At 53.8% G+C, this 115,343-nt stretch carries 92 protein-coding genes (1 of these 92 cut by a window edge); 74 read left to right on the top strand and 18 right to left on the bottom strand.

Features of this window, described 5'->3' with window-relative positions:
* Nucleotides 1–145 precede the first annotated feature (145 nt).
* The 10 genes from rpmG (at nt 146) to DL346_RS02175 (ending at nt 14,117) form a co-directional block, all read left to right on the top strand.
* Nucleotides 146–298, top strand: a complete 153-nt coding sequence (rpmG, locus tag DL346_RS02125) for a 50S ribosomal protein L33 (protein ID WP_112880440.1) — start codon at nt 146–148, stop codon at nt 296–298.
* Between the two features lie 1,005 nt (nt 299–1,303).
* A complete protein-coding gene (locus DL346_RS28910; protein ID WP_165822339.1) occupies nt 1,304–2,206 on the top strand; it encodes a hypothetical protein in 903 nt (300 codons plus the stop codon).
* A 238-nt stretch (nt 2,207–2,444) separates the two neighbouring features.
* Nucleotides 2,445–2,774, top strand: coding sequence for a hypothetical protein (locus tag DL346_RS02140; protein WP_112880442.1), 330 nt, complete (start codon nt 2,445–2,447; stop codon nt 2,772–2,774).
* 50 nt (nt 2,775–2,824) lie between these two features.
* Nucleotides 2,825–3,355: an SMI1/KNR4 family protein gene (locus DL346_RS02145; protein WP_165822340.1), complete on the top strand. Its 531-nt coding sequence runs from the start codon at nt 2,825–2,827 to the stop codon at nt 3,353–3,355.
* Nucleotides 3,356–3,413: 58 nt separating this feature from the next.
* Complete coding sequence (locus DL346_RS02150; protein ID WP_112880444.1) at nt 3,414–4,472, top strand: hypothetical protein; 1,059 nt, start codon at nt 3,414–3,416, stop codon at nt 4,470–4,472.
* Between the two features lie 388 nt (nt 4,473–4,860).
* Nucleotides 4,861–8,037, top strand: coding sequence for a response regulator (locus DL346_RS02155; protein ID WP_240633088.1), 3,177 nt, complete (start codon nt 4,861–4,863; stop codon nt 8,035–8,037).
* Nucleotides 8,018–8,707, top strand: coding sequence for a response regulator transcription factor (locus DL346_RS02160; protein ID WP_112880446.1), 690 nt, complete (start codon nt 8,018–8,020; stop codon nt 8,705–8,707). Before DL346_RS02155 ends, DL346_RS02160 begins: the two co-directional genes overlap by 20 nt.
* A 308-nt stretch (nt 8,708–9,015) precedes the next feature.
* Nucleotides 9,016–11,286 (top strand): ABC transporter ATP-binding protein, encoded by a 2,271-nt coding sequence (locus tag DL346_RS02165; RefSeq protein ID WP_240632996.1) that lies wholly within the window; start codon nt 9,016–9,018, stop codon nt 11,284–11,286.
* Nucleotides 11,283–11,840, top strand: a complete 558-nt coding sequence (locus DL346_RS02170) for a DUF1854 domain-containing protein (protein WP_112880447.1) — start codon at nt 11,283–11,285, stop codon at nt 11,838–11,840. Before DL346_RS02165 ends, DL346_RS02170 begins: the two co-directional genes overlap by 4 nt.
* A 36-nt stretch (nt 11,841–11,876) precedes the next feature.
* Nucleotides 11,877–14,117 carry an ABC transporter ATP-binding protein gene (locus DL346_RS02175; RefSeq protein ID WP_112880448.1) on the top strand — a complete coding sequence of 747 codons (2,241 nt, stop codon included), beginning with the start codon at nt 11,877–11,879 and terminating at the stop codon, nt 14,115–14,117.
* An 81-nt stretch (nt 14,118–14,198) separates the two neighbouring features.
* On the opposite strand, the gene DL346_RS02180 is transcribed toward DL346_RS02175, so the two are convergent.
* Nucleotides 14,199–14,810: a hypothetical protein gene (locus DL346_RS02180; RefSeq protein ID WP_112880449.1), complete on the bottom strand. Its 612-nt coding sequence runs from the start codon at nt 14,808–14,810 to the stop codon at nt 14,199–14,201.
* Nucleotides 14,811–14,968: 158 nt separating this feature from the next.
* Here DL346_RS02180 and DL346_RS02185 point away from each other — a divergent pair, with 158 nt between their 5' ends.
* The 6 genes from DL346_RS02185 to DL346_RS29250 all read left to right on the top strand — a co-directional run bounded on the left by DL346_RS02185 (nt 14,969) and on the right by DL346_RS29250 (nt 20,241).
* Nucleotides 14,969–15,535: a hypothetical protein gene (locus DL346_RS02185; protein ID WP_112880450.1), complete on the top strand. Its 567-nt coding sequence runs from the start codon at nt 14,969–14,971 to the stop codon at nt 15,533–15,535.
* Nucleotides 15,536–15,576: 41 nt separating this feature from the next.
* Nucleotides 15,577–15,975 (top strand): acyl-CoA thioesterase, encoded by a 399-nt coding sequence (locus DL346_RS02190; protein ID WP_112881734.1) that lies wholly within the window; start codon nt 15,577–15,579, stop codon nt 15,973–15,975.
* A gap of 118 nt (nt 15,976–16,093) precedes the next feature.
* Nucleotides 16,094–17,476, top strand: a complete 1,383-nt coding sequence (gene fumC, locus DL346_RS02195; protein ID WP_112880451.1) for a class II fumarate hydratase — start codon at nt 16,094–16,096, stop codon at nt 17,474–17,476.
* A 126-nt stretch (nt 17,477–17,602) separates the two neighbouring features.
* Nucleotides 17,603–18,568 carry an aldolase catalytic domain-containing protein gene (locus DL346_RS02200; protein ID WP_112880452.1) on the top strand — a complete coding sequence of 322 codons (966 nt, stop codon included), beginning with the start codon at nt 17,603–17,605 and terminating at the stop codon, nt 18,566–18,568.
* 136 nt (nt 18,569–18,704) lie between these two features.
* Nucleotides 18,705–19,487, top strand: a complete 783-nt coding sequence (locus DL346_RS02205) for a phytanoyl-CoA dioxygenase family protein (RefSeq protein WP_112880453.1) — start codon at nt 18,705–18,707, stop codon at nt 19,485–19,487.
* A 142-nt stretch (nt 19,488–19,629) separates the two neighbouring features.
* Entirely contained in the window at nt 19,630–20,241 is a 612-nt protein-coding gene (locus DL346_RS29250) for a hypothetical protein (protein WP_206098461.1), read from the top strand.
* A gap of 55 nt (nt 20,242–20,296) precedes the next feature.
* On the opposite strand, the gene DL346_RS02215 is transcribed toward DL346_RS29250, so the two are convergent.
* Complete coding sequence (locus DL346_RS02215) at nt 20,297–23,218, bottom strand: MMPL family transporter (protein WP_112880454.1); 2,922 nt, start codon at nt 23,216–23,218, stop codon at nt 20,297–20,299.
* Between the two features lie 267 nt (nt 23,219–23,485).
* On the opposite strand from DL346_RS02215, the gene DL346_RS02220 reads away from it, so the two are divergent.
* Nucleotides 23,486–24,067 carry a TetR/AcrR family transcriptional regulator gene (locus DL346_RS02220; RefSeq protein WP_165822341.1) on the top strand — a complete coding sequence of 194 codons (582 nt, stop codon included), beginning with the start codon at nt 23,486–23,488 and terminating at the stop codon, nt 24,065–24,067.
* Between the two features lie 83 nt (nt 24,068–24,150).
* Here DL346_RS02220 and DL346_RS02225 read toward each other — a convergent pair whose 3' ends face one another.
* A complete protein-coding gene (locus tag DL346_RS02225; protein WP_112880456.1) occupies nt 24,151–24,453 on the bottom strand; it encodes a hypothetical protein in 303 nt (100 codons plus the stop codon).
* A gap of 162 nt (nt 24,454–24,615) precedes the next feature.
* Here DL346_RS02225 and DL346_RS02230 point away from each other — a divergent pair, with 162 nt between their 5' ends.
* The 6 genes from DL346_RS02230 (at nt 24,616) to DL346_RS02255 (ending at nt 31,324) form a co-directional block, all read left to right on the top strand.
* On the top strand, nt 24,616–25,995 hold the full coding sequence (locus tag DL346_RS02230; protein WP_112880457.1) for a VWA domain-containing protein: 1,380 nt from the start codon (nt 24,616–24,618) through the stop codon (nt 25,993–25,995).
* Nucleotides 25,996–26,143: 148 nt separating this feature from the next.
* Nucleotides 26,144–26,863, top strand: a complete 720-nt coding sequence (pxpB, locus tag DL346_RS02235; protein WP_165822342.1) for a 5-oxoprolinase subunit PxpB — start codon at nt 26,144–26,146, stop codon at nt 26,861–26,863.
* A complete protein-coding gene (locus DL346_RS02240; protein WP_112880459.1) occupies nt 26,851–27,882 on the top strand; it encodes a 5-oxoprolinase subunit C family protein in 1,032 nt (343 codons plus the stop codon). Before pxpB ends, DL346_RS02240 begins: the two co-directional genes overlap by 13 nt.
* A 39-nt stretch (nt 27,883–27,921) precedes the next feature.
* The gene (locus tag DL346_RS02245) at nt 27,922–28,716 is read left to right on the top strand and encodes a LamB/YcsF family protein (RefSeq protein ID WP_112881735.1); all 795 of its coding nucleotides are present in this window, start codon (nt 27,922–27,924) and stop codon (nt 28,714–28,716) included.
* A 39-nt stretch (nt 28,717–28,755) separates the two neighbouring features.
* Nucleotides 28,756–30,882, top strand: coding sequence for a putative bifunctional diguanylate cyclase/phosphodiesterase (locus tag DL346_RS02250; RefSeq protein ID WP_112880460.1), 2,127 nt, complete (start codon nt 28,756–28,758; stop codon nt 30,880–30,882).
* A gap of 94 nt (nt 30,883–30,976) precedes the next feature.
* Nucleotides 30,977–31,324 (top strand): gamma-glutamylcyclotransferase family protein, encoded by a 348-nt coding sequence (locus DL346_RS02255; protein WP_240632997.1) that lies wholly within the window; start codon nt 30,977–30,979, stop codon nt 31,322–31,324.
* Nucleotides 31,325–31,332: 8 nt separating this feature from the next.
* On the opposite strand, the gene DL346_RS02260 is transcribed toward DL346_RS02255, so the two are convergent.
* The 4 genes from DL346_RS02260 to DL346_RS02275 form a co-directional block, all read right to left on the bottom strand.
* Nucleotides 31,333–32,067 carry a PH domain-containing protein gene (locus tag DL346_RS02260; RefSeq protein ID WP_112880462.1) on the bottom strand — a complete coding sequence of 245 codons (735 nt, stop codon included), beginning with the start codon at nt 32,065–32,067 and terminating at the stop codon, nt 31,333–31,335.
* Between the two features lie 126 nt (nt 32,068–32,193).
* The gene (locus tag DL346_RS02265; RefSeq protein WP_112880463.1) at nt 32,194–33,066 is read right to left on the bottom strand and encodes an AraC family transcriptional regulator; all 873 of its coding nucleotides are present in this window, start codon (nt 33,064–33,066) and stop codon (nt 32,194–32,196) included.
* Nucleotides 33,067–33,208: 142 nt separating this feature from the next.
* Complete coding sequence (locus DL346_RS02270; protein ID WP_112880464.1) at nt 33,209–34,246, bottom strand: ribonucleotide-diphosphate reductase subunit beta; 1,038 nt, start codon at nt 34,244–34,246, stop codon at nt 33,209–33,211.
* Nucleotides 34,247–34,472: 226 nt separating this feature from the next.
* Entirely contained in the window at nt 34,473–36,698 is a 2,226-nt protein-coding gene (locus tag DL346_RS02275; RefSeq protein ID WP_112880465.1) for a ribonucleoside-diphosphate reductase subunit alpha, read from the bottom strand.
* Nucleotides 36,699–37,213: 515 nt separating this feature from the next.
* On the opposite strand from DL346_RS02275, the gene DL346_RS02280 reads away from it, so the two are divergent.
* From DL346_RS02280 to DL346_RS02315, 8 genes are all read left to right on the top strand, one after another.
* Entirely contained in the window at nt 37,214–38,800 is a 1,587-nt protein-coding gene (locus tag DL346_RS02280; protein ID WP_240633089.1) for a copper resistance CopC/CopD family protein, read from the top strand.
* 38 nt (nt 38,801–38,838) lie between these two features.
* Entirely contained in the window at nt 38,839–39,690 is an 852-nt protein-coding gene (locus DL346_RS02285) for a sensor histidine kinase (RefSeq protein WP_112880466.1), read from the top strand.
* A 1-nt stretch (nt 39,691) separates the two neighbouring features.
* Nucleotides 39,692–40,393: a response regulator gene (locus DL346_RS02290; protein WP_112880467.1), complete on the top strand. Its 702-nt coding sequence runs from the start codon at nt 39,692–39,694 to the stop codon at nt 40,391–40,393.
* A gap of 100 nt (nt 40,394–40,493) precedes the next feature.
* Entirely contained in the window at nt 40,494–41,288 is a 795-nt protein-coding gene (locus DL346_RS02295; RefSeq protein ID WP_240632998.1) for a YcnI family copper-binding membrane protein, read from the top strand.
* Nucleotides 41,289–41,808: 520 nt separating this feature from the next.
* The gene (locus DL346_RS02300; protein ID WP_112880469.1) at nt 41,809–42,444 is read left to right on the top strand and encodes a hypothetical protein; all 636 of its coding nucleotides are present in this window, start codon (nt 41,809–41,811) and stop codon (nt 42,442–42,444) included.
* A gap of 150 nt (nt 42,445–42,594) precedes the next feature.
* Nucleotides 42,595–43,629: a phenylalanine--tRNA ligase subunit alpha gene (pheS, locus tag DL346_RS02305; RefSeq protein ID WP_112880470.1), complete on the top strand. Its 1,035-nt coding sequence runs from the start codon at nt 42,595–42,597 to the stop codon at nt 43,627–43,629.
* A gap of 16 nt (nt 43,630–43,645) precedes the next feature.
* On the top strand, nt 43,646–46,090 hold the full coding sequence (gene pheT / locus DL346_RS02310) for a phenylalanine--tRNA ligase subunit beta (protein ID WP_112880471.1): 2,445 nt from the start codon (nt 43,646–43,648) through the stop codon (nt 46,088–46,090).
* A 199-nt stretch (nt 46,091–46,289) separates the two neighbouring features.
* Nucleotides 46,290–50,777 carry a hypothetical protein gene (locus DL346_RS02315; RefSeq protein WP_112880472.1) on the top strand — a complete coding sequence of 1,496 codons (4,488 nt, stop codon included), beginning with the start codon at nt 46,290–46,292 and terminating at the stop codon, nt 50,775–50,777.
* A 67-nt stretch (nt 50,778–50,844) separates the two neighbouring features.
* On the opposite strand, the gene DL346_RS02320 is transcribed toward DL346_RS02315, so the two are convergent.
* The 3 genes from DL346_RS02320 to DL346_RS02330 form a co-directional block, all read right to left on the bottom strand.
* A complete protein-coding gene (locus DL346_RS02320) occupies nt 50,845–51,531 on the bottom strand; it encodes an SDR family NAD(P)-dependent oxidoreductase (RefSeq protein ID WP_240632999.1) in 687 nt (228 codons plus the stop codon).
* A gap of 230 nt (nt 51,532–51,761) precedes the next feature.
* Nucleotides 51,762–52,148, bottom strand: a complete 387-nt coding sequence (locus DL346_RS02325; RefSeq protein ID WP_112880473.1) for a cupredoxin domain-containing protein — start codon at nt 52,146–52,148, stop codon at nt 51,762–51,764.
* 102 nt (nt 52,149–52,250) lie between these two features.
* On the bottom strand, nt 52,251–52,604 hold the full coding sequence (locus tag DL346_RS02330; RefSeq protein WP_112880474.1) for a phage holin family protein: 354 nt from the start codon (nt 52,602–52,604) through the stop codon (nt 52,251–52,253).
* A 224-nt stretch (nt 52,605–52,828) separates the two neighbouring features.
* Between DL346_RS02330 and DL346_RS02335 the strand changes: the two genes are divergently transcribed.
* The 5 genes from DL346_RS02335 (at nt 52,829) to cysK (ending at nt 58,686) form a co-directional block, all read left to right on the top strand.
* Nucleotides 52,829–55,195, top strand: a complete 2,367-nt coding sequence (locus DL346_RS02335) for an endonuclease MutS2 (protein ID WP_112880475.1) — start codon at nt 52,829–52,831, stop codon at nt 55,193–55,195.
* Nucleotides 55,196–55,212: 17 nt separating this feature from the next.
* Nucleotides 55,213–55,632, top strand: coding sequence for a DUF350 domain-containing protein (locus DL346_RS02340; protein ID WP_112880476.1), 420 nt, complete (start codon nt 55,213–55,215; stop codon nt 55,630–55,632).
* A 140-nt stretch (nt 55,633–55,772) separates the two neighbouring features.
* Nucleotides 55,773–56,306, top strand: a complete 534-nt coding sequence (locus tag DL346_RS02345; RefSeq protein ID WP_112880477.1) for a hypothetical protein — start codon at nt 55,773–55,775, stop codon at nt 56,304–56,306.
* 115 nt (nt 56,307–56,421) lie between these two features.
* Nucleotides 56,422–57,735: an MFS transporter gene (locus DL346_RS02350; RefSeq protein ID WP_240633000.1), complete on the top strand. Its 1,314-nt coding sequence runs from the start codon at nt 56,422–56,424 to the stop codon at nt 57,733–57,735.
* A gap of 33 nt (nt 57,736–57,768) precedes the next feature.
* A complete protein-coding gene (cysK, locus tag DL346_RS02355; protein WP_112880478.1) occupies nt 57,769–58,686 on the top strand; it encodes a cysteine synthase A in 918 nt (305 codons plus the stop codon).
* On the opposite strand, the gene DL346_RS02360 is transcribed toward cysK, so the two are convergent.
* Nucleotides 58,683–59,762, bottom strand: a complete 1,080-nt coding sequence (locus DL346_RS02360; protein WP_112880479.1) for a CotH kinase family protein — start codon at nt 59,760–59,762, stop codon at nt 58,683–58,685. The genes cysK and DL346_RS02360 overlap by 4 nt on opposite strands.
* Nucleotides 59,763–61,015: 1,253 nt before the next feature.
* Between DL346_RS02360 and DL346_RS29255 the strand changes: the two genes are divergently transcribed.
* The 22 genes from DL346_RS29255 (at nt 61,016) to DL346_RS02480 (ending at nt 86,952) form a co-directional block, all read left to right on the top strand.
* Nucleotides 61,016–61,738, top strand: a complete 723-nt coding sequence (locus DL346_RS29255; RefSeq protein WP_206098462.1) for a hypothetical protein — start codon at nt 61,016–61,018, stop codon at nt 61,736–61,738.
* A 640-nt stretch (nt 61,739–62,378) separates the two neighbouring features.
* Complete coding sequence (locus tag DL346_RS02380; RefSeq protein WP_112880480.1) at nt 62,379–63,044, top strand: DUF2642 domain-containing protein; 666 nt, start codon at nt 62,379–62,381, stop codon at nt 63,042–63,044.
* 114 nt (nt 63,045–63,158) lie between these two features.
* On the top strand, nt 63,159–63,383 hold the full coding sequence (locus DL346_RS02385; RefSeq protein WP_206098463.1) for a hypothetical protein: 225 nt from the start codon (nt 63,159–63,161) through the stop codon (nt 63,381–63,383).
* 24 nt (nt 63,384–63,407) lie between these two features.
* Nucleotides 63,408–63,821, top strand: a complete 414-nt coding sequence (locus tag DL346_RS02390; RefSeq protein ID WP_112880481.1) for a spore coat protein — start codon at nt 63,408–63,410, stop codon at nt 63,819–63,821.
* A 198-nt stretch (nt 63,822–64,019) separates the two neighbouring features.
* Nucleotides 64,020–64,511, top strand: coding sequence for an Lrp/AsnC family transcriptional regulator (locus tag DL346_RS02395; RefSeq protein WP_112880482.1), 492 nt, complete (start codon nt 64,020–64,022; stop codon nt 64,509–64,511).
* 13 nt (nt 64,512–64,524) lie between these two features.
* Nucleotides 64,525–65,742, top strand: coding sequence for an aminotransferase class I/II-fold pyridoxal phosphate-dependent enzyme (locus DL346_RS02400; protein WP_112880483.1), 1,218 nt, complete (start codon nt 64,525–64,527; stop codon nt 65,740–65,742).
* Nucleotides 65,743–65,852: 110 nt separating this feature from the next.
* Nucleotides 65,853–66,065 (top strand): aspartyl-phosphate phosphatase Spo0E family protein, encoded by a 213-nt coding sequence (locus DL346_RS02405; RefSeq protein WP_240633001.1) that lies wholly within the window; start codon nt 65,853–65,855, stop codon nt 66,063–66,065.
* A gap of 91 nt (nt 66,066–66,156) precedes the next feature.
* On the top strand, nt 66,157–67,329 hold the full coding sequence (locus DL346_RS02410) for an MFS transporter (protein ID WP_112880485.1): 1,173 nt from the start codon (nt 66,157–66,159) through the stop codon (nt 67,327–67,329).
* Nucleotides 67,330–67,633: 304 nt separating this feature from the next.
* The gene (locus DL346_RS02415) at nt 67,634–68,209 is read left to right on the top strand and encodes a cob(I)yrinic acid a,c-diamide adenosyltransferase (RefSeq protein ID WP_112880486.1); all 576 of its coding nucleotides are present in this window, start codon (nt 67,634–67,636) and stop codon (nt 68,207–68,209) included.
* Nucleotides 68,202–69,167: an RluA family pseudouridine synthase gene (locus DL346_RS02420; protein WP_112880487.1), complete on the top strand. Its 966-nt coding sequence runs from the start codon at nt 68,202–68,204 to the stop codon at nt 69,165–69,167. The genes DL346_RS02415 and DL346_RS02420 overlap by 8 nt, the downstream gene beginning before the upstream one ends.
* A 113-nt stretch (nt 69,168–69,280) precedes the next feature.
* Nucleotides 69,281–69,640 carry an arsenate reductase family protein gene (locus DL346_RS02425; RefSeq protein WP_112880488.1) on the top strand — a complete coding sequence of 120 codons (360 nt, stop codon included), beginning with the start codon at nt 69,281–69,283 and terminating at the stop codon, nt 69,638–69,640.
* Between the two features lie 93 nt (nt 69,641–69,733).
* The gene (locus DL346_RS02430) at nt 69,734–70,933 is read left to right on the top strand and encodes an aminotransferase class I/II-fold pyridoxal phosphate-dependent enzyme (protein ID WP_112881740.1); all 1,200 of its coding nucleotides are present in this window, start codon (nt 69,734–69,736) and stop codon (nt 70,931–70,933) included.
* A gap of 33 nt (nt 70,934–70,966) precedes the next feature.
* Nucleotides 70,967–71,875, top strand: a complete 909-nt coding sequence (locus DL346_RS02435; protein ID WP_112880489.1) for a 5'-3' exonuclease — start codon at nt 70,967–70,969, stop codon at nt 71,873–71,875.
* Between the two features lie 152 nt (nt 71,876–72,027).
* Nucleotides 72,028–74,736, top strand: a complete 2,709-nt coding sequence (locus DL346_RS02440) for a glycoside hydrolase family 2 protein (RefSeq protein ID WP_112880490.1) — start codon at nt 72,028–72,030, stop codon at nt 74,734–74,736.
* Between the two features lie 3 nt (nt 74,737–74,739).
* Nucleotides 74,740–75,822 carry a Gfo/Idh/MocA family protein gene (locus tag DL346_RS02445; RefSeq protein ID WP_112880491.1) on the top strand — a complete coding sequence of 361 codons (1,083 nt, stop codon included), beginning with the start codon at nt 74,740–74,742 and terminating at the stop codon, nt 75,820–75,822.
* 168 nt (nt 75,823–75,990) lie between these two features.
* On the top strand, nt 75,991–77,001 hold the full coding sequence (locus DL346_RS02450; RefSeq protein ID WP_112880492.1) for a LacI family DNA-binding transcriptional regulator: 1,011 nt from the start codon (nt 75,991–75,993) through the stop codon (nt 76,999–77,001).
* Between the two features lie 58 nt (nt 77,002–77,059).
* Entirely contained in the window at nt 77,060–79,051 is a 1,992-nt protein-coding gene (locus DL346_RS02455) for a right-handed parallel beta-helix repeat-containing protein (RefSeq protein ID WP_165822344.1), read from the top strand.
* A gap of 34 nt (nt 79,052–79,085) precedes the next feature.
* A complete protein-coding gene (locus DL346_RS02460) occupies nt 79,086–80,468 on the top strand; it encodes an ABC transporter substrate-binding protein (RefSeq protein ID WP_112880494.1) in 1,383 nt (460 codons plus the stop codon).
* An 84-nt stretch (nt 80,469–80,552) separates the two neighbouring features.
* Entirely contained in the window at nt 80,553–81,512 is a 960-nt protein-coding gene (locus DL346_RS02465) for a carbohydrate ABC transporter permease (protein WP_112880495.1), read from the top strand.
* 21 nt (nt 81,513–81,533) lie between these two features.
* On the top strand, nt 81,534–82,400 hold the full coding sequence (locus DL346_RS02470) for a carbohydrate ABC transporter permease (RefSeq protein ID WP_112880496.1): 867 nt from the start codon (nt 81,534–81,536) through the stop codon (nt 82,398–82,400).
* Nucleotides 82,401–82,467: 67 nt separating this feature from the next.
* Nucleotides 82,468–84,312: a glycoside hydrolase family 127 protein gene (locus DL346_RS02475; protein ID WP_112880497.1), complete on the top strand. Its 1,845-nt coding sequence runs from the start codon at nt 82,468–82,470 to the stop codon at nt 84,310–84,312.
* 162 nt (nt 84,313–84,474) lie between these two features.
* On the top strand, nt 84,475–86,952 hold the full coding sequence (locus DL346_RS02480; RefSeq protein ID WP_112880498.1) for a glycoside hydrolase family 38 N-terminal domain-containing protein: 2,478 nt from the start codon (nt 84,475–84,477) through the stop codon (nt 86,950–86,952).
* A 79-nt stretch (nt 86,953–87,031) separates the two neighbouring features.
* Here the strand turns inward: DL346_RS02480 and DL346_RS02485 are convergent, their stop codons facing one another.
* Both DL346_RS02485 and DL346_RS02490 read right to left on the bottom strand, forming a co-directional pair.
* The gene (locus DL346_RS02485; protein WP_112880499.1) at nt 87,032–87,292 is read right to left on the bottom strand and encodes a hypothetical protein; all 261 of its coding nucleotides are present in this window, start codon (nt 87,290–87,292) and stop codon (nt 87,032–87,034) included.
* Between the two features lie 52 nt (nt 87,293–87,344).
* Nucleotides 87,345–87,641 (bottom strand): DUF3055 domain-containing protein, encoded by a 297-nt coding sequence (locus DL346_RS02490; RefSeq protein ID WP_206098464.1) that lies wholly within the window; start codon nt 87,639–87,641, stop codon nt 87,345–87,347.
* Nucleotides 87,642–87,888: 247 nt separating this feature from the next.
* Here DL346_RS02490 and DL346_RS02495 point away from each other — a divergent pair, with 247 nt between their 5' ends.
* The gene (locus DL346_RS02495) at nt 87,889–88,896 is read left to right on the top strand and encodes an HRDC domain-containing protein (RefSeq protein ID WP_112880500.1); all 1,008 of its coding nucleotides are present in this window, start codon (nt 87,889–87,891) and stop codon (nt 88,894–88,896) included.
* Here DL346_RS02495 and DL346_RS02500 read toward each other — a convergent pair.
* Nucleotides 88,891–89,904: a zinc dependent phospholipase C family protein gene (locus DL346_RS02500; protein ID WP_112880501.1), complete on the bottom strand. Its 1,014-nt coding sequence runs from the start codon at nt 89,902–89,904 to the stop codon at nt 88,891–88,893. The two genes, DL346_RS02495 and DL346_RS02500, sit on opposite strands and share 6 nt — an antisense overlap.
* A 153-nt stretch (nt 89,905–90,057) precedes the next feature.
* Here DL346_RS02500 and DL346_RS02505 point away from each other — a divergent pair, with 153 nt between their 5' ends.
* From DL346_RS02505 to DL346_RS02515, 3 genes are all read left to right on the top strand, one after another.
* A complete protein-coding gene (locus DL346_RS02505; protein ID WP_112880502.1) occupies nt 90,058–90,519 on the top strand; it encodes a chemotaxis protein CheX in 462 nt (153 codons plus the stop codon).
* A 103-nt stretch (nt 90,520–90,622) separates the two neighbouring features.
* Nucleotides 90,623–91,402: an SDR family NAD(P)-dependent oxidoreductase gene (locus DL346_RS02510; protein WP_112880503.1), complete on the top strand. Its 780-nt coding sequence runs from the start codon at nt 90,623–90,625 to the stop codon at nt 91,400–91,402.
* A gap of 23 nt (nt 91,403–91,425) precedes the next feature.
* Nucleotides 91,426–92,961: a DEAD/DEAH box helicase gene (locus DL346_RS02515; RefSeq protein ID WP_240633002.1), complete on the top strand. Its 1,536-nt coding sequence runs from the start codon at nt 91,426–91,428 to the stop codon at nt 92,959–92,961.
* A gap of 59 nt (nt 92,962–93,020) precedes the next feature.
* Here the strand turns inward: DL346_RS02515 and DL346_RS02520 are convergent, their stop codons facing one another.
* Complete coding sequence (locus DL346_RS02520) at nt 93,021–93,857, bottom strand: AraC family transcriptional regulator (RefSeq protein ID WP_112880505.1); 837 nt, start codon at nt 93,855–93,857, stop codon at nt 93,021–93,023.
* Nucleotides 93,858–93,986: 129 nt separating this feature from the next.
* On the opposite strand from DL346_RS02520, the gene DL346_RS02525 reads away from it, so the two are divergent.
* The 6 genes from DL346_RS02525 to glgD all read left to right on the top strand — a co-directional run bounded on the left by DL346_RS02525 (nt 93,987) and on the right by glgD (nt 101,156).
* Entirely contained in the window at nt 93,987–94,826 is an 840-nt protein-coding gene (locus DL346_RS02525; protein ID WP_112880506.1) for a phytanoyl-CoA dioxygenase family protein, read from the top strand.
* A 161-nt stretch (nt 94,827–94,987) separates the two neighbouring features.
* Complete coding sequence (locus tag DL346_RS02530) at nt 94,988–96,160, top strand: S-layer homology domain-containing protein (RefSeq protein WP_112880507.1); 1,173 nt, start codon at nt 94,988–94,990, stop codon at nt 96,158–96,160.
* Between the two features lie 116 nt (nt 96,161–96,276).
* Nucleotides 96,277–97,047: an ABC transporter ATP-binding protein gene (locus DL346_RS02535; RefSeq protein WP_112880508.1), complete on the top strand. Its 771-nt coding sequence runs from the start codon at nt 96,277–96,279 to the stop codon at nt 97,045–97,047.
* Nucleotides 97,031–98,278, top strand: a complete 1,248-nt coding sequence (locus DL346_RS02540; RefSeq protein ID WP_165822345.1) for an ABC transporter permease — start codon at nt 97,031–97,033, stop codon at nt 98,276–98,278. Before DL346_RS02535 ends, DL346_RS02540 begins: the two co-directional genes overlap by 17 nt.
* Nucleotides 98,279–98,934: 656 nt before the next feature.
* A complete protein-coding gene (locus DL346_RS02550) occupies nt 98,935–100,098 on the top strand; it encodes a glucose-1-phosphate adenylyltransferase (RefSeq protein WP_112880511.1) in 1,164 nt (387 codons plus the stop codon).
* Nucleotides 100,074–101,156 carry a glucose-1-phosphate adenylyltransferase subunit GlgD gene (gene glgD / locus DL346_RS02555; protein WP_112880512.1) on the top strand — a complete coding sequence of 361 codons (1,083 nt, stop codon included), beginning with the start codon at nt 100,074–100,076 and terminating at the stop codon, nt 101,154–101,156. Before DL346_RS02550 ends, glgD begins: the two co-directional genes overlap by 25 nt.
* Before the next feature lie 107 nt (nt 101,157–101,263).
* Here the strand turns inward: glgD and DL346_RS02560 are convergent, their stop codons facing one another.
* On the bottom strand, nt 101,264–102,568 hold the full coding sequence (locus DL346_RS02560) for an aminotransferase class I/II-fold pyridoxal phosphate-dependent enzyme (RefSeq protein ID WP_112881742.1): 1,305 nt from the start codon (nt 102,566–102,568) through the stop codon (nt 101,264–101,266).
* A 223-nt stretch (nt 102,569–102,791) separates the two neighbouring features.
* Here DL346_RS02560 and DL346_RS02565 point away from each other — a divergent pair, with 223 nt between their 5' ends.
* The gene (locus DL346_RS02565; RefSeq protein ID WP_112881743.1) at nt 102,792–103,577 is read left to right on the top strand and encodes a helix-turn-helix domain-containing protein; all 786 of its coding nucleotides are present in this window, start codon (nt 102,792–102,794) and stop codon (nt 103,575–103,577) included.
* Nucleotides 103,578–103,610: 33 nt separating this feature from the next.
* On the opposite strand, the gene DL346_RS02570 is transcribed toward DL346_RS02565, so the two are convergent.
* The gene (locus tag DL346_RS02570; protein ID WP_112880513.1) at nt 103,611–104,249 is read right to left on the bottom strand and encodes a pyridoxamine 5'-phosphate oxidase family protein; all 639 of its coding nucleotides are present in this window, start codon (nt 104,247–104,249) and stop codon (nt 103,611–103,613) included.
* A gap of 127 nt (nt 104,250–104,376) precedes the next feature.
* Between DL346_RS02570 and pdxR the strand changes: the two genes are divergently transcribed.
* Nucleotides 104,377–105,870: a MocR-like pyridoxine biosynthesis transcription factor PdxR gene (pdxR, locus tag DL346_RS02575; protein WP_240633003.1), complete on the top strand. Its 1,494-nt coding sequence runs from the start codon at nt 104,377–104,379 to the stop codon at nt 105,868–105,870.
* Between the two features lie 52 nt (nt 105,871–105,922).
* Here the strand turns inward: pdxR and asd are convergent, their stop codons facing one another.
* Nucleotides 105,923–106,711 carry an archaetidylserine decarboxylase gene (asd, locus tag DL346_RS02580; protein WP_112881745.1) on the bottom strand — a complete coding sequence of 263 codons (789 nt, stop codon included), beginning with the start codon at nt 106,709–106,711 and terminating at the stop codon, nt 105,923–105,925.
* A gap of 161 nt (nt 106,712–106,872) precedes the next feature.
* Between asd and DL346_RS02585 the strand changes: the two genes are divergently transcribed.
* The 4 genes from DL346_RS02585 to DL346_RS02600 form a co-directional block, all read left to right on the top strand.
* Nucleotides 106,873–107,172 carry a transposase gene (locus DL346_RS02585; RefSeq protein WP_240633004.1) on the top strand — a complete coding sequence of 100 codons (300 nt, stop codon included), beginning with the start codon at nt 106,873–106,875 and terminating at the stop codon, nt 107,170–107,172.
* Between the two features lie 108 nt (nt 107,173–107,280).
* Entirely contained in the window at nt 107,281–108,441 is a 1,161-nt protein-coding gene (locus tag DL346_RS02590; protein WP_112880514.1) for a glycosyltransferase family 4 protein, read from the top strand.
* A gap of 323 nt (nt 108,442–108,764) precedes the next feature.
* Nucleotides 108,765–109,706: a copper amine oxidase N-terminal domain-containing protein gene (locus tag DL346_RS02595; protein ID WP_165822346.1), complete on the top strand. Its 942-nt coding sequence runs from the start codon at nt 108,765–108,767 to the stop codon at nt 109,704–109,706.
* Nucleotides 109,707–109,715: 9 nt separating this feature from the next.
* A protein-coding gene (locus tag DL346_RS02600; RefSeq protein ID WP_133257472.1) for a glycoside hydrolase family 78 protein crosses the window boundary here: on the top strand, nt 109,716–115,343 show its 5' portion. Its footprint extends 963 nt past the window's final position; only the first 5,628 of its 6,591 coding nucleotides appear in the window; it begins with the start codon at nt 109,716–109,718; its stop codon lies off the right edge, out of view.

The raw sequence follows: 115,343 nt of genomic DNA on the forward strand, positions 1-115,343 counted from the left end.
AACTTCATATAAAATTTAGGTCTGACTATCTTCACATTTCAGTTTGTGATTTACTTACTTGCCGCAAGGCAAATTTTCGTTCATTTGTGATTGTCACCTAGACGCCTTCGTTCATAACATATTGACAAAGGAAGGTGATAAGCACATGCGCGTAACCATTACGTTGGCATGCACGGAATGCGGTGACCGCAACTACATGACGACTAAAAATAAGAAAAACAATCCGGGGCGTCTGGAGCTTCGAAAATATTGTCCGTCCCATAAAAAGGTAACGCTTCACAGAGAGACAAGATCCTGACTAGCACATAAATGCAAGAAGATCCGCGGTTTCCGCGGATCTTTTTACATTTTACATCGTTTGTAGGATCCGCTTTATTTCGGACAAAAGAAACTGCTTTTCGGGTTCCGGCACTCCTTCGACCAATCTAGCCGCCATTACAGGCAGCTTCCACCTAACATGCTTTGCTCACCGTACTTTATAGTTTGTACATATTTTCCAATACTACCACGATTTAACTCTTCCCTCATTAAATTATAACTTGCATGTTCTGATACATAGCGTATCTAAATAAATTACCAGTAGAGCCTGGGAATTTGGTTCCTTCACTTATTCGAGAGTGAGGTGAGTCGAGAACTTTCGCACGTTACGCCTGAGATTTGTCTGAGTGAAGCGTAAACTATTTGAAGGAGAGATTATGTGACTCAATTAAAAGGACTGTGGAAGTATTCAATTACAAAGGTTGTACTAATCGGTATATTAGTAGTGGCTACGTTTGGAGTGACCAACGCCTTTGGAGAAGGTGACGACATCACCTATTATGCTTGCGTAAATAACACTTCCGGCACGATAAAAATGATAGATGAATCAAAGAGTTGCGGAAATAATGAAATTGGAATCGTGTGGAATGAAGTCGGGCCACAAGGGCCGTCTGGCCAGGTAGGCCCGGCTGGTCCAGAGGGTCCAGCAGGTCCGGCTGGCCAGGCGGGTCCAACAGGTCCGCAAGGTGAACCTGGAGCAAGAGGGGATAAAGGCGATCCAGGTGAACCCGGAGCAACAGGACCGCAAGGTCCTTCAGGTCCGGCAGGTTCAGCGGGTCCGCAAGGTCCTTCAGGACCGGCGGGTTCAGTGGGTTCAGAAGGTCCAGCAGGTCCGGCGGGTCCGGCAGGTTCAGAGGGTCCAACAGGTCCAGCAGGTCCAGTGGGACCAGAGGGTCCGGTAGGTCCAGCAGGTCCAGTGGGACCAGAGGGTCCAGCAGGCCCAGAAGGTCCGGCGGGTCCAACAGGACCGGCAGGTTCTGGTGGAGTGGATCCCTACGGTGACGGATTGGGCGGTGTATTGACAGTTCCACAAGGTACAACGTTAGATTTGACTACAACAGCAGGATATAACAGCCTTGGTGCGGGAAAAACATTGCAATTCACATCCATTCATATAGCCGGTATCTTAGCTGTCCCTAGCGGAACAACCCTAAGAGCGACAGGCGATGTGAATATAACCGGTCATATTTCGGTCGCGCCAGCAGCTGAAGATAATGGTAAAGGAGCCATTCATCCGGGTGTTTCCCTTGCGCCACCCTCTGTTTACGGAGGAATCGGTTTGGGAGTTCTTCAAGCCTCGCAATTGACGAATCCTCCAATTGCCGCCGGAGGCGCCGGAGCTGAAGTTTCTTATCGTTTTGGGGGCGAAGGCGGGGGTTCAATCGCGATCTATGCGAAAGGCAATTTCACTATAGCTCAGGGCGCAAGCATCCATGCAAACGGGAATAGCGGCATGAACTCTACTTCAAGCGGCGATACAGGCGGGGCCGGAGGAGGAGGAGGGGGAATTGTTATCGTTGCTGCCAAAGGAACCATGACAATTTCCGGTTCAATCCGCGCGAATGGTGGCAGTGGCTCGCCAGGCATTAATAATGTTGTCGGAGGTTTGGGGTCAGGTGGAGGAGGCGGAGGCGGAGGCGGTATTATTCATCTGATTACCGCAACAACGCCCGCCATCACGGGAAACTTGGAAGTACTAGGAGGAAGTGCTGGTATGTCTATATTTGAAGGCTCATCAACTAATAGCGGCGGCGGCGGCGGCGCTTCCGGCGGTAATGGAGGAGATGGCGGAAGCAGTGTCGGTGCTCAATATCTCAGTTCTCAATCCGGGCGCACTGGTTTGATTCTCCAAACGATCGTTTCCGCGCCGGAGAACTTACTCAAGTGAAAAATTGATTTCCACAATTCACTAACTGGAGACTACAGTTCATTAAACAAGGGAGCAGGTTGCCGCGGCAGCTGCTCCCTTGTTTCTGTTTTGAAAAAAAACACCAGAATTATCCTTAGTATTAGTCGTGGCTTTTTGATAGCATGAATATCAATTCATCATGAATTGCGGTGCATATATGAGATATCTGCAAGCTGTTTTCCTTATCCTACTTTTATTGGGATGTGAAGCTAAACAAATGACAATAGAAGATACAATATATCAATATTACGAAGCTATGCTTCAAGGTCAGATGGAGAAGTCTCAGGAACTTCTTGATTGGGACAATAAAGAAGCTAGCCTTATTGATTATTATGCAAATATAAGGAAATTACATAAGGAATATCATCTAGTCTCACTTGAAGACCTTGAAATCATGACCCTTTTTGAGAAGGATGGAATAGGTAATGCGGATGTGAAAATGACCTATTTGGATAAGAATGGCATAGAAAGAATTGAAATCAACAAAGTTAATTTTCGCGTTGATTCTAAGGATACCTGGAAAATAACATCAATCAAAATAGAATAAATACGATGGTACGGCTGAGTGTGCTTTCGCCTACTAGAGGAGTGTATAGTTTGATAGAAATTCATAACCAAACAAAGACGAGCAAAGAGAGTATTGAAGCATTTCAAAACAAATATAGATTAAAGCTTCCTGCCGATTATTCTATGTTCTTATTGGACACAAACGGCGGCGATCCTGAGCCGAATTTTTTGGAAATGGATAAAAAGAGCGAGCTTGATATGATATTCACTTCCATCGATTCTTTTTTTGGATTCGGATTAGGATATGACGATATGTTCAATCAGTTTGAGATTCATAGAGAAGCATTACCCCATGACTCACTTCCTATTTGTAGAGCAGCAGGTGGCAATTTGATTGTTTTATCGCTTTCTGCTGAGCATTATGGCGAAATATTTTTTTGGGATCACGAAATTGCGCCAGAGGATCGAGCCGAGATAAATGATTTACAGTTCATCGCCGATTCGTTTAGTGAATTTTTGGATCGTATGCAGCCAGATACCGATGAAGCAGATCTTTCTGGTTATGAAATTAAAGAAGTGTGGATCCATCCTGATTTTCATAAGTTGATTAATGGCGATTAGCAACAAATAGAAACGCGCATGCGTCCAAAAGAAAAACGAACATATCGGAGTGAACAGGTTGGGTAAATTTGTGATCATGATCTCCACCATTGTCTGTTTGTTGACGGGATGCTCAGAACATGTAAAGCCTGACGTGAACAACGTGGCAAACAAACCAGCTGTTGATTCGCATGCGGAAGTCGCAGAAGGTGATTTTGTCTATCGCCTCGTGTCCGAAAAATCGGCATACGCCGAAGGCGAGAAAGTGGAAGTCTATGCCGAGCTGGAATACGTCGGAGATCAGCCGGAAATCAAAATCGCCCACGCTGCTTCGCCGTTCTCTTTTCCGATGAAAGAGCAAACAAGAGGCTACGATCTCCTCTATATGATGGATCAGCCTCTTATCGTTTCCGTTTTAAAAAAGGGAGAGCCTCTGAGGGAGCCTTTTAAGGGGGCGGGCGGATACGGATCGCAAGATCCGAAGGATTATGTTGATTTCATGAAAAGCGTGGCGGAGGCAACCCAAAAAGGTACGCTGCCTTGGGGGGATTACCGCGTGTTTGGCTCGGCTGATTTCGAACCGATATCCGGCTCGGAGGAAAATCAAGATAACGATCGCCTTAGCTTAAAAGCGGAGATCGGGTTTATCGTGGAAAAACCTAAACTTATGGACAAGGCCAATCCGATTCTACATGAGGAAACAGTTGGGGAATTAAAGTATGAAATTAGGCTAAGTAAAGATCATTTTGAAATGAATGAAGAAATCGTAGTCGATGCGAAAGTTACAAACCTTGGGAAAGAACCGCTAACTTACGTTGTAGGAAGCTCCAGTTGCCCCACGCACATAAATGTACGCATTATCAATCAAGAATCGAAGAAATACTTAGCTTTTAAACCAGTTGATCAAGCTTGCACGGATGATATTTCCAACTCCCAATTAGAGCCATCGCAAACCATTGCACAAACGTTCAAATTCGTTCCGAAGTTTTATGGGAAATCTGATCTGGAGCCTGCGCTTCCTGGCACATACGATGTGGTCGTCTCGCTGCCACCAGCAGGCATCGAAATTACGGAAGATTATCAATCAAAACCAATAAATGAACGACCGAAGGCGAAAGTGTCGATTATCCTCCACTAACCTATTTGCTAATGACACGCGCTAGCTCACTTAATACTGTATTGTTCCGATTCGTAGGATGGCGGCTCAATTAGTGCTTCGGGTTGTATATTGTATAACGAGAAGGTGCAGGGGTATCCCTGCACCTTCTCTGCATGAAGCCGCATATGTTCGTATGAATTGCCTATATAAGGGCTACAATCGTCCCTTTGGAAATTATTAATAATTGCTTTATTTCTGAAACATAAAGTAAACAAAAAACTTAAAAATTTTGTAATTATTTTCTCTTATACTAAGTCTTAACTATTTCAGAACCAGTAAGAGACGGCTACCTTATTAAAGTGCATCGGATGTGTTTTAGGTGATTTTTCGGGATTTGGTTTTAAACTTTTGTTGGGTTACGATCTTTATGTTTTTTTTCGGTAATTTACTTTTGAACGAGAAATTGAAGAGCACGCGGAGTTATAAATGGAAGGTGGGGCTGTTTCACGGCTTGCTGGGAGTCGTATTAATGTATACCGGGTTTCACTTGAACAACAACTTGATATTCGATCTTAGACCAATCGCGATATTGGTCTCCTCTTTATTCGGAGGGCCATTAGCGGTCATCATTACCTCAATAGTGATCTTATTAAGTCGGATGTTGTTATGGCCTACCGCTCAAGTCATGATACATGTGACAGCCGTTACGGCCATTATAGCAGTAATCAGTATATTAACACGGCGATATATTAATCATTATTGGATACAGTGGACGGTTTCAATTACAGGAACGAATATCATTATAATGATTTACTTTTTTGGATTTAAGCATCTATCTCTAAACTCGATCCTTTTGCCTTATTTTGCGGCATACGAAATATGCGGCATGTATATCGCGGTCAAAATGTACTTTTTCGTAAAGTCTCAGCATTTAAGACAGCAATTTGACGCGCTGCAGCGGGACTTGCTGGAGATCCTTCATTCTCAGGCGGGGTTTACGTTTAAACTAAAAAAAGATAAAGATCAAGCCAAATGCGTGATAGCGGGAGGTAAACTTCTGCAAGACATTGGGATCGCTCCTGAAGAACTCATAGGCAGTACGCTCGAGACCAATGCAGCGCTCCCAAAACGGCTTAGCGGATTTTTGCAGGTAAATCATAGAGAGGCATGGCAAGGTAATCCTGTGTCTTACGAGGCTAATTTCGCCGGTCATACGGTTCTTCTCTCACTGAAGCCGATTTTTAATGGAAGGGAAGTAGACGCTGTCATTGGTTCTGCCATAGACATTACAGAGCGCAAGCAGTCGGAGAAGCAGCTCGCTGAAAGCGAGGAGCTGTATCGCTCCTTGGTTGAAAGTTCACAAGATCTCATCTTTCGTTTTCAAACGGACGGGACCATAACTTCCCTTAATCAAACAGCCCGCGAGGTATTCGATCTAAGGGCTGATTGCATGGTCCGTGTACAATTGCAGGATCTTTTGCCGCCCGGAGACCACGCGCTTGTCTGCAACTATCATTTCTCAAAAGCCGTTCGAGATGGAACGCCCCAACGATTTGATTGCAGCTTTACATTGAATGACCAGCAATACGAGTACGATGTGATGTTCAGTCCGAATTATGTAGATCAAATCTTAGCCGGCATAACGGGAACGATGCATGACATTGCCGATATTAAGAAGAGGAAAGAAGCAGATGAAGCGAACAAGGCAAAGAGTGAGTTTCTAGCTCGGATGAGCCACGAGATTCGCACGCCGATCAGCGGCATAATCGGTCTGTCCGAGCTGTTGCTGCGAACGGAACTATCTCCAATTCAAATGGATTACTTACAAAAAATAATAACTTCATCACGCACCTTGCTTGGGATCATTAACGATGTCTTGGATTTTTCGCAAATAGAGTCCGGAAAAATCGACCTTGAGATGGCTGAGGTTAATATCCACGAAATGATACAGCAGTTATCGGACATGTTAAGTGCGCTTATTGGATATAAGCAGCTTAAATTCATCATCGATACTTCGGCCGATATTCCAGACGCGTTGTTTGCCGATTCCATGCGAATTGAGCAGATATTAATCAACTTGTTCAATAATGCGATCAAATTCACAGACAACGGCTACATTTACGTCAAAGTAGAGCCTGTCCATGTCGATGAAGACTCGATCCATATTGAGTTCTCGGTAGAGGATACGGGAATCGGCATGACGGACGAAGAGATGAGCAAGCTCTTTAAGCCTTTTACCCAATTAGGCTATGCCAGAGACCTTAAATACGGTGGTTCCGGACTTGGTTTATCGATTTGCAAATACTTTGTAGAGTTAATGGGCGGAACGATCAGCGTGCAGAGCGAGGCCGGGAAAGGCAGCAAGTTCTCCTTTGTTTTACCGTTTGAATTCTTTCCAGAAGCGGATCCGAAACGGGAGGACTATACTGATTTTTCGGCAATGAAAGTATTGGTGATAGAAGAAAGCCCGCTCGTTAGAAAAGGATTATGCTCCATGCTGGAGACGCTGAATTTTCAAGTGGAAAGCTGTTCGGACTATAAACAAGTCGAATTATCGACAAAGCAATACGATCTAATTTTGGCTGATTTATGCGCGGAAGAAATGACTGACGTCCAGGATTGGCTGCAATTGAAACTTCAGGCATCCGCACGGAATATGCCGATTGTCGTCATAGGCACGCCGATGATCAGGGACGAAATGATTAGAGTGCTTCCGTCGCATGCGCAGCCTGATGCTTTACTCTTAATGCCGGTCAATCGTGTTGGTTTATATCGAGCGTTAAAGTCACTATTCGGGAATCGTGATCCGGTCGAAGATGTTCCATTCGTAAAAGAAGAAGAAGAGCCTGTTGGGCGGGGGGTTGAAATCCTGCTTGCGGAAGATAATCGGATTAATCAGCTCATTATGACCGAGATGCTGAATATGTACGGTTATTCGGTCACGGTTGCGAATAATGGATTGGAGGTCCTGGAGCACCTCAAACATAACCATTTTGATCTGGTGCTGATGGATATTCATATGCCTGAGATGGATGGTATCGTAACAACGATGAGGCTGCGAGAGAATCCTAGCTTGGCTGGCCTCCCGATCATCACTTTAACGGCAGGAGTAGTGAAGGAAGATCATGAATTATACTACCGGGTCGGGATGACCGATGTCTTAACGAAGCCGGTAGAATTCGATCGTATCGTCGAACTCATTAATCAGTATGTCAAACCTAAGAGGGCCATAGCAGGGATTGATACGGAAGCTATTTTGCGGAGTGTAGACGGGAAAGAACATATTCTGATTCATATTTTGAACATGTTTCAACAGGACTATAGTCATTTCATAGAAGAGCTGCAAGAAACGATGTTTAGGCGTGATTGGCTGCAAGCTCAACAAATGCTTCATATGCTTAAAGGTGCAGCGGGACATTTGTCGGCAACCGGTTTGCTGGAAGCGGCGACTGATCTGGAGAAGGCGCTTAAAGCCGAAGAAGAGTACGATGCTCCTTTTATACGATTGAATAATGAAATACGAACAATCTTGCATTCGCTGAAGCAGCATGAATCTAAGTTTAAGGACAATGGAGCGGATGGTCATGAATGTTTTACTGATTGAAGACGAAACCGTATTGCGGGACATGATTGCCATGTACTTAACGGAAGAAGGGCATTCCGTTCAAAGAGTGATTAGCGGCATGGAGGGAATACAGGCCATTAGGAAGAGCGATCCGGATATCGCGATTATCGATTGTCTATTGCCTGATATCAATGGGATCGAGCTGTGCAAGGAAATTCGCCAATTTTCGTTTCTGCCCATCATAATGATCTCGATGAATACGGACGTATCCAACCGTATAGAAGCGCTGCTAAACGGGGTTAATGACTATTTGTGCAAACCGTTCAGCATGAAAGAATTGTCTGCCAGGATGATCGCGCAGTTGCGGGCGGCACAGGAGGGTGCTTCGCATTACCAAAATCGGCAATCGGAGACTGTCGATGATTTCATCAGCGTCGATCGATATTTTCGCACGATACGAATGAATGGGCATGTTATTGAAACGACGTTTACGGAGTTTGAAATTATGCAATTGTTTAATCGTTATCCCGGCAGAGTGTTCAGCAGAGAGGAGATTATCACGTATTTGCGCGGGAGCCATACGCTTGTGAGCGAGCGTTCGATCGATGTCCATGTGACGAAGCTAAGAAACAAGATTGAGAAGGACCCGAAAAATCCCAAGTTTATTAAGACGGTTTGGGGGATTGGGTACAAATATTCCAATAAGTAAGTTGTAAAAAAATAACAGGGAGCAGACTGTCGCGGCAGCTGCTCCCTGATTCGTTCAAGTACCATGCAGGGTTAAGCACTAACCCCATTGGATAATCTTTACAGTACAAAGGATGTTAATAAGGCTGCCGATCCATCGATCGGCAGCCTTATTGGTTGATGTATGCTTGAAAAGTAAATCGTTGACAAATCTACCGGAAAAACTTACGATGTTTATGCCGTTTTCGCCTCCAGCAATTGTGCAATCGCTTTCATCAATTATTTTCGAAAGAGCTGATCGCTATTCTTACAACAGATTTAAAAGAAGTATTGAAGCAGCACCATGTAGCGGAAGAAGAAATCGTCTACACCATGATTTGCGACCGCACGACGGACGGAAAATTTCTGGATACGTATCTCATCTTGACCGGCAATCGACTCTTCATAGCGACTAGCTTAGATGAGCCTGCTAAAGAAAAAATCTACAAAGGATATGCAGTACCTTCCGCTAAGACAGAAAATGCCCAGCCCAAGCAAAGCCAACCTGCAGGCTGGTCGATCGAGTCGTTCGAGCTCGCACAGATTGAATCTCTGTCCATTGTCAATCTGGTTGCATCCGGCATGGTCGTCATGAGAGCGGCGGAGGAACGCACCGTTGGAGCTTTCACGAATGGCGAGATGGGCAGAGCATCGAGGTTTGCTTCCGCTTTTGAGAAGCTGAAGAAGCAGGAGTCGCTCGAAGAGCTGCATCTTCATGAGGAACACGGACACGCGTCCTGTCCGAAGTGCGGCATGATCTATCCGGAGGAAGGCAGGCAGATTTGCCCGAAATGCATGAAGAAGCATGCCATCTTCGGCAGGCTGCTGTCCTTTGCGGGTCAGTATAAGAAGTCCATGGCCCTTATTATTTTTTTCATGCTGCTCAATTCGGGAACCGGACTTGTCATTCCTTATTTGCAAGGTACCGTGCTTATCGATCAAGGTCTTGGCGGGAACGGAATGTTCGCCCATCAAATCGGCTTGATCATTCTGCTCATTATCGGGTTCAGGACACTGTCCCTCCTGTTCGGCGTGCTATACGGCGTCATCAATGCGAAAATGTCGGCGAATATCGCGTTCGACCTGAAATCGAGCGTATTCTCTGCCATGCAGCGGCTGTCGCTCAGCTTCTTCCAGCGTAAACAAACCGGCCAGCTTATGACCAGAGTGAACAACGACGCGACAGAGCTTCAATATTTCTTTGTTGACGGCATGTCCTTTTTCATTGTCAATGCGATGAATATTATCGGCATTACAACGATTTTGCTGATCCTGGACTGGAAGCTGACGCTGCTCTGTTTCCTTCCGCTGCCGATTGTTGTCATCCTCGTCCGAAAAGCATTTCCGAGACTTTGGCGGCTGTCATGGAGAAGGCATCGGACGATCAGTCGGATGAATGCCATCATTAGCGACACGATACGAGGCACGCGGGTCGTCAAGGCGTTCGGTAAAGAACAAAAGGAAATGGAACGATTTCACACGTCCAACCTGGCCTACTCCCATGCGGATCAGTCGTTTAACAAGTTTGCCGGAACGATGTTTCCGGTGCTGAATGTATTGACGCAAACCGGCGGTATTCTGATCTGGTCGTTCGGCGGCTGGATGGTTATGGGTGGCGATATCTCGTTCGGCAAAGTGCTGACCTTCGTCAGCTATATGCACATGCTTTACGGGCCGATACAATTTATGAACAATATCGTGAGCTGGTGGTCGTACTGTATGTCTGCCGCGCAGCGTATATTTGAGATTCAAGATTCGGTGCCCGATGTGACCGAGAAGGCGAATGCCGTTCACCTGGATCGGATGAATGGCGACATTGAAGTATCGAACATCGTATTCGGGTATGAACCGAATAAAGCTATTTTGAAGCAAGTCTCGATGCGTGCCAAGCCCGGCCAAATGATAGGCGTCGTCGGTCACTCGGGGGCCGGCAAATCAACGCTGGTCAATATCATTTCGCGTTTGTACGATGTTTCCGAGGGCGAGGTTCGCATTGACGGCATCAACATCAAGGATTTGTCTTCAGCGTCCCTGCGCAACAATATTGGCATCGTCTCGCAAGATGTCTATGTGTTCTCCGGAAGTATCGCGGAAAATATCGCCTATGCGAATCCGGATTGCAGTGTCGAAGATATCATTTATGCGGCAAAGATCGCGCATGCGCATGATTTTATCGAGAAACTGCCGGATGGTTACGATACGATCGTCGGCACAGGGGGACACAACCTCTCCGGCGGCGAGAAACAGCGGTTGTCCATTGCGCGTGCAGTACTGCATAATCCGCGCATCCTCATTTTGGATGAGGCGACGGCTTCGCTTGATACCGAAACGGAGCTTCAGATCCAGGCAGCGCTTGATTCGCTTATTAAAGGCAGAACGACGATTGCCATTGCACACCGGCTGTCGACGCTCCGCAACGCGGATTTTCTTATTGTCATGGATAATGGAAAAGTGGTGGAGAGCGGCACGCATGAAGAGCTCATGACCCGCGAAGGTGCATACTACGGTCTCGTGAAGAAGCATGACGAGGCGCTCAAAATGAACGAGGTGATTTCTGCATGACGGCTAGTAAAGCAGCTTCAGATCATGAAACGGATGCGGCGAAGACAACTTCGGATTTGTCGGATGCTGCGAATATCAAGTACTTAACGGTCTCCAATGCAACGTTTAAGAAAACGGAAGGCCAGATGCTTTCAGTCAAAGTCGATGGCGAGGAGCATCCGGCCGTGTATGTGCATTGTTCCTTTCCGCATACGAATAGAAGCATCTACCTGTCGATCCGGACCATCGAGAACAAGGAAATCGGCATGATCCGTTCTCTGGATGAGTTTCCGGCGGAAACCGCGCAGTTTCTGGAGGAGCAGGTGAGTATCCGCTATTTTGCACCTGAGATTACAAGAGTAGTCAGCGTGAAGGAAGAATTCGGCTATGCCTATTGGGAGGCGGAAACGACGGCAGGCTTGTGCCGGTTTACGGTGCGCGGCGGGGGAGGCCATACGAAGCTCGTCACCGCAAACCGATTGCTCATCAACGATGTCGACGGCAACCGATTCGTAATCCCGGACCTCACGAGGTTAACCGATAAAGAGTACCGAATGGTTGAAATGAGCATGTAAGCCATGCAGCGCTTGACAAAGGGGAGAAGGCTTTAAATGAATCTCAATTATGAGCTTGCCGAGCAGGATCTCATAGCTGCAAGGCAAGCGGTCGGGCAGACCATTCGTTATTGTGTGCCTGCCGATTTATCGTTAACTGGACGCAGGATAGCAGGATTTTTGGTCATCGGGGATGAGAAATGGGCTTATATCGAGAACGGTCGCGTGATGGATCAACGGTCTATTGCAGATGGTACCGATTATAAAATCATTCCGCTTATCGGCAATGCGGTGCTTGAAGCCGAAATCGATCATTCCAAACGAATTATCGCTCGTTTAACGATGCAGCATGCAGCCAGGTACGGCTTCATTGCCCAAATTCTGAATGACATTTCGGCAAAGCGGCAGATTCGAATCTATAACAATGAAGAAGAGCCGATTTGCGCCAAATGCGGCGGCACCCTTATTCACGGCACCCGGGTATGTCCGAGATGCATGAATAAAGCCGCAGCGATCAAAAGGCTGTTTGCCGTATCGCGTGGGCATTGGAAGACGCTTGCGCTCGGCCTCACCATATTGTTTGCTTCATCGGGAATTGCGCTGGTCGGTCCATACTTTCAGAAGCTGCTGGTCAACGGCGCCCTTCAGCCGACGGATGGAAGCACGGACAAAGGAATGTTCTTCCTCGGCATAGCAGGCATGCTGGCAGTCCTTGTGTTCGGAGAGCTGCTGGCCATTTCGAAGAGCCGGATTATGGCTGGGGTAAGCTCAGGCATAGCGGCGGATTTGCGTAAAATGGTGTTCGACAAGACGCAGCAGCTGTCGCTCGGATTTCTGACATCGCAGCGAGCCGGCGATATTATGAACCGGGTTACCTCCGATACCGACCGGATTCGGCATCTCATTCAGGAATTGTGCACGACAGCGATCTTTCAGCTCATTATGCTGGTATGCGCCAGTTACCTGCTCTTTCAAGCCGATTGGCGGCTGGCAGTTGTCGTTCTACTTCCCGCGCCTCTTGTCGCCTATCTCCACCGATATATTTGGAAAACGGTGCTGTGGAAACTTTTCCATAAGCAATGGCGGGTGCACGATCGAGCGAATTCATTTCTGCATGATGTGCTGAGCGGCATTCGCGTCGTTAAAGCGTTCGGAAAAGAAGAGCGGGAAATCAAGCGGTTCCGCGACTACAACAGCGAGTTTGCGGCCGCAACGGTAAAAAGCGAGAAGCTGTTCAGCATCCTATCGCCGATTACGAATTACCTCATAGAGATGGGACAATATTTTGTTTTGTTGATCGGATGCAGCCTGATTCTCGATAAACAAATGAACATCGGCGAACTGATTCAATTCAGCTCGTACGCGGCGATGGTTTTCGGTCCGATTGCATGGATGATGTTCCTGCCTAGGTGGGTGGCGAATGCGGCGATTTCGATTGATCGCGTGTTCTCGGTCATCGACGAGCAGCCTGAGGTGATCGATTCGGAGCGCAGCGGAAAGCTCGCTATCCAGGGCCATATTTCGTTTCGCAAAGTCGTCTTTGGCTATAAGACCTACGAGCCTGTATTGAAGGATATTAATGTTGAGGTGAAGCAGGGAGAAATGATCGGGCTTGTCGGTCACTCGGGCTCCGGCAAATCCACGTTAATCAATTTGATCTCCCGTTTCTATGATGTAACCGATGGCGAAATACTCATCGATGGCGTAGATATCCGGACCATACAACAAGCTGAACTCCGATCGCAAATCGGCGTTGTGCTGCAGGAAACGTTCCTGTTCACCGGGACGATCATGGATAATATCCGCTACTCCAAACCGAATGCGACCTACGAGGAGATCATTCAAGCGGCGAGGATCGCGAACGCACATAACTTCATCATTAATTTTCCGGACGGGTACGACACCATGCTCGACGAGAACGGCAATAACCTATCCGGCGGCGAGCGGCAGCGGCTGGCCATTGCGAGGGCTGTCCTCAATAACCCGCGCATTCTAATCCTCGATGAAGCAACCGCTTCTCTCGATATCGAGACGGAAACGGCCATCCAGGAAGCGCTGAAGCGGGTGACCAAGAACCGGACCACCATTGCCATTGCGCACCGGCTGTCCACGCTTCGCCACGCCGACCGCCTTCTCGTGTTGGAGAAGGGGGAAGTAGCTGAGGTTGGTACGCATTCGGAGCTGCTGGAGAAGAAAGGGATTTATTATAATCTCATCAATGCCCAGCGCAATATGACGAAGAAACAGGATCAGAATGATGGTAAAGATCAGCCTGTGTCAGTAGAGATTACGGCTTAGCGCCTGCCGAATCGCGCAAATGAGAAAATCCCGTCCCCTTGGCTGTATGCCGAGCGGGCGGGATTATTTTTTAGCTGCTGCTTATGATTTGTTTTGATGGTCTGCGATGAATGCACCCAATTCGTCACGATTTTGGGCATCTTGCGCCGGTGCGGTTTCAGTCACGCCGAAAAAATCGTCTGACTTGCTTTGATCGTTCTTGTCTGGAAATGCCCAGTAATCTAAGTCGTGCAGGATGCGGTGCATGTATACCAGCGCTTGCGGGTCATGCGTATGATTGGCGATTTTAGCAAGCTCTGCTAAATTGCTCATATCCATTTGCAGCCCTTCGATGCTGCCTAGCGTGGTACCGATTTTTGTGTAGGATGCGCTGTTAAACGCTGGCTCTTTCATTAATGCGGTCCAAGCGGCTGCCTTCGGATTGTCGAAACTTTTAATTTTGCCGTCTAATAGATTAGAATCGAACAGCCAGTGAAACTCTTCGATTTTCCCGACGGCCCGGCCTTCGGCAGCATTCGGTTCATATGTAAACTGCGGCACTTTAATCGGCCTATCGGCAGGTGGCGCGGCCGCTTCTGCCAGCTGTGCGGCTCCCGCTATGAGATGAATTTTATTGAGGCCCCAGGCTGCAGCAGATCCAATAATGACGATGGCGATACCTGCACCTATAAGATTTATTGTGGATGATTTCATATTTTTCCCCCTAAGTCGGTAAGTCACCTCGAGAATATATACACCGATATTTACCTTGTTTAAGCAAGTATTGGAGCAAAATGCGTGAAACTGTGGAAAAATGCAACTTTTTACTGCTTTTTGCAATCTAATAGTTATATAAATGATAGGAGGTTCGCATGTATAACTATTTACTGGCAATACTACTGATCATGCTTTTAGCGGGCTGCAGCGGAGCCAGAGGCGAGGAATTCGAACTATCGGGTAAAATCACTGAAATAGATAAAGCAAATCATTACGTCTATGTCGACAAACAAGGACCGATAAAGGTTAAGGATTACGACGAACTAGAAGTAGGCCAACAAGTAACATTCGTTCTCTACAGCACGGATCCTGATGATGTATGGGATCCTGAGAAGATAAAAGTGAAATCGGTAGAAATGGAGGAACGAGGTTTACAAGGTTCTATTGCTATCGAACATGAAGGTCCGCATACTACAGCGATCTATACGTTTATAAATAGTAGTGATGAGCAAATAACCGTAATTGGAGGAGCACGCTATATTTTAATGAAAGATGATCAAGTAGCGGAAAAAGGCTCGGTTCCGATCAAAGACTATCTCGATTTGCAGCCGGGAGAAGAGTATATAGATAAGAAAACATTTTCGAATTTACAGGCTGGTTCCTACACCGTTCAAGTGGAATGGAATCAGGTTGTGGCAACTTCAGCATTTGAAATCGAATGAAGGTTTCTAGGATGGCATAGATGAAGGGAGCGAGAATGCCGATGATAGCGACGCTGGAACTCATTGTCCGCTCAACGGAAATCGATGTGAACGGACATGTCAATAATGCCAAGTATTTGGAATATCTCGAATGGGGACGGGAAGAGTGGTACGAGCAGGCAGGCCTGCGCTATGACATGCTGCTGGCGATGGGCGTACAAACGGTGACGGTTAACATCAACATCAACTATCGCAAGGAATGCAAGCAAGGCGATAAGCTGACGGTGACGACGACTCCGGAGCGGGCAGGGCGCAGCAGCTATGTGCTGAAGCAGGCAATCGTGAACGATCGCGGCGAGCTCTGCGCGGATGCGCTCGTAACTAGCGTCGCGATGGATTCCAGCACGCGCAAGAGCCGGGAGCTGCCGCCGGAGCTGCGCTGCCAATTCCAGCCGCAATAAGCCGTATTACATCACGGCAAATAGGAAATCATGGGAAAGAGGCGATGCATGCTCGTAGATGCGTCGCCTCTTTCATAGGTTATAAAGCGAGCCACGTAATAAACGAGGAGGAACTAGCATGACAGCATACCGGATCGAGAAGGATTCGATGGGCGAAATCGAGGTTGAATCACACCGGCTTTGGGGCGCGCAGACGCAGCGGAGCCTGCAAAATTTCAAGATCGGCACGGAGAAAATGCCGCGTGAGCTCATCACCGCTTTCGCGTATCTGAAGAAAGCGGCGGCGACGGTAAACGGTAAGCTGGGCAAGCTCGACTCGAAAAAAGCCGAAGCCATTGCAGAGGCAGCGGATGAGATCATAGCCGGCAAGTGGAAGGATGAATTTCCGCTTGCCGTGTGGCAGACAGGCAGCGGCACGCAGTCTAACATGAACGTGAACGAAGTCATTGCCAGGCGCGCGGTTCAACTGCTAGAGGAGAAGGGGCAGCCGGGTTCGGCCGTCCATCCAAACGACGACGTGAATCGCTCGCAAAGCTCCAACGATACCTTCCCGACCGCGATGCATATCGCAGCGCTGATTGCCGTCGAAGACCAGGTGCTGCCGGCCATCGCACAGCTTAAAGCTACCCTGCAGCAGAAGAGCGCCAGCTTTGCGGACGTCATCAAGATCGGGCGCACTCATTTGCAGGATGCCACGCCGCTCACGCTCGGCCAGGAATTTAGCGGCTGGGTACGCATGCTCGAGAAGGGAGAGCGCAATATCGGCGCCAGCCGCGACGAGCTGCGCGAGCTTGCGATCGGCGGTACGGCCGTTGGGACGGGACTCAATGCCCCACCGGGCTTTGGCGAGCAGGTTGCGGACGAGATCAGCCGTCTAACTGGGAAGCGGTTCATGAGCGCGCCGAATAAGTTCCAGGCGCTAACGAGCCATGACGAAATCGTCTTCGTCCATGGCGCCATCAAGGCGCTTGCCGCGGATTTGATGAAGATCGCGAACGATGTCCGCTGGCTTGCGAGCGGTCCCCGCTGCGGTATCGGCGAGATTCGCATTCCAGAGAACGAGCCTGGAAGCTCTATTATGCCGGGTAAAGTGAACCCGACGCAGAGCGAGGCGCTGACGATGGTAGTCTGCCAGGTCATGGGCAACGATGCGGCGATCGGCTTTGCAGCCAGCCAAGGCAACTTCGAGCTGAATGTGTTCAAACCTGTCATTATTCACGGCTTTCTGCAGTCGGTCCGGATTCTCAGCGATGCGATTCGCTCCTTCGACGAGCATTGTGCCGCCGGCATCGAGCCAAACCGCGACGCGATCGCCCGGCATCTGAACGAATCGCTGATGCTGGTGACGGCGCTCAATCCGCATATCGGCTATGAAAATGCGGCGGCTATCGCGAAGGCTGCGCATAAGCAGGGCATTACGCTGCGCGAGGCGGCCATTGCAAGCGGGCTCATTACGGCAGACAAATTTGATCAGGTAGTCAGAGCGGAGGAGATGATTTAACGTTTGCGCCCGACAATCTTTTCGCGCGGTTTAGTGCAAATCCGACAAAAATGGCTTTGCGTTCATAGGCGATATCAAGTATTATGATTAGAAAAGACAAGATCTGGCTAAAGGAGACACAGCGCTATGAATGCTTCGAAACAATGTCATTGCAAAATCGTCGACTGCACGATCCGTGACGGCGGACTCGTCAACAACTGGGATTTCAGCGTTGAGTTCGTTCAGCACCTGTACAACTCGCTGAATGAAGCCGGCGTCGAGTATATGGAAATCGGGTATAAGAACTCGCCGAAGCTGCTCAAGGGCGCTGAGGATGCAGGTCCATGGCGGTTTCTGGACGACGACTTTCTCCGTAAAGTCATCCCGCAGAAGCTGAACACGAAGCTGTCAGCGCTTGTCGATATCGGCCGCGTAGACGAGAACGACATCCTGCCGCGCGAAGAAAGCTTGCTCGATCTGATTCGCGTAGCCTGCTACATCCAGGACGTACCGAAGGCGCTTGAGCTGGTCAATGTCTTCCACTCCCGCGGTTACGAGACAACGCTGAACATTATGGCACTCTCCAATGTCATGGAGAACCAACTGCTTGAAGCGTTTGAGCTGATCGAAGCGAGCGTCGTAGACGTCGTTTACGTCGTAGATTCCTACGGCAGCTTATCGCCGAATGACTTCAACTACCTGGTGAGCAAATTCCAGAAGTATTTGCCTAGCAAGCGCCTCGGCGTGCATACGCACAACAATATGCAGCTGGCTTTTGCCAATACGCTCGTTTCCGTCGAGAAAGGCGTTGAATTCCTGGACGCATCCGTATACGGTATGGGCCGCGCTGCCGGCAACTGCCCGACAGAGCTGCTTGTGGCAAACCTGAAGAACACGAAATACAATGTTCGCCCGGTGCTCGATATGATCGAGAAGTACATGATTCCACTGCGTGAAAAAGAAGAGTGGGGCTATATTATTCCTTATATGATTACCGGTATGCTGGATGAGCACCCTCGCTCCGCGATGGCGCTTCGGAATACGCCTGACAAGGACAAGTCGGTTGATTTCTACGACAAGCTGACGACGCCTGAAGTGCTGCATAGCAAATAAGAAGAAGCTCCTTGACCTTGTGGTTAGGGAGCTTTATTTTATATCCGAAAGATCAGATGATCATATTGTCCAACGGATGGAATTGCGATAAGCTAACTATAGTACCATTGAACCGAATCTTGGAGGGGGAGCGGTAGTGGCGGGTGCGCAGCGGCAAGTCTTTGATATGGCTATACATTTGGATGAGTTTTACCGGAATGGATTTACGGTCATACGGAGCGTACTAGACGAGCAGCGGGTGGATGAGTACCGGGAGGCTTTTGAGCAGGAGTTCCGGACTTCAGAGTTCGATGGCTATGGCATGAATATCCGGACGAAAATGTTCGAGCGGAACAACCTGTTTCTGCAGCTGATCGATCAAGAGGAGACGGTGACTTTTGCCGAAGCGGTGCTAGGCAGGAACTGTCATATGTTTTCCAATAACGGGCTGTACACGACGCCGGGAACCGGCATTGACGGCTGGCATGTTGACGAAGACTTGTTTTTCCCGATTCCCGAAGGCGTAGAACTGGACACTCGCATCCAAATGCCCTGCTTCATGTTTACCGCCATGTACTATTTAACCGACGTTACCGAGGATATGGGGCCGACTCAGCTTGTGCCGGGCAGTCACCGAAGCGGCAGGCATCCGGCGTCGCAAAGGGAAACGCCCAGCTATCAGGGCCGAGGACCTGTTTCGATCATCGCCAAGAAAGGCGACATGCTGCTATTCAACGGTCAAACCTGGCATCGCGGCGCACGGAATGAGAGCGATAAAATCCGGATGGTTCAGCAGGTGACTTACGGTAGGCGTTGGGTATCGCAACGGTTCTATCCTTTCATTAACTATAAGATGCCGCAGCATGTCATCGACGCGGCCAAGGACAACCCGCGCTTGATGCGGCTGCTCGGGTTTCATCCTCGCGGCCCCTACGGATAAGTACTAATATGAGGCCCTACGGAGGAGCTCCGTGCGGCCTTTTTCTCATTGAATTTATGGAGGCGATCATTTACAATAAAGTCCAATTCTCCTTTATTTACAAGGTGATTGCGTTACTAACTGTTGAAGGAGTGGTCGCGGCTTGAAGAATTCACTAGCGCTCATCATCGAACGATTGGAATCGCGTCAGACGATGCAGGCTTTATCGCCGAAACAGGTATGGGATGCAGCGCTCGATCAAGAGATCGCAGCTTTGCCGCTCATATCCGCCGCAACGCCGAAGGCCGCAGTACCGGCGCTGATTGCGCTCAAAGCCGGGCTGCATTTGCTAAATGAAAGCTTGGATGCGTCGCATGCGCAGTCCCAGGAGATCGAGGACGATCCGACGGGTTGCTATTGGCACGGCATCATGCACCGTATGGAAGGCGACTTCTCCAATGCGAACTACTGGTTTAGCATGGCCGGATCGCATCCGGCGATGGAACGCTTGCAGTCTCGGGCAGCGGATTGGCTGCAAAACAGCGTCATTCTGGGCGATTTGCAGGACGGCGAAATACGCGAAGGGCTGCAGCTGATGCGGCGCCAGGCACGTTGGAATGCGCCGGCCTTCACAGGCATGATTGCGCTGCAAGAGAGCGGTACCATCGGTGAAGAAACCCGGGGCGCGGTCGAGTATGTGCAGCATCTCGAGCTCATGGAATTGTTCGCGTATACGCTTCAGGCAGCCAAAAAGGCTGTATCGGACTCGTTATAAACAAAAAAAAGGCTGTATCTCGCTCCAGCCGGAGCGGATACAGCCTTTATTGTTGTTAATCCGCGGCTTGCTCAAGGATACGCGAGCCTTCGCTATCCGAGCCGGAGCCGGTTTGTTCGGCAGCAGCGGCCGGCTTGCCGAACGGCCACCAATTGGCTTCGCCGAAAAGGTTTGCGAGCGCCGGAATGACGAGGCCCATAAAGACCGTTGCGTACAGAATCAACCCGATCACGATGCCTGCTCCGATTTGCAGGAGCGTATTGACGCCCGACAGCATGAGCGCCGCGAATGTGCCGCCCATAATGACCGCAGCGGAGATGATGACGCCGCCGGTCGTGGTCATCGCCTTGGTCATCGCGTACGTTATGCCGCGCGGCCGGTATTCTTCCTTGAATCTGGCCATTAAGAAGATGCTGTAATCGACGCCCAGCGCCACGATAATGAGGAACACGAAGAACGATGCGCTCCACGACAGCCCTTCCTTGCCGAGCAAATCGACGAAAATAAATTCGACGATCCCCATGGTCACTAGGAAGTTAAAGCCGAGCGAAAGCAGCACATAGAGCGGCGCCAGAATGGAGCGCAGCAAAATCATCAGCACGATGAAAATACCGATAAGGACGAATGTGCCGGTCCGCGTAAAGTCGCTTTTCGAGATATCTTTCAGCTCCAAAATTTGCGCGGACGTACCGGATGCGTACACGCGGGCGCCTTCCATCGCGCTGCCTTCAAAGCTGTGCATCAGCGACTCGCGGATTTGATCCACGGTGGTCAGCGCTTCCGGGGAATAAGGGTTAACGGCTAGGACGACGTCCAGCTTGGCGGTTTTCCCGTCCTCGGAAATATAGTAATCAAGCGCTTGTTGAAGCTCAGGGCTGTCAAGCGCCGCTTGAGGGAGGTTCCAGCCCGGAATTTGGCTGGCTCCGATCGCTTGCTGCGCTTCTTTCACGGAGGCAAGCCCCTTCGAAATATCGCCGAGTCCTTTGGCGCCGTCCTTCAAGCCGACGGATAGCTGCTGCATTCCGCCTTCCAGCTTCGCCGTTCCGTCTGCTGCCTGCTTTTGGCCGTCAGCCAGTTGGCCGAGTCCGTCCGCCGCCTTGCCGATTCCCGGGTTCAGCTGCTCGAAGCTTGCCGACAATTGGTTCGCGCCGGAGGACAATTCCATTAATCCGCCCGCAAGTCCTTGCTGTTTGCCGAGCAGCTGCTGCATGGCGGCTTCCTTCGCAAGCTCGGGATATTTTTTCAGCAGCGCCTGCAAATCAACGTCCATGGAGTCGGACACCGCTGCGCTTTCCTTGAGTCCGCCGGCAATGCGGCCGGCGCCTTCGGAAGCTTGCTGCATGCCGCCGTAGATTTGCTTTAGCCCTTGCTGCGCTTCCGATGTTTTGTCGGCCATCGTGCGCAGACCGCCGGTCAGCTTCCGGATGTCGGCCTGACCGCTCGTTATCGAGCTGTCTGCCGATAGCAGTCCGCCGGAGACTTGATCGACGCCATCCTTCATTTGCTGCAGGGCGTCGGAGGTTTGCGTCAACTGGCTGGAAACGGTCAGATCGGCCAGCTGCTCGCCCAGCGGCCGAACGGCGCTGCGCACTTCTTTGACGCCCTCGAGCTTCGCTACGTTCGCGCTCGCGGTTTCAAGCGCGGCTAGCGCGTCCGGGCTGCGCATGGAGTCAGCCGAAGAGATCGCGACCGAGAGCGGGAATACTTCGCCGGCGCCGAAGGAGCGCTCGACCTGGCGGAAGCCTTGAACGGACCCATACTCCGGATTGATTTCGGCCAGATCGTCAAAGGAGCGCTTGCCCTGGTATAACAGCGTAATGGGCGCAAGCAGAAGAACGGCGACGAGCAGAATGGCGACCGGTCTGCGTGCGGCCAGGGACGCCATCGCTCCCCAGAGCTTCGATTCGCCGTGTCCTTGCCCGTCAGCAACCTTGCTCGGCCAGAAGGTCGCTTTGCCGAATACCATGAGCAGTGCCGGCGTTAGCGTAAGTCCGGCGATGAGCGTAACAGCCACGCCGATTGAGACGCCGACGGCCGATTGATAGAGCCCGAATTGCGCGAAGCCGATCAGGAAGAAGGCCACGAAAACGGTGCTCGCGGAGAAGGCGACGGTTTTGCCTACCGTACGCATCGTGCGGACGAGCGCTTCTACCTTGTCGCCGTCGCGGTTCAGCTCCTCGCGGAAGCGCTGGATCAGAAGGATGCAATAGTCGGTTCCGGCACCGAATAAGACTGCAATCAGGAACGATTGCGTAAACGAGGAGACCGGCATGCCGAATTCGGTTGCCGCCGCTACTAGTCCGCGCGTAATGACGAGCGAGATCCCGATGGTGATTAGCGGGATGAGGGGGGCGACGGGTGAACGAAAGACGATAAGCAAAATAACGAGAACGAGAATGACCGTGAGCAGCTCTGTTTTCTTCAGCCCTTCCTCGGAGCTGCTTTGAAAATCTTTGCCGATCGGAGCGCTGCCGGTCAGCTCGACTTTGCTGCCGCTAGGCGCGCCTTTCACTTTGGAGGCGAGCGTATCGACCGCTTCCTGCGTCAGCACATCGTTATCCGCGCGGGCAAAACCGACGATAAGGAGCTCTGTGGTACCGTCCTTGCTGCGGAACTTCTCCGCCAGCTCCGGCGTTTCGTAAGCGGATTGAACGGACTTGAATCCGTCCTTGCCGCTCAGCTTGCCTAGCTCCTCGGCTTTGCCTTTCAGCCAATCGCGGTCCTGCTCCGTCAAGCCGCCCTCGCGCGAGTAGACGAGGATAGCGCTCGACTTGGTCGTCGTCTCCGGATTGATCCGCTCCATCAGCTGCTTGGCGACGACGGAATCGGAGTCGGCGGGAATAAATTTCTGCTCGGTTTCGCGGACGATGGCCGCAAGGTCGGGCAGGGCCAGCATCGAGGCGACGGCGATCGCCAGCCAGCCAATGAGAACAACCCATTTGGCGCGGGCTAAGCCCCGTATGAAGCGTTCGGTCATGTGCGGTTTCCTCCTCAAACTAACGTGATTCTCTATGAATAGTTATAGCGCATGGCCAAACCGCTCGTCAATAATTTTGAACTAACGGTCATAATTATTTCACAGGTGATATTTCCTGATTATATAGCTATCCAAGATGCTTTATTCATGAATGGATGAACATAAATATTTTATAAAGTTGTACCGTCGGTCAAGTAATGTTTACGGATAGTAGGCGCTATGCTACAATTAGGTGTACCAGAACATGACCAAACGGAGGGTATGGCGATGAAGCGCGAGCTCAAGAAAGAACAGACACGCACACGAATCAAAGAAGCCGCGCTCACTTTGTTCGCCGAGCAGGGCTACGACCATACGTCCGTTGAAAGCATAGCCAAACAAGCCGGTGTCGCCAAAGGCACGTTTTTTAACTATTTTTCCTCTAAGGATGAATTGCTCTGCGATTTGCAGGCGATCATTGCCATTAACGAGGTTGCGAAGCTTCGGGATATGCCAGGTCCGCTCGTGCCGCGCTTTCAGCTCTTGATCTTTCAATTGGTGAAGCAATTTGCGCTGAGCAAGCCGCTCTCGCGCGCTTTGTTTCAAGCGATGCTCGGCAGCAACGGGGCACTGGAGGCGCATAACGCCATGCTCGATAACTTGAAGGAAGCGGTTATGCCGCTCGTCACCCAAGCGCAGGAGAACGGAGAGATCCGGAGGGATATGCCGGCTGAAATGGTGGCTCAGCAAGCATTCCAAGCGTACTTCGGCACGCTAATCATTTGGTCGATGGAAGAGAACGATGAGCCCGTCGATAACCGCATGGCGATAACCTTCGAGCTTTTCTTCAAGGGGATAGCGGCGCAGTAAGAGCTGCTTAAACACGAAAAAAAGAGGCTGTCACAGCAAGTAGATTGCTCTACTTCCCGTGACGGCCTCTTTTTGATTCCCGATTAAAATCCGGCCAGCTCGCCGTCTCCGCGGATGTTCGCGGCGTGATGCTGCACGTTCGGGTGAAAATACCCTCTTGCCTTGAACGGTTTGCCGCCGGCGGTGATGCCGGACAACGCGACGCCGATTTCTTCGGAGTCATGGAATCTATGAAGCAGCGATGTTTGCGTCATGCCATCAAGCTCGATATACCACAGCTTATAACCGGTATCGGCAACGACAACCAAATGACCGGACTTATAAATTAATTTCGTCGTAACGTCATTGTAAGTAATGCTCAGCTCCGCTAGCGAGTACGTTTCCAAGGGCGGCAGGTCTCCTTCCATGTGCGCATAAAATATACTTCCCCCGATTGTACTGTCGTGCCGCGGAGATTGCAACAATTGGCTGGCAGCGCTCGTCGAAGGTGTTAAGCCGTGTTTTACATATATTGGCGCGGTTACCAAGACGATCGAGGGGGAATTCGGATGCGACAAAGCCGGGCTAGCCAGAAAAAGAGAGACTTTGCACCGAATAAGCGGAAGGTGAAGGCAGCGCTTCTGCTGTTGGCTGCGGCGGCGATGCTGCTGGCGGGCTGCTCGTCGGCTGACGAACAGAATGATTCGTCCGCCAATACGGCAACGGAGAATAGCGCGCCCGCTGCGGACGGAGACAGCAATAGCGCCGCAAACGACAGCTCGAGCAGTGAATCGAAATCGGATACGACGGATTCAAGCCATTCGGAAGAGCCGGCGCCAGCGCCGGACAAGGACGGGGACATGCCGATTGATGAGGGCGAGCCTGCGCCCGGAAGCCAGTATGACGATTCGGAGCCCGGGCAGCTGACGGCAGGCGAGTGGAACGACTTATTATCCTGGAAAGAATGGGTAAAGCTGCTGAACGGAGGGGAAGGGCAGGATCTGCAGTCGTATTGGTCCATTTTTCCTAAGAACAGGCTGGAGGTCGAAGTAACGGGCGGCGGCAAGCCCGTATCCGATGCGGAGGTCAGCCTTGTCGATGATGACGGGCAAACGGTATGGGAGGCCCGCACGGATATGGATGGGAAGGCGTCTGCCTATGCAGGGCTATTCGATGATGAGCGGCAGGGCGGAGAAAGGTACGGCGTGATCATCCGTTCCGGCGAACAGGAGAAGCGGTATGAGAACGTGCCGATTCCAAGGGGCTCCGCGTTGAAGGTGAACATGGAAGAAGCGGTGAAGCCGACAATCAACGTCGATCTGATGCTCGTGGTGGATACGACAGGGTCGATGGAGGATGAGCTGAATTTCCTGAAGACGGAACTGAAGGATGTCGTCACCCGTGCCTCGCAGGATAACGGCCAGCAGCTGGACATCCGAGTAAGCGCGAATTTCTACCGTGACCGGAGCGACGAGTATTTGGTAAAGGATTATCCGTTCACGAACGATATCGATACGGTCGTGAAGCAGCTTTCCCAGCAAAGCGCTGCAGGCGGGGGAGATTACCCGGAAGCGGTAGACGCGGCGCTGGAGAATGCGATTGACGATCATGAATGGAGCGGCGAAGCGCGCGCCAGACTGCTCTTCCTCGTGCTTGATGCCCCGCCGCACCATGAGAGAAAAGCGATGAAACGGATTCACGAGCTGACGGAGACGGCTGCGGCGGAAGGGATACGGATCATTCCGGTCGCATCAAGCGGCGTCGATGTGCAAACGGAATATTTGATGCGGTTCATGGCAACGGCTACGGGAGGCACTTATTTATTTCTTACCGATCACAGCGGCATCGGAAACGAACACATGGAGCCGGCAGTGGGTGAGTATGAGGTGAAACGTCTCAACGATTTGCTGGTCGAGGTCATTGAGCGGTATACGTCGGAAAATGGGTAGTTTGTCGGAAAATGTTTAGGCGAAGCTATACAAATTGGCTGGACAAAAAGCCCCAAAATAGTACAAACTAGAAGAGATTATAGCTCTAAGGGAGCTTATTCCAATTGATCAATTCGATGTTGAAAATAGGAGAAAAATGGTGAATAGTGTGAGCGAATTGGTGGGGTGGACGTACAGCCTTGCACCGCTCGGAGACCGGGCGCTGGTCGTCACGCTGGAAAGCAAGAGCGAGTCTGGGCTGTGGCAGGTCGCCGCGGCTCTTGCGGAATCGCTGCGGTCGGCGCGCCTGCACTGGATCGCCGACGTCGTTCCGGCGTACGCTTCGGTTACGGTCGTGTACGATATGGCGCGGCTCCCGATACATGAAACGGCCGGCGCCATCCCGTACGAAGCTGCTGCAGCCGAGGTGCACCGCATCCTGAAGCGCTCACGGGAAACGGAAGCGGCGATCCCGCGGGTCGTTGACATTCCGGTTTGCTATGGAGGTCTCTACGGCCCCGACCTGGCGGCATGTGCCGCTAGGGCAGGGATGGAGGAGGCCGCCTTTGCCGAGCGGCATGCTTCAGCCATATACCGCGTGGCGATGATCGGCTTTATGCCAGGTTTTCCGTATTTGACCGGTCTGCCTCCGGAACTGGGGCAGCCCCGCCTTGCCTCGCCGAGAAGCGTGGTGCCGGCAGGCTCTGTCGGCATCGCCGGCGGACAGACCGGCATCTACCCGCTGTCGACGCCTGGCGGGTGGCAGCTTATCGGCCGCACGCCGTTTCGGCTGTTCGATCCGGAGCGGTCGGAGCCGTTTTTGCTGCGGGCAGGCGACGCGCTCCGGTTCGTGCCGATTCGCGCGGAGGACTTCACATGCGAATCTTAAAGCCGGGATTACATACGACGATACAAGATTTAGGCCGCGCGGGCTGGCGCGCTTTCGGCATTCCCGAAGGCGGCGCCATGGACAGCATCGCGCTCCGCACCGCGAACCTGCTTGTCGGCAACGATCAGGGAGCTGCGGGGCTCGAGCTAACGCTGACCGGCCCGCAGCTGGTCGCGGAGAAGGAACTGCTCATTGCCGTCTGCGGCGCCGGCATGGCGCCGTTCATTGACGGCGAGCCGCTGCCGCTGGAGCGGCCGGTTTGGATCGCGGCCGGAACGGTGATCACGTTCGGACCTGCGGCTAGCGGCTGCCGCGCTTATCTTGCGGCAGCCGGCGGCATCGCAGCCGAGGCGGCGCTGGGCAGCCGCGGCACGGACACGCGCGCCGGCATCGGCGGCGTCGCCGGGCGCCCGCTGCGCGCCGGCGACGTGCTGCCGCTCGGCAGCGCATCGCCGCAGGCGGCCGCGTGGCGCGCAACGCTCGCCGCGCGCGCCGCGGCGAAGCCGCAGGGCCGCCGCAGCTGGGCGGCCCCGGGCTGGTTCGCGCCGCCGCCGGCGCAGCTGCGCGGCCGCGCAACCCCGTCCGGCATCCGGCTGCGCGTGATGCCGGGCGCCGAGTACGGGCAGTTCCGCGAAGCGGCCCGTACGGCGCTGCTGCGGGAGCGCTTCCGCGTGGCTCCCGCATCGGACCGCATGGGGGTCCGCCTCGAAGGCCCCCCGCTGCCGTTGGAGGACAGCGACCAAGAGCTGCTGTCCCATGGCGTGATCGCCGGCACGATTCAGGTACCGCGCGGCGGAGCGCCGATCATTCTTGGCGCGGACTGCCAGACGACCGGCGGCTATCCGAAGCTGGCGCATGTCATTACGGCGGATCTGCCGCTTCTGGCGCAGTGCAAGCCAGGTGATGACATCGCCTTCGAACTGGTCACGCTGGCGGAAGCCCAGCGCGGCTATATGGAGCAAGAACGCGACATGCGGATGCTTGCCGCCGCGATCGCGCTGCGCATGCGCAAGAATTAATTCGAAAGTGCCATGCAGAAAGGACAGCGTAAAGCCGATATGACTAATAACCATCATTTCACGCAGAATCCGCCGCAGCGGTTCATCGATTTGAACTGCGATTTCGGCGAGGGCTACGGCGCTTATACGTTCGGCCAAGATGCTGCGCTGCTTGCTCATGTGACCTCCGTCAATATCGCCTGCGGCTTACATGCCGGAGATCCTCATACGATGCGCAAAGCGGTCGAGATGGCGGCCTCCGCGGGGGCGGCAATCGGCGCGCACCCCGGCCTGCCGGACCGGCTCGGCTTCGGCAGGCGCGAAATGGCGGTCAGCGCCGAAGAGGTCTTCGACTTGACGCTCTATCAAATCGGCGCTCTGGACGCATTCGCGCGGGCAGCGGGCAGCAGCCTTCGCCACGTGAAGCCGCACGGAGCGCTCTATCATATGGCCGGCAGAAGCGCGGAGCTGGCCGATGCGTTCGTACGTGCGGTCAAAGCGTTTCACCCTTCGCTTATGATCTACGGGCAGTGGGCAAGCGAGCTTCTGAACGCGGCGGACCGGCACGGACTGCGCAAGGTGTCCGAAGTTTTCGCGGACCGTTCCTATCAAACGGACGGCCATTTAACGCCCCGCCACCTGCCGGGGGCGACGCTATCCTCTTCGGAGGAGGCGCTGCGCCAGACGATCGGCATGGTCGCTAGAGGTACGGTTCGGACAATCGGAGGCGCGGATATCGCGATTCAGGGAGACACCGTTTGTCTCCACGGCGACGGACCGCGGGCAGCGGAATTCGCCGCGGCGCTGCGCGAAGGTCTGGAAGCGGCGGGAATCGGCGTAAGGCCTCCGCAGTAACAACGGCTTTCTTTTCTTGAAGGGGGACTTCCAGGCATCATGTCGATAAACAGGGCGGAAAAAAAGACGATTTGGACGGTGCTTGCCGCCATCATCGGCTTTCTCTTTATGAGGGGATTTCATAGCGAGCTGTATTGGACGGTTCAGAAAGACATCTATCTCTTTATTCATTCCGGCATGGAGTTTATCGGCTTTGCAATAAGCTTCACCATGCTGGTATTGGGTTGGCTGTTCTTCGCGAAAACGTTATCGAAGCATCGGCTCTATACGGCTGCCTTGTTCGGCGCAGTCGGCTTACTTGACTTGCTGCACGGTCTCACGGCAGAAGGAATGCCCTTCTACCGGCCTGTCGGAGAAACGACGATATCCTCCCTGTTCGCGATGACGGCCCAGCTAGCCGGCTCTGTCGGTTTGTTTCTGATATTCAGCAAGAAGGACGCGCCGATTGGTACGAGCAAGAGGCTGCCGGCTGTAGCCGTGTCACTGGGGTTCACGTCGATAACCGCTGTTCTTTACTATGCTTTAACCGGCTTGCCGGCTGTTGCCGCGCTGACAGGCGCTTCGCTTGACTTGCTGGAAGTGCTCGTTCGGATCGTCATTCTGCTTTCGTACATGGGCGCGATCGGCATGGTGCTTTTCCTTAACCGCAATGAGCGCCCTCAGGCGCTTCTCACGATTATTCAAGCGCTGGTCTTATTCCTGGTTGCCAATGTGCAGTTCATGCTCGGCTCGGGCATGCAAGACAGCGATATGCTTATCGGGCATTTGTATAGGCTGGCCGGTTACTATTTTCTCATGAAGGGGATTTATTACGTTACCCTTGAAGAGCCGTTCAAGCAGCAGAAGCGCACGGAAGCGCGCATCAATTACTTGGCTTACCACGATGAGCTGACCGGCCTGTCCAATCGGCGGCTGCTGCAGGAGCAGCTGGATGCAGAGCTGCAACGGGCCCGGCTCAGCAGCAGCCGGCTCGCGGTGTTCCTGCTCGATATCGACCGGTTCAAGACGTTCAACGACGCGCTTGGCCATTCCTTCGGCGATCAGATGCTGCAGGCGGTTTCGGAGCGGCTGCGTCTGGCCGCCGGCAAGCCGAACCATGTGTTCCGGATGGGCGGCGACGAATTCGTTGTCTTGTTGCCGGGAATAAGAGAGTCGGAGAAGGAGCGCGTTGAAGCGAAAGCGAAGGCGTTGATGGGGCTGTTCGATGCGCCATTCGTGCTTGGCGAGGCGGAGTATCATATTACGATCAGTCTCGGCATCTCCTTCTTTCCTCAGGATGGGGATAGCGTAGAAGTATTGCTAAAGAACGCCGACACCGCCATGTACAATGCCAAAATGCACCGCAATGAGTATTCCAGCTACGAACCGGAAATGAACCGGAAATCGCATGACCGGCTGCGCCTTGAAAGCGATTTGCGGCGGGCGATCGAACAGGAGCAGTTTACGCTCGCGTATCAGCCGCTGATCAACCTCAACACCGGCAAGGTCGTCGGCGTCGAAGCGCTCGTTCGTTGGCATCATCCACAGCGCGGCCTGCTGCCGCCGGGCGACTTTATTCCGCTGACGGAAGAGAACGGCCTGATCCTGCAGCTGGGCGAATGGGTGCTCAAGGCGGCTTGCAAGCAAAACGTCGCTTGGCAAAATGCCGGCCTGCCGCCGATGATGATGTCCGTGAACCTGTCCATGCGGCAATTCAGGCAGCATCAGCTGGCGGAGCGAATCAAGGGGATCCTGGATCAAACAGGCATGCCCCCGAAGTACTTGGAGCTGGAGATTACGGAGAGCATGACGAGCGACGTGGAGTTTGCCAGCGATATGCTCGCCAGCTTGAAGGAGATCGGCGTCCAAATCAGCATCGACGATTTCGGCACGGGCTACAGCTCGCTCATCTCGCTCAAGCGTTTCCCGATCGATAAGCTGAAGATTGACCGCTCGTTTGTGGGCGATCTGACCCAGGGCGGCAGCGATGCGGCCATCGTATCGACCATCACGTCCATGGCCAAAAATTTAAAGCTGAAAGTGACTGCCGAAGGCGTAGAGAACGACGAGCAGATTCAGTTTCTGCGCGAACGAAATTGCGAGGAAGCGCAAGGCTTTTATTTTACGAAGCCGATTCCGGCGAATTTGTTCGAGAACTGGTACAGGCACCGATACCAAATGGCCTAGCGAGAAGAAGGAAAAGGGAAGAGGATGGCATGCAAGAACACTTGACTGCGGTATTCATCTACGGACGCTGCTGCCGGGCCTTAGCAACCATCATGTGGTTGCCGGGTTCATCCAAGCGGCGAAGCCCGGCATCATTCATGGACGGCTCGTCGACTACGGCCCGTATCCCGCTTTGCTGCGCGACGAGGCTGCCGGGAGGAGCGGTTCCGTCGTTCGCGGGTTGTGGATTGCCGTCAACCGGCAAGGTCTTCGCAACATGGATCAGCTGGAGCAATTCTTGGGGATCGAAGAGGATAACGATTACGATCGGATCTGGGTAACCGACATCGCGCAACCGGAGCAAAGCGGGTGGGTGTATGTATGGGATTCGCCGAGAGGCTGCCCGCCGATCGACGAAAGCTATTGGCCGGACTACTATGCCCGCAAGCAGAAGGGGACATAGCTTGCGCTTCAGTCTTTCGCCGGGGGATTCATCATCGTAACATGGACGGGTAAATCGCGCTCAGCAGCCCTGCTGAGCGTTTTTGCATTGTTCATCGTATAGATAATGCCGAAGGCTAACAGCAAGCAAGCCATCGTAAAGACGAGCACGCGCTTGACCTTGTGACTGACGGCCGTTCCGTCATCACGGTGAATGCGTCTATGCCGGATCGACTGCCGCCAAATGAGCAGCGCCGGGGAAGCCAGAACGGCAAGTCCGACTGCGAGCATTTCCTTCCGGTAGGCCATGCCGAGCGGAAAGACCTGGATGGAGGCATACAGGAAAGCCTCGATCACGAGCACTTGGACGGGAACGACGAGCGCGACCTCCGACGCCGCGCGGCGCTTTGTGCGGTTGGCAGTTTCTTCGGGGCTCTTGATCATCAGCTTAGCCAGATCAATCAGACGAGGGAGCGAATAATAGGCGATCGCCGCGGTCGGCAGCAGAATGAGCACGAAGAAGAGCAGCGCGTTATCGAGTACGAACCAGCTCCGGTAAGAATAGGTCGCGATGAGCATGATCAACTTGGCTGCGGCCAGCAGCGTCATCGAGCCGAGTATGGCAAGCGTAAGAACGGCCGTCCGTTTCAGGCTGTTCGTCGTGCGCCGAAAGGCTAAACAGCCGGCTGATAAACCGGCAAACAGCGCAAGCAGCAGCAGGAGCACGGCCATGGACGCGTTTACAACATAAACGGGTACGGACATATTCGAATTCCCCCATTTCCACAGATTGACTAGGTTAAGTTTACAAGGCGGCGCTGCGGATCGTGAACGGGCTGGGGTCCGGTCGAGGACTGGACTTTAGTCGAGCATATGTATGGCAGTTCGATGCTATCCTTTGCGTTTGCGGTATTGCGATGGAGACACGCCGTAATAGGCTGTAAACTGCTTCGTAAAATGATGGATAGAAGAGTAGCCCAGATCCTCTGCGATGGCTGTAATCGACCGATTGCTTTCCCAGAGCGCAGCTGCAGCCTGCTTCATCACCGCACGGCTCCAATAGGCTTTGGGCGAGAGACCGGCCGTTTGCTTGAAGAGGGTGTGAAACCTGGTCTTCTGCAATCCGCTCTGCGCGAGCCAGTCCCTGTAATTCGAACCGGCATGGGCTTCCCGGTCGATCCGCTGCATGATCATTCTCATGCGGTAGTCACTTTGCCAGCTCTCTCCGGCGATTTGCGCCAGCTCCAGAATCAGTGCTTTAAGCAAGCTGTGAGCAACGGAATCCCCGTAGTCTCGCTGCTGTTGGTGCTGTTTGACGATATGGGCAAATAGCTCCGTCAGGAAAGCGTGATGCTGCAAGGGAAAAATATGCGGTAGCGAATCCACTACATCGTTTGCCTGAACGGGGGTCAGCAGCTCGGGCGTAAAATCCGATAAATGCCAATACAGGTGATGCTCCGTAGGCAGCGGCTGATCGCTCCATAGCTCAAAATAGAGATTGTAGGTCGCAAGCCGGCTCTCATGATCCGTATAAAAGGAATGCATCAGCTGAGGCGGCAAAAAGATCAAATCGCCCTTTTTCAACGCGGTTACTTCGCCATTGATAATAATTTTGCCTTTTCCGCCTTCAACCAGATGAAGCGCGTAGCAGTACCCATAGCGGCTGACTTCGAATGGGTTCCGTTCGTATGGAAACAAGTAATGGTGTCCTACACGGATAAATGGCTGCATGTCGTTTAGTTGCCGCTTCGCCGCGCCATTCAAGATCCTTCACCCCCGCTAAGCATGTCCGGTACTACTATATCTATTGTATCATGAAGATTGCCACTCCTGAACTATACTTAGTTCAACGAAAAAAGCTCAAGTCTCTGAATAGAGCCTTGAGCTTTTGTTCTATGCGTCAAAATTACAGGTCGCCCCAGTTCAGGTTGGACGATTTACTGTAGTTGGTTACTTTCTGCTCGAAGAAATCCGTTTTCATGCCGTTCATATTGCTGAAGCTTTCTACCCATTTCATAGGATGCTCGATGATCTCCGGATAGAGGATATCGAGATTCAGCTTGCGCAAGCGCTCGTTGGAAAGGAATTTAATGTACTGCTCGATAATTTCATCCGTAAGGCCGGGAATTTGATTATTCGTAATGTATTGTCCCCATTCAATCTCGTGCTCTACGGCAGTCTTCATCATTTGACGCAGCTCTTCGACCAACACCGGCGTAAACAGCTCCGGATTTTCCTTGCGCACTTCGCGGAAAATGCCTTGGAAAAGCGCCAGGTGAGTCAATTCATCGCGCTGGATATATTTGATCTCGGATACGGTACCGAGCATTTTGCCCTGACGGCCGAGCGCGTAGAAGAAGCTGAAGCCGCTGTAGAAGTAGATGCCTTCCAGGATGTAGTTGGCCATGATCGTCTTGATCAAGTTTTGCGACGATGGGTTGGCAATGAAGTTCTCGTAGAGGTCGGTAATGAACCGGTTCCGCTTCAAGAGGTTTTTGTCTTCACGCCACAGGTTATAAATTTGGTCGCGCACTTCCGGCGAAACGACGCTGTCCAGAATATAAGAGTAAGATTGGCTGTGCACCGCTTCTTGGAACGTGTGCACCGTTAGGCACAGGTTAACCTCGGGAGCCGTAATATATTCGTTAACGTTCGGCAGATTTGCCGTTTGCAGCGAATCCAGAAAAATCAAGAAGCTAATAATTTTATCATAGCTGTTGCGCTCGGAAAGCGACAGGTTCTTATAATCTTTGGCATCCTGCGCGAGCGGGATCTCTTCCGGAATCCAGAAGTTATTCATCATGGTCCGGTACATCTTCGTCGCCCAGTCATATTTAACGTTGTTCAGCTCGATCAGATTGGTCGTATTGCCGCCAATCATGCGGCGCTTGCCCCAATCGCGGTCGCCCTCTTCGTTGAATAGTTTTTTCTTTTGCAGATCCATGTTACAGGCTGCCTCCTTCTTACTCCATAAATAAGCTGCAAGAGCTTTTAGACCTTCTCGTTGAAAAAGTGCCCGTAGGGCAGTATGGAGTCGGAAAAGCGTAAGCGGTCGCCTTTGTAGTCGGGTGATAACCTGTAAAGGTATTATCATTCAAAATCACCTGACTACAACAGCGATTGTAGACCCATACTGACCGCAGGGCACGATCATTCAACGAAAAAACGTCTTAAGCGCTGCAGCTTATGCAATCTTCTACTTCAAGGCTCTTGTTCCGGCAGTAGTAAACGGTCTTCAGCCCGTTCTCCCATGCAGCCATGTACAGATCCATAAATTCCTTAGCCGTGTAGTTCGGCGTGATGTACAGGTTGAACGATTGAGCCTGATCGATATGGCGCTGGCGGCGGCCCGCTGCGCGGATGCTCCAGTGCTGATCGATATGGTGCGCTTCCTTGTAGAACCAGAACGTTTCTTCGCTCAGGTTAGGCGCAGTTTGCGGGATGACGGCATTTTTCTTCTCCTCGACGAAGAACTTGTTGAAGATCGGGTCGATGCCGGCCGTCGAGCCTGCGATCAAGGAAGTGGACGCCGTCGGCGCGATCGCGAACATCCAAGCGTTACGAACGCCGTGCTCGGCTACGTCCTTCTTAAGTTTCTGCCAGTGAGGCGCATTGTAACCACGGGAATCGAAATATTCGCCCGTATGCCATTCGCTGCCTTCGAATACGCGGTAAGCGCCTTTTTCTTTGGCGATTTCCATCGATGCTTTGACGGCGCAATAGTTAATCCATTCATACAGCTCGTCGGCGCGGTCCAGGTGCTCCTCGGACTCCCACGCGATGCCATTGAGCGCAAGCCACTGATGATAGCCGCTTGTGCCGAGGCCGACGGCGCGGTATTTCTGGTTCGTAATTTCCGCTTGCGGGATCGGATAGTGGTTCAGGTCGATGACGTTATCCATCATCCGCATTTGGCAAGTGACGACCTCTTCGATTTCCTCTTTCGTTCCGGAACGGCCGAGGTTCAGGGAAGAGAGGTTACATACGACATAGTCGCCGCTCTTCACTTGCGTTGTAATGATGCCGTCCTCATGCGTCGTGGTGACGTATTCGGTCGGGCTCATGTTTTGGCAAATTTCCGTACACAAGTTGGAGCAATAAATGATGCCTTTATGCTTGTTCGGGTTCGCGCGGTTAACGGTATCGCGGTAGAACACGAACGGCGTTCCCGTTTCGAAGGAGCTTGCGAGAATCTTCTTCATGATCTCGATCGCCGGCACTTCCTCGCGGGATAGGGAAGGATTGTTCACGCACTCTTCGTAGCGGCGTTCCCACTCTTCGCCCCAAGCATCCTCAAGGGACCAGCCCATGTAACTGCGAACCTCGTGCGGATCGAACAGGTACCACGATTCGCGCTCTTGCGCCTTGCGCATGAACAGGTCCGGAATGCAGACGCCAGGGAAGATGTCGTGCGCCTTCATGCGGTCGTCGCCGTTGTTCGTTTTCAGATTCAGGAAGTCGAAGATGTCCTTGTGCCATACGTCGAGGTAAACCGCGACCGCGCCGGAACGAACGCCGAGCTGGTCAACGGCGACCGCCGTATTGTTGTAGTTCTTGATCCAAGGCACGACGCCGCCGGCAACGCCCTTGTATCCGCGGATGTTGGAGCCGCGGCTGCGCACTTTGCCGATGTAGATGCCCATGCCGCCGCCGAATTTGGATACTTGCGCGAAGCTTTGGTCAACGTTGTAAATCCCCCACAGGTTGTCGGGTACGGTGTCGATGAAACAGCTGGAAAGCTGGTGGAATGGCTTGCGCGCATTGGCCAGCGTAGGCGTCGCAACCGTCATTTGAAGGCGGCTCAGCACGTCGTAGAACTTTTTCGCCCAAGCCAGCTTGTCATTCTCCTTCATTGCCAGGTGCATGGCCACGCCCATGAACAGCTCCTGCGGAAGCTCCAGTACGTCGCCGTTGAAGCTCTTGATCAGATAACGGTCAGCCAGTGTCTTCAGTCCGATGTAATTGAACAGGTAGTCGCGTTCAGGCACGATGTAATTGCCGAGCTCGCGGATTTCGTCGCGTGTATAGTGCTCTAGTATGTAGCTGCCGTAGAGCCCTTTGTCTGTCAAATACGTGATGAGAGAGTAGAAGTCCCCGTAGCCGAAGTAGCCGTATTTGCGGTTGATTGCAGATTCTTTATAGAGATCGTACACAAGAAGCTTGGCTGCAACGTACTGCCAGTTCGGCTGTTCGATGCTCGTTTTTTCGACCGCAACTTGAATGAGTGTACGCTGAATTTCTTTAGTAGTAATGTTATTGCGGAAATAAGGAAGCAATGCGGTTTCAAGCTCAAGCGGGTCGCAGTCGCTGTAGCCGACACACGAGAAATCAATGACTTTCTTAAGCTTGGAAAAGATAAGTTCTTCTTTCTGACCGTTCCTCTTAATGATATCCACGAGAAGAGCCCACTCCTTGTCGAAGGATGTCGTCTGACAACCCTTAATACACAATATGTTGTTATTGCTTTTCTAAATTACACCAATATATAGTGTCTGTCAAGTTATACTATTCGACAGCCGGGTATGCCGTACCATGCATTTTTCTGGTATGAAAAGCCTATGAAAACTTGCTGCTGCGGCATTTTTTTGGGGTAGATCGAAACCTCTTATATATATCGGCAGAAGATAGGAAAAAGTGAGTAACCATAATTGCGGAAACTTATTATAGCACTATATGTAGTAACCGTGTGGTGACAATAATAGGGATATTGCAGGCATCGGGCGCGCCTCATTGCATGTTCAAACAACGTTTGGAATTTTTATTGGTGTTGGGCCATTAGCTTTAGTACACTTAGGCTACAATCGTTCTATTTTCATTATTTAAAGAGAGGACGTGACGATATCCCATCATGATCCGTCGCAAAAGAACCAGCCCAACTTCCATCATACAAGCTGCCCTCCTCTGCATGTGGATGTGCCTCTTGCTTATCGGTGTGCCGGCAGGGGTATCCGCGCATGCGGAGCTCGAACGCTCCGTGCCGGAAGCAAACACCAAATACGAACAAAGCCCGAAGGCCGTAGAGTTGACCTTTAATGAAGCGATCGAGACCGAGGTAGGCTCCATCGAGGTGCTCGATTCCAAATCGCGGCCCGTATCGAACGCGTCGCCGCAGGTGAGCGAAGATCAGTACTCGTTAACGTTGCCGCTTCCTTCGCTCGGCGTTGGCGTCTATACCGTTTCATATTCCGTCGTATCCGCGGACGGCCATCCGGTCAGCGGTTCTTTCGTATTTATAGTAGGAAATCCGCCCGAGGGCGTGGATGCCGCTACTTTTGATCCGCACAAAGAGCTTGGCCACGCGGGGCACAGCGTCTCCACCCAGCTGACGACGAACCAATTCATTATTTACGCCGTCCGCATCGTCTACTATGGTGCGCTGCTATGGGCGGCGGGATTGATGCTGTGGCCGATGTTGACGCGGGGACGCGGACATGCGCTGCCGGGCATCCAGCAGAAATGGGAGCGGACGGCGCTCCGTACGCTGCTCATCGTCACGCTGGTGTATATATTCGTTCATGCGCGGCAGATTTTGTCGGGCTATCCGAGTGAAGAATACAACAGATTGTTCCTGCAAACGACTATCGGGCGGGAATGGATAGCTATGATTGCGCTTATCGCGGCAGGTTTCCTCGTGCTTCGGTTTCATGCGGTTTGGAAGATGGCGTGGGCGCTGCTCGTGCTGGCTGTCGAGAGCTGGAGCGGCCACGCGGCGGTATACTCGCCTAAGAGCGCATCCGTTATGTTTGATTTCGTCCATTTGTCGGCCGGCGCCGTATGGGCAGGAGGGCTGATGCTGCTTCTCGCGCTATGGCGGGCAGACCGCAAGGAAGCCGGAAGGTTCGCCGTCTTGTTCTCTCGAGCGGCCTTGCTGTCCCTTGCGCTGCTCATTTTATCCGGTCTCGGATTAACGTTCTTGTTCCTGCCTTCGCTAGAATACTTGTCTTATACAGCGTGGGGGACGATTTTGATTGTGAAGACAGCCTTCGTGCTGCTTGTTCTTGTTGTCGGCGGCATTCTTCATATACGCGTAAGAAAAGGAGATCTTCCGACCGGTGCGCTGCTTCGCGCGGATGCGGCATTAATGGCGCTGATCATTGCCGCTGCGGCGCTGTTTACCTATATTAGTCCGCTGCCAGCGAACGAACCGGTTACCTATCATAAAATGGGCGATACGATGCATCTGTCGCTGCGCGTAACGCCGAACAAGCCGGGCGACAATCAATTTATCGTCAAGGTGTGGCTGCCGGAGGCGGTGGGAGCGCCGAAATCGGTGAAGCTGCGCTTGTATTCGCTGGACCGGAAGGAGCTTGGTCCGATCCAGGTGCCGATCGAAACATACGAGGATAAAGAAATTACCTCTTTCGACGGCTATGTAAAAGCGGCTTTCATGACGGAGGGGCCGTTCATTCCGTTTGCCGGCAGATGGCAGGCCGAGATTCGCGTCATGGATAAAGAGGATAACGAGCAAGTCGAAAAAGTTGAATTCCGGAACTACTAAGATGGACGAACACGCGCAAGAGGAGAGGAATCGGCACTATGGCCTATAAAAGGATCAAATGGTTGATTTTATGGACGCCGACCATAACGATTGCGCTGTGGGAGTACTTGCGGCATGCGCTGCTGCTGCCGTACATTTCGATGGACCTTGGCAATGCGCTCGCGCCGGTGATCGTCATGACCGTGACGGCAACGCTGCTAATCAAGCTGTTTCGGATGCTTGAGGCAACGAATGAATCGCTGCAGCAGGCCAAGGCGGCGCGAGCCGCGTACCTGGAACGGGAACAGCTTGCCCGAGAGCTCCACGACGGCATCTCGCAGTCGCTTTTCCTGCTCTCGGTGAAGCTCGATAAGCTGGAGCAGGCCAAGAACAACGAAGCGGTGCTGGAGACCGCGCAGCAGCTGCGCCGCACTGTGCGGCATGTCTATGAGGACGTGCGGCAGTCGATCGCTTCGCTGCGAAGCGAGCCTTCCAAGACCGATGTGCAGTGGATGCAGGCGGTGCGGGAAATGGCGGAGGAGCTGGAGCGCGGTGGGCTTGCCGTACAGCTGGATTGGCGGCTGACAGACGGCAGGCTGACCGGCAAAGAGAAGGTCGAGCTGCTCGCGATCGTCCGCGAGGCGATGCTGAACGTGCGGAAGCATGCGAACGCATCGCAGCTGAGCGTGCTGGCCGAAGAAACGGATGATGCCGGTTTCCGCTGCACGGTCACGGATGACGGAACCGGCGCGGAGCCTGCGCAGCTGACGGCGAAAGGACGCTACGGCATCCGCATGATGCGGGATCGGGCCAAGTCGATGGGCTGGCAGCTGCATGTGAGGCAAGGCGAAGGCAGTGACGGGCATGCGGTTGGAACAGTCGTAGAGGTGACGAAGGAGGCGGAGCGCTGAGATGAGCGGCAAACGAATATCGGTGCTGATTGCCGACGATCACCCGCACGGACGGGAAGGGATGCGCGACATTTTGGGCGGCGACGCTGATTTTCATATTGTAGGCGAAGCGGCAAACGGCGAGCAGGCGGTCATGCTTGCAGCCGAGCTTGTTCCGGATTTGGTGCTCATGGATATCAATATGCCAGTCATGAACGGCATGGAAGCGACGCAGCGAATCAAGACGATCGATCCGAGAATCAAAATCGTGATGGTTACCGTGTCGGATGACATTACCGATTTGTTCGAGGCGATTAAGCGCGGCGCGCAGGGGTATTTGCTGAAGAACCTATCGCCTTCGGCATGGGTTGAATATTTGCGCGCCGTGGCCGTGGACGAGGCCCCGCTGTCCAAAGAGCTGGCGTTCCGCATGCTCCAGGAGTTTAACGGCGGAAGCGCCGGGACGGGATCGGGGGCTGGAGGGCGTGCGCAGGCTTCTGCTGCCGGCTCTGCAGGTGTGCATGCGGCACTGACGCAGCGAGAGAGGGAGGTGCTGGAGCGGGTGGCGTCCGGCGGCTCAAATCGCCTGATTGCCGAGAGCTTCGGCATATCCGAGCATACGGTCAAAAACCATTTGAAAAACATTTTGCAGAAGCTTCATCTTGAGAACCGGGTGCAGCTTGCGCGCTATGCGCTGGAGAAGGGGCTTGTGAAGGAGACCTGACACATAATTGTAACAGGGGCATAGCCCGATCGAGTCATGGCGGAACGTTTGAACTAGGCTATACTGCTTCTATACGATCAGAGGCAGGAGGAAGATGATGATGAAACGATCGAAGAAATGGTCCGTGCTCGGCATATCGCTGTTGTCCATGGTTCTGTTTGCAGGCATCGCCAGCGCGCATGTAACGGTACTGCCGAAGCAAGCGGCTCAGAACAGCAATGAGGTGTTCACCGTACGCGTTCCGAGCGAGAAAGAGAATGCGACGACGAAGAGCATCAAGGTGAAGATTCCGGACGGAGTGAAAGTCAGCCGCGTCGAGCCAAAGGCTGGCTGGAAGCATGAACTTGAGACCAATGCGGAAACGAAGGCGATCGTCTCGGTCACATGGACGGCGGAAGGCGAAGGCTTGGCGAAAACGGAATTTACCGAATTCCGTCTTTCGGGCAAGATATCGGCTGACGCGAAGCAGCTCGTTTGGAAAGCTTACCAGACGTACAGCGACAACTCGCTCGTGGAATGGGTCGGCGGCGATGGAGCCGACTATCCGGCAGCGGTGACGACCGTCACCGCGGGGACAGGCGAAAGCGACGGGCATGGCGGCGGCAGCAGCGGTTCCGCGGGCACGGCACCGGATACCGGTACGGCTTCGGGTTCGGAAGGCAGCGGTGACGCGGCGCCGGAAACACCGGTATCGAACAGCGGCGGCGATTCCTCGGCGGGAACGCCGGAGCCGGCAGCATCGGCGGATAACAGCGCGACAGCTCAGGAGAGCGCCCCTGTGACCGCAGCCGACGCCGGCTCGAAATCGGATACGCTGAGCCGCACGCTGTCGATCGCGGCTTTAGCGCTCGCGGCTTCCGCGTTCGTCATTTCGGTCTCGCGCAAGAAGCGCTAATTGGATGTGCCGGCTCGAAGCTGTGCGTAAGCACGCCTTCGGGCCGGTCTTTTTTTATGGCATAGCAGCTGGTGTCCCACAGGCAAGGCGGTTTTGGGCTATAGAGAGGTAACGGTTACCGTACATTTAGCAGAGAGCGGCGGATTAGAGGTGAAGAGGGGTAACTGTTACCGTACATTTAGCGGGGATCGGCGGATTCGAAGTGAAGAGAGGTAACGGTTACCGTACATTTAGCGGGAAACGGCGGTTTCGAGGTGAAGAGAGGTAATGGTTGCCTCTAATCAGCAGAGTAACAATATCCCTCGTAGCAACACATCAACGGAGAAGCGGCAGTTTGGGCGAAAGAGGAGCTCTGGAAGCGTCACATTGGCGAGAACTCGGCGGAAGAAGCGAAAGAGGAGCTCTGGAAGCATCACATTGACGAGAAATCGGCGGAAGAAGCGAAAGAGGAGCACTGGAAGCGTCACATTGGCGAGAAATCGGCGGAAGAAGCGAAAAGAGGAGCTCTGGAAGCATCACATTGGCGAGAAATCGGCGGAAGAAGCGAAAAGAGGAGCTCTGGAAGCATCACATTGGCGAGAAATCGGCGGAAGAAGCGAAAGAGGAGCTCTGGAAGCATCACATTGGCGAACATTGGCGGAAGAAGCGAAAGAGGAGCTCTGGAAGCATCACATTGGCGAGAAATCAGCGGAAGAAGCGAAAAGAGGAGCTTTGGAAGCTTCTCATTGGCGAGAACTCGGCGGAAGAAGCGAAAGAGGAGCTCTGGAAGCATCACATTGGCGAGAAATCGGCGGAAGAAGCGAAAGAGGAGCACTGGAAGCGTCACATTGGCGAGAAATCGGCGGAAGAAGCGAAAGAGGAGCTCTGGAAGCATCACATTGGCGAGAAATCAGCGGAAGAAGCGAAAAGAGGAGCTTTGGAAGCGTCGCGAAGTCGGGACGGAGCTCGGCTGGGCAATCCGCCCTTGCGAAACAGGTTGAAAACTTTGTATAATATACGTTATATACGTAATGCGATGAGGAAGAAGAGTACGCAGTGCTTTCTTGACAGGGAGAAGACGCCACGGATTGAGAGCGTCTTTAGGAAATCAGGCTGCCGAAGTTCGCTTCCGAGCAGACTCTTGAAGGGGGACGGCAATTCGGCTGTTCAGGGGTAGAGAGTTCCGGCTTCCGGCCGATATCCGGGTTTGAGGAATGGCCAGCGTCTGCATAGACCGGCATTCGAATTAGGGTGGTAACACGGTTCTTTCGTCCCTTAGGGGAGGAGGAGCCGTTTTTTATTTGTTCAAAAGAAGGAGCTGGATGGAATGAAAGAGCGTTTGGAAGCATTGCGGGTCGAGGCGCTGCAGGAGCTGCAGCAGGTAGACAGTCCGCAGCAATTGAATGATCTTCGTGTCAAGTACTTAGGGAAGAAAGGCGCGCTGACGGAAATTCTCCGCGGCATGGGCAGTTTAAGCGCCGAAGAGCGTCCGGTCATCGGCCAAGTCGGCAACGAAGTGCGCGCCGCGATCGAGGAAGTCATCGAAACGAAGCAGGCAGCGTTCCAGCAGGCCGAAACGGCAAACCGCCTCCGCGCGGAAACGATCGACGTCACGCTGCCTGGCAAGAAGCAAGCGCCCGGCGCGGTACACCCGCTCAATAAGGTAGCTCAGGAAATCGAGGATGTGTTTATCGGCCTCGGCTATACGATCGCGGAAGGTCCTGAAGTCGAGTCCGACTTCTATAACTTCGAAGCGCTGAACCTGCCGAAGGATCACCCTGCGCGCGATATGCAGGATTCGTTCTACGTGACGGACGACATCCTGATGCGTACGCACACGTCGCCGGTACAGGTGCGCACGATGAAGGCGATGAACGGCAAAACGCCGGTCAAAGTCATTTGCCCGGGTAAAGTATACCGCCGCGACGATGACGACGCGACGCATTCGTTCCAATTTAACCAAATCGAAGGCCTCGTCATCGGACCGAACATCCGCATGAGCGACCTTAAAGGCACGCTGCTTCAATTCGTGCAGTTGATGTTCGGCAAGCAAACGGAAATCCGCCTGCGCCCGAGCTTCTTCCCGTTCACGGAGCCGAGCGCCGAGGTTGACGTGACATGCGTGCAATGCGGAGGACACGGCTGCCGGATGTGCAAGCACACGGGCTGGCTGGAAATTCTCGGCTGCGGCATGGTGCACCCGCGCGTGCTGGAGATGGGCGGCTACGACCCGAACGAAGTCAGCGGCTTCGCGTTCGGCATGGGCGTAGAGCGTATCGCGCTGCTGAAATACGGCATTGACGACATCCGTCATTTTTATACGAACGATCTGCGCTTCCTGAGCCAGTTTGTCCGAATGTGAGAAGGAGGCTATTACGATGAACGTATCTTATAAATGGTTGAGTGACTATATCGAACTGAACGGCTACACCGGCGAACAGCTGGCTGAGCTAATGACAAGCGGAGGCATCGAGATCGATGTCGTCGAATCCCGCAATAAAGGCGTGACGGGCGTCGTCGTCGGTCATGTGCTTACGCGCGAAAAGCATCCGGATGCCGATAAGCTTAGCGTCTGCACCGTTGACGTCGGCGGCCCGGAAGTGCTGCAAATCGTCTGCGGCGCGAAGAACGTAGCGGCGGGACAACGGGTTCCGGTTGCGACGATCGGCTCGGTGCTGCCGGGGGATTTTGCCATTAAGCGGGCAAAATTGCGCGGCGTGGAATCCCAGGGCATGATCTGTTCCGCGAAGGAATTGGGCTTGAACGACAAGCTGCTGCCGAAAGAGCAGCAGGAAGGCATTCTCGTGCTGCCGGAAGGTACGCCGGTCGGCGCTTCCATTCTGGATGTGCTGTGCATCGACGACGAAGTGCTGGAGCTGGATCTGACGCCGAACCGCTCGGACTGCCTCAGCATGCTCGGCGTTGCGTATGAAGTCGGCGCATTGACGGGCCGCAGCGTGAAACTGCCGGACAACCGCGTGAACGACTCGGCAGAGCAAGCTTCCGCGCATGTTTCCGTTCGCATCGAAGCGAAGGAGCAATGCTTGCATTACACGGCTCGCTACATCAAAGGCGTACAAATCGGGCCTTCTCCGCAATGGATGCAAAACCGCCTGATGGCGGCAGGCATTCGTCCGATCAACAACGTCGTAGATATTACGAACTACGTCATGCTCGAATACGGCCAGCCGCTGCATGCGTTCGACGCGGATAAAGTGGAAGGCGGACGCATCGTCGTGCGTTTGGCTAACGATGGAGAAGTGCTTCAGACGCTTGACGGCCAGGAGCGCAAGCTGGAGCCGCATATGCTGCTTATCACGAATGGCAAGGAACCGCTTGGTCTTGCGGGCGTCATGGGCGGAGCGAGTTCGGAAGTTACCGATTCGACGGTTAACATTTTGTTGGAATCGGCTCGCTTCGACGGCGGAACCATCCGCAAAACGTCGCGTCAGCTCGGCCTGCGCTCGGAATCGAGCGTCCGCTTCGAGAAAGGCGTCGACCCTGCGCGCGTCGTGCCTGCGCTTGACCGCGCTGCGGCACTAATGGCGGAATATGCTAGCGGCCACGTGCTTGACGGCATTGTCGAAGAGCTGGCAGAGCAGCCGAAGGCGGCGGTCGTCAACGTAACGATCGAGAAAATTAACCGCTACCTAGGTACGGAGCTGTCGAAGCTTGAAATCGAAACGATTTTCGGCCGGCTGCAATTCCCGTTTGAATTGTCCGCTGACGGGGTATTTACAGTAAGGGTACCGTCGAGACGCGGTGACATGACCCGCGATGTCGATCTCATCGAAGAAGTCGCGCGTTTGCATGGCTATGACAACATTCCTACGACGCCGATCGAAGGCGCAACGACGCCTGGCGCCTTGACGAAGCCGCAGGCGATCCGCCGCGAGCTGCGCAAGCGGCTGACGGACGCCGGACTTCATGAGGTCATCAGTTATTCCTTCACCCACCCGGACCGGACGAAACTGTTCCCGGCGCTCGCTGGCGCGGAGCTGTACCCGGTGCGTTTGGCGCTCCCGATGAGCGAGGACCGCAGCGTGCTTCGTACCAGCTTGCTGCCGCAATTGCTGGAAACAGCCGTATACAACCGCAACCGCAAAAACGACGACGTAGCCATCTTCGAGATCGGCAGCGTGTTCCATACCGACGAAGCGGCGCTGACTCGTCTGCCTCGTGAGAAGCACCGTTTAGCGGTGCTGCTTACCGGCAACCGCAATCGGGCGGAGTGGAATCGTAAAGCGGAAGCGTATGATTTCTACGATTTGAAAGGCATTGCGGAAACGCTTGTTGAAGTGCTCGGCGTCAGCGGCTCGATCCGTTACGAAGCGGCGCAGCCGGAGCATATGCATCCGGGCCGCACGGCGGCGATTGTTTTGCGCGGCGAACGCGGCGATGAAACGATCGGCTATTTGGGCCAATTGCACCCAACGACGCAGCTGGACCACGATCTTGCCGATACGTACGTGCTCGAAATCGAGCTGGCGCCGCTCTATGACGACGCTGATTTCGACATCGTGTACAAGTCGCTTCCTCGCTATCCGGCGATGGAGCGCGACATCGCGGTCGTACTTAACCGCGAGGTTGAAGCAGGTAAGCTGATCGCCTCCGTCGAAGAGACTGCCGGCGAGCTGCTGGAGTCGGTTCGCGTCTTTGATATCTACACCGGCGAGAAGCTTGGCGCCGAGAAGAAGAGCGTCGCGCTCTCCCTCGTATACCGCCATGCTGAGCGCACGTTGACGGATGAAGAAGTAACCGAGCTGCACGGCAAGGTTGTAACAAAATTGGAACAATCTTTTGCAGCGGAATTGCGTAAGTAGGCAGGAGTTGCCCTTTGCCGCATCGAAATAGTTCCTTGCGAACAAAATCGGTGCGGCTTTATTCTATTTTTACTTGGTGGAATGGAATGGAAGAGCTTGAATCAACAGGGCCTGCCTGAAATGCTGGAAGTGGAAGAAGGCAACGATTGTCGCATTGAACTCATTTTTCACCCTTGAATCTATAGGAGGACATGCCCTCATGAACGCTGCCGATCGGACACGTGTAACGGTTGATATATATGGAAACCAATTTAAACTAACAGGACATAACAACCCGGAATATATCAAGCGCATCGCTGCGCTCGTGGATGAGAATATGAATAAGCTGGCGAAGGGGTATCCAAGGCTGGATATGCCGAAAATCGCTATGCTGGCCGCAGTACATATGGCAGAAGACGTATTCAGATATCGCATGGAAAACGAGCGGATGCACGAAACCGAGGAGCGCCGCCGGGCGGCCGTTGCGGAGCTGGAGCAGGCAAGGCTGATCGTGGAGAAGCTGTATGAGCAGCTTGAGGCGGAGCGGGATAGTGCGGAGGCAGCGCTGAAGGCCGAGCGGGCGAATGCGCAGGCGAAGTTAGCGGCGGAACGGGCGAGCGCGGAAGAGCTGCTGTTGGCGGAGATCGCGAGCGCGGAGGCGGCGCTTGCGGCGGAGCGGGCGAAAGCGGAGGCGACGCTTGCAGCGGAGCGAGCGGATGCGGATGCAGCGCTGGCAGCGGAGCGAGCGAAAGCAGAGGCGGCGCTGGCAACGGAGCGGGCGAGCGCGGAGGCGGCGCTGGCAGCGGAGCGGGCGAGCGGGGAAGCGGCGCTTGCAGCGGAGCGGGCGAGCGCGGAGGCGACGCTTGCAGCGGAGATTGCGAGCGCGGAGGCGGCGCTTGCAGCGGAGATTGCGAGCGCGGAGGCGACGCTTGAAGCCGCGCTTGCGAGCGCGGAGGCGACGCTTGCGGCGGAGCGGGCGAATGCGGAAGAAACGCTGGAGGTGGAGCGGGAAGCCGCTCGCGAGGAGCTGGAGCAAACATGCGCGCTGCTGCAAGGGCGCATGGAGCAAGCGTTGAACGCTGCGGCGGCGAAGCTTGCAAGCGAGCAGGAGGCTGCGCGCAATGAACTTGCGCGTGTAAGAGCGGAGCTGGAGCGTGAGCATGAGGCGACGCGCGCGGAGCTGGCACGCGAGCAGACCGAGCGCGGGAACGAGCAGGAAGCTGCGCGCATGGAGCTAGCGCATGTGCAAGCGGAGCGCGAAAGCGAGCAGGAAGCTGCGCGCAATGAGCTGGCGCGTGTGAGAGCGGAGCTTACGGCGCAGCTGGAGCATGAGCAGGAGGCCGCGCTTGCGGAGCTGTTGAACGAGCAAGCGGAGCGCGAAAGCGAGCGCGAAGCCGCGCGGGCAGAGCTGGCGAGCGTACAAGCAGCCCGCGAAAGCGAGCAAGCAGCCGCGCTGGCACAGCTTGAACGCGTGGAAGCAGACCACGTTGCGGAGCTCGACCTTGAACGCGAGGAAGCGCAGCAAGAGCTGGACCGAGTAAGAGCGGAGCTAGAAGCGCACTTTGCGCGTGAGCGTGAAGCCGCTAGTGAGGAGCTTGCAAGCGTACAGGCCGCACGCGAAAGCGAGAAAGCAGCTGCGCTGGAACAGCTTGAGCGTGTGGAGGCAAACCATGTAGCAGAGCTCGAGCTCGAACGCGAGATCGCGGAGGTAGAGCTTGCGCGTGCAAAAGCGGAGCTTGAGGGGGAGCTTGAGCGCGAGCGCGAAGCAGCACGCGAGGAGCTGTCGACCGTCCACGCCGCGCGCGAAAGCGATCTAACAGCGTCTCGGACACAGTTGAATCAAGTGAAAGCGGACCATTCGGCCGAGCTTGAACTCGAGCGCGAGATCGCGCAGCAAGAGCTGGCGCGAGTAAAAGAGGAGCTAGTGGCGCAGTTTGAGCGTGAACGTGAAGCGGCACGCGCAGAGCTGGCACGAGTACAAATCGCTCACGAAAACGAGAAGGCAGCGTCGCTGGCACTGCTAGAGCAAGTGAACGCGGACCACGTGGCGGAGCTCGAGCTTGAGCGTGAAGCGGCACGTGAGGAGCTGGCAAGCGTACAAGCCGTGCACGAAAGCGAGAAGACAGCATCGCTGGCACTGCTAGAGCAATTGAATGCCGACCACGCGGCTGAGCTCGAGCTTGAGCGCGAGGCCGGGCAGCAAGAGCTGGCGCGGGTGCGGTCGGAGCTTACGGATAAGCTTGAAAGCGTGCAGGAAGCTTCGAGGGCAGAGCTTGCGAACGCTAAGAACGAGCTTGAGCGGGTGTGGGTGGAGCTTACCGCCGAGCGGGAGAGCGAGCAAGCGGCTTCCCAAGCGGAGCTGGAACGCGTGCGCGGAGAGCTTACAGCGGAGCTTGTGCGCGTGCAGGAAGCATCCAGCCGCGAGCATGCAGAGCTGCAGGAGATGCGGGACCTCGAGCAGGAAGAGGCTAGCCGGGAGGCTGCACGGCTGCAAGCGCAGCTGGAGCAGGCGATTCAAGAAGCCGAGGCTAAGCTGGCTGCTGAGCGCGAAAGCGCCCAAGCGCTGCTGGCTCAAGAGCGCGAAATCGCCGAGGCAAGACTTGCCGGCGAGCGCATGAGCGCTCAATCGCACCTGTCCCAAACGCGCGAAGCGGCGGAAGCGGTGCTTGCAAGCGAACGCGAGGCTGCTGCGGCAGAATTGGCGCAGCTGCGCAAGTCACATCAAGCGGAGCTAGAAGAGCTGCAGCTGACGCTAGAGCTGGAGTTGGAGGCGCAGTCGCTAGCCGCGATTACGGCACGCGAAGAGCTGGAGCGCACGAAATTCACGCTGGAGACGCAGCTGGAGCAGGCCCGCAAATCTGCACAGGTGGAACTGGAGCGGGAACGCGAGCTTACGGCGCTCGAAATGAAGCAGCTTCTCGAGCTGCATCAGGAGGAGCTGCAGAAGGAGCGGGAGCTGCAGGAAGCAACCGCGGCTGCGGCAGCCGAGCGGCTGGAGGAGACGAAAGCGGAGCTGCAGTCCCGCATCGAGCAGATGCGTGCCGCGGCCGAGGCAGAAGTGGAAAGCATCCGCCAAGCTGCGCGCGAGCGAATGGAACGGGTACGCAGCGAAGCCGAGCAATCGGTGGCTCAGGCAGAAGCGGCAGCCGAAGAGAAGCTGGCGCTGCAAAGCCAATCCGCACGCGAAGAGCTGGCAACCGCGCAAGCGGAAGCCGCTGCTTTGCTGGAGCAGGAGAGAGCGAGCGCCGCGGCCGTGCTGGAGCAAGAGCGGGCAACCGCGCAATTGCTGTTGGAGCAGGCGCTGCAAGAGGGAGAAGAGGAAGCTGCATCCGTTGCAGCTAAGTATAAGCATGAGCTTGAAGCAAGCCGCACGGAGGCGGAAAGCCGCTACCGGCAGCTAGTGGAGGAACAAGCGAGTCGCGAGGCGGCCTGGCAGCAAGAGCTCGACGCAAGCCGCACGGAGGCGGAAAGCCGCTACCGGCAGCTCGCAGATGAACAAGAAGGTCGCGAGGCGGCCTGGCAGCAAGAGCTTGACGAAAGCCGCACGGAGGCGGCAAGCCGCTACCGGCAGCTCGTGGAGGAACAAGCTAGTCGCGAGGCGGCCTGGCAGCAAGAGCTCGACGCAAGCCGCACGGAGGCGGAAAGCCGCTACCGGCAGCTCGCAGAGGAACAAACGAGTCGCGAGGCGGCCTGGCAGCAAGAGCTTGAAGCAAGCCGCACGGAGGCTGAAAGCCGTTACCGGCAGCTCGGAGAGCAACAAGCTGACCGCGAGTCAGCTTGGCAGCAAGAACGCGAGCAGCTTGCCGCTCAGCTTACCGACATGCAGGCGGAGCTTCGAGCCATGCGGGATCAGCTTACGGCTGAGCAGGAAAAGGCGGAGCTGCTCGAGCTGGAAGCGATGGAGCAGGACGAGCAGCTGCGCGCTAAGATCGAACGGCTGGAGCAGGAACTGCGCGTGCATGAAAGCCGTGCCGAGCAGGCGGAGCATTGGCTTGCCGAACGGCAGCGAGAGGAAGACAGCCGCAGCGCGGCGCTTGAACGTCAGCAAGAGCAGCTGGAGGAGCTGCGGAGCCAGCTGAAGGAGGCTCTGCAAGCCAGTGAAGCGCGTCAGCAAGAGAAGCGTGAGCAGTACGAGCAGCTGGAAATGCTGCGGAGCCAGCTGAAGGAGGCTCTGCAAGCCAGCGAAGCGCGTCAGCGCGAGCAGCAGGAGCTGCGTGAAAGCTTGCTGAGCGAGGCGAAGCAGCTTGAAGAGCGGAATGCGCAGCTTGCAGAACGGCTCCAAGCGGCGGAAGACCGCGCGGCCGATCTGATGCGCGAAGCGCGCCAGCAAATGGCCGAGGTCGAGCGCATTGCGGATGAATCGGCGTTGCAGCTAAGAGAGCAATCACAAGTCGCTGAAGCGGAGATTACGCTTGCGAAGCAGCAAGCAGCAGCTCATGCGGAAGCGGAGGCTGGCTTGCTGGAGCAGCTGCTGCTCAGCGAGGAGGAAGCCGAGAAAGCGAAGGCGCAAGCGCAGCGAATCAGCTTAAGGCTGCAGGAGCTGGAAGCGGTGCAAGCGGCATCCGGACAAGCGGATCAGGAGCTGCGCGCCTCGCACGATCAGCTTCAACTCGAGCACGACAAGCTGAAGAACGAATATTCAAAGCTTCAAAATGAGTATAACGAGTGGATCGAGCTGCTGGAAAATCAAAGCTATCCCCTCCCATAAAAAAAGGGCTATGCTGCAACGCGGGTTCGATTGAACCTCGCGGTGCGTCATAGTCCTTTTCCTTGTATTAGTAAGCCACGATGGATCCTGTCGTACCGCCAACAGGCAAAGCGGCAAGCCGAACGAGATCGGCCGTCACTTGATGGGGATCTTTGCCCGTTGCGTGCATTTCCGAACGAATGGTTCCCGGATTAAAGGCATTCACGAGAATCCCGTGTTCTTGTTCCTCGTCAGCGGTCGTCCGCGTGAGCGATTCCAAGCCCGCCTTCGAGGCGCTATAGGCTGCATAGCCGCCGGCTCCGTTCAAAGCGAGACCCGATGTAATATTAATGATCCGGCCGTAGCGTTCATTGCGCATGACAGGCAATACGGCGTTGGTCATCAAGAATGGCCCCGTCAGGTTATTGCTTATTTGCCTTGCCCACTCGCCGGCCGTCAGCTCTATGACCCGTCCTGGCTCGAGCGTCGCCGCATTATTAACCAAAATATCAACCGTGCCGAAGACCTCGATGGCCTGGCCAACAGCAGCCTCTACAGCTGCCGGATCGGAAATGTCGCAAACCATGATGAGCGGCTTGCTGCCCGAGCCGGTTTGCTCGACTAGAGCTGCCGTCTCCTCAAGCTTTCCTAGGCGGCGGCCCAGCAGCACGACATTCGCTCCTTCACGGGCAAAATCAATCGCAGCCGCCCGGCCAAGTCCTGTCCCCGCTCCTGTTATTATGGCAACCCGTCCTTGCAGCATTCCGTTACTCATGTTGTCCACCCTCTCCATTATCCGTTGCCAACATAGTAGCAAACAAGTGGACAAGGTGGGAATAGGCGCATTATAAGTCTTTCTTATACAATACTGTAGGTAAAACGCATATAGGCCGCAATGCTGGCAAAAAATTAAGCTTCATTAGTATTCCTGATGGATCGCATTATTAATCGCAATAAGAAAAAACCCGTTTAGCCATGACTAAACGGGTTCTTCTTTGAACGTTTCTATTCGACGACGATCTTGCCAATCATCTTGGAATGGCCGGAGCCGCATAGAATGTCGCAGTGAAATTCGTATTCACCGGCATCATTAATAGTAACAACCTTCGGTTTACCGCTGTTAACCGTCAGATCGAGATCCGGCACTTCAATGTTGTGAACGCCATCCTCGTTCTCAAGCGTAATTTGCGTCGGTTCGCCTTTCTTGATCTTGTATACCGGTTGGTCGAACTCGTAACGCTTTGCTTTTATGACGATATTTGCGGATGCCGCCGTACCGGTTTCTTCAACCCCAGAGCCTGCATTTGTATTGTCGGAAGCCTTCGAGCCGCATGCGGCTAACATGAGCATGGCTGCAGCAATCAAAAGAGACATGAGCAAATACTTTTTCACTAGAGAATCGCTCCTTAAATAAAGTGATGACTTCTCTAGTATAGCGTTACCGCAGCCAAATTGCTGTGACGAACTGTTGAATGCTTTTGCCGCTTTCGCCGATTAATGCTCTCGTCCAGCCTCATATGGCGTGCTGACCGGGATAAACAGGTCGATGATCCCGATGACAAGGGCTGCCAAAATCGCACCTAGCCATGTTACGGATACGCCGCCAACGATGAATTGGGCGACCCAGATGACAAGCGCGCTCGCCAGAAAACCGACAATGCCGCGTCCGAAAGGCGACACGCGTTTGCCGAAGATCCCTTCGACAATCCAACCCAGCGCAGCGATGACAAGGGCAAGGAACAACGCGCTCCAGAAGCCTCCGACGCTAAACTGTGGCACAATATAACCGACAATCATTAACACGATCGCTGAAACAATGAATCTGACCACGTGACCCAGGAAATGCATAGTGGAAAAACCTCCTACTAAAGTTTTTTGACAAAAGCCTCCTGACCACACTTAGGCGCGAGAAGCGCATGGATCAAAAGCATTGGCCAGTTTTCGGAGAAGCAGATGCTCCTCGTGTACATGTAGTGTTTCCTGTTTTCCACGCACCATTCATGGACTGGAGCGGGTCGTAGCATACGCCGCATTGTTCGGCTATAATAGGTAACGAGAGGAGTGTTCTCGCGTTGGACAACAAAATTTTACACACACTGGATTATGCCAAAATTATAGATAAATTAGGACAACATGCCTCCACCGCGCTCGGCAAAGCGGCTATCGTGGCGCTCCATCCGAATTCCGATTTGGAGGACGTCAAATACGCCCTGCAGGTAACGGATGAGGCTTATAAAGCCGACCGGCTTAAAGGCAGCGCTCCTTTCGGCGGCATCGCCGATATTCGGGCGTCCTTGCTGCGATCGCGGATTGGCGGCACATTGAATCCGGCCGAGCTGCTTGAAATCGCCGAAACGGTAAGAGGCTCGCGCAGGCTGAAGCGGCATGTGCTGCAGCTCCATGACGAGCACTCTGTACCACTGCTTGCCGCGACGGCAGAGCAATTGACTGAGCATAAGGCGCTTGAAGACGCGATTCTGCTGTGCATCGACGACCAGGCGGAAGTGATGGACAGCGCAAGCCCTGAGCTTGCGAACATCCGCAGAGAGCTGCGAAGCGGCGAAGGGCGCGTGCGCGAGAAGCTTGAAAGCATGATCCGATCCTCCTCTATACAGAAGATGCTGCAGGAGGCGATCATCACGATTCGTAACGACCGATATGTCATTCCGGTCAAGCAAGAGTATAGAGGAAGCTTCGGCGGCATCATCCATGACCAATCCGGCTCCGGAGCGACGCTGTTTATCGAACCGGAAGCGATCGTCGTGATGAACAACAAGCTGCGTGAACTGCGCCTTGCCGAAGAGCGTGAAATCGAGAAGATCTTGCAAAAGCTGACCGCGCTGACGGCTGAATACGCCGAAGATTTGCTGGTGGATCTGGATCTGCTGGGCCATCTGGATTTCGCATTTGCGAAAGCGCGTCTTGCGCACGTGATGGGAGCGACGCTGCCGCGGATGAACGACCGGGGTTACTTAAAGCTGCGCCGCGGCCGCCATCCGCTTATCGATCGCGATAAAGTCGTACCGATCGACGTTGAGCTTGGCAACAACTACACGGCCATTATCGTAACAGGACCGAATACGGGCGGTAAAACGGTATCGCTCAAAACGATCGGCCTCCTTACTCTGATGGCTATGTCGGGGCTCTTCATTCCGGCGGAGGATGGCAGTCAAATGTGCGTCTTTGACGCGCTTTATGCCGATATTGGAGACGAGCAGAGCATCGAGCAAAATCTCAGTACGTTCTCCAGCCATCTCACGAATATTATCCGCATTCTGAACAACATGACGCCGAAGAGCCTTGTCCTGCTCGATGAGCTGGGGGCGGGGACAGACCCTGCAGAAGGTTCCGCGCTTGCGATCGCCATCTTGGAGCATATCCATAAGCTTGGCTGCCGTATTGTAGCGACGACGCACTACAGCGAGCTGAAAGCTTATGCTTACAACCGCAAAGGCGTCATCAATGCAAGCATGGAATTCGATATCGCGACGCTCAGCCCGACCTACCGTCTCTTAATCGGGGTTCCGGGACGAAGCAATGCGTTTGCGATCGCCGAAAGGCTAGGCTTGAAGCGGAGCATCATCGATCATGCCCGCGGCGAAGTCAGCGAAGAGGATGTCCGCGTTGAGACGATGATCGCTTCCTTGGAAGAGAATCGGATCGGGGCGGAAACGGAGCGGAATACGGCCGAAGCGCTGCGCAAGGAGCTTGAAGCCGAACGAGTTCGCCATGAAGCGGAGCGGAGAAAGTTCGAGGAGCAGCGCGAGAAGCTGCTTGCCAAGGCGCAGGACGACGCGCGCGATGTCATGCTGAAGGCGAAGCGGGAGGCTGATCAAATTATCGCCGATCTGCGGAAATTGGCGCAGGAGGAAGGGGCAGCAGTCAAGGATCATAAGCTGACGGAAGCGCGCCGCAGACTTGACGAAGCAACGCCGGAGCGAAGCAAGCCGTCGAAGGGCCAGCCGTCCAAAGCTCCCAAGCCGCAGCGCGTCGAAGCAGGCGATGAAGTTATCGTTCACAGCCTTGGACAGCGCGGGCATGTCGTGGAGCTGAGCGGTAACGAAGCGGTCGTTCAGCTAGGCATTCTAAAGATGAAGGTATCGTTAAGCGACCTGGAGCTTGTGAAGCGCGCGGAAACCGGCAAGACGCAGCAGCCGAAGATCGCGGCAAGCTTGAAACGTACGCGCGACGAAAATGTTCGCTCCGAGCTTGACCTTCGCGGAGCCAATCTGGAGGAAGCGATGCTGGAGGTCGACCGGTTTTTGGATGAGTCGTTCCTCGCCGGGTTCGGTCAGGTTTACATCATTCACGGTCACGGTACGGGCGTTCTGCGCTCGGGCATCAGCGATTTCCTGCGCAGACATAAACATGTGAAGAGCTTCCGTCTTGGCAGGTACGGTGAAGGCGGAGCAGGCGTAACGGTAGCGGAACTCAAGTAAGGCGGTGGAGCTTCGGGATGGAACAAGAAATCGATCAATTGCTTAGCAACAACTATGCGGCTTCGCTAGCTTATGTATCGGTGACGGTGCTAGCCCTGGTTATATACTTGTACTTGTTTGAGTTTGTGACCCGCTACAAATGCTGGCAGGAAATCAAGCGGGGCAATCTCGCTGTAGCAATGGCGACAGGCGGCAAAATTTTCGGCATTTGCAATCTGTTCCGTTTCTCGATTGAAGCGAACGAGAGCGTATACCAAAGCTTGGTATGGGCCTCGTTCGGCTTTGCGCTGCTCATAGCGGCTTATCTGCTTTTTGAATTTTTGACGCCTGTTTTTCGAATCGATGAAGAAATAGAGAAGGATAACCGTGCGGTCGGCTTTATTGCCATGATTATCTCGGTTTCGCTTTCTTATGTCATAGGCGCCACGGTTACTTAGCTATAACAAATGCTCGGAGGCTGTTTTGTACCAATGAAATATTTATGGGGAACTTTATTCGCGTTAGCGGCACTGTTTGTTATTCTTGGAGTCATTTATTTATTGCAGTAATTACTGTTCGATAGAAGGAAGGGATCGGCATGAGCGAGAAGCACGATGAGCCTACGATTTGTCCGTGGTGTCAAACCGAAATCGTATGGGATGAAGAAATCGGACCGGAGAGTCATTGTCCGCATTGCGAAAATGAATTATCGAATTACCGGACGGTACAGTTCGGCTCAGAGCTGGATGATGAAGAGATGGACGAAGAGGAAGAGCTGGAGGACGTGGATAGCTGGACGGATACCGGACGGGATCTGTCCGACTTAAGACCGTATAACCGCGACCAGCTGGCGCTGGAGGAAACGATGGCCCGCATTCTGGATGAGCAGCTCGAAGCGCCGGAATGTCCGACCTGCCGCGAGTTTATGATGGAAGCGGGCACGCAGATCGTAACGCAGGAGCAGTTCCAGCCAAGGACGCCGGAAGCGCTTGGCGAGCCGGTCGTATCGGCGCCGTTCCAGCTGCAGCTGTACGTGTGCCCGTCCTGCTTCCACGCGCAAAACCGGCTTTCGGTCAAGGATCAGGAGCGCTTAGTGCGGCTGCTGACGAAAGCGGCGGATTTGGAGGATTAGCCATCTGGATTGGAAACTTTCGGGATAATAGGATTTTCCAGCATGGCAGCTATCCAAAGGGGGTACCTTACGCCTAGAACGCCGTTTCATAGCGGCAGGCGGGAGGGATCAGGTTTTGGAGCAAGGCAAGCATGCCGTGCAGTCACGATGGTTCGCGGGGAAGTCGCAAAGCAAGCTGCGCACCGTGACGAACGGCAAACACGATTACGATAGCCGGGCCTTAGACAGCCAGGCGATTTTGCTGCTTGCCGTACAAGCGCTGCTTGGCACGGCGAATGCGCTTTCGGGTACGTTCTTACCGGTTTACTTATGGAAAGCAAGTCAGTCTTTCTCATTGATCGGCTGGTTCAACTTCACCCAGTTTCTTGTCAGCGGGCTTACGTTCTGGCTTGCCGGCAAATGGGTGAAGGAGCATAACAAAATGAATAGTCTCCGGCTCGGCGTCGCGCTGTCCGGAGTTTTCTATTTTGTCGTTTTGATGCTGGGGAAGTCTGCCATCACGTATGTCGTGCCTTTGGGCATGCTCCTTGGCATCGGCAATGGCTGCTTCTGGCTCGCTTTTAACGTCGTTTATTTCGAAATCACGGAGCCAGGCAATCGGGACCGGTTTAACGGCTGGGCTGGATTGCTTGGTTCCGGCGCGGGCATTATCGCGCCTTGGATATCCGGCTGGCTCATTACGTCAAATAAAGGTGAACGCGGCTATTCCATTATTTTTACGATATCTTCGGTGATTTTCGCCGTCGCAGTGGTGCTTAGCTTCTGGCTGAAGAAACGCGAAACGAGCGGAACTTATGAATGGTTTCAAGGCTTTCGGGTGCTGCGGGAGCGCGGCAACCCTTGGCGGCATGCCGTTCCTGCCATTATCTCCCAAGGGATTCGCGAAGGCGTGTTCATGTTTCTGATCGGGCTGCTTGTCTATATTGCGACGAAAAACGAAGGCAAGCTCGGCAATTTCTCGCTTGTTACCTCGCTCGTTGCTCTTGGAAGCTTCTGGCTGGTCGGGCGCATCCTGAAGCCGAAACGCAGACGCGCGGCAATGCTGATCGGCGCCGCCGCGATTACGGCGATCATCGCTGTGCTGTTCATGCCGCTCAGCTACAAGACGCTGCTAATCTTCGGACTTGGCACCGCCCTGTTCATGCCGCTCTATATTATTCCGATGACGTCAACCGTCTTTGACTTAATCGGCGCGGACGAGAATAGCGCGCGGCAGCGGGAGGAGTATGTCATTCTCCGCGAAGCCGGCTTGACCGTCGGCCGGGTCATCGGCGTGACCTCGTATTTATTGATTTTGCCTTATATCGATCGTTCTCCTTACATCGTGCCTTCGCTTATGCTATTGGTCGGCGCTTTCCCGCTTGTCAGCTGGTGGCTTATGCGCGGCTTGTTGGGAAGGGGGAGCGGCGTACAAGAACGTGCCTCCTAACAAGGAGGATGATAACGGAAGGTTGGCGAGCATATGCCTCGTATTGTGAACAATATCACCGAGCTGATCGGCGAAACGCCCGTCGTTGCGCTTAGGCGGCTGAAGCAGCAGGGAATGGCAGAGGTACTGGTGAAGCTGGAGCGCTTCAATCCGAGCGGCAGCGTGAAGGACCGGGCGGCCTTTGCGCTGATCGAGGCTGCCGAAGCGTCGGGGCTGCTTGCCCCGGGCGCAACGATAATCGAGCCGACCAGCGGAAATACCGGCATCGGTCTTGCCATGAACGCAGCGGCAAGAGGTTATAAATTGATCCTCGTCATGCCGGATAACATGACGAAGGAGCGGATCGGGCTTCTCCGTGCATACGGTGCAGAGGTTGTCCTTACGCCGGCCGCCGAAAGGATGCCCGGTGCGATCAAGCGCGCGCTCGAGCTGCAGGCGGAGCGTCCCGGCAGCTATATTCCGAACCAATTCGAGAACAAAGCAAACCCGGCGATTCACCGGGTGACGACCGCGCCGGAGATTATCCGCCAAACCGGGGGAAGGTTGGACGTCTTCGTAGCAACGGCGGGAACCGGCGGCACCATTACAGGGACCGGCGAGGCGCTGAAAGCGGCTCTACCGGGGCTGTACGTAGCGGTTGTCGAGCCGAAAGGATCGCCTGTCCTGTCCGGCGGTAAGCCCGGCCCGCATAAGCTCGTCGGCACTAGTCCAGGGTTCGTGCCGGCCATTCTGAACACGTCGATCTACGATGAAATCGTGCAGGTGTCCGATGAGGACGCGATCGACACGATGCGGGCGCTTGCCCGTAAGGAAGGACTGCTTCTCGGACCGTCCTCAGGCGCAGCCGTTTGGGCCGCCATGCAGCAAGCCCGCCGAATCGGAGAGGGCGGGCGCGTCTTATGCATTGCCCCGGACAGCGGCGAGCGGTATTTAAGTATGGGATTGTTTTAATTATTCCAGTTTTTAAGCTCATCTTGAACAATGGCCCTGCGCTCTTGGATGTAGTCGGTGAACACCTGCGGCTCGTCTTGAAAAGAGCTGAAGGGCCATTTTCGCGTAAAATCGTCCCGAATGGCGGGCGTCAGCTTTTCGTACATATCCGCAATAATCGGCTCGAGCGTCTTGACAGTAAACTTGCTTTCCAGCAGATTCGAAAGAATTTTGCGGTACGTTTGTCTGTACGACTTATAGGACAATACCTTCTTGGTCAGCATGTTGTAGCCCCGCACATCCACCAAATCGCTGCCGCACAGTCTCCCATAGCAGTTGCGGCCCCAAGTCCCCTCGTAATCCCACGGTATAATCCGGTATTTCCCGCTGTTTGTATGCTCATAAAGAGCATAGTTCTGTTCAAATCCATCATAATTGCCTGTCAGTACGGCGCCTGCGAGCCATTTTAAATATAAATATACATCGAGACGGTTAGACAGGAAGCTTTTCAAGTTTTGGGTGGCTGGCTGGTTGACTCGTTTTACGAAGCGAATGAGCTTGGTTTTGGTTTCATCGCTGCCTTTCATGACGCGGTATCCTTCGAAGAGCGATTCCTTCAATTGATCGGTTTCCGGGTCGTAAAGGCCAAAGTTGGCTTTGTCGTTGACGGCGTAGATGAGCGCTTGCGAACCTATGCTTCTTCTTTTGAAGAACGCATCGTCAACCGACTCGATTTCCAAATAAACGCCGTGCGGATAGCCGTTGAGCTCAAGCGACATATGCCGGGTCCTTGGCGATGGAACGTTAATCATATTGAAAAATTTGAACGAGAGCGCATTTCGGATCATGGAAGGATCGTCGAACTCGGCGTTCCAATGAAGGATTTGACTGTGATTGCTGCCGTAACGGATTTCGTATGATTTCTTCGGATAGGTACGCGTATGGCCGCCGCGGAATCGGAGCAGCGCATCCATCTGTTGTCCATTGATCTCCAGTTTTACGGATGCAAACTCATTGCTCCACACATCGGACTCCAGCCTATATAAATCCTCTCTGCTAATCGTAATTTTGCGAATAGGCAGTCCTTCCCCGGACATTAGACCAACTCCTTAGGCAAAAGATAAAGCCTATCGCATTCGATAGGCTTCAGCTTATTTACACTATGCAGGTAGCTGTCTATTGGTCACACCTTACTTACCGGCCGCGGGAACCGTTGGAGCCGCGCGATCCGTTAGAGCCGCGGGAGCCGCGGGAGCCGTCGGAGCCTTTAGAGCCGTGGGAGCCGCGGGAACCGTCGGAACCGCGGGAGCCGCGGGAACCATGAGAGCCGCGGGAGCCGTCGGAACCGCGGGAACCGCGAGAACCGTCGGAACCACGGGAACCGCGGGAGCCGTCGGAACCACGGGAACCGCGGGAGCCGTCGGAACCACGGGAACCGCGGGAGCCGTCGGAACCACGGGAACCGCGGGAGCCGTCGGAGCCTTTAGAGCCTTTAGAACCGTTGGAGCCACGAGAACCGTTAGAACCGCGAGATCCATTGGAGCCGCGGGAGCCGTCGGAATCGTTCTTTTTACTAATAGAGACCGGTCCTAGAAGCAAAGCGCAAGAGAAACCCATAGAGTCTTCTTGGTCAGGTTCTAGGCCTGGCCAACCGTTGGAGCCATTGGAGCCACGAGTACCTTGAGAACCCCGGGTTCCTTGAGTGCCATTGGAGCCGCGAGTACCGTTGGAACCCCGAGTACCTTGAGTGCCATTGGAGCCGCGAGTACCGTTGGAGCCCCGAGTTCCTTGAGTGCCATTGGAGCCACGAGTACCTTGAGAACCGCGAGTGCCTTGAGTGCCGTTGGAGCCCCGAGTACCTTGAGAACCGCGAGTGCCTTTAGTGCCGTTGGAGCCGCGGGAACCTTGAGTGCCGCCTGTGCCTCTTGTCGAATGATTTTCAGACATTATGTTGAATTTCCTCCTTTTAATAGTTTCTATACAAGCTATGTTGCGAATCTATCAATCGCACTGGGTCAGTGCGCAATCTTCTAGAAAATAGATATCAATCTAGTACCGCTTATATATGGGATACATATAAATACAGTATAAATTGTCTCCCATGATAGATTTCACCGAGGCAAGTAATGGAGGGATGAATGCCGAAGCGAGATGGATGAACCGGTATTTTGGTAGTCGTGATCGTATCGTATTTGCACCGGTGGTCGTCGTGGTCAAAGTCAAAATCTATTAATTACGGAGGGATTTTGGTATGGAAGTAAGAAGCAACGCTATCAGGTTTAACAACTGCTGTGACAACAACAGAAGCCACAGAAGCAACAGAAGTCATCAAACGAGGGGGCAAAACTTCATGGACGCCAAACCAGGAATGATGGTTAGAATCAACCGTGGCGGCCCAGAGTCGATGGAAGGACGTTTGCTCGCGGTTCGACCAGGTTTCATTGTTCTGAAAACCACGGAAGGCGTAGTTTTTGTCAGCAACACTCACGTTAAAAGCGTAACGGAGCTTCCTGGCCGGTCGACAGGATTATCTCATCAGGACTTCGTTGATGCCGACAGCTTTGTAGGCGTTCTCCGAAACATGACTAGAAAATTCGTGCGGCTGAACTGGGGCGGGCCTGAAAGAATCGAAGGCTTCGTCGCTGGCGTAGGCAACAATGCACTCTTGCTCGTAGTTGGTCCTGAACTGGTTCAAATCCCGCTTTACCATATCAGAACCGTGAAAACGGCAGGTCAGTATGCAAGCGGCGGAAGCAAAGGCAGCAAAGGCAGCGGCGGCAGCAGCGGCGACAAGAGCAGTGGCGGAAGCGACGGAAGCAAAGGCAGTGACGGTAGCAAGGGCAGTGACGGCAGCAAAGGCAGCGGCGGCAGCGGCGGCAGCAGAGGCAGTGGCGGAAGCGGCGGAAGCAGAGGCAGCGGCGGAAGCAAAGGCAGCGGCGGAAGCAGAGGCAGCGGCGGCACCAAAGGCAGCGGCGGAAGCAGAGGCAGCGGCGGTAACCGTTCCGGACGCAACAACGCAAAGAAAAACACGAGAAAAGCATCCAAAAAATCCGGCTACTATGGTGGTAAGTAAGGCTGACCTCAAGCCGGGGCGAAACGTTAGCTTCAGCCCCGGCGGCAGCCTTGCCGTACCGATCTTGAACCTGAAGCGCCAGTGAATGCGTTTTGCCAGTCATCATTAACACTATTCGGACTTTCTTCTACCCGCCAGTGCCGCTGTATCTTAATTCCTCCAAGAAAATACCTATTCGTCTCTCGACCAATCGTGCCGTAGGAGACTCCAAAGACGCGCCGGCAGTAGAGCTTTGCAGCAATTCGCGTATCTGATGAACGGCAGCTATTGAAATCATTGTCGAATGGCAGCTGGTAACGATTTGGCACCAAGGTTGTCATCGCAGCCCGGGCTGGGTTCTAACGGATCCGGCCTAGGGGTGCCGATCGAATGGATGTCTGCAGCCGGAACTGTACCCCTACCAGCAATACGCTTTTGTACCCGGCCACAGTTCGCGAGATTTGGCGGCGAAGACTCCCTGGAATATCCTCTTGTTGCGTTCGGTATGGATGTGGTTGTGGACGGCTTGCAGACGATCATACGCCCGAACATGTGGAACAATCCGCCTTCTGTTACGTTGTCATCCCGGCAGGACTGCTCACCAATCTACTCTGTCTATATGCATGAACGCAATTAATAGGATGAAAGGAGGTCGATTTTCATGAAACATCGTCACCCTTTATTGGACCGTTATGTCGAGCTTGATATTTCAGGAAAATCAATTCCTATTCGCGGCAAACTGATTGATCTAGGTCAAGATATTCTCGTGCTTCATAACGGTACGCAATTTTTGTATGTTCCTTTGATCCACTTGCAGCAGCTCCGTCTTGCCAAGAACGAAGCCCAAGATATAGACGTGCCTGAACTTCCGTTCGAACCGCAGAATGATCCGATATCCTACCGGAAAGTATTAATGAATGCCAAGGGTATGTTTTCCGAGCTCTATATTACCGGCAATCAATCCATCCATGGTTATCTCACAAGCGTCATGAACGATTTCTTCGTCTTCTATTCGCCGGTCTACCACTCCGTCATCATCTCGCTGCATCACCTCAAATACCTGATTCCTTACAATCCGAACGTGACGCCGTACACCCTGACACCGGAGCAGTTCCCGCTAAAGCCTTCCCCCATTACCCTTGCGCGCACGTTTGACCAACAGTTGAGGAAGCTGATCGGCGAATTCGTCATTCTGGATCTCGGCGAGAATCCGAACAAGATCGGTGTCCTCAAAGGCATCGACCAAAATATGATCGAGCTATCGACAGCGGGCGGTAACGCGGTATATTTGCACTTCGATCACGTCAAGACGGTTCACCTGCCTTGACTAGTTTGAAATGCGGCTTCTTCACTCGCGTGGGGAAGCCATTTACATAGGAAGCGAATTTGGCGGGCATGATAGGCAAGGATTGAATGAAATGGCAATTAAGGAGGAAACGCAATGATGCAGCCGGTAACGGCCAAGGAGCTTGAATATTTGGCGGATTCGTTATCCAACGAGGATTTATTGATCAAGCAAAATGCGGTCATGGCCGCTTCCGCAACAAACGGCGCATTCAGACAAGCTGCCGCGCAAATGATTCAGACGCACCAGCAGCACGCGCAAATGCTTCTTCAAGCGATCAGCCAGCACCAGCACCTGGCACCGACACAGCCGCAGCAATAGCAGAAGGGGAGGCAATCGACCAACATGGATCAGCAGCAATATCAGCAGGGACAAGCCCGGCCGATCTTATCCGATGAAGACTTAGCCTACACGGTTCTGGCGGATCTGAAGCGCGTCGTACGCGAATACGCAACGGCCGCAACGGAAGCGAACTGCCAGCAAATCCGGCAGCTGTTTACGAATTTGATGAACAGCACCTTGCAGATGCAGGGCAATCTGTATAATTTGATGCTGCAGCATAATATGTACGACACATCTTCGCCGGCACTGCGCCAAGAAGTGGACAAGCAGCTGAAGATGAACCAGCAGACCGCGCAGAAAACGCAGCAATTCCTGCAGCAGCAGCATCTTGGCGGCTATGCGAGCCACCAATATCAAGCTCCGCAGCAGCAGCTCCACCAGCAGCAGAACCCAGGCGTCAATCCTTACTTTATGTAGGTAGGATAAGAATTGAATTTGGATAGCAGGTTGTAGACAACCTAAGGAGAGGGCAGCCGTATTCGGCTGTCCTTCTTTAATTGCCCTCTTTTCTGCTTTGCAGGAAGCTTGGATTCGTTGTAATATAATCTTTATAGCTATTTCATATCGCGGGCTTGGAAGCTCGCGTGCGATTTGTACAATCAGGAGGGTTTGACGATGAATGAACGGAAAATGCAAATACTTGAACTGCTGAAGGAAGATGCGAGACGCAGCGCGGATCTGATCGCGACGATGCTGGACGCGCCGGCGGCGGAGGTTAAGCAGGCGATTGCGGAGATGGAGCAGGATCATGTCATCGTCAAATATGCGACCGTTGTCAATTGGAGCAAGGTTGAAGACGAGAAAGTAACCGCACTGATCGAGGTTCAAATTACGCCGGAACGCGGACGCGGCTTTGAAGGCATCGCGGAACGCATTTACCTATATCCTGAAGTGAAATCGGTTTATTTGATGTCGGGCGCCTATGATCTGCTTGTTGAGGTGCAGGGGAAAACGCTGAAGGACGTAGCTTCCTTCGTCTCCAACAAGCTGTCGCCGATCGATGCCGTGCTTTCCACGAAGACATTCTTTATTTTGAAAAAATACAAGCAGGACGGCATTATATTCGAAGAGCGCGAAGACGACCACCGTCTTCTCGTCTCGCCGTGAAGGGTGATCGGTGATGATAAAAGATGAAGAAAAGCAAACCGGCACGTTAACGCGCCGCGCTTCGATGGCAGATTATTTGTCCCCTCAAGTGCGCTCGATTAAGCCGTCGGGCATCCGCAGATTTTTCGATTTGGCCAGCGGCCGCAAAGATATCATCACGCTCGGCGTCGGCGAGCCGGACTTCGTAACGCCTTGGCATGTGCGGGAAGCATCGGTTTATGCGCTAGAAATGGGCAAAACGCAATATACTTCAAATGCGGGCACGCCCGAACTGCGCGAAGAGATCGGCATTTACTTAAAGCGGGAGTTTGATGTGGCTTACGATCCGGCGAAAGAAGTTCTTGTGACGGTCGGCGGCAGCGAGGCGATCGATTTGGCGCTGCGCGCGCTGATCTCCCCTGGCGACGAGATTCTGGTTCCGGAACCGTGCTATATTTCTTACTCTCCGATTACGGCGCTAAGCGGCGGCGTGCCGGTTGGCGTGGAAACGTTCGCTAAGGATCAGTTCAAGCTGACCGCAGAGTCGCTAAAGGCTTCGATTACGCCGCGCTCCAAAGTGCTCATACTTTGCTACCCGAGCAATCCGACCGGCGGCATCATGACTTACGAGGATTGGATGCCGATCGCGAAGGTCGTAGAGGAGCATGATTTGATCGTCATTTCAGACGAGATCTACGCTGAGCTTACGTACGGTTCGAAGCATGTCAGCTTCGCATCGCTGCCTGGCATGAAGGACAGAACGATTTTGGTCAGCGGATTTTCGAAGGCTTTTGCAATGACCGGCTGGCGGATCGGCTACGCTTGCGGCCATCCGGAGCTCATTTCGGCTATGCTCAAAATCCACCAGTACACCGTCATGTGCGCATCGAATATGGCCCAGATCGCGGCGCTGGAAGCTCTGCGCAACGGCATGGATGAAAAGAACCGCATGGTGGAATCTTACAATCAGCGGCGCAGACTTATCGTGCAGGGCTTCCGGGACATCGGCCTGCAGTGCCATGAGCCGCAGGGCGCTTTCTATGCTTTCCCTTCCATTGCCGGCCTAGGCGTAACCTCGGAGGAGTTTGCGACTGGACTACTGAATGAGCACAATGTGGCTGCAGTGCCGGGCGACGTATTCGGTCTCGGCGGTGAAGGCCATCTTCGCTGTTCGTATGCCACATCTGTGACCTTGATTACAGAGGCGATTGATCGGATCGGCCAGTATGTAAGGAAACTAAAGGAAAATTAATTTAGGGATACTCATTTCTGTCAGTCTTTGTTATAATTTAATAAAACTTTATAAACGCACATGCACAAGCGTCGTTAGGTTTTGTTGAATTGGTGACAGGAGGGATGGCCATGACTTGTGCGAAAACGGGTCTTAAGCTTTTGTCCTCATCATCGATACGCCGGTTGGAAGACGAAATTTATGCGCTGCGCATGAAGATGGAACAGTCATATGTCGAGGAAGCGACGTTCGGTTCCGAGAAAGTCATAGACTTAAGCCGCAGATTGGATAAAAAAATAAATGAATATATGCAATTCAGAAGAGCCTGGGCGCAGCAGTCGTAACGGCTAGCACAATTAGCTCTTTTTCGGAGAAGGGGTCCTTAACGGGACTTCTTTTCTTTTTTGCAAATGGAAGAAGGAGTATCGGTATGACATGAAATCGCCTGCGAATTTGAGAGTGTTTAATTTCTTGTTTTTTGCGCTGCTTGCCATGTTTATTTCATTCCTGCCCGTTTATTTGGATGCGCAAGGACTGGCCGCGACGGAGATCGGCTTTATTATCGGGACCGGCGGTTTCGTATCGCTCTTCGCCTCGCCGTTCTGGGGGATGGTCAGCGACCGGGCGAAGACGATCCGAAAGGTTCTGCTGCTGCTCATCGCCTGCTCCACGATCGTAGGCTACGTGCTCTATGCATCGGGCAGCTTTGCGCTGCTCATCACGTTTACGATGCTGATGTATTTCTTCCTGCTGTCGATGGACCCGCTCACGGAAAGCTTGAACTTCCAGACAGCTGAGGCAAGGGGCGTCAGCTATGGCTCGATCCGGACGTTCGGCGCGCTCGGCTATGCGGTTATGTCGCTGGCTGTCGGGTACGTGATGAAGCTGTTCGGCGTGGAAGGGATGGCGCCGTTGTATGCCGTTATCGGCGTAATTAGCTTCCTTGTGGTGCTGACGCTGGACGACGCGCCTGCCGCAAGCAAACCGGTTAAACTGAAGGCGCTCGGGAAATTCCTGACCCATCGGGAAACGCTGATGTTTCTCATTCTGATCTTCATGGCTGCTGTGCCGTCCAGAGCTAACGACACTTACTTGGGCGTTTACCTGCGCGAGCTTGGCGGCGGGCCGGAGCTGATCGGACAAGCATGGTTCCTGGCCGCCGGCAGCGAAATTCTCGTATTCGCGCTTAGCTTCTGGTGGATGCGGCAAGGCAAAGAGATGGCTTTGATCGCATTTGCCAGCTTGTGCTACTTTCTGCGCTTCTTTCTCTCGGCTTGGATCACCGATCCGCATGCGCTGACCTATTTGCAGGTACTGCAAATTTTTACGTTCCCGATTTTCTATACGGCCGCGATACAATACTTGTACCGCATCGTTCCCGAGGAGTGGCGCGCAACCGGACAAACGGTGCTCGCGCTGCTGTTCTTCGGCGTGTCGGGCATTGTCGCCTCTTATGCCGGCGGATGGCTGTTCGAGGCATTTAGCGGCCATGTCTATTATTTGGCCATCTCGGCTGTGTCGTGCTGCGCGTTCCTGTTCAGCCTGGTGCTGCTAGCCTTTAGCGGAAAGAAAGATCGGACTGGCAGGCAGGAAATCCGCGCCACCTAGGCGGAATGATGCCAGCTTAGCGAGCATATGTGCTATAGTGGATCTAAATGCGCAGAAGTACATCGCTGCGCGTGCGGATCGTTGTTACGATCGCTGTTGTCCCCCGGATTTTTTTGAATTTATGAATGATCTAATGGTTGAATTCCGGGGGACAAAGGATGAATGTTTTGCGTGGCTAGGGTCATGCAAAACATTCATCCGAGGCAAACGAACGCTTGCGCTTCTTCACAACGATTCCGCCCGCTCTGCTTCTGTACTCTGCTGTTTATCGGGGTGAAAGGAAAACGACAGGAGGGTGAACGCCTTGAAATTATATACACGAACCGGAGACGGGGGAGACACGTCGGTGAAAGGCGGAAGAGTCCGCAAGGACGACAGCCGCGTGGAAGCATATGGCACGGTCGATGAGCTGAACAGCTTCGTCGGGCAGGCGGCAGCCGTCGCTTCGCGGGAAGGGCTAAGCGAGCTAGTGGCCGAGCTGCTGGAGATTCAGCAAGAGCTGTTCGACTGCGGCTCTGATTTGGCATTCGCCGATCCGAGCGGCCGGGATCTGAAGCTGACCGAAGCGTCGGCAACCCGTTTGGAAAGCTGGATCGATGCCCATACGGCGGCATCGCCTGCGATTGCTCGGTTTATTTTGCCTGGCGGGAGTGAAGTTTCGGCTTTGCTTCACGTATGCAGGACGGTATGCCGTCGGGCGGAACGGCGCATCGTGACGCTATCCGCGGAAGTAGCGGTGCACCCGCCGGTCAGAACGTATATGAACAGGCTGTCCGACTATTTCTTCGCGGCGGCGCGCTATGCGAACGTGAGGCTCGGGGTGCCGGATACGGAATACATTCGGAGTGCGGACGTGTTCCGCAAGAAGAGCGATGACTAAGCAATTGTATTATGAGCCGCTTGTCGTACAGGTATTGGATGAGGACAGCGGCAAAATGGTCCGGACGGTGCTTGAGCGCCGTCTCGGCGTTTCGCGCAAGCTGCTGTCGCGGCTCAAGCTGACGGAGCAAGGCATCACGGTGAACGGGGAGCGCGTATATACCAATGACCGCGTCGGCGCAGGCGACCGGATCGAGCTGCGGATGGAGCAGGAAGAATCGGATGATATTTTGCCTGAGCCGATGGAGCTCGATATCGTGTACGAAGATGCGGATGTGCTGGTCGTCAACAAGCCTCCGGGCATTGTCGTGCATCCGACGCACGGCCACTATACGGGGACGCTTGCGAACGGGGTCGTTTTTCACTGGAAACAACTAGGGGAGCGGGTTCGGTTCCGGCCGATTCACCGGCTCGACGAGGAGACGTCCGGGCTGGTCGCGATCGCGAAAACGCCTTACGTCCACCAGCAGCTCTCCGAGCAGCTGCAGGCCGGCGAGGTGGATAAACGCTACCGGGCTTACGTTTACGGCTGTCCGGCTGAAGCGGCCGGAACGGTGAATGAACCGATTGACCGCGATACGGCCAATCCTCATTTGCGCGTCGTGACGCCGGACGGATATCCTTCGGTTACGCACTATGAAGTGGAGACCGTGTACGGAAGCGGCGATGCAGCGAAGGTGAACGTAAAGCTCGAGACGGGGCGCACGCATCAAATCCGAGTGCATATGAAGCACCTCGGCTCCCCGCTGATCGGGGACAAGCTGTACGGCTATGCGGATGAGGGCTCCGCCCACGATGCCCCGGCCGGCTCAGCTGCGTTGGAGGCGGCGATATCGAGGCAAGCGCTGCATGCCGCGATTCTGTCGTTCACGCACCCGATTACGCGGGAGCGGATGACGTTCGAGGCGGGGCTGCCGGAGGATCTGCGCCGGCTTGAAGCAGCGCTGCGACAGCTATAGGAGCATCGCGATTAGAGCGGAGTGCCCAGGAGGGTAATGGATGAGCGCGGCCCAGAGGGCTTCGCCGTCTGCTTTGCGATATTTTCGAAATGAATGGAGATTTGGAAGAACGTATGAAGAAGCTGACGATCTACGAGTACCCCAAGTGCGGTACCTGCCGCAGCGCAATAAAGTTTCTAAAAGGCAAAGGCTACGAGCTGGAGTCGCATAATGTGTTCGAAACGGCTCCATCCGCAGCGACGCTGAAAACGATCATTGAACGAAGCGGCTTGGACGTGAAGAAGTTTTTCAACACCTCCGGCGAGGTCTACAAGGAGCTGGGGCTGAAGGACAAGCTGCCGGGCATGACCGAACAGGAGAAAATCGAGCTGCTGGCCTCGAACGGCAGATTGATTAAGCGTCCTATCGTAACGGACGGCAAGACTGTTACGGTCGGCTTCAAAGAAGAGGAGTATGATCGCGTCTGGGGCTAGCCCCGATACGAAATTGAGAGTCGGTTAAGCCGGCTCTCGAACTAGTCCATCATACACTAGCAAAACTTAGGAGGAAGACGTCAAGTGACAACGATGAAAGAATGGCGCGCGGACCGATTGTCGGAGCTGGGCTCGTCCATTTTTGCCGAGGTGGCGGAGTGGAAACGGGAGGCGATCCGCCAAGGGCTCGACGTCATCGATCTTAGCATCGGCAGCCCGGATTTGCCGCCATCCGCACCGATCAGGCAGGCGCTCAGCGAGGCGGTGCTGCGCGAGGATGCCTACGGATATCCAGGCTCCAAAGGGAGTCAGCGGTTCCTTCGCCAAGCAGCCGATTGGCTGGCGTTTCGGTTCGGGATCGACATTGACCCGGAGCACGAGCTGGTCTCGTTAATGGGCTCGCAGGACGGACTGGGCCATTTGGCGCTCTCGCTTTGCAATCCTGGCGATATCGCGCTTGTTCCCGATCCGGGCTATCCGGTGTACATGGCGGGTCTTGCTTTGGCAGGCACTGAGCCGTTCATGATGCCGCTGCGTGCTGAAAACCGGTTTTTGCCCGATTTCGAGGCCATTCCCGAAGAAGTATGGAAACGCGCCAAATTTATGCTGCTCAACTACCCGAGCAATCCTGTGTCGGCGGTCGCCGATTTGACGTTCTTCGAACAGGCCGTCGCCTATGCCAAACGTCATGGCGTTCTCATCGTGCATGATTTAGCCTATTCGGAAATGGCATTTGACGGTTACAAGCCGCCTAGCATTTTGCAGGTGAAAGACGCGATCGATGTGGCGGTAGAGTTCCACTCGTTATCCAAGAGCTTCAATATGGCTGGCTGCCGAATCGGGTTTCTCGCCGGCAACCGCAAGGCGGTAGGGGCACTGCGCGAGCTGAAGGCGAATATCGATTACGGTGTGTTTTTGCCCGTGCAGGAAGCTGGCATCGTTGCGCTTCAACAGGATATGCTAGGCGAGCAAGAGTCGGTCGGCATGCTCTATGAAAAGCGCCGCGACCGCTTTATCGAAGCGCTGCGAGAGCAAGGCTGGGAGATTCCGGCGCCGAAAGCGACGATGTTTATTTGGGCGAAATTACCTACGATGAAGTGGTCATTGTCGGAACTTTGGACATCGCGACGAATTTCCCGGGAAATGCTTGAGCGTACCGGAGTAGCTGTCATACCGGGCGATGCTTTCGGAGAACAAGGGGAAGGCTACGTCCGAATCGCCTTGGTAGAGAAGGAAGAGCGGCTTGTAGAAGCTGCCTGCCGTATGGGCAAATTCATTCGCGGTGAAGCGTAACTACGAGTAACTAGAATAGGGAGAGATCTGGGGATGCAGGAATCAAACCGGAAAGTGCTGCTGGTGGACGGCATGGCGCTCTTATTTAGGGCGTTCTATGCTACGTCCTATACAGGCTATATCCGCAAAACAAGCGCCGGATTGCCGACAAACGCAGTCTATGGCTTTATTCAATATTTTTTCGATGCGATTAACACGTTCAAGCCCACTCACGTTATTTGCTGCTGGGATATGGGAAGCAAGACGTTCCGCACGGAGCAATTCGCGGACTATAAAGGAAATCGCGGCGACGCTCCCGAGGAGCTCATACCGCAGTTCGATCTGGTTAAAGACGTCGTTGAGGCAATGGGCATTCAGAACATCGGCGTTATCGGATTTGAGGCAGATGACTGCATCGGCACGCTGGCGACCCATTTGCGCGGCGAAGCGGAGGTCTTTATCCTGACCGGCGACCATGATATGCTGCAGTTGGTGAGCGAAACGGTCAAGGTCGTCATCATGAAGAAAGGCAAGCTGAATTATGCGGTCTACGATTTGGCGACATTGTACGAGGAGAAGCAGCTGACGCCGAGCCAGGTCATCGACCTGAAGGGCTTCATGGGCGATACGAGCGACAACTACCCGGGTGTCAAAGGCATCGGCGAGAAAACGGCGCTGAAGCTGATTCTCGAGTACCAATCGATCGAAGGCGTGCTGCTCAATCTCGACAAGCTGCCGAAAGGCGTTCGCGGCAAAATCGAGGCCGATCTGGACATGCTGCATTTGTCGCGGGATTTGGCGACGATCCGGCTCAATGCTCCCGTTCGCTGCGAGTTGACCGGCTGCGCCTGGCGCATTCAGCTGGAGACGGCGAAGAACAAGTTCGAAGAGCTGGAATTCGGCGGACTAGTGAAGGTGTTGGATGGTCACCCTAGCGTGAATGAGGATGTATTTTCGGTATAATTCAATCCGTATTTGCAAGCCGCCGAGAGCCGGAACCACGAGCTCGCGGCGGCTTTTTATTGTTGACAGACAAAAATCAGGCGTGCTAGTCTAGCGATGTGTTTTTTGTAACCGCTAACAATGCTATTGAAAACAGAAAGGATGAACATCGCATGCTGCAGAAGGCACACAGATTGACGGAAAACTGGAAGCAGTTGTTTGATTTTGACCATCGCTTTGATGATCCAAGCGAGGCGCTTGCGGCCGGTGAGTGGCAGGACGCGCAGGTGCCCGGCTGCTGGGATGTGCTGACGGATAACAAACTGTCAGACGGGGCTGTTTGGTACAGGCTGTCGTTTGCGGCTCCCGCGGACTGGCATGCCAGCAGAACCGCTATTGATTTCGAAGGCGTGAACTACTTCTGCGAAATCTGGCTGAATGGCAAACGGATCGGCGAGCATGAAGGCGGCTGGAGCGGCTTTCGCATCGAGCCGGGTCAAGCGCTAAACGCCGGCGGTACGAATGAGCTGGTGCTTCGCGTGCACAAGCAAGGGGAGAAGTTTCCGCTGCGGCAATGCCTCGCCGGATTTTTGCCGGATGTAGGCGTCATTTTCGGCGGCATCTGGAAGCCGGTTCATATCGGTGTCGTCCCGGAGGGAGAGCTTGCGGACGTATTCGTTAAGACAACGCCTGATCTGAGAGCCGTGAGAGTCAACTGCAGGCTGGAAGGCGAAACGGCTGAAGGCGCTTGGATAATCGGGGCGTTGCTGTATGCACCTGACGGTTCACTCGCTGCCGAGGCCGAGTTTCCCGTACATAACCAAGCCGACCCAACCCTCGAGATCGCTGCCGGAGAACATATCTCGATCTGGTCACCGGAAAGCCCGGCGTTGTACACGCTCAAGCTGGCGCTCAAATTTGATGGACAAACGGTGGATAGCTATGAGCATCGCTTCGGGATGAAGCATTGGTCGATCGAGGGCGAGCGGCTGCTGCTGAATGGAGATCCGATTCATCTGAGGGGCATTTTGCATTGGGGCTGGTATGGCGATCTCGTCGCGCCGATTCCGGATCGCGAAGCCATCCGTGCCGAATTGAACCGTCTGAAGGACGGCGGCTTCAACATGGTGAAGCACTGCTTGTACGTGCCGGTGCGCGATTATTTCGAGCTGGCCGACGAGCTCGGTTTCGTGATTTGGCAGGAGCTGCCGATGTGGCTGCCGGAGGTCAACGAGGAGTTTAAGGCCCGGGCATTCTCGCAGTATGAGGCCATCATCAAAGAGATTCGCAGCTTCACCTCCATCGGCGTATGGACGCTCGGCTGCGAGCTAAACCATGAGGCAGACGCCGAATTTCTGAAGGACCTATACGAGCAGGCGAAGAGACTGACGGACGGCGCCATCATCCGCGACAACAGCGGATCGGGCGAATGCTATGGCGGATTGCTGAAGGAGTACGCCGATTTCTACGACTACCACTTCTACACCGATGTCCATTTCTACCCGGATCTGTTAAGCAGGTTTGCTTCGCCGTGGCGAGAGAAGAAGCCGTGGGTGTTCGGGGAGTTTTGCGACTACGACGAGTTCAGACCGCTCGGCCAGCTGCTGAAGCGGAAAGGGGAACGGCCTTGGTGGTTGAAATCGGATCCGACGGTCAACCCGGTTGCGCGGGACGTTCGTTGGCAGTATCACCGCCAGGATGAGAAATTGGCTATGCTGCCTCTGCCGTTCACGGAGGAGGAGTTGACCGCAAACGCACGCGAAAGCGCGTATGTGTATCGCAAATCGGTGCTCGAGCAGGTTCGCGCCTATCCGCACATCAACGGCTACACGCTGACGTCGATCCAAGATTCCGGTCTGGCATCGAGCGCCGTATTCGATGATTTCGGCGAGTGGAAGCAGCCGCCGGCGCGCTTCCGGCAAATCAATGGCGCGACCATGATTACGGTAACATGGGATGCGCGCAGAAACTGGATCAACGGCGGTGACCGCCTAGTCACATGGGATCCGAACAATTATGGCCCTGGCGAAACGATCCGGCCGCACTTGGCGGTATCGCATTATGGCGCGGAGCCAATCGCGGCAGCGACGCTGCGCTGGAGCTGGCGAATCGATGGCTGCGCGGCATACGATGGCGAACGCACGGTCGATATGCTGCAAGTCGGCGCCTTCAAGGAGATTGCCGTTGCGGAATGGAAGCTGCCTGAAACAAGCTCGCCGCTGCAAGTTGTCCTGCATGCCGAGCTGGTTACGGAGAACGGCACCATCGCAGTTAACGAGTGGCCGATCTGGGTGCTGCCAAGGGCGGAACGCCAGGAGCCGGAGATCGCGGCCATCGCGGTCGATGAAGCGAACGGACTGTTCCATGGCTGGGCAAGCCTGCAATCCGGCATCCGCAATTGGTCGGAAAGCGGCAGCAATGAGGGCATCAAAGTTCTGCTGACATCCAGATGGACGGAGCAAATGAACCGCTTCGTCGAGGCGGGAGGCAAGGCGCTGTATATCGAGCGCGGATACGGTCCGCTCGCTGTCAAACGCGCGCCGTTCTGGCGGGAATCGCTGCAGCTGTTCCATCAGCACGCGATCATGAACGCGTTTCCGCACCGGGACCATACGTCGATGCTGCTATTCGGCTTGGCAACCGATTTGGTATTGGACCGCGGCAAGCTTGGCGAGCATATGCCGGTGATGGATCGGCTGGACGCAAGGATTTTCGAGCTTGACCGCTACATGATCGAGGAACGGATCGGCGAAGGCATCCGCATCGCCACTACGCTTCGCTTCGAAGGCGGACTTGGCAGCCAGCCTCAAGGTCTCGAGAGGAATCCGGCCGCGAAGTATTTGCTCGATTGCATACTGGACTATCTGCTAAGGAGGGCATGACCCATGGAAGGGCACGGACGTTTTACGGCAATCGGCCGCGAATACGGAATCGGCATTGTCGGTCTTGGTGAAGGCAAAGGATTGGTAAAAGGGCTGGCCGGCCATCCGGAGCTGAAGGTCGTCGCGGTATGCGACGCGAACGAGCAGTTGGCGGAATCGATCGCACGGCAGTACGGCGTTCCGTATTACTATGGCAATCTGGCCGATATGCTGGCTCGCGAGGACATTGATATCGTCGCCATCTACACGCCGGATCAATTGCATTTCACTCATATTCGCCAGTCGTTCGAAGCGGGCAAGCACGTGCTCTGCACGAAGCCGCTCGTCAGCACGCTGGACGAAGCGAGGGAAGTGCTCGCATACGTTCGGGCAAACCCGCAGCGCCAATTGATGGTGGGGCAGAGCTCGCGGTTCTTCGGACCGATGCAGCATCAGCGAGAAGCGTACGAAACGGGGAAACTCGGCACGCTGAGCTTTGCGGAAACGCAATACGTGCACGATATGCGGTGGTTTTACAATGAGCGGACATGGGCTCGCGAGGGCGGCTTCGACCTGCTGTTCGCATGCTGCTCCCATCCGGTCGATTTGATCCGCTGGTACATGGGCGATGTCGAGGAGGTGTCGGCATATGCCAGCCGGTCGGACATTGCGGACGCCAGCGGATTTGACGGGAATGACACGTTCGTCGTGAATTTAAAATTCGCGAACGGCAAAATCGGACGCGTGCTGGGGCTGTACGGCTTGGAGCATCTGCATCAGACTCGGCCTTGGATCGAGGTTGCGCTGTACGGCACGAAGGGGACCTTCATCGGCAAATACCCTCAGCTGGAGGCACAGATCAAGTACGAGGGCGAGAAGGAACGAACCGAGCACTACTTCGAGGATATTTATCACTATTTCCAATTCGAAGGCGTCAATCACCATGCCGGCGAGTTCGTCAATTACACGGAGCATTTCGCGCGTTGCCTGCACCAAGGCGTTCCTGCGATGCCGGATGCGGAGGACGGCTTTAAAACGATTGCCACGCTGGAAGCGATCCGCAAGTCCATCCGCGAGGGATGTCCTGTTCGGGTGGAAGTACGTTAGCCCTGATGTTTTTTAGTTGCAATCGATTGCAAAAACCTGTTGACGTGTAATCGTGCAATCGATTACAATGACAACTAACCGAGATTGAAACCGTTTGCAAATGACGATGCGCATTTTTGCAATCGATTGCAAAGATTTGGAATAATACCGCACTGGAGGTGGACACCTGTGGTAAGCATATACGATATCGCCAAAGCGGCGGGAATGTCCGCGGCTACCGTTTCGCGCGCGCTCGCCGACAATGACAAGATCAGCCGCAGCTCGCGCGAACGCATTCAGCGGATCGCGGATGAGATGGGCTACCGGCCTAATTTGCTGGCACGCAATTTCAGGCAGAAGTCATCCTCGATGATCGGCCTGATCACGGATGACGTATCCGACGAATTGAGCGGCATGATAGCCAAGGGCGTTGAGCAAGCGCTGCGCGACAATGGATTCAGCATGCTCGTCCGGAACGTGCATCATGATCTCGATAACGAGCAATCCGCGATCGATTATTTTGCCGATATGCAGATGGACGGCGTGATTCTAGCCGACTCGACGCTCGATTCGCTTGCCGAGGTGCCCTCGACAAAGCTGCCGTTCGTGCTGATCAACCGTTTTAGCAGCGCTGAAGAGCCTGTCAGCATCGTCTGCACGGACGATTTTGCCGGAGGATACGACGCGACGGACTATTTGATCAAGCTGAACCACCACAAGATTGCTTACATCAACGGCCCGGAGGACTGGTACTCCAGTATCCGCAGGCTGAACGGTTACATAGATGCGCTGAAGAAAAATAATATCCCCTTCCATTCGGAGTACGTCAAGCACGGCGATTGGTTCGAGGACAGCGGCTACCGTCTCGCGCTTGAGCTCTTCCGCTCCGAGGATCCGCCTACCGCGGTATTCGCAGCGAACGACATGATGGCCGTTGGCGTCATCGATGCCGCAAGAGAGTGCGGACTGCGCGTGCCCGAGGATGTATCGGTCATGGGCTATGACGACCGGACGATCGCCAAATACGTACGGCCACGTCTGACGACCATTCAGCTTCCGATGTTCGAGGTCGGGCAAATGGCGGGACAGGTGCTGTGCGAGATGATTACGACCGGCCATGTGCCGGACGGAAAATCCACGAGGCTGCTGGTAAGAGGAAACGTTATCGAGCGAGAAACGACGGCACCTTTGCAGGGCTAAAGGTTGATTGTAAGGATTAATGTTACACCAAACCAGAAACGGGGGCGCAGGTCACGATATGACGAAAGTAGTTCAGCCATATCCCGGCATGATCATTACCGAAGACGTTGTGTTCGAGCCGGGCGAATATAGCTTTCCAACGAGCAAAGGCATCATTGTTGCCGCAAGCGGCATCACGATCGAAGGCAGCGGAGCGGTCATTCGCGGACGCGGCAAGATCGGCAATATCCACTCGTATGACGGGATCGGGCTCTATGCCAATGGGTATGACCGCGTGACGGTCAAAGGCTTGCAGCTGCACGGGTTCAAGACCGGAATGAACATCGCGAACGGCGCCGGCTGGCTGATCGAGAACAACGACCTGTCGGACAATTACACCGATCCGGACTACGGCTGGGGTGACGGAGACTCGGTAGGCGCCTTGATCTTGGAGCGGGTGACGGACAGCACGATTGCCGGCAATACAGGCAACCGCGTTTGGAACGGCCTGGAGCTGAAATACTCGGACCGTAACAAGATTTCCGGCAATATGTTCTCTCACTGTACGAATGTCTGCCTGAAATTGTGGAATTCATCGAACAATGAAATCGAAGACAACGTGATGAACTACGGGATACGGATCGCCCCGGGCGAGGTGCACGCGAGAGATTCAACCTCGGTCCTGATTGAAAGCGGCTCCAACAACAACCGGATTCTCCGAAACGACTTTACATACGGCGGTGACGGGGTATTTATCCGTTCCTTGAACGGCTTCGTCAGTACCGGCAACTATTTCGAAGGCAACGACGCATCCTACGCTCATAACAATGCATGGGAAGTATGGGATCCGGGCAATGCGTTCATTCGAAATACGGGTAACCACTCCAGCTACGGCTTCTGGCTCGGCGGCTCCTGCCACGCGGTACTGATCGAGAACGAAGCCGCTTATAACGGGCTTCGCATCGCGAACGCGCCGGAGAAATTCGGCAATGCGGGCATCGCGGTCGTCAACGGCTCCAGCAGCCACTTCACAATGCGCCGCAACCGGATTCACCATAACAAAAGCGTAGGCCTTGCCATCGGATACAAGGAAGGCTATGAGGCCAACCACTGGATCATCGAGCAAAATGAAATTACGGACAACGCCACGTACGGCGTTTACATGAAGCACGCGAAGCAGATGTATCTTACCGGCAACCGCATGGCCGGCAACGGAATCGGCGACATCTACCAAGATATGAACGTATCGGACGTAATCGTTTGCGACGATGCGGAAGGCGATCCGCCGATCGCCAAAGCTGCGCTGCTCACAGAACGGCCGCGCACAGGCTGCGCCGTTCAGTTCGACGCCACCTCGAGCCGGGACGCATCCGGAGGAAACGGGCTGACATATCTGTGGGATCTGGGAGATGGCACGTTTAGCCGATCCGCGACAGTCGAGCACATCTACGAGAAGCCGGGCTTTTACCGTGTAGGCTTGACCGTTATCAGCGCGAGCGGCACGGCGGACTTGGCTTGGATCGACCTGAACGTGCTGCATGCGGATGAACACGTGAAGCACCGCATTGATTTGAGCGAAGCGGAGCTGGTTACCGCGGTTCCGAAGCATTCGGCGGTTCTCGCCTTGAATGAGCGGATTTCAATCGGCCAAGGGCCGGCCCTGCAGCTCGAAGCTTCGTCATCCCTCGTAAAGCTGCAGGCGCCGATTCCGGCAGAGGCAGCTGCGCAAGCTTTATCGCGATCTGGCGGCGAACTCAGCTTTTGGATGAAATTCTCCCATGAAACCTGGGGCGGGTTCCCGGCTTCCGCGCTGACAATCCGGCTGAAGCAGGATGAGAATCGCTACTTGCAATGGGTGGCTTCCCGTCCGCTGTTCGAATGGACTCAGATCGCATCCGAAGCCAGAACCGGCTGGTCGCATATCCGTATCCCGCTTGCATGCGAGGAAGCCGGATGGGCGAGCAGCGCTGCTGGCCAGCCCGATCAGATTGGGCTGACACGACTAGAGATACAGATCGCATCTCGCGGAGGAGACTTTACCGTTCTGCTCGACGAGATCGTGTTTGTATAAAGAGAACGACATATTACAAGGGGAGTGAAAGTAAATGGAGAAGTGGAAAGGTTATATGTTGGCATCGGTAGTAGGGGCTACAACACTGCTTGCAGGCTGCGGCGGCGGCAATAATGCAGAGAACGCAAATTCCGCCAGCTCGAATGCGACGGCAACGGATTCGAACTCAGCGGCAACGGATTCGAACGCAGCTTCAACGAACTCGGATTCGCAAGAGAAAATCGAGCTGCGCGTCTCTTCCGGCGCGGCTGTAGAAGAAGCGAAAGCCGAACAAGCTGCTATTGACGCATTCATGGCAAAAAATCCGAACATCACTGTCAAATATGAACCGATTCCCGGCGATGACGCGACGCAGAAGCTGCTTGCTGGCATCGCGGCCGGCAATGCGCCGGACGTATTCCTGATTGACTCTGTATTACTGCCGCAATTTATCGACAATAATGCATTGCTTGACCTGGCTCCATTTACGAAAACCGATCCTGAATTCAATAAAGACGTATGGTACGAGAACGTCTACAATATCGGCGTCCGCGGCGATAAGCTGTATGAGTTCCCGCGTGGCTTCACGCCGATGGTCGTGTACTACAACAAACAAGTATTCGATAATGCAGGCGTCCCTTATCCACAGGACAACTGGACTTGGCAGGACTTTCTCGATACGGCTAAGAAGCTGACGAAGGATGAGGACGGCGACGGCAAGACGGATATCTACGGCATGTCCGCCGACCCTTACTTCTACAAATCCGTACCGTTCGTATGGCAGAACAGCTCCGACGTCCTCGATAAGGAAGGCACGACGGCAGAAGGATACTTGAACAGCCCGGCAACGGTCGAAGCTTGGCAAATGTACACGGATCTTGTAAAGCAGCAAATTTCCCCGACACCGTCGGTAAAGAAAGCGCTTGGCGATCTGTGGTTCCAATCCGGCAAAGTCGGCATGCAAGTTTCCGGCCACTGGACGCTTCTCGGCATTAACGATACGGTGGAATCCGGCAAATTCGATATCAGCAAGCTGGGTGTTGTAGGTCTTCCACGCAACAAAGAGCGCGTTTCCGTTATGTACGAAGCGGGCTGGGGCGTTGCATCGTCGACGAAGCATCAGGAAGCGGCCTACAAGCTTGCGAAATTCATGTCCGAATCGGTTGAAGGCCAGAAGGGACGCGTAGAATCCGGTCTGGAACTGTCGGCCGTGAAATCCGTTCAAGAGGAATATTCCAAAGACAAGCCGATTGAGCAAGTTTTCGTAAACGAAGTGCAGTATGCGCGTCAGCCATGGGGCTCGATCCATCCGAAATGGGCTGAAATCGAAACGCAAATCGATAAAGCGCTTGAGCAGGTCGTCGTGAACGGCATCACTGTAAAAGAAGCGATGGATGCTGCCGTACCGAAGATCGACGCCATCATTAAAGACGAATAACTTGTAAGCTGCGCAGATCGGGGGACCCGGAGCCACTTCCGCTCCCCCGATTTCTGTTAGGCGACTAAGAAGGAGGAAACAGCGGTGGAATCAACCTCCCAATCGTACGTGCCGTCTGTGCCGTCTACGAAGCTGGCTAAGCCAAGCTTTTGGAAGAAACTGAGAGGTCATGCGGTAGGCGACGATAAGCCCATCGGTTATTTGTTCATTTTGCCCGCATTGATTCATCTTGCCGTCTTTACGTTAATTCCGATTTTATTCTCTCTCTATCTAAGCTTCCATAAGTGGAGCATTCTGAAGCCGGCGAAGCCGTTCGTCGGATTGAAGAACTATATCAAAATGTATCATGATACCGACTTCTGGCGTGCCATGGTCAATACGTTTTATTTTGTCTTCGGGAGCGTTCCGACGGGAATTGCGGTCTCCCTGCTCGTTGCGATTGTGCTCAACCGCAAATTGCGCGGCGTATATTGGTTTCGCGCATTCTTCTTCCTTCCGGTTGTGTCCTCTACGGTCGCAATCGCGATGGTATGGCAATGGATATTACAGCCGGAGTTCGGGCTGCTCAATTATTTGCTAGGATTTGCAGGCATTGAAGGCCCTAAATGGCTGATGGATCCCAAGTGGGCGATGTTCGCCGTCATCATCGTTACCGTTTGGAAAGGAATCGGCTATCAAATGATTATTTTCTTGGCCGGTCTCCAGGGCATTCCGGAGCATCTCTATGAAGCGGCCCGCATTGACGGAGCGAACAAATGGCGGATTTTCTGGTCCGTTACGCTTCCGCTGCTCATGCCGACGGTGTTCTTCCTTACGGTAACGACGATTATCGGTTCGTTCCAAGCGTTTACGGTCATTTATATGCTAACCGAAGGCGGTCCTGTAGGCTCGACGGACGTCGTCGTCTATCACATTTACGAGCAAGCCTTCCGGGTGTTCAACATGGGCTATGCTTCGGCGCAATCCTGGTTGCTGTTCTTGATTATTTTCGTCATCACGATCATTCAAGTGAAGTTTATGAAGAAATTCAATTACGAGCATTAAGCCGGGAGGGAGGAGAAAACGATGGCAACGATGACTGGCACGGCAAATCACAGCAAGACCGCGAAGCCGGGGCAGCTGCTTGCGGACATCTTCACATACGGCGTACTGGGGATTGTCAGCCTTTCGATGCTTGTACCGTTTCTGTGGATGATCTCGACGTCTCTGAAGCCGGAGTATTCCGTATTCGAGTTTCCGCCGCAGTTCATACCAAGCAGCTGGCTGTTCGAGAATTATGTAAGCATCTTCAAAGCAGCGCCTTTCATGCGGTTTCTATATAACACGCTATTCGTAACGATGAGCGTCGTAATCGGGCAGGTGCTGTTCTGTTCACTGGCGGCATACGCCTTCGCAAGGCTTCCGTTTAAAGGCAGCAACGCCATCTTCGTCCTGTTCCTGGCGACGATGATGATTCCTTCGCAGGTCACGACGATCCCGACGTACATCATGATCTATAAGTTCCACTGGCTAGATAGCTACGCGGCGCAAATCATTCCGTTTCTGAGCAGTGCCTACGGTATCTTCCTGCTGAAGCAGTTTTTCCACAGCCTGCCGAAGGAAACCGAGGATGCGGCGAGGATTGACGGCTGCAGCGAATTCCGGATTTACTGGAACATCATTCTGCCGCTGTCGCAGCCGGCAATCGCCACCTTGTCGGTGTTTACGTTCATGGGGGTCTGGACGGACTTCCTATGGCCGATGCTCGTAACAAATACGGTAGAGATGCGTACGCTGGAGGTCGGCCTGTCCGTCTTCCGCAACCAGTATACGACGAACTGGCCGCTTCAAATGGGCGCGTCGCTGCTCGTTATTTTCCCTGTACTGCTCGTGTTCTTGTTTACGCAGCGTTACTTTGTACAAGGGATTTCACTTACGGGGATGAAAGGCTAACCGATAGCCGGCTGAACCGATCGCTCTCCATCACCTACAAACTTGAATCGAAGGAGTCGTAACCGGCATGACATTAATGAAAGAGTTAGTGCTGCCCTACCAGACATTGACGGCAGTACCGTTCACGAACGTTTCCATCGAGGATCGTTTCTGGAGCAATCGGATCAAAGCGACGCAGAAGTCGACGATCGCGGCATGCCTCGCGCAGTGCGAGGCCACGGGCAGAATTTCGAATTTCGCCAAGGCCGGCGGGCTACAGGAGGGCGGCTTCGAAGGAATCTTCTACAATGATTCCGATGTCTATAAAGTGCTGGAAGGGATCGCCTATTCTTTGCTGATCGAACCTGACGAAGAGATGGAAGCCCAAGCCGACCGGATCATTGAGCTGATCGCGGCGGCACAGCAGGAGGACGGGTATCTGCAAACCTACTTCACGCTGGCCGAGCCGGATAAGAAATGGACCGACATGAACAAGCATGAAGAATACTGCGCCGGCCATATGATTGAAGCCGCGATTGCGTATAAACAGGCGACCGGAAAAAGGTTGTTTCTCGATGCGGCCATCCGCGTGGCCGATCATATCGATTCGTTGTTCGGGCCAGGCAAGCGCCACTGGGTGCCGGGCCATCAAGAAATCGAGGTGGCGCTCGTAAAGCTGTACGTCGAAACAGGTGAAGAGCGCTACTGGAAGCTGGCTTATTGGCTGCTTGAGGAGCGCGGTCACGGCCACGGCGTAGGCTACAGCTGGGACCGCTCGGATTGGGGAGCGGCCTATTCGCAGGATGACGTTCCTGTGCGGGACATTTGCGGCGTGACCGGTCATGCTGTCCGCGCGATGTATATGTATGCAGGAATGACGGACGCCGCGATGCTTAGCGGCGATCAAGGCTACATCGACGCGCTCGATCGCGTATGGTCCAACGTTGTCGACCGAAACATGTACATAACAGGCGGTATCGGGCCATCGCGCCATAACGAAGGCTTTACCGAAGATTACGATTTGCCGAACGACAGCGCTTATTGCGAAACGTGCGCATCCGTCGGCATGGTGCTATGGAATCACCGGATGAATCTGCTTCACGGCGATTCGAAGTACGCGGACATCGTCGAGCGTGCAATGTTTAACGGTTCGATTGCCGGCGTATCTTTGTCCGGCGACAAGTTCTTCTACGTCAATCCGCTGGAATCGGACGGTACTCATCACCGCGTGCCTTGGTACAACTGCTCCTGCTGCCCGACGCAGATCGCCCGTTTCATTCCGTCCATCGGCAACTATGTTTATGCGACCAGAGGCAATGACATTGTGGTGAACCAGTACGTGGATGGAACAGGCCGCCTTCGATTGCAAGCCGGCGAGATCGTGCTGCGGCAAGTGACGGAATATCCGTGGGACGGCCGGATTACGCTTCGCGTGGAAGAGGGCGAAGCCGGAGAATTCGGCATTCAGCTGCGCATTCCTTCATGGTGTATGTCCTATCGGTTGTCGGTAGGCGATATGGAAATCGCTGATGTCGAAACCGTCAAGGGCTATGTTCGCTTGCAGCGTGCATGGAAGCCGGGCGACGAAATTACGCTTGAGCTGACGATGCAGGTGGAGCGCGTCTATTCGCATCCTCTAGTGCTGGCGAATGCCGGGAAGGTTGCGCTGCAGCGCGGGCCGTTAGTCTATTGCTTGGAAGAGACCGATAACGCGGCGAGCTATGACGGACTGAGCGTAAACTCTGCGACCCGATTCCGTACGGTCTATGAGCCTGATATTTTGCAGGGCGTGATAAGCGTATTCGGAGAGGAGCCGGGCGGCGAGCAGCCGTTCAAGGCGATTCCGTATTATGCGTGGGATAACCGGGATGCCGGGAAGATGAAGGTATGGCTGCCGGAGAAGAGAAACGAAACGAAGCTCTATCGTTCATAGCTTGACTAAAGCAATCCTGCTTGGGGTGGTTCCCCCGAGCGGATTGCTTTTTTTACTATACAAACGAACAGGTATGGAGTAATGTTAGTTTAAAAGGAACAATGAATGTTTCTAACAAACATTTCGTTGCTATTCTAGTCGATAGGCTGGGAGGATGGTCGGATGGCTAAGCTGCACTTGCTAAGCAATGCGCATTTGGATCCGGTATGGCAGTGGGAGTGGGAGGAAGGCGCTGCGGCGGCCGTATCAACGTTTCGGGCTGCAGCGGAATTTTGCAGGGAATATGACGGGTATGTGTTTAACCACAATGAAGTGATTCTGTATCGGTGGATCGAGGAGTATGAGCCTGAGCTGTTCGAGGAGATTCAGGAGCTGGTTCGCCTCGGCAAGTGGCATATTATGGGCGGCTGGTATTTGCAGCCGGACTGCAACATGCCCTCAGGGGAATCCATCGTGAGGCAAATGCTGCATGGCAGAGTCTATTTCAAGGAGAAGTTTGGCGCAAGGCCGACCACGGCGATCAATTTCGATTCCTTCGGCCATTCCCGCGGTTTAGTTCAGTTGATAAGCAAAGCCGGCTACGACTCTTACCTTTTCATGCGGCCTGATGATCATACGGCCGGACCGGATCGCGAGTTCCGGTGGATCGGCTTTGACGGCTCCGAGGTGATGGCTCACCAGACCTATTCATACAATACGCTGATGGGGCAGGCTCGCAAATCGATCGAGAGCTGGCTTAGCAGGCATGATGGAAAGCCGCTCGGCCTCCTATTATGGGGCGTAGGCAATCACGGGGGCGGCCCTTCCAGGATGGATCTGGATGAAATCGGGAAGCTGATGGCGGAGCGGAGCGATGTTCAAATCGTGCATTCAAGCCCGGAAAGCTATTTCGCAGAGCTTGCTCCCCGTTCTTCAGAGCTGCCGGGACATGCGAAAGACTTGAACCCGCGCTTTGTCGGCTGTTATACGTCCATCATTCGCATCAAACAGAAGCATCGGCTGCTGGAGAACGAGCTGTATATGACGGAAAAAATGCTCTCCGCCGCAGCCATTGCAGGCAAGCTTGCGTATCCGAGGGATGAACTCCGGCAGGCGGAGCAAGATTTGCTCATGGCGCAGTTTCATGATATATTGCCGGGCTCGTCCGTTCAGCCTGCGGAGGATGCGTCGCTTCGCTTGCTTGGACACGGGCTTGAAACGGTGTCCAGGCTGAAGGCGCGCGCCTTCTTCGCGCTTGCAGGCGGGCAGCGCAAGGCGGCTGACGGCGAATATCCGATCCTCATCTACAACCCGCATCCGTTCCCGGTTTCAGGGGTCTTCGCCTGCGAGTTCATGCTGGCCGACCAGAACTGGAAGGACGAGTTCTCGATGCCCGTCGTCTACAGGGACGGCATCCGCATTCCGTCTCAGCCGGAGAAGGAGCACAGTAACATTAATCTCGACTGGCGCAAACGCGTCGTATTCCAAGCGGAGCTGGCGCCTTCCTCGATGAACCGGTTCGACTGCCGCATCGAAATGCTGCCTGCCAAGCCTCAGCCCGAGCTGCAAGCGGAGGACGGCATGATCCGCTTCTCGAACGGACGCATGGAGGCGGTAATCAATATCTCAACTGGGCTGCTCGACTTGTACCGCGTGGACGGGGTTTCGTTCGTGAAAGAGAGAGCATTCCAGCCGATCGTCGTCGCCGATAACGAAGACCCATGGCGTATGGATACGAGCCGCTTCGAGCCGGATATCGGCTCCTTCCAGCTGAAGGACCGGGGAGCGGGCTCCGATTTCTCCGGTTTGCGCCATGCGCTGCTCCCATCCGTGCGCATCATTGAAGACGGCGCCGTACGGACAGTCGTGGAGGCGGTACTTGCCTATCAGCATTCGAAGCTCGTGCTGACATACAAGCTGCCGAAGCAGGGCAGCGAGCTTGAAGTGCATGCGCGCGTTTTCTGGAACGAGAAGGACAAAATGGTAAAACTATCGATACCGACGACATTTATAGATGGAGAATACATGGGCCAAACGATGTACGGCATCCAGCAGCTCGACGCCTCGGGACAGGAAGCAGTCGCGCAGAAATGGACCGCTGCCCGATCCGCATCGGCGAACGCGGCGCTGACCTTGATCAATAACGGTACCTATGGATCGGACTTCAGAGACGGCGCGATTCGGCCGACGCTGCTGCGCAGCCCTGGCTATACGACGCATCCGATCATGGATCGCCCGCTAATTGTGCAGGATCGTTTCTCGCCGAGGATCGATCAAGGCGAACGGGAATTTACGTTTTGGCTGAACGGAGGCGCCGCTGCAGACCGTCTGGACACGATAGACCGCGAAGCGGTGCAGCGCAATGAAGCGCCGTATGCGCTGTCCTTTTTTCCGTCCGGCCGCGGGGAGCCGGTAAAGCCGTTGGTGCTGCTAAAGGATCACGTCGTTCAACTCGGCGCCTTAAAGCAGATGGAACGCGGCGACGATTACGTGGTGCGTCTCTTCGAGCCGACCGGAAGCCCGCGCGAGACCGAATTGGAGATTCCGCTTCTCGGCATCTCTCGTGCTGTATCGCTAACGCCATTCGAGGTGAAGACCTTCCGCGTGTCGGTCGGCAGCCGGACGATTGCAGAGGCGCCGCTGATGGAAGAGGATGAATAGTTTTGGCCTTGTGCGAAGCGATAAAAAATAGTGGTGCGAGACTGTACTCGCACCACTATTTTTGGTTGGCCTCTATTTATTAAGGCTCATCGATCGCATCCGGAAAATCGTCTTCACCGGGATAATCGCGGTACATGCCTTCATGCAGCTCACGGTTCTCGTACCCGTAAGCATTCGGCGACCGCTGGTCTATGCGCCATGGTTTGCTTTTGCCAAGCGATTCGGATAACAGCCCGGAACCATACGGACCATCGGGAAATTCCTCTGCGGCGAGATCATTGCGCTGAGATTCGACAGACTTCACATCCGTATAGGGACGTCGATTTTCATTCATAGACATGCAGATACCTCCTGCGGGCAGCTATTGGTTTACCGTTACAGTGTGCCCGGGGTCAGTCGGTAAAATGCACCGTTCCCACCACAAATTCTAAAAATTGTTTAAGGTCGGCCGCTTCTTCCTCCGTCAGCTTGTAGGTGAATTCCAAGAAGCCCTCTTCGTCCAAATCGTCTTGTCCGATTATGGCCGTGCGGCCTGTCTGCAAATCCGTAATGAGCTTCTTGCCGTAAAAACGGCTGGTGGTCATAATCGCCAAATCGAACCGCTTCAGGTTCGGCGTTATAAACGTAACGAAACGGGTTGTCGTCTGTTCCGTCGTATCGGACATAAAATCGTAATCAGGCAGCTGCATTTCGAGTTCCTCCTTCATCTCTCGATCTATCATAGCATTCATTTCCTCAGCGGAGCAATATGGCCTCCTGCCGCCAGGAATGAAATGGTAAATTGACTATTGCCATCCATATCGCGTCTGTGCTATGATGTGAGCAATCAAATCGATGCACGCGAGGAAGCACCTCTTTCGCCATGATAATTGGCGTTGGAGGTGCTTTTTTTGTTGCTTCGGAGCTTGATACATTACAGGATGGAGGTGGGCCTGCATGCAGGTCGTATTTTTGAACACGTTTGAGAAGTCGGGTCAAGACAGCCGGACGGAGCAAGCGCAGCTGTCCATATGTGAGCAGAACGGGCTCTGGTCGATCATTTGGACGGAGTCGCTCGGAGAGAAGCAGGACAGTCAATCGGTTTGGTTTGAAGGCAGCTCGTGGGAGGAAATGATGATGGCTTTCCGCCACGGCATTGCCGTACAGATGGGGGAAGGCTTCCAGCCGATTATTGACGGAATGCTGGAGGAGCGCCGGAGTCACGAAGGTCAAGGCAGCCAGTATTCGATGATTCAATACTATGGCGAAATGAACGCGGAGTCCGTCTTGTTCGAGGCGCTGCGCGAATGGCGCCGCTCCAAGGCGGCGGAAATGAAGAAATCCGCCTATCTAATCGCATCGAACCGGATGCTGTGCCTGTTAAGCACCTATGTGCCGCATAAGCCGGAGGAGCTGCTGCAAATTCCGGGATGGGGCGAGACGAAGCAGGCCGCCTATGCGGAAGAAGTGCTTGCCATTACGAGTTCCTTTGATCGTGAACGGGGCTTTCCGCTGGATTGGGTGTCAAGCGCACTGGACCCAAAGGCCTACATGAAGTGGATCTATAAGCAGAAGGAGAACAAGTTTAAATCGCAGATGGACCGCCAACAGGAGAAGCGGAAGCTGTTATCCGCGATCGCCGAAGGGAAATCGTTTGAAGAGCTGCTCGCTCAAAGCAATCTGCCCCGGAGAGATCTTATTGAACGCATCGAGCAGCTGGAGACGGAAGGGTATGATATGGAGCCTCTTATCGAGAAGGAGCTGGAGTCGATGCCGGAGTCGGAGCAGCAGCTCGTTTGGGACGCGCTGCTCGCTGTCGGGGACCGCTACCTGAAGCCGGTGCTCCGCCGGGCGTACGGAGATGAAGCCATGCAAGAGAAAGGGAAATCTCTCGATCTGATGTACGATCGGCTCAGGCTGATACGGCTCCGTTACCGCCGTATGAATATAAACCATGTTTCATAGCATCTGTGTTTGCGTCCAAATAGGGTCCTCGAATTGAATGCTTGCTCCGCTCTCGCAAGGGAGCCCCGTTTCGTAGGAGCGGTTGCCGATCAGCCGGGCGACCGCTTCGCGGAGCTGGTGCTTGGATGGGATCTCGCTTCCGACGTCGAGAATCGGCTCAAGCGGCTCTTTCTCCCTAAGCCAGACCAGTATGGCGCTAATGATATCTATTGCTTCGGACATGGCTTTGTCCCATAGGTCCCATACGCTTTCGTGATGCAGCGTTTGACCGTCGACCGGGTCGAGCCACGGCTTGCGAGACTCGTTCAAGACATCAAGGCCGGGCAGCTCGCGCTTATAGACGAGCGGCTCGATTTTGCCGAATGTCACTATGCGTCTAAGCCCGGTCGGATCATAGAACAGCCGCTGCGCCGCGATCATGTCGCGCATTGCGGCGGTCCAATGCTCGCGGCGAATTATAGGCGCAAGCTTCGGATAATGAACGGCGGCGATCTGCTCGAAAGCATCCACGACGGAGGCGGGCAGCTCGCCTTTGTTGTTGATTTCGCGCCAAACTTCCGTCTTCCATGTCTCGATGCCCAGCAGCTTTTGGACTATGAGCGTATCCATAAGGATCTCGAAGCGCTGATGGTCCCACTTGCGGTTGCCGGAGCGGCTGAACACATACGGATGCATAACGCGGTCCAGCACGTGATGAAGCACGAAGCCGAGCGTGTAGACGAGCGCATCCTCCCTTGCCGATTTATCCGTTCTCGCCGTCAAATTATCCAATGAATCGAGCAGATCCAGAAGGACAGGGCCGCAGTGGAGCCGGTGCATTTCGCTTCCGAGCCGGGTCAGCGTCCGACTCTTCTGCCAGGGCAGGAAGCGGTGATAAAAAAGAAAATCCGGGCCTTGGCAGCCCATATTAAACATCGTTTTCCGATGCGGGGATTCGATTAAATGCTGTTCTCCAAGCGCTTGCAGGCATTTCTGCCCGAATAGAAGATGGGTCCATACGTTCGGCACAGTAATCCTCCCAGGGACTTTAGTTCGACGCTTTTCTACAAAACTTAAAATGAATGCCCTCATTGAGTAGTATACTTGAACTAACAATTCTTGTATAATCTTAGGTAAACATGAATGTCATCGAATCAAGTCGAAAAGGGGCGCTACCTCAAGATGAAGGCTGAATATATTAATCCCTTCCTAGAATCCGCTGTGATCGTCATCGAACAAGTGATCCAGATCAAGCCTTCGACAGGTCAGCTAGGCGTCAAGGAAATCAAGTTTGCCAATGATCATATTTGGATTCAAATCGGCATTAACGGTCAAATGAACGGTGATATCGTATTCGGCTTAAGCGAAGAGGTCGCGCTCAAAATGGTGTCCGCAATGATGGGCGGCTACGCGATTGCTGAAATGGACGAGATGGGAAAGAGCGCAATCTCGGAGCTCGGCAACATGATCAGCGGCAATGCCAGCACGATGCTGTTTAATCAGGGCGTGAGCGTCGACATAACGCCTCCTAAGCTTGTGCTCTCTGAGCAGGCAGCCGGAATTTCGGCTTCGAAGGCGCTTACCATTCCGCTTATTATGGACGGAATCGGAGAGCTGGACATACAGGTTCTAATTGCATCGTAACACGATTCGAGCTCCCAGTGGAGCTTTTTTTCGTGTTTGGGGCCATTGGAGAGGGATCTGTTTTGCCTATTTGTACCTGTTGAAGTAAACTGAAAGTCAGGTGATGACGGTGTTGCATGGGAAAATCGTTCTTATTACCGGAGCGGCTACCGGGATCGGGGCAGAAACCGTTAAGCTGCTTGCTGCCGAAGGGGCTGTCCCGATTCTGACGGGGAGAAGGCTGGATAAGCTTCAAGAGGCTGCTTCGCGCATCAGCGGCAGGCATGGCTGTTACCGGATGGACGTTACGGATACGGATGAAGTTACCAGGGTCGTGCAGCAGATCGCAGCCGAATACGGCCGAATCGATATTTTGCTGAATAACGCGGGCTACGGGGTGTTCGAGCTGTTCGCCGATGCGCCGATCGAGCGGTTTCAGGCGATGATGGATACGAACTATATGGGCATCATTCGATGCACCAAAGCCGTGCTGCCTTATATGCAAAAGCAAGGCGGCGGCCATATTATTAACGTCGCTTCGATGGCCGGAAAGCTTAGCACGTCGAAATCGTCGGGTTACGCGGCGACCAAGCATGCCGTGCTCGGATTGACGAACGCGATGCGGTCCGAGTTCGCGGCAATGAATATTTATGTGACGGCGATCAATCCAGGGCCGATCGATACGCCTTTTCTGCATACGGCAGACCCTGGGGGGCAATATGCCAATAGGGTGCGCGGCTACATGCTGAAGCCGGCCCGCGTGGCGGAAACGATTGTGAACGTGATGAAACGGCGAAAGCCGGAGGTGGATTTGCCGCGCTCGGCCTCCATTGGCATACGGATATATGGCTTGTTTCCGCGTTTGGCCGACCGGATCGCAGGCCGCTGGTTGAATCGGAAATAGGAAGCGAGCATACGAGGAGTTTGATGAACGTGACATGGGATAGCTTGCAGCTGCAGCCGCAGCTGATCGAAACATTGATTTCCAATCATATTGAAAGGCCGACGCCGGTACAGTCGGCAACGATACCGGTCCTGCTGGCAGGGCATGACGTGTCCGCGAAATCGCAAACCGGAACAGGGAAGACGCTGGCCTACATGCTGCCGGCGCTTCAACGCGTAGATGTGTCTAAGCAGGACGTGCAGGTCATGGTACTCGCGCCGACGCAGGAGCTGGCGATGCAAATCTTCCGGGTGGCCGAAATCTATGGCGAACCGCTTGAAGTGAAGGCGCAGCAGCTGATCGGCGGCGCGTCGATGCAGCGCCAGGTTGAAAAGCTGCGCCAGCATCCGCATGTGGTCATCGGCACGCCGGGCCGCATCCATGAGCTTGTGAAAGCCGGCAAGCTGAAGCTTCATCATATCCGGCTTGTTGTGATTGACGAAGCGGATCAAGTGTTCAATCTCGGCTCTACGGTCGAGGTGGAGACGCTGCTGCGCGGCATGGTACGGGATCGGCAGATCGCTTTCTTCTCAGCGACTAGGCCGCAGGCGATGATCGAGGTGGAATCGCGGTGGATGCGCGATCCGCAGCGGGTGGACGCGACGGCGGATCAGGAAGCAGGCAAGCAGGTGAAGCACTTTTTCGTCGTGTGCGACCGGCGGGATAAGGCGGATACGGCGCGAAAGCTGATTCGGATGCTGAAGCCGGCGTCGGCGCTGCTGTTCATCAACGATACGGATGATATTGCGAACTATGAAGCGAAGCTCAGCTACGAGGGCTTCAGCGTTGAGACGCTGTACGGAGATGCGGACAAACAGCGCCGCGCATCGACGCTTGCCCGTTTCCGCGACGGGCGTCTCCAGCTGCTGCTGGCAACGGATGTTGCGGCTCGCGGGCTCGATATCGCGGACTTGCCGCTCGTGGTTCATCTTGATCCTGCCCTGGACGCGGATCATTACGTGCACCGTTCCGGCCGGACAGGCCGTATGGGCAAGCCGGGAACGGTCATATCGATCGTGACGCGAAATCAGCTGTTTATTATGGATAAATTCCGCAAGCAGCTTGGCATCGATTTGCAAGAGAAAACGATGTACGCCGGCAAGCTGTGGAATCCCGGCGATGAGCAGAAGAGCCGGGACTATGGGCGCGAGGCGGCGCCTAGACGCGGCAATGGAGCCTCTGCGCGAGGCGGGGAGATAACAAGAGCGCAAAGAGGCGCGAATGGAGAAGGCAGGATCGGCGGCGAGCGCGCTGATGGCGGCAATGGCGCAAGCGCAGCGTTTGGTGCCCGTCCGTCGAGGACTGAGGCAAGCAGCCATGGCGAATCGCGACCGGCTGCTGTTCGCGGCAGGACCGCGGAAGCGAGCTTCGAAAGCCGAAGCGCTGCGTCCGAGCGGCGGCCCGCGGCAGCGAAGCAGCAGGTGAAGCCGACGAAGTCGAAGAAGGAGCAAGAGCGCGAACGGAAGAATAAAGGTGCGCCAAAATGGCTCAAAGCGAAGCGCGAAGGCGACCAGAAGTAGCTGACTGAAAAAAGACCGAGAGCCGCTCACGCTCTTGGTCTTTTTTCATGGGCCATTGTTCAGCCATTCCGATGAATGGACCGGTAGTCCTGCGGCGATATGCCTTCCTTGTCTTTGAACGTTCGGCTGAAATGAGCGCCATCGTAAAAGCGGGCGGCATGAGCGATGGCCGTGATCGGCATCGAGGTCGTTTCGAGCAGCCGTTTGGCATGCTCCAGCCGAATCGTGTTCATATAGATCCCGATGGTGACGCCGGTTTCTTGCTTGAACAGCCGATTGAGGTAGCGCTCGTTGAGCGAATATCGTGCCGCGATCTCGCTAAGCAGCTGCCGCTCGCCTGCATGCCACTGCTCGTGAAGGTCGTGCATGACCGACTGAATGAGCTTGTGGTAAGGGCTTTGCGCGGATTGGGCGATGCCGTGATAAATCCGTACAAGCAGGTGCAGAAAATGCTGCTTCACGAGCGCCGAATCGTGCCGGCCCAAATTGAGATCGGCCATCATGGCGGCATAATCCTGCTGCAAGCCTTGCAGCGATATCGGTTGCGTATCCAGCTTCAACTTAGCGAATAGGTTGCGAAAGGCCGCATTCAGCTCGACTTGATCCGAGTAGAAGCCGACATAGTACAGGCGGAATTGACCATCTGCGCAAGAACTATTGCGCAGCGTGTCCTGCACGGCGAACAGATCGCCCTGCTTCAGCTGGACGGCTCGTCCGTCTTGGACGACTGCCTGGCTTCCTCCTGCCAAGTAATTGAGCTCGAAGAATCGTCCCGGACCATCCCAGCCAAGGTTTTCCCAAAACCCGCAGGTATGAATGCGGATATGCCGCCAATTCTGGTCGACCTGTTTGATCAGCGCTTCTACGCCCAAGCGGAGCTGGTTGTCGGCCGCCATGCTGCATCCCTCCAATTCATTTTACAATTATACAAATGGCGATGTCGTCGTACAATACATAATGCGCTTTCAGTTGTATATTCTATGTATGGATTTACAAATTAGCTGGCAAAGGGGAATGCGAAAGCAATGAGTTATACGCAAACAACGGAAGAAGAAAAGCAAGCCCGTCTTTTTTACGAAGAGAACGGCTATTGGATTAGCCCTGTCGTGTTTAATGCCGAAGAAGTAGAGGCGCTTCGCAAAGCGCATGACCGCATATGGAATCACGATTTCGACGGTGACGCTTACCCGCTGACGGAGTGGTTCCCGGATCCGAACAAGCCGGACCGTTTGCGCAAAATCGATAACGGCTGGTGGATTAACGACGAGATGTACAATGCGGTTACAAGCCGCAAACTCGGCAAATTAGCGGCGAATTTGATGAATACGAGCGAAGTTCGCCTTTGGTACGACCAAGCCATCTACAAACCGGGCACCGGCAAAGGCGAAACGTCCGTAGGCAACGTAGGCTGGCACCAGGATTGGGTGTACTGGCAATGCACCAACACAAGCAACTTGGTCACGGCTTGGGTCGCGCTCCAAGATACGGATCTCAGCAACGGCTGCATGCAAGTCATCCCAGGTTCGCACAAATGGGGACTTCTGAATTCCGACGGCTTCTTCAACACGGAGCTTGAAGCGGTGAGGAAACAGATGGAAGTAGAAGAGAAGCCTTGGCGTGAAGAGCCGCTCATCCTTAAGGCAGGCCAAGTGAGCTTCCACCACGCGTTAACGATCCACGGATCGCGCCAAAACTTTTCCAACGATCCGCGGCTTAGCATCGTCGCGCATTACATCCCGCATGGAACGGCTTATAAGCGTGTCCAAAACGTCGATAACATCCGCTTGCTGGGACCCCGTCCGAAGGAAGGCGACCTGTTCGACAATCAATACTTCCCGCTTGCGTACTCGGCGTCGGAGGAATAATTTAGCAGCGCGTTTTTTCGCGTGAGATCTCGATTTTTGACGAATCGGGAGAATTAATTTTCACCATGACCCCCTGAAACGCCCTGCCACTCCCCGAACGATATGAGCGAAAGTCAAAAAAGCGGCACGGACCGCAAAATCGCGAGGAGAGTGGCAGCAACATGAAGAAAGCCATTTTGAAAAAGGCGGCAATTACATCGATGGCGTTACTGACCCTGGCAGGCGGCGCAAGCAGCGCATTCGCAGATAGAGGTCAAGAGGACAACAAGAGAGATAATGATAAGCACAGCATCAACCTGCACTTCAAAGATGAGAAAGAACTGAAATGGGCGCTCGAATACATCATCCGTCTGGCTTCCAAAGGCGTATTCAACGGTTATGAAGACGGTACGTTCAAGCCGGCGCAAAAAATTTCGCGCATCGAGTCTATCGTAGCTGCAGTTCGCTTGAAGGGTCTGAAAGAGCAAGCGGAATCGCAAGCGGAAATGAGCACGAAGCTGAACTTCAAAGACGCGGATCTGCTCAAGAAGAAATATCCATGGGCAGTCGGCTATGTAGCCGTTGCGCTTGAGAATGACCTGTTCAGCGAAACGGAAAGCCTGATTCAACCGGACAAGCCTGCTACTCGCCTGTTTGCGGCAACGCTGCTTGTAAAAGCGCTTGGACTTGAAGAAGAAGCAAAAGCGGCTGCGAACGCGGAGCTGAGCTTCCGCGACGCGGGCAAGATTCCTGCAGGTTCGGTTGGCTACGTTAAAGTGGCGCTTGAAAAAGGTCTGATCAAAGGCTACGAGGACAGAACGTTCCGTCCGAACCAACCGGTAACGCGCGCCGAGCTTGCTGCGCTTCTGGATCGTACGGACGAGCAGCTTCCGGATCAAGATGCAACAGCGATCACAGGCAAGCTGAAAGCAGCTCCGAGCGGCGGCGCAATCGTTGTCGTGAAACCGGACAACTCCGAAGTGGCGCTTGCGCTTGACCCAGGCGTATTCATTTTCCGCGACAATGTTAAAGCGCCTGTAACAGCACTGCAAGCGGGAGACGAAGTTCTCGTGCGCACGTTCCAAAACAAAGTCGTGTTCATCGAAGTAACGAAGAATGCGCCTGCGGTTATTACGGAAGCGGGCAAATTCAGCTCCCTTTCCTTGAACGCTGAAGGCAAAATCGCAACGATCTCCTTCACGAAGGACGTAAACGGCTCGACTCAAGCTTACGTGCTTAACGTTTCTCCTGACGCAGGGATCGTAGGCGGCACCGCAGCTCAGCTCATCGCTGGCCAAAATATCGAGCTTATTATTGTGAATAACGTTGTTGTTACCATCAAAATCGTTGCCTAATCGATAACTTACGGAGGTCCCGTGTTCTGCATCCTGCAGGCACGGGGCCTTTTTGCTTATTTTTCATTTAGCCGGAAATTTGGTAGTATCAGGGTGAGAATGTTGAGGTGAGTGTGATGAAGCCAGTTTTGGAAGTGAAAGGGCTGACCGGCGGTTACAGCCCCCGCAGACCGGTACTGCACGGCTTGACCTTCGAAGTCGGCGCGGGCGAAATGATCGGGCTGATCGGATTGAACGGTGCAGGCAAAAGCACGGCGATCAAGCATATCCTCGGGCTGATGCAGCCGCATGCCGGCGAAATTCGCATCGGCGGCCATACGCTTGCGGACAATCCGCAGCAATACCGCAGCTCGCTGGCCTATGTGCCGGAGTCGCCGCTGCTGTTCGACGAGCTGACCGTGGAGGAGCACTTGGCGCTGACGGGCATGGCGTACCAGATCGAAGAAGAGGCGTATGAGCGGCGGCGTGAGAGCTTGCTGGACGAGTTCTATATGACGCCGAAGAGAGGGGCCTTCGCCGCCCATCTGTCGAAAGGGATGCGGCAAAAGGTCATGATCATGAACGCGCTGCTAGCCAAGCCTGCGCTCTATGTGATCGATGAACCGTTTCTTGGCCTCGATCCTCTTGGTATCCGGTCGCTGCTCGATAAATTGGTCGAGGTGACGAAGGAAGGCTCCTCGGTATTTATGAGCTCCCATATTTTATCGACGGTGGAATCGTATTGCAGCCGGTTCATCGTGCTCCATCAAGGCGCCATCGTTGCGCAAGGTTCGCTTCAAGATGTGTGCGAGGCTGCCGGTCTGCCGCAGGGCAGCAGAGCGGGCTCGCTGGAAGAAGCGTTTTACCGGCTCGTGGCAGGTGGAGGCGCGCATGGACCGATCGGTTGATTCTTTATGGCAAGCGCGTTCGAGCGATTTTTGGCGGCGGTCGGCCGTGCCGTATTTTCGTTATATCGCGCAGAGCGGACTGCCGGGCGTAATCGTCATGCTGCTGCTCGCCGGTATGGCTGGATATGGGATGCTGCTGCGGAACATGCCGGAGCATTTCCCGATTACGTTGGTCGGCGTCGCGGTTCTAACGCCAATCATCTGCTGGAGTCCGCTGAGAACGTGGCTGCGCGAGGCGGATATCGTCTTTCTTGTGCCGCGGGAAGCGGAGATGCCGGCTTATCTGCGGCGGTCATTCCGCTATAACGGCATGGCCTGCGCGGCGGCGGTTCTGCTGCTGTGCGGCATCTATATCCCGCTTTATCTGGCGGCGAATGGACGGACTAGCGCGGTGCTGATCGTCTGCGCGGCGCTTCTGCTTAAGGCGCTGCAGCTCGGCTCAGCCTGGCGGGAGCGCCAGCTTGTCCATGCCGGCACCAGGCGAAGTATGCGCCTGCTCAGGTGGGCCGCAACGGCGGTAGGCGTCGCGTCGCTGCTGCATACGGAGCTCTGGAAGACGGCGATCTATCTCGCCGTAGTCATTGGACTCTTCGCGCTTCTATATAAAAGGCTGCCGCGCTATCCGATTCCTTGGCTGCAGCTGATCGAAGAAGAGAGACGGACCAGGCGCCGGTATACGGTGTTCTTCGGGGCCTTTACGGATGTGCCGACGGAAGCGGCTCCGGTGAAGCCTCGCCGCTACCTGTCGTGGATGGCCAGCCGGATCCGGTATCGGAAGGAGCACGCATTTATTTATCTGTATGCGTTTACGCTCATTCGGACCGAGCTTGGCGGCATATTAATCCGGCTGACCGGTCTGGGCGTCTTTACCGGCTTCTTATCGGCCCATTCCGGCTTATGGTCCGGATGGGGAGCCGCAGGCGTCTGCCTGCTGTTCGTTTGGCTCAGCGGCATCCAGCTGAGCGCGCTCGCGCAGGCGCACCGGCACTCGGTCTGGCGGCATGTGTACCCGCTGCCGGAGCAAATTCGCCACGATGCCGTTCTGCGCGTCGACCGGGCGGCGGCGCTCGCTTGCGCTGTCATCATCTGGCTCCCGCAAGGTTTGCTGCTTCCGCCGCAAGGCTATATGGTGCAGGCAGCAGCTTCGTTAGGCTTATCGCTTCTCTACGTGCTGATCGTGCGGCCCGGGAGAGTGAGACGCAAGCTGGCGGTCGATCCGGATGAGGATTAATTGGCAGCACCATAGCTTGAAACCATGAAACAACCTTAGTCCATGCGTCAATAGGACTAAAGTTGTTTCTTTTTTTCGACTCCGATGTATGTAACATCTTTTGTAAGGCTTGCAGAAGGCGCCGATTTGCCGATGCAAACGTTTCACTTTGTTTTTCAAAGTTAGGCTAGAAGAAGGCGGCGAATTCTTTTCGACAGTGAAAGCGCTTGGCGTATGGAAAAGGAATGGTAAAGCTGCCGAAGTTGGAAGATAAATTCATATAAATTTTTAAATAAATCATATCCATCACGTAAACAAAACGAAAAGTAATGTGGAATTTATTATTTTTTTGTGAAATTTCTTTGGAAAATGAAGTTACTTCTTCGACAAGCTGCAAACAGTCCTTTGTCGAAAACTAGGGGGCGAATGCATAGGAAGTAGGATACCATTTTATATCCACGAAGGTATACTGGATAAGGATTAAGAGCAAATCTCACATTCGATACGCATCTATGGAAATTGCATAATTTTGGTAAATTAAGTATTCAGAGAAGGGAATTGGTTTACAAAACATGGGAAAAAGTAATATGTAAAAAATTACTCATGCTGGTACTTCGTCGAAGGTTGAATGTTCATAATCTATGCTTCAGCTAGATGCAGAGAAGGAGACGATATCGATGAGTAAGAAGAAAATGGTAGCGATGCTTTTAGCAGGAGGAGAAGGCAAGCGGCTTGGCGTTTTGACGCAGGAGCTCGCGAAGCCGGCTGTGCATTTTGGCGGGAAGTACAGAATCATTGATTTCACCTTAAGCAATTGTGCGCATTCCGGTATCGATACCGTCGGCGTGTTGACGCAGTACCAACCTCTGGTGCTTAACAGCTACCTGGGCAATGGCAGCCCATGGGGGCTTGATCGCCGCGATGGCGGCATGACCATCCTGCCTCCTTACGTTAAGCAGAAGGGCGGCAAATGGTATAAAGGAACAGCGAATGCCATTTACCAGAATATCGGGTTTATCGATCAGTACGACCCCGAATATGTGCTCGTTATCTCCGGCGACCACATTTACAAAATGGACTACGAGCTGATGCTGGAGCAGCATGAGAAGCGCGGGGCGGACGTGACCATAGCATGTCTCCAAGTTGATTGGAAAGAGGCAAGCCGTTTCGGCATTATGAATGTGGACGATACCGGCGCGATCACCTCCTTCGTGGAGAAGCCGAAGGTGCCGGTCAGCAATCTCGCCTCGATGGGCGTTTATATTTTCTCGTGGGCTGTCCTCAAAAAATATTTAATCCGCGATGAAGCGAACGATTTATCCGGTAACGACTTCGGCAAAGACGTCATCCCGGCCATGCTGAACGACCGCGTCCGGCTGTACTCCTATACGTTCAACTGCTATTGGAAAGATGTCGGTACGCTTGACAGCTTATGGGAAGCGAACATGGATCTGCTCGCCAAGAAGCCGTCGCTCGATTTGAATGACCCTTGCAGGCCCGTCTACTCGGTGAGTCCGAATCGGCCGGCGCACTATGCGGCAGCTGGTGCAACCATTACGAACTCGCTCGTTTCGGAAGGCTGTTTGATTGAAGGGGATGTACGGCACTCCGTGCTCTTCTGCGATGTGCAAGTAGGTCCGGACAGCCGGATTCAAGATTCCGTCCTTATGCCGAACGTGAAGATCGGCAAAGGGGTACGCATCTACAAAGCCATCATTTGCGAAGGTGCCGTTATCGCCGATGGCGTTACGATCGGCAGTCCTGGCAGCAGCGAGGTTACCGTTATTCATGAATCGGTACAGGAGGGAGAACAGCCATGCGTGCAAATTTACTCGGCGTAATCAATCTTATCCAAGAGCCGGATGAGCTTGGGGCGCTTACCGCTGGTCGCTGCTTGGCGGCAGTTCCTTTCGGCGGGCAGTATCGGATGATTGATTTTACGTTATCGAGCATGGCGAACTCGGGTATTTCGCGCGTCGGCATTTTCGCCCATACGAAATACCGGCCGCTTATCGACCATTTGGGCTCCGGCCAGCAGTGGGACCTTCATCACCAGCGTAAGGGCGGACTTTCCATTATTCCGCCAACGATTCGGGATGACTGCAATGAGGTTCCGGGCGGCGATCTGGTGCACTTTTTTCAAAATCGGGATTACTTTACGCGCAACTCGTGCGAGTATGTCGTTCTTGCGCGCAGCCATATGCTCTGCAGCGTGGACTTCAAGCCGGCATTGGCCGCGCATCTGGCAAGCGGGGCTGATGTAACGGTCATTTGCAAGCAGTCCAAGGACCTGCTCGGCGGCAAGGCAAGACTGGTTGAGGCCGACGGAGATGGGCGCATTACCGCGATGCAGAGAGAGAACGGACAGGCGGAAAGCGGCTTGATCTCCATGGAAATGTATATCATGCGCAAGGAGCTGCTGCTGGATCTGGTGATCACTTCGCTGGCGCAGGGGCAGGACTATCTCGTGGAGCATGCGATTCTATCGCGGATTGAAGAGCTTCATATGCAAAGCTACCTGTTTGATGGTTATGTGGGCGTTATCAATACGCTGCCAAGCTATTATGAGAACAGTATGGAGCTGCTTCGTCCGGCGTCATGGAGAAGCCTATTCGCCCGCCATGGCACGATCGCGACCAAGCTGAACGACGAGCCGCCGGCGCGGTACACGGAAGATGCCACGACGAGCAATTCCATGATCGCCAATGGCTGCATCATCGAAGGAACGGTCATGAACAGCATTTTGTTCGAAGGGGTCCATGTTCGGAAGGGCGCATTGGTGCGCAACAGCATCGTCATGCAAAATGCCGTTATCGACATGCATGGCGTTGTCGATCATGTGATTTACGATTCCGGCGCTACGATCGGCTGCGGCCGCGAGCTGCGCAAAGCCGAGTAACGAAAAGCTGCCGTTCTTTCCGTTGCATAGAATATTGGGGGCAAAAAGCGGGGCAGTGAGGAGAGGTCGTTAGGTTGACCTCTGCTCGCTGCCCCGCTTATTTTGCATTATTTGCTTGCGACGGCCACGTCTTGAACCGCTTTGTAAATCGTATCGAACAGCTCCTCGAGATTCTCCTCCTCGATGCAGGAGAACGCGACTCGAAGATCGGTTTCGCCCAGCGCGATCGTACCGATTTCATACGCGTCCAGCAGGCGGGTACGGACGGATTCCGCATCGACGCCGTTCAGCTTGAGGCACATAAAGTAGCCGGAGTTGAACGGATAATACGACCAGACATCCCCGTAGCGGCCGCTGTCCAGCAGGGACTTGACGCGATTCGCGCGGCCCTTCATAATCGCGAATTTCTCTTCCTTCTGCGCATCGAAGTCCGGCGACTGCAGCGCCTTCAGCACGAAAGTTTGGGACGGATGCGGCCCGCTTGAGATCGTCGCGCGGATAATGCCGAGCGTCTTCTGTTCCAGTGCGGACAGCAAGGAGTCAGACGAGCCTGCGTAGGTGATGAAGCCGACGCGGAAGCCCCATACGTATTCCTCTTTCGTTGCGCCGTCGACCTTGATCGGCAGCACGCGAGGGTGCAGATCGGCCAGTTGGCCGAACAGGGACTCGTGCATGGAGCCTTCGAAGAAGAGGCCGAAGTACGCATCGTCGGTAACGGCTACGACGTTAATGCCGGCCTCCGCCGCATCGCGGATCGCTGCCACGATTTCTGCGCCTTCTTCAGCGCCAGGCGTATACCCTGTCGGATTGTTAGGGAAATTCAGGACGACAATCGCTTTGCCTTTGCTCTTCTGAGCTAGCAGCGCCTCGCGAAGGCCTGCGCTATTAAAGCGGTCTTCGCTATTATATAGCGGGTATTCTACGATCTCGGCGCCGCGGCGTACGCCGAAGGTCAGTTCGTAGTTTTCCCAGTTCTTGTTCGGAATGATGACGGCATCGCCCGCATCGGCGAATAGATCGGCTACAATGCTCAGGCCGTGCGTCAGCGCATTGGTAACGACCGGATTGCCGTACGCTTTATTGGCAAGCGAAGGATTCTCCTTCAGCATCTTGCTTCGCCATGCGGCACGAAGCTCCGGCTTGCCTGCCGGCGGCGCATATTCGTAGAGATCCTTCGGATTGTAAGCGGAGAGCGTATCCTGAATAACCTTCAAATGCATCGGTTGGCCTTTCTCAATGGCAATGCCGATCGTGGCATTGTATTTCTTGGCCTTCGCTTTCGCTTCGGCAGATTGACTCAAAATGCCTTCCTTCGGGAAATAAATGGCTTTACCGAGTGTTGACAACATGGCGAACACGTGACCGTTCTCCCGCTCAATCGTCGCGTTCAATGCTTGCGCAAGTGAGTTCATCGACTTCATTCATCCTTCCGGCGTTTCATCGTTTGGTTTCCGCTCGGAAACCATTTAGGAAATATTATAGCACTGTTTGGGAGCGGAAGGCCATGTTAGAACGCCATTTAGGCAACAAATATTTCCGGGTGGCCTCCCGCCGGGGACAACTCGTATTGGCAAAGGATTCGCAGTATTGTATGATGACATCGACATTGTTTATGCAAATGAAAGGAAGATGAAGATGCTGCACTGTGCGCCGACATCTTTTCAATTAAAACCCGCCTTTGCCAAGATCGTATGCGAGCCGGGCTGGAAGTGGCAGAAGCGCGAAAAACCGCTTGCGAATTACGATTTGTTCTACGTCTGGAGCGGCAGCGGCGAAGTCATATTAAACGGCGTGCCATATCCCGTCAGCAAGGGCAGCTGCTTTCTGTTTAAGCCGGGCGACTTTACGAGCGCGACCCATAATCCGCAAAAGCCGCTCGTGCTGACCTATATTCATTTCGACGTCTCGGAACGGGTCGATCTCGTACCGCAATCCTACCGGATTCTGAAGGAAACGGTGGATTTCGAGCATCTGCTGTCGCGGTACGTAAGGCTGTTTCTCGTGAAGACCTATGCCGCGGAGGAAGAAGCCCAGCTTATTTTAAAGCAGCTGATGATTTATCTGCTGCGCGAGGATCTGGAAGGGCCGGTAGAACGGAAGGCCAGCAATCAGCTGACCGAGGCCATTCACGAGGTAGCCAACTTTATCCGGCAAAATCCCGGGATCGCGCACCGCGTGGAAGATTTGGCGCAGCGGGCGCAGCTGTCGCCGAGATATTTCTCGATCAAGTTTAAGGAACTGATCGGCGCGTCGGTGCAGTCGTATATGATCCGCACCCGCATCGAACGTGCGCAGCATCTGCTGATGCATGCGGGGATGAACGTGACGGAGGTTGCCGATGCGCTTGGCTACCGCGATATTTTCTTCTTTAGCCGGCAGTTTAAGCAATACACGGGGAAGAGCCCATCGGAGATCCGGTAGGCTCTTTTTTCTTGTTCTGTTCGTGCGGCGCGGCTAGTCGCCGATTGCTCGGTTATGATGCGGGCAGTAGCGATTCATCAGGTCGATCGTCTCCGCGTCTAGGGGCAGATCGCGTTTCGCCAGACTGTCTGTTATGGACGCTTTAGCGCTCGCTTTCATATTTTGGCCGAATTTGAACTTGCCGGTAATCCGGTCCGCGTCGATCCGAACGACGGCGACGCCCTTCAGCCGCGGGAAATAGTCCGGATCGTCGGCATCGATCGTTTTGTAGCCGCCTTCGGGCTGTAACTTACGCATCAGCGCCTCAAGCGCAGCCGCTTTCTCGTGCGGATCGACAACGATGGCGGCGCGGCCGTCCAGCCGTACGGATTTGAAAAAGGCCGTCGCCGGACATGCCATGAGCGGATCGGTGAAATAAGATGGAATGATGGCATATTCCTTGGCCGCCATGAAGGTTACTCGTTCGTTTGCTTTTAGCTGGGTCATTTTCTCCCCGATGCGGCTGCCGTGGAAATAGACGCTCCCGTTTGTGTAGACGAAATTCAGCGGCGTCATGCCGGGTTCTCCGTCCGCCGTAACCGTCCCTAGAAACCCGAAGCTCATCTCCTGCAAAAAGCTTTCGATTTCCTCGAGATTTTCTACTTCGTTCATCTCAAATTCTTTTCTGCGCATGTCAATCAGCCTCCCTAATTGGTTAAGAGCATACCGCGAATATTGACATTTCAAAAGATCCAATTTAGGTTAGTTTTATTGGACCGCATTACGACACGTAGTAGAAAATGGAAGGATTGTGCACGCTATGGATATGGATTTCCGCATCCCCTATGAGCGGTATTTCGAGGAGCTTGGGCGAAAGACGGATGCGCTGTTCCATTCTCTCCGCGAGGCGATCGTAAACGACACGCTTGCTGGCGGAACCCGGCTGCCGTCCAGCCGTAAGCTTGCAGAGCTCTATGGTGTCTCGCGAGGATCGGTGAACCAAGCGTATGAGATGCTGATTGCGGAAGGGTATGTGCGGGCGGAAGGCGGCAGCGGCACGTTCGTTGCGGACTCGCTCGAGGCCATGGCGCCGGATAATCAGAGGAATGAGGGGGCTCATCTTCTGTTATCGGCTTGGGCGGAACGGCTGCTGGTCTCCAAGGATAAGTTCACTTCGATCGAGAATCATCCGTTCATTGAGCATGGCGGTAAGGATGAGATTAGCTTCCGGGTTAAACAGGTGGATTCGTCTTATTTTCCGGTAGAGGAATGGAAAGCGGCCCTTCACGCCGAGGTGCGCGAGATGATGGCCTGCTACCCGGAAATTAGCAGCGAGGTTGAAGGCTATTTGCCGCTGCGGGAGACGATTGCGCAAGATCTGCGCCGCGAGCGGGGAATAAGAGCGGATGCTTCGAATATCTGCATTACGAACGGATCCATGCACGGCATCGCTCTCTTGACCATGCTGCTTGTTCGGCCCGAGTTCCCGGTCGTGGTGGAAAATCCGAGCTACAGCGGCATTCGCCGGGCCGTTGCTGCCGCTGGCGGTTCGATTATCGCAGCAGACGTCGATGACGACGGGATCGTGCCGCAGGATTGGCCGGCTAAGCTTCTTATCGTGACGCCCACGAGGCAGTTTCCTACGGGTGCCGTGCTATCGGCAAAACGCAGGTCGGAGCTGCTGAGATGGGCGGCACGCCAAGGTGCCGTCATTCTCGAGGATGATTACGACAGCGAGCTGCGCTGGGGCGGCAGGCCGGTCGAGCCGCTGAAGGCGCTGGATCGGGACGGACGAGTCGTTTATATGGGAACCTTCTCGAAAACGATGTTCGTCGATTTGCGGCTTGGGTACGTGGTGCTGCCGGATTCGCTCTTGGAGCCGTTCCGCTTGGCTAAGGCGCTGATGGAGCCGTATCCTTCCGCTCTAGTGGAGCAGCGCGCGCTTGCCCATTTTATAGCAAGCGGCAGCTATTCCCGGCATTTGCGGAGGCTCAAGCGGGTCATCGGACGCCGGCTGCTCGCCTTCCGTGAGGAGGTTGAACGTCGATTGGCGCGGTGGTTCCGTTTTGTCCCTTCGGATGCGGGGCTTCATCTGTATGCGGAGTGGAGGGGGGATTCGCGCAGCTATGCGTTGTTCAGGGATGCATGTGAAGCGGCCGGCGTGCGCTGGTCAATCGGCGACGGGCTATGGGAGGGCCAAGTGCTCCGAAATACGGCGCTTTTCGGCTTTGCGCATTTGTCAGAAGAGCAGATTGCTGCGGGAGCTCGGCGGATTGAAGCCGTTGCCGAGTCGCTGTTCGGCGGCGGTGGATAAAAAAAAGCGACGGGATCTCTCCGGATCCTGTCGCTTTCCCGTTATTGCGATTTTATGGTGTCGCTAGCGTACCGAGCTTCTCGCCCATGCGGACTTTCAGCCCTGTTTTCATATCCGGGCGTGGGAAGAAGCTGTTGTCCTCGGTTAAAAGCACGACGGTGGAACCGAATTCGAAGTAAGCGAGGTCTTCGCCTTTCTCCATCCGTTCCTTTAACGGCAAAACATACTTGATGCTGCTGACGTTCATGGCGCCGACCTTGACGATGGCCGTCTCCGCGCCGGCATGTCGCATGTAGGTGATAAGCCTTTCATTGCGGCTCAGCACGCGGCGCATGTGTCGAAGACCAAACTCATTGACGGGGTACACTTTACCCGGTACATGCTCGCGTTCCACGATCGTGCCTGCGACAGGCGTATGTATGCGGTGGTAATCGGTCGGGCTGAGATAGAGCACCATGTAGTAGCCGTTCTTGTAATTTTCCATGCGGGGAGAACGGTTGAGCAGTTCTTCAATGGTGTAGTCCTGCCCTTTGACGTTCAGAATCGTGCCTTGCTCGATAGGACCGCAGCCCGTAATTAATGCATCGACCGGACTGACAAGCGCGGTAGGGGCCGTGTCGATCGTACGCGCGCCGGGCTTCAACCGCCTCGTGAAAAATTCGTTCAATGTGCTATAGTCATGCAGTTGTTTTTCGGCTTCTTCTATAGTGATCCCGTACATGCGGGCGAATCTTGGAATTAAGCGTCGGCTAGCGGGCGACTGGGCAAATCGGCCGGTCATTCGCGAAATCCATTTGCGCGAGCTAAGCTCTGTCATGGATCGGAGCAGCCATTTGGTCATGCCGGTCATTCACGTCCTCTCTGAAATAGCAGGTTCATCTTGGTTGTAAGGGTGGCCTTCGACTAGTTTGACATATCGCGACTTAATTATCAATAGAGTACCTTGGAAGTGCGAATAGCGCGTTAATTTCTATGCAAAAACAGACATATGAGGTGCTTCGAATGACAGGAATCGTGCTCTTGGGAACGATTATAGGGGGAGCGGTTTTAGCTTTACTGCGGCGGCACAATGCCGGTTTCGTCAGGAAGTGCATCGATGGCTTGGCGGTTCTGGCTTACCTGGGGTTCTTTGCGATCGCTGCCAAGAGCGTTGCCCGTACGCTAATGGACGGTGCCGTATTTATGACGCAGGTGCATGAAGTGCTGTTAAGCCCGATTTTTCTAGCAAGCGGAGCTTATCTTGGCCCCTATGTATTCTGTCTGCTCATTCAGCAGTTGCTAGGCAAGCGAGGGCTGCAATAAGTTGGATGCGGCGGTGTTAGCGGAATAGGGTTTATGCCGGAGTCACCTTGCATCTCTTCTACGTATGATAGAAGAAGCAAGCTGTTGAAAGAAAGGCGGGCTTCGTTCATGGCAAGAGCCAAAATCGCATTCGTGACGCCGGGTACGTTCCCGCTGCCATCTCAAAAAAGCAGTTCCGTGGAGCGCGTAGTGGAGAAGCTGGTACCGCTGCTTATTCCACGCGTGGATGCATCGATTTACGGCAGATCAAGCCGGTTGCTCGGGAAACGGGGGATGCTTGGCGGAGTATCCGTGTTCCGGTATCCGGCTCAAAATAAACGGCTTTATTTGAAGAGAATCGGGCAATCGATTAAAGCGAATCCACCGGATTTGCTGCAGGTCGAGAATAGGCCTCGCTATGCGTTAAAGCTGAGAAGAATGCGTCCGGAGAGCAAAATTTGGCTGAATCTGCACTCCTCTACCTTCATCCGAAAAAGTGCGATCAGCCCTGAGCAGCTCGTGCGCAGCTTTCGCGCTGCAGACCGGATCATCGTGAATAGCGAGTACTTGAAGGAAGACGTTGCCTCCCGCGTGCCGGAGTGCGCGGATAAGCTGCATGTCGTCTATCCAGGCGTCGATACGGAGCGGTTTCAATCGCAGCATTCGCTCGCAGGCGCCTCCCTCAGAGCCGGGTTGCGCAAAGAACGGGGCTGGACCGGCCGGAGCGTCATCGTTTTCATGGGCAGGCTGCTTGCGATCAAAGGCGTGCATCACCTGTTGAAGCTGATGCCGAAGCTGGTTCGGGAGCATCCTACGGCGCTGTTGGTTATCGTAGGCGGTGCATTCTATGGCTCCAAGCGTACGACCGCCTATGTGCGCCAGCTGCATAGAATGGGCCGTAAACTTAAGGGGCATGTGCAGTTCGTGCCTTATGTACCATATTCCGAAGTGCCGAGTTGGTTCCTGGGTGCGGATGTGGCTGTGGTGCCGTCCGGGAAGCGGGAGGCGTTCGGGCTGGTGAACGTTGAGGCGATGTCTAGCGGTCTTCCGGTCGTTGCGACCCGGGCAGGCGGGATGAAGGAGATCATAGAGGATGGCGTGACCGGATATTTGGTCGACCCTGATCATGTAGTGCAGGAAATGCGGGAGCGGCTGCTCGAGCTTCTGCGAGATGAGCGGCTTCGACTGCAGATGGGACTGAAGAGCCGGGAGCGGGTGGAGCAGCATTTTACGTGGCAGCATTCGGCCGATCAATGGATGGAGCTGTTTCAGAATGAAATCCAACTGTAAAATAAAGGTTGAATTTGGTGGGGTTCGAAGGTAAGATAGGATGTATCGAATCATGAAGAAGCAGGAAGCACCTGCTTGCGAGCTGATCATTTGGCTTGCAAGCGGGTGCTTTTTTGTTGTGCTAGGAAAGTGAAAATGGAAAATTAGGATGGGGTTTCACGGCTCAAGCATCATGGGCTAATTACATCTTTGGGGAGCGATTCGAATGAAAATGTTCTATGTAACGGTAGTTTTAATGATGCTGATGGTTATTTCGGTAGGCGTAATAGGCCTAGTTAAGGCTAGTAGCTAATTTGCCATTTAGTGATGAGGAGATGAAAGAGATGAAGAATAAAGTGATTGCCGCAGCCGTGACTCTATCTATGTTGTTACCTGCAGGCACATCGCATGTCGGGGCGGCGAAATCCTCAGCGAAGATGCTGAAGTCCGAGATGCCTATTGAAGTGCTCTACAATGCGAGGAAGATTGTATTTGACGTGAAGCCGAAAATGGTGGACGGCACCGTATTGGTACCTGTTCGGTATGTGTCCGAGAAGCTTCAAGCAACCGTCACGAAACAGGGCAGTACGATTCTGGTTGTGATAGGCGATAAAAAGATCGAGCTGACGATTGGATCGAAGGTTGCGGATATCAACGGGAAGATCGTGACATTGCCACAGCCGGCCATAGTTGAGAATGGGCGTACGCTCGTCCCGATTCGGGTGATTAGTGAGGGACTTGGCGTGTCTGTCCGGTGGGATGAGGTAGCACGGTTTGTTTGGGTGGGGAATGAGGATGTGCCGAAGGTGGAGGATGTGGCGGAGTTGGTGGATATTAAGCCGTTTTTGCCGTATTACAAGGGTTTTGAGGCATTTCTTGATCCTTACAGAACCGGAAAGCCCGCCACTAAAGCTTACGTACTGAATTATAGTGATTTCCCGGTTATTATAAACGAATCTATATATTACCGTTGGGAACTTGTGAAAGATGCCGATGGAAATCAATATATTAAATCTACAACGACTCAGGGCGGCGCGATGGGAACGGGATTAACGTTCCTATCGAAAGGCTACAAACTTAGAGATAGGCTCGAAAGGTCACGTTACCGTGAATCTATTAATGCATTTAGAATTCATTATTACAGCATCGTTTATGGGTCAGATCTGGATTCAATTGGAGACACCAATTACAGTAACTTCAAGATTGAGAATGTTAATTATATCGGAATTAAAGATACAGTAGGAATGAATCCAGCACCGATTCTCGTAGATAATCCTTTCCAGTAAGGAGACACCATGAAGCGTATATTAAGTTTAAATCTTTTCATATCACTTACTTTTGGAATGATTATAATTCTTTTCCCTACAAAGGTTGAAGCTGCGCTTGGCGATAACACGAGTGTCATGCCTATTCTGGACACAAATGCAGCTGGAGAGCCGCGCTATTATGCAGTAGCTTTCATGTACTACGAGACATGGAGTAAGAATGATGGTACTTGGGATAAAAGTGACGCGGACGCTCCAGATAATACAGTAACAGCGACTCATCCGTATTCATTCTCGTTTCCAGGCAGGACTGTTCGAGATATTAAAGTTTATAATTTTAATTCAGCAAGTCACATGGACTTATTTAGAAGATCTCGTGTAAGTTCCGAAAGTTATACCCAATTTTCCGGATTCGTAAGTAATAGTATCGGATCTCCAATCGCTAGCGGAAAATCTGGAATAGGTACATCTGCTATTTCATTTACCGCTTCAGCTTCAGTTCAATTAACTTATCCGACTGCTTCGGTATATGATTTGATGAAAGAAGATCCAGATTATTGTGCTTCATGTACTGTAAATACAAAAATCTACCGCTATTACATCCCCATCTTATTCGAGTTTCAACTCGACGGCGTACTTGAAGTCCACCACAAAACCACATCAGGCGCGAACATCGATGCGGCCTTTGCAGATCAGACGAAAAATATGACTCAAGGCCAAAGTCAATCGATCACGCCTGGTAAATCTGAGGGCTATACCTATGTCGGTTACAAGAAAAGCACAGTAGGACTGCCTAGCGGGGGATCGATCATAACTGGTGCCCCGCCAACCTTTGTTTATGATGGCAAATACGACCGCTATTATCTCAATCTTTATTACGAACTAGAATCGGTATCAGATGGCAAAGCTCATGTACGTCATGTTACGACTACGGGACAAAGCTTGGATTCAGTATTTGGCGATCACACCGATGATTTAAAAAATGGCGGTTATTACTCGCCGACTCACCCTTCAGCTGCGGGATATAACTATCAAGGTTATGTGAAAACCACAACGGGAACGCCACCGACTGATTTTAGCAGCACGACAGCAGGGGATTACAGCATTCCATCCTACGACAGTTCATCTTTCAAGACCCTGTATCTTTACTATGTTTATGATGTCGTAAGTGCAGGCAAGGTTCACGTCCGTCATATGGTGCGTACAAACCCTGCAAGCATTTACGTCCAGCAGGGGGGCGAAGAGCTCATTCCAGTAGCTACCCTGCCTAATTCTCGTACACTTGCAGCTGACAGCTCGTATGGAACGGTAAAGGGAAAAAACGTATCGTATGTCGCGTTTTCAAACACCGTTACGGCAGGATCGACCGCTAGCGTAAGTCTGACCTCAGCGCTGCCGGAAGCGTATGTGACTTTCTTCTACGAGCAAGCGATCATACAACCACCGGATGAGAATCATCCGCCTACATTTGAAATTGGCTTCGTTGATCCAAATAATAACAAAGTACCCTTGCACAAGGTGGTAGAAGGGACGACACTGGATCTAATCTATATCAACGATCCTTCCGTTCCTACGCCTAACGATCCCGATGGAGACAACCTCAATTTTCAAGGATTTGACTTTGATGCAGGAAATGCTTTTATCCAGTCGATTCCTTCGAAAAGTACGGCGTATGTGGATGGACAGCACGGCCTAACAATGGATACGATCGGCCATCACAATGTATGTGCTGGAATGAGCGATTCACGCGGGGCAACAACGACTGAATGTACGTATATCGAGGTTGTACCGAGGAATCCCGTTCCTGTGATCAGCTGCCCGCCATCAATTATTGCGAATCATCCAGTTCCAGCAGGGGCAATTAACGGGAATGGCAGCTACAGTCCGATTAGTGGACGCACGATCGATCATACGAGAGATGAGTGGACCAATAAACAGACTAGCTTTGCGAATGCGACGACTTCGGATCTTACGGTTCAGGTATCGTTGCATGTTTATGATAGCGGGGGGTTGAAATCTCTTGCTCCGGCAACGTGTACAATCATCGTTAAGCCGGATCTGCCTCCTATCGCGAAGCTGACCGTGCCTCCGTTATCGATTCGCGGTACGCAGCTCGACATCGTGAACAAATCCGTCAGCCAGGACGGCGATAGGATTACAAAGGCCGAGTATAAGTACAAGTACGATGCGAACAACAATGGTTTTACGGACGATGCTTGGATTGCGGTGACGGGCACGATGGCGAAAATGCAGATTGCGCCAACAAAAGTGGGGAAGTACCTGTTCTACCTCAAAGTCACGGAAGAATACGGCGCATGGGATGATACCTTAGCCGATCCTCCTGCGACATTAACGCTCGATGTCGTCAATAACGCGCCAGAGGTATCCTTTGAAATGGAAGGGAAGAATCCGCAGCCTGATCTTGATCCTTACACCCGAATTACGCCGAATGCGATGCTGAATTGGCCGGTCTATGTACCTGGTACGGACACGAAAGTGTTCAACGTAAATAACCTGTGGCGTTCGAATAACGAGGATCTAGTCAGTGGGGAAGGGAGAAACTTTGGCTCGCAGGATCAGAAATTTTCTTACTACAGAGTAACTCGATCTAATGTGACGACTGAATTCCCATTTTCCGTCCCGATGGTGAATAACGGATATGGCAGCAACCGGCTATCACCATGGCGGTCAACAAGCACGATGACGTCTACACTTTCCGTTCCGCTTGTCGATACTTATGATCCTAATGGGAACGTAATCAGCTTCGGTGACAGCTACATGAATGATCTTAACATCTTAAAAATTCGATCGAATAAGAAGAACATCTTCTTCCGTACGCAGAATAGGGTTATTGAAACTTCTGGAAACCCGAAATACACCGATCGACTGTACGCGTTAAATCCGAAAAGGCTATCACCGTTAGAAATGTATGTTAAACCTGGTGCTTGGTTTGCAAGCTATCGCTACATAGGGGGAGATCCGTATGATTTCGTCATTGACTTCACGCTCGAACCTTCGCGGAACGTAGTGATCAATTCAGTAACGAAAAGCTTGAATTTCTATACGATTCACGACTACGAACTAGCTAACGGAAAATATCTTTATATGCGAAGGGAATGGTGGGGGTACAAATCAGGCGGAGGTAGAGAATATTTCTATGATATCGCTATATATGATGCGCGAACCGGCGAGGAGTTGAAATCCACATTCGATAGCCCTGAACTGGCTGCATATTGGAATTCATATGATACTTATGGATTCAAGGATTATGTTTTTAGTCACTCGCTAGGAGATAAAGTGGCGATGAAACGATCCGATTCATCCGCGGAAAATGGCAAGCTCAAAGATGGCATGAGTTGGGTCGTGCTTGATCCTGCGTTGGAGATTGTACATAAAGCAAGATGGTCGCAGCCTGATCCCAATGATTCCTTAACGGCGAAATTAATTGCAACGAGCGGAAATGGCAGCAATCTGGATTATACTTTTGATCTTAACCTTACGACCGATGCTTCAGGAGCGCTTTATTCCTATCAAGCCTACTCTTTGAATAATAGCGGAAGCAGCGGTAAATATGATTTAAACATTACGAAGTATAATCCCGATTTCACTCTTGCTTGGCGAAAGTATTTGAAGCCAGAGACCTTAGCCGGTCCAACAAACGCTGCGACCTTTTTGAATTTCAACTATTCAAATCCCGATCCATACGGTTACATGGTGATGGACATTGGAAGCAACGAGATCGTGGCGAAGTTGTATTATGATCATTATCCGGAAGGAAGCATGGTCCCAGATGCGGTTGAAGAGAATCTGACGCTGAACTTGACAACAGGGTTAATCAAATCACGAAAATCCAGTTTTAATGGGGATGACCTTGTTCCTACGCATTACGGGCATAATCCATTCGAAGCTTATGCAGCCTACGCCGTAAATTGGAGTGGCCCGCGACTTTCCATTCCAAGCAGTACAGTAACGATTGATGGCAATCGAACGACTTTTCTGGCTAATGCTACTTGCTCAGGGTCGGGAGCTCAAGGAGAAGGTTCAAATGCAGTCTATGATAAAACAGGAAATGTTGCAGCAAGAGCGGGGGTCCCGTGTAACGCAGGCAAACAGATCTTCGGGGAGTATTTCGGTGATGGCGTTTACGTATCCCTGAATAAGGCCACAAACAGCGTCAATCAGGGTGTGGCCTTAAACGTATCGATCGGTACGCCAACAACAGGTAAGCCATTCGTTCAATCGTTCACCAGCGGCCAATTCTACTCGCCGACCTCGCTTTCGGATGCTGAAGTGAAGTTTAACTTCATGGTGGAGGACGTGGACTACGACGATGAATGGCTTGGATTCTCTTTCAGAATGAAGGATCGGAAGAACGGCTATGCACTGGAGACGGATGCGAAAAAGATTGAGTTCGTCGTGTATAAAAATGGAGCACGAACCGTTCTTGCTGCACAGGACTATACGCTGCTCAACAAGAAGTCTTACGCGGTAAAGCTGCAGATGGTGGATGCGCAATTTAAGGTTTTCCTTGATAATACGCCACTTTTTGAAGTGGAGGATGATACCTATACGAGCGGCAGGTACGGTTATTTTGCCAACAAGTCGTTTACGACTTTCGGAACGCTGGCCTATAAGTTAATCGTGACAAACGAGGTGTGGTCCGACCAGTATGCCATCTGGGATTCGGGAACGGCACACGCAGAGGTTCAATATAACAACATTTCGTTCACTGACCCAGAGAATGATCCGTCTGCGGGTGGACTGTACGATTGGACGGTTCAGCATACGGTGCGGTTTATCCATAACCAAGGCTTATCTGCACTTCATAACGAAACCTTCCATGATGCGCAGCTTGCATTCGATAAGGTAGGCGATTATCTTGTTAAGCTGAAGGCAAAGGACGATCCGAACCCGAGCTATCTATACCCTGATCTAACCTTTGACTCGTATCGAAAATCCTCGAACGAATTTTCGAATCGGATTACCGTGCATCGGCGTCCGGTTGCAAACTTTACGCTCTCGAGCGCTGCGAATGGCAGCGTGATTTGGAGTGACAAGAGCTATGATCCGGACCGCTATTATAGCAGCGCGGACTATTCAACTGAGGCGACGGGGATTGATTACAAGGCGACTAAGGGCATCATCGAGAAAAGGTTTTACTATATTTCGCCTAGCGGAAATTATGCAGAGGAAAAGCTGGTTTCGCCGCAGGAGTTAGGCACCTATGAAGTTGGCATGGCAGTGCGGGATGAGTATGATGCATGGTCTGATTGGCATGTGGTCCGGCTGACGGTCTCGGTGCTTGCGCCGCCCAACACCCCGCCGGTACCGGGCTTCACGAGCAGTCATATCAACACCTACCGAGGTGTTCCTGTCACTTTTAATTCGGTGGCCAGCGACAAGGAGGACGGCGACCGGACGAAGCTTTTGCATGATTATTATTTGAAGAATACGACGGCTGGGGGCGGCGAGACGCTGGCAAGTGACTCACGCACGAGCTGGAACAAGACGTTCACTAGCATGGGAACGTTCGACCTTCGTCAAGTCGTGGAAGACTCCGCAGGGGCGACCGCGCAGTTTAGCCTGCAGGTCAACGTTGTCAATCGGCTGCCGGCCGGCGTGATTACGATGCCATCGAGTACGGTTCAGAACAATCCG

This window comes from Paenibacillus montanisoli (assembly GCF_003268025.1).
Classification (GTDB): Bacteria; Bacillota; Bacilli; order Paenibacillales; family Paenibacillaceae; genus Paenibacillus_Z; species Paenibacillus_Z montanisoli.

What these genes read in the sequence shown, in the direction of transcription:
- rpmG (WP_112880440.1), top strand. Translation starts at nt 146, where the DNA reads ATGCGCGTAACCATTACGTTGGCATGCACGGAATGCGGTGACCGCAAC.
- DL346_RS02140 (WP_112880442.1), top strand. Translation starts at nt 2,445, where the DNA reads ATGACAATAGAAGATACAATATATCAATATTACGAAGCTATGCTTCAA.
- DL346_RS02155 (WP_240633088.1), top strand. Translation starts at nt 4,861, where the DNA reads ATGTTTTTTTTCGGTAATTTACTTTTGAACGAGAAATTGAAGAGCACG.
- DL346_RS02160 (WP_112880446.1), top strand. Translation starts at nt 8,018, where the DNA reads ATGAATGTTTTACTGATTGAAGACGAAACCGTATTGCGGGACATGATT.
- DL346_RS02170 (WP_112880447.1), top strand. Translation starts at nt 11,283, where the DNA reads ATGACGGCTAGTAAAGCAGCTTCAGATCATGAAACGGATGCGGCGAAG.
- DL346_RS02175 (WP_112880448.1), top strand. Translation starts at nt 11,877, where the DNA reads ATGAATCTCAATTATGAGCTTGCCGAGCAGGATCTCATAGCTGCAAGG.
- DL346_RS02180 (WP_112880449.1), bottom strand. Translation starts at nt 14,810, where the DNA reads ATGAAATCATCCACAATAAATCTTATAGGTGCAGGTATCGCCATCGTC.
- DL346_RS02185 (WP_112880450.1), top strand. Translation starts at nt 14,969, where the DNA reads ATGTATAACTATTTACTGGCAATACTACTGATCATGCTTTTAGCGGGC.
- DL346_RS02190 (WP_112881734.1), top strand. Translation starts at nt 15,577, where the DNA reads ATGATAGCGACGCTGGAACTCATTGTCCGCTCAACGGAAATCGATGTG.
- fumC (WP_112880451.1), top strand. Translation starts at nt 16,094, where the DNA reads ATGACAGCATACCGGATCGAGAAGGATTCGATGGGCGAAATCGAGGTT.
- DL346_RS02200 (WP_112880452.1), top strand. Translation starts at nt 17,603, where the DNA reads ATGAATGCTTCGAAACAATGTCATTGCAAAATCGTCGACTGCACGATC.
- DL346_RS02215 (WP_112880454.1), bottom strand. Translation starts at nt 23,218, where the DNA reads ATGACCGAACGCTTCATACGGGGCTTAGCCCGCGCCAAATGGGTTGTT.
- DL346_RS02220 (WP_165822341.1), top strand. Translation starts at nt 23,486, where the DNA reads ATGAAGCGCGAGCTCAAGAAAGAACAGACACGCACACGAATCAAAGAA.
- DL346_RS02230 (WP_112880457.1), top strand. Translation starts at nt 24,616, where the DNA reads ATGCGACAAAGCCGGGCTAGCCAGAAAAAGAGAGACTTTGCACCGAAT.
- DL346_RS02240 (WP_112880459.1), top strand. Translation starts at nt 26,851, where the DNA reads ATGCGAATCTTAAAGCCGGGATTACATACGACGATACAAGATTTAGGC.
- DL346_RS02245 (WP_112881735.1), top strand. Translation starts at nt 27,922, where the DNA reads ATGACTAATAACCATCATTTCACGCAGAATCCGCCGCAGCGGTTCATC.
- DL346_RS02250 (WP_112880460.1), top strand. Translation starts at nt 28,756, where the DNA reads ATGTCGATAAACAGGGCGGAAAAAAAGACGATTTGGACGGTGCTTGCC.
- DL346_RS02260 (WP_112880462.1), bottom strand. Translation starts at nt 32,067, where the DNA reads ATGTCCGTACCCGTTTATGTTGTAAACGCGTCCATGGCCGTGCTCCTG.
- DL346_RS02270 (WP_112880464.1), bottom strand. Translation starts at nt 34,246, where the DNA reads ATGGATCTGCAAAAGAAAAAACTATTCAACGAAGAGGGCGACCGCGAT.
- DL346_RS02280 (WP_240633089.1), top strand. Translation starts at nt 37,214, where the DNA reads ATGTGCCTCTTGCTTATCGGTGTGCCGGCAGGGGTATCCGCGCATGCG.
- DL346_RS02285 (WP_112880466.1), top strand. Translation starts at nt 38,839, where the DNA reads ATGGCCTATAAAAGGATCAAATGGTTGATTTTATGGACGCCGACCATA.
- DL346_RS02290 (WP_112880467.1), top strand. Translation starts at nt 39,692, where the DNA reads ATGAGCGGCAAACGAATATCGGTGCTGATTGCCGACGATCACCCGCAC.
- DL346_RS02295 (WP_240632998.1), top strand. Translation starts at nt 40,494, where the DNA reads ATGAAACGATCGAAGAAATGGTCCGTGCTCGGCATATCGCTGTTGTCC.
- pheS (WP_112880470.1), top strand. Translation starts at nt 42,595, where the DNA reads ATGAAAGAGCGTTTGGAAGCATTGCGGGTCGAGGCGCTGCAGGAGCTG.
- pheT (WP_112880471.1), top strand. Translation starts at nt 43,646, where the DNA reads ATGAACGTATCTTATAAATGGTTGAGTGACTATATCGAACTGAACGGC.
- DL346_RS02315 (WP_112880472.1), top strand. Translation starts at nt 46,290, where the DNA reads ATGAACGCTGCCGATCGGACACGTGTAACGGTTGATATATATGGAAAC.
- DL346_RS02320 (WP_240632999.1), bottom strand. Translation starts at nt 51,531, where the DNA reads ATGAGTAACGGAATGCTGCAAGGACGGGTTGCCATAATAACAGGAGCG.
- DL346_RS02330 (WP_112880474.1), bottom strand. Translation starts at nt 52,604, where the DNA reads ATGCATTTCCTGGGTCACGTGGTCAGATTCATTGTTTCAGCGATCGTG.
- DL346_RS02340 (WP_112880476.1), top strand. Translation starts at nt 55,213, where the DNA reads ATGGAACAAGAAATCGATCAATTGCTTAGCAACAACTATGCGGCTTCG.
- DL346_RS02345 (WP_112880477.1), top strand. Translation starts at nt 55,773, where the DNA reads ATGAGCGAGAAGCACGATGAGCCTACGATTTGTCCGTGGTGTCAAACC.
- cysK (WP_112880478.1), top strand. Translation starts at nt 57,769, where the DNA reads ATGCCTCGTATTGTGAACAATATCACCGAGCTGATCGGCGAAACGCCC.
- DL346_RS02360 (WP_112880479.1), bottom strand. Translation starts at nt 59,762, where the DNA reads ATGTCCGGGGAAGGACTGCCTATTCGCAAAATTACGATTAGCAGAGAG.
- DL346_RS29255 (WP_206098462.1), top strand. Translation starts at nt 61,016, where the DNA reads ATGGACGCCAAACCAGGAATGATGGTTAGAATCAACCGTGGCGGCCCA.
- DL346_RS02380 (WP_112880480.1), top strand. Translation starts at nt 62,379, where the DNA reads ATGAAACATCGTCACCCTTTATTGGACCGTTATGTCGAGCTTGATATT.
- DL346_RS02385 (WP_206098463.1), top strand. Translation starts at nt 63,159, where the DNA reads ATGATGCAGCCGGTAACGGCCAAGGAGCTTGAATATTTGGCGGATTCG.
- DL346_RS02390 (WP_112880481.1), top strand. Translation starts at nt 63,408, where the DNA reads ATGGATCAGCAGCAATATCAGCAGGGACAAGCCCGGCCGATCTTATCC.
- DL346_RS02395 (WP_112880482.1), top strand. Translation starts at nt 64,020, where the DNA reads ATGAATGAACGGAAAATGCAAATACTTGAACTGCTGAAGGAAGATGCG.
- DL346_RS02400 (WP_112880483.1), top strand. Translation starts at nt 64,525, where the DNA reads ATGATAAAAGATGAAGAAAAGCAAACCGGCACGTTAACGCGCCGCGCT.
- DL346_RS02405 (WP_240633001.1), top strand. Translation starts at nt 65,853, where the DNA reads ATGACTTGTGCGAAAACGGGTCTTAAGCTTTTGTCCTCATCATCGATA.
- DL346_RS02410 (WP_112880485.1), top strand. Translation starts at nt 66,157, where the DNA reads ATGAAATCGCCTGCGAATTTGAGAGTGTTTAATTTCTTGTTTTTTGCG.
- DL346_RS02420 (WP_112880487.1), top strand. Translation starts at nt 68,202, where the DNA reads ATGACTAAGCAATTGTATTATGAGCCGCTTGTCGTACAGGTATTGGAT.
- DL346_RS02425 (WP_112880488.1), top strand. Translation starts at nt 69,281, where the DNA reads ATGAAGAAGCTGACGATCTACGAGTACCCCAAGTGCGGTACCTGCCGC.
- DL346_RS02430 (WP_112881740.1), top strand. Translation starts at nt 69,734, where the DNA reads ATGAAAGAATGGCGCGCGGACCGATTGTCGGAGCTGGGCTCGTCCATT.
- DL346_RS02435 (WP_112880489.1), top strand. Translation starts at nt 70,967, where the DNA reads ATGCAGGAATCAAACCGGAAAGTGCTGCTGGTGGACGGCATGGCGCTC.
- DL346_RS02440 (WP_112880490.1), top strand. Translation starts at nt 72,028, where the DNA reads ATGCTGCAGAAGGCACACAGATTGACGGAAAACTGGAAGCAGTTGTTT.
- DL346_RS02445 (WP_112880491.1), top strand. Translation starts at nt 74,740, where the DNA reads ATGGAAGGGCACGGACGTTTTACGGCAATCGGCCGCGAATACGGAATC.
- DL346_RS02455 (WP_165822344.1), top strand. Translation starts at nt 77,060, where the DNA reads ATGACGAAAGTAGTTCAGCCATATCCCGGCATGATCATTACCGAAGAC.
- DL346_RS02460 (WP_112880494.1), top strand. Translation starts at nt 79,086, where the DNA reads ATGGAGAAGTGGAAAGGTTATATGTTGGCATCGGTAGTAGGGGCTACA.
- DL346_RS02470 (WP_112880496.1), top strand. Translation starts at nt 81,534, where the DNA reads ATGGCAACGATGACTGGCACGGCAAATCACAGCAAGACCGCGAAGCCG.
- DL346_RS02475 (WP_112880497.1), top strand. Translation starts at nt 82,468, where the DNA reads ATGACATTAATGAAAGAGTTAGTGCTGCCCTACCAGACATTGACGGCA.
- DL346_RS02480 (WP_112880498.1), top strand. Translation starts at nt 84,475, where the DNA reads ATGGCTAAGCTGCACTTGCTAAGCAATGCGCATTTGGATCCGGTATGG.
- DL346_RS02485 (WP_112880499.1), bottom strand. Translation starts at nt 87,292, where the DNA reads ATGTCTATGAATGAAAATCGACGTCCCTATACGGATGTGAAGTCTGTC.
- DL346_RS02490 (WP_206098464.1), bottom strand. Translation starts at nt 87,641, where the DNA reads ATGCAGCTGCCTGATTACGATTTTATGTCCGATACGACGGAACAGACG.
- DL346_RS02495 (WP_112880500.1), top strand. Translation starts at nt 87,889, where the DNA reads ATGCAGGTCGTATTTTTGAACACGTTTGAGAAGTCGGGTCAAGACAGC.
- DL346_RS02505 (WP_112880502.1), top strand. Translation starts at nt 90,058, where the DNA reads ATGAAGGCTGAATATATTAATCCCTTCCTAGAATCCGCTGTGATCGTC.
- DL346_RS02510 (WP_112880503.1), top strand. Translation starts at nt 90,623, where the DNA reads ATGACGGTGTTGCATGGGAAAATCGTTCTTATTACCGGAGCGGCTACC.
- DL346_RS02515 (WP_240633002.1), top strand. Translation starts at nt 91,426, where the DNA reads ATGAACGTGACATGGGATAGCTTGCAGCTGCAGCCGCAGCTGATCGAA.
- DL346_RS02520 (WP_112880505.1), bottom strand. Translation starts at nt 93,857, where the DNA reads ATGGCGGCCGACAACCAGCTCCGCTTGGGCGTAGAAGCGCTGATCAAA.
- DL346_RS02525 (WP_112880506.1), top strand. Translation starts at nt 93,987, where the DNA reads ATGAGTTATACGCAAACAACGGAAGAAGAAAAGCAAGCCCGTCTTTTT.
- DL346_RS02530 (WP_112880507.1), top strand. Translation starts at nt 94,988, where the DNA reads ATGAAGAAAGCCATTTTGAAAAAGGCGGCAATTACATCGATGGCGTTA.
- DL346_RS02535 (WP_112880508.1), top strand. Translation starts at nt 96,277, where the DNA reads ATGAAGCCAGTTTTGGAAGTGAAAGGGCTGACCGGCGGTTACAGCCCC.
- DL346_RS02540 (WP_165822345.1), top strand. Translation starts at nt 97,031, where the DNA reads ATGGACCGATCGGTTGATTCTTTATGGCAAGCGCGTTCGAGCGATTTT.
- DL346_RS02550 (WP_112880511.1), top strand. Translation starts at nt 98,935, where the DNA reads ATGAGTAAGAAGAAAATGGTAGCGATGCTTTTAGCAGGAGGAGAAGGC.
- glgD (WP_112880512.1), top strand. Translation starts at nt 100,074, where the DNA reads ATGCGTGCAAATTTACTCGGCGTAATCAATCTTATCCAAGAGCCGGAT.
- DL346_RS02560 (WP_112881742.1), bottom strand. Translation starts at nt 102,568, where the DNA reads ATGAACTCACTTGCGCAAGCATTGAACGCGACGATTGAGCGGGAGAAC.
- DL346_RS02565 (WP_112881743.1), top strand. Translation starts at nt 102,792, where the DNA reads ATGCTGCACTGTGCGCCGACATCTTTTCAATTAAAACCCGCCTTTGCC.
- DL346_RS02570 (WP_112880513.1), bottom strand. Translation starts at nt 104,249, where the DNA reads ATGCGCAGAAAAGAATTTGAGATGAACGAAGTAGAAAATCTCGAGGAA.
- pdxR (WP_240633003.1), top strand. Translation starts at nt 104,377, where the DNA reads ATGGATATGGATTTCCGCATCCCCTATGAGCGGTATTTCGAGGAGCTT.
- asd (WP_112881745.1), bottom strand. Translation starts at nt 106,711, where the DNA reads ATGACCAAATGGCTGCTCCGATCCATGACAGAGCTTAGCTCGCGCAAA.
- DL346_RS02585 (WP_240633004.1), top strand. Translation starts at nt 106,873, where the DNA reads ATGACAGGAATCGTGCTCTTGGGAACGATTATAGGGGGAGCGGTTTTA.
- DL346_RS02590 (WP_112880514.1), top strand. Translation starts at nt 107,281, where the DNA reads ATGGCAAGAGCCAAAATCGCATTCGTGACGCCGGGTACGTTCCCGCTG.
- DL346_RS02595 (WP_165822346.1), top strand. Translation starts at nt 108,765, where the DNA reads ATGAAGAATAAAGTGATTGCCGCAGCCGTGACTCTATCTATGTTGTTA.